Annotated in this window: 98 protein-coding genes and 1 other RNA gene (2 of these 99 only partly in view); 45 read left to right on the forward strand and 54 right to left on the reverse strand. The window is 26.1% G+C overall.

Translation table 4 applies throughout. The annotated features are described in order from the left end of the window. The 13 genes from V2E26_RS02175 to V2E26_RS02235 all read right to left on the reverse strand — a co-directional run. Nucleotides 1–4,752, reverse strand: the 5' portion of a protein-coding gene (locus V2E26_RS02175; RefSeq protein WP_330463239.1) for a valine--tRNA ligase. The gene continues 126 nt to the left of window position 1, outside the view; only the first 4,752 of its 4,878 coding nucleotides appear in the window; the start codon lies at nucleotides 4,750–4,752; its stop codon lies beyond the left edge, outside the window. Next, on the reverse strand, nucleotides 4,752–5,759 hold the full coding sequence (locus V2E26_RS02180; protein ID WP_330463240.1) for an ECF transporter S component: 1,008 nt from the start codon (nucleotides 5,757–5,759) through the stop codon (nucleotides 4,752–4,754). Before V2E26_RS02180 ends, V2E26_RS02175 begins: the two co-directional genes overlap by 1 nt. Nucleotides 5,760–5,846: 87 nt before the next feature. Continuing rightward, nucleotides 5,847–6,932 carry a YihY/virulence factor BrkB family protein gene (locus V2E26_RS02185; protein ID WP_330463241.1) on the reverse strand — a complete coding sequence of 362 codons (1,086 nt, stop codon included), beginning with the start codon at nucleotides 6,930–6,932 and terminating at the stop codon, nucleotides 5,847–5,849. Then, nucleotides 6,916–8,340: an Asp-tRNA(Asn)/Glu-tRNA(Gln) amidotransferase subunit GatB gene (gene gatB, locus V2E26_RS02190; protein ID WP_330463242.1), complete on the reverse strand. Its 1,425-nt coding sequence runs from the start codon at nucleotides 8,338–8,340 to the stop codon at nucleotides 6,916–6,918. Before gatB ends, V2E26_RS02185 begins: the two co-directional genes overlap by 17 nt. Further along, nucleotides 8,333–9,658 carry an amidase family protein gene (locus tag V2E26_RS02195; protein WP_330463243.1) on the reverse strand — a complete coding sequence of 442 codons (1,326 nt, stop codon included), beginning with the start codon at nucleotides 9,656–9,658 and terminating at the stop codon, nucleotides 8,333–8,335. The genes gatB and V2E26_RS02195 overlap by 8 nt, the downstream gene beginning before the upstream one ends. After that, nucleotides 9,651–9,950, reverse strand: coding sequence for a glutamyl-tRNA amidotransferase (locus tag V2E26_RS02200; protein ID WP_330463244.1), 300 nt, complete (start codon nucleotides 9,948–9,950; stop codon nucleotides 9,651–9,653). The genes V2E26_RS02195 and V2E26_RS02200 overlap by 8 nt, the downstream gene beginning before the upstream one ends. 15 nt (nucleotides 9,951–9,965) lie before the next feature. Beyond that, nucleotides 9,966–10,799 carry a pseudouridine synthase family protein gene (locus V2E26_RS02205; RefSeq protein WP_330463245.1) on the reverse strand — a complete coding sequence of 278 codons (834 nt, stop codon included), beginning with the start codon at nucleotides 10,797–10,799 and terminating at the stop codon, nucleotides 9,966–9,968. Then, the gene (gene scpB / locus V2E26_RS02210) at nucleotides 10,792–11,415 is read right to left on the reverse strand and encodes an SMC-Scp complex subunit ScpB (RefSeq protein ID WP_330463246.1); all 624 of its coding nucleotides are present in this window, start codon (nucleotides 11,413–11,415) and stop codon (nucleotides 10,792–10,794) included. The genes V2E26_RS02205 and scpB overlap by 8 nt, the downstream gene beginning before the upstream one ends. Beyond that, complete coding sequence (locus V2E26_RS02215) at nucleotides 11,405–12,211, reverse strand: segregation/condensation protein A (RefSeq protein ID WP_330463247.1); 807 nt, start codon at nucleotides 12,209–12,211, stop codon at nucleotides 11,405–11,407. The genes scpB and V2E26_RS02215 overlap by 11 nt, the downstream gene beginning before the upstream one ends. A gap of 26 nt (nucleotides 12,212–12,237) precedes the next feature. Next, nucleotides 12,238–13,026 (reverse strand): lysophospholipid acyltransferase family protein, encoded by a 789-nt coding sequence (locus V2E26_RS02220; protein WP_330463248.1) that lies wholly within the window; start codon nucleotides 13,024–13,026, stop codon nucleotides 12,238–12,240. Between the two features lie 20 nt (nucleotides 13,027–13,046). Continuing rightward, nucleotides 13,047–13,349, reverse strand: a complete 303-nt coding sequence (locus V2E26_RS02225; RefSeq protein ID WP_330463249.1) for a 4'-phosphopantetheinyl transferase superfamily protein — start codon at nucleotides 13,347–13,349, stop codon at nucleotides 13,047–13,049. 95 nt (nucleotides 13,350–13,444) lie between these two features. Continuing rightward, the gene (locus V2E26_RS02230) at nucleotides 13,445–14,782 is read right to left on the reverse strand and encodes a C1 family peptidase (RefSeq protein ID WP_330463250.1); all 1,338 of its coding nucleotides are present in this window, start codon (nucleotides 14,780–14,782) and stop codon (nucleotides 13,445–13,447) included. A 9-nt stretch (nucleotides 14,783–14,791) separates the two neighbouring features. After that, the gene (locus V2E26_RS02235) at nucleotides 14,792–15,493 is read right to left on the reverse strand and encodes a potassium channel family protein (protein ID WP_330463251.1); all 702 of its coding nucleotides are present in this window, start codon (nucleotides 15,491–15,493) and stop codon (nucleotides 14,792–14,794) included. Nucleotides 15,494–15,757: 264 nt separating this feature from the next. Between V2E26_RS02235 and V2E26_RS02240 the strand changes: the two genes are divergently transcribed. The 26 genes from V2E26_RS02240 (at nucleotide 15,758) to V2E26_RS02365 (ending at nucleotide 46,454) form a co-directional block, all read left to right on the forward strand. Then, entirely contained in the window at nucleotides 15,758–17,311 is a 1,554-nt protein-coding gene (locus V2E26_RS02240) for a TrkH family potassium uptake protein (protein WP_330463252.1), read from the forward strand. Between the two features lie 10 nt (nucleotides 17,312–17,321). Further along, nucleotides 17,322–25,325 carry a hypothetical protein gene (locus V2E26_RS02245; RefSeq protein WP_330463253.1) on the forward strand — a complete coding sequence of 2,668 codons (8,004 nt, stop codon included), beginning with the start codon at nucleotides 17,322–17,324 and terminating at the stop codon, nucleotides 25,323–25,325. Nucleotides 25,326–25,370: 45 nt separating this feature from the next. Continuing rightward, nucleotides 25,371–25,663: RNase P RNA component class B (gene rnpB, locus V2E26_RS02250), an RNA gene on the forward strand. A 277-nt stretch (nucleotides 25,664–25,940) separates the two neighbouring features. Then, the gene (locus V2E26_RS02255; protein ID WP_330463254.1) at nucleotides 25,941–26,504 is read left to right on the forward strand and encodes a DNA-processing protein DprA; all 564 of its coding nucleotides are present in this window, start codon (nucleotides 25,941–25,943) and stop codon (nucleotides 26,502–26,504) included. Nucleotides 26,505–26,595: 91 nt separating this feature from the next. Beyond that, nucleotides 26,596–27,312 (forward strand): purine-nucleoside phosphorylase, encoded by a 717-nt coding sequence (gene deoD / locus V2E26_RS02260; RefSeq protein ID WP_330463255.1) that lies wholly within the window; start codon nucleotides 26,596–26,598, stop codon nucleotides 27,310–27,312. Next, nucleotides 27,312–28,607: a thymidine phosphorylase gene (locus V2E26_RS02265; protein ID WP_330463257.1), complete on the forward strand. Its 1,296-nt coding sequence runs from the start codon at nucleotides 27,312–27,314 to the stop codon at nucleotides 28,605–28,607. The genes deoD and V2E26_RS02265 overlap by 1 nt, the downstream gene beginning before the upstream one ends. Nucleotides 28,608–28,644: 37 nt before the next feature. After that, on the forward strand, nucleotides 28,645–29,307 hold the full coding sequence (gene deoC, locus V2E26_RS02270; protein WP_330463258.1) for a deoxyribose-phosphate aldolase: 663 nt from the start codon (nucleotides 28,645–28,647) through the stop codon (nucleotides 29,305–29,307). A gap of 34 nt (nucleotides 29,308–29,341) precedes the next feature. Continuing rightward, nucleotides 29,342–29,968, forward strand: coding sequence for a uracil phosphoribosyltransferase (gene upp / locus V2E26_RS02275; protein WP_330463259.1), 627 nt, complete (start codon nucleotides 29,342–29,344; stop codon nucleotides 29,966–29,968). A 137-nt stretch (nucleotides 29,969–30,105) separates the two neighbouring features. Continuing rightward, nucleotides 30,106–31,062: a Cof-type HAD-IIB family hydrolase gene (locus tag V2E26_RS02280; RefSeq protein ID WP_330463260.1), complete on the forward strand. Its 957-nt coding sequence runs from the start codon at nucleotides 30,106–30,108 to the stop codon at nucleotides 31,060–31,062. A gap of 3 nt (nucleotides 31,063–31,065) precedes the next feature. Further along, on the forward strand, nucleotides 31,066–31,761 hold the full coding sequence (locus V2E26_RS02285; protein ID WP_330463261.1) for a ribonuclease HIII: 696 nt from the start codon (nucleotides 31,066–31,068) through the stop codon (nucleotides 31,759–31,761). A gap of 160 nt (nucleotides 31,762–31,921) precedes the next feature. Beyond that, nucleotides 31,922–32,347 (forward strand): 30S ribosomal protein S6, encoded by a 426-nt coding sequence (rpsF, locus tag V2E26_RS02290; protein ID WP_330463262.1) that lies wholly within the window; start codon nucleotides 31,922–31,924, stop codon nucleotides 32,345–32,347. A 35-nt stretch (nucleotides 32,348–32,382) separates the two neighbouring features. Further along, nucleotides 32,383–32,841 (forward strand): single-stranded DNA-binding protein, encoded by a 459-nt coding sequence (locus tag V2E26_RS02295; protein ID WP_330463263.1) that lies wholly within the window; start codon nucleotides 32,383–32,385, stop codon nucleotides 32,839–32,841. A gap of 13 nt (nucleotides 32,842–32,854) precedes the next feature. Beyond that, entirely contained in the window at nucleotides 32,855–33,178 is a 324-nt protein-coding gene (gene rpsR, locus V2E26_RS02300; RefSeq protein ID WP_330463264.1) for a 30S ribosomal protein S18, read from the forward strand. An 87-nt stretch (nucleotides 33,179–33,265) separates the two neighbouring features. Continuing rightward, a complete protein-coding gene (locus V2E26_RS02305) occupies nucleotides 33,266–33,661 on the forward strand; it encodes a hypothetical protein (RefSeq protein ID WP_330463265.1) in 396 nt (131 codons plus the stop codon). 154 nt (nucleotides 33,662–33,815) lie between these two features. Further along, nucleotides 33,816–34,814: an IS30 family transposase gene (locus V2E26_RS02310; protein WP_330463266.1), complete on the forward strand. Its 999-nt coding sequence runs from the start codon at nucleotides 33,816–33,818 to the stop codon at nucleotides 34,812–34,814. Nucleotides 34,815–35,026: 212 nt separating this feature from the next. Then, nucleotides 35,027–36,247: a replication-associated recombination protein A gene (locus V2E26_RS02315; RefSeq protein ID WP_330463267.1), complete on the forward strand. Its 1,221-nt coding sequence runs from the start codon at nucleotides 35,027–35,029 to the stop codon at nucleotides 36,245–36,247. Next, nucleotides 36,247–37,185, forward strand: a complete 939-nt coding sequence (pheS, locus tag V2E26_RS02320; RefSeq protein ID WP_330463268.1) for a phenylalanine--tRNA ligase subunit alpha — start codon at nucleotides 36,247–36,249, stop codon at nucleotides 37,183–37,185. The genes V2E26_RS02315 and pheS overlap by 1 nt, the downstream gene beginning before the upstream one ends. 9 nt (nucleotides 37,186–37,194) lie before the next feature. Further along, nucleotides 37,195–39,372, forward strand: coding sequence for a phenylalanine--tRNA ligase subunit beta (locus tag V2E26_RS02325; RefSeq protein WP_330463269.1), 2,178 nt, complete (start codon nucleotides 37,195–37,197; stop codon nucleotides 39,370–39,372). An 87-nt stretch (nucleotides 39,373–39,459) separates the two neighbouring features. Beyond that, nucleotides 39,460–40,458 carry a recombinase RecA gene (gene recA / locus V2E26_RS02330; RefSeq protein WP_330463270.1) on the forward strand — a complete coding sequence of 333 codons (999 nt, stop codon included), beginning with the start codon at nucleotides 39,460–39,462 and terminating at the stop codon, nucleotides 40,456–40,458. Nucleotides 40,459–40,540: 82 nt separating this feature from the next. Then, nucleotides 40,541–41,344 carry a TIGR00282 family metallophosphoesterase gene (locus V2E26_RS02335; protein ID WP_330463271.1) on the forward strand — a complete coding sequence of 268 codons (804 nt, stop codon included), beginning with the start codon at nucleotides 40,541–40,543 and terminating at the stop codon, nucleotides 41,342–41,344. Nucleotides 41,345–41,346: 2 nt separating this feature from the next. Then, complete coding sequence (locus V2E26_RS02340; protein WP_330463272.1) at nucleotides 41,347–41,778, forward strand: transcription antitermination factor NusB; 432 nt, start codon at nucleotides 41,347–41,349, stop codon at nucleotides 41,776–41,778. Between the two features lie 7 nt (nucleotides 41,779–41,785). After that, nucleotides 41,786–42,523, forward strand: a complete 738-nt coding sequence (locus V2E26_RS02345; RefSeq protein WP_330463273.1) for a TlyA family RNA methyltransferase — start codon at nucleotides 41,786–41,788, stop codon at nucleotides 42,521–42,523. Further along, a complete protein-coding gene (locus V2E26_RS02350; protein WP_330463274.1) occupies nucleotides 42,524–43,699 on the forward strand; it encodes an aminotransferase class V-fold PLP-dependent enzyme in 1,176 nt (391 codons plus the stop codon). Beyond that, the gene (locus V2E26_RS02355) at nucleotides 43,686–44,108 is read left to right on the forward strand and encodes an iron-sulfur cluster assembly scaffold protein (RefSeq protein WP_330463275.1); all 423 of its coding nucleotides are present in this window, start codon (nucleotides 43,686–43,688) and stop codon (nucleotides 44,106–44,108) included. Before V2E26_RS02350 ends, V2E26_RS02355 begins: the two co-directional genes overlap by 14 nt. Further along, a complete protein-coding gene (locus tag V2E26_RS02360; protein ID WP_330463276.1) occupies nucleotides 44,101–45,351 on the forward strand; it encodes a Y-family DNA polymerase in 1,251 nt (416 codons plus the stop codon). The genes V2E26_RS02355 and V2E26_RS02360 overlap by 8 nt, the downstream gene beginning before the upstream one ends. Then, a complete protein-coding gene (locus V2E26_RS02365) occupies nucleotides 45,351–46,454 on the forward strand; it encodes a nicotinate-nucleotide adenylyltransferase (RefSeq protein WP_330463277.1) in 1,104 nt (367 codons plus the stop codon). The genes V2E26_RS02360 and V2E26_RS02365 overlap by 1 nt, the downstream gene beginning before the upstream one ends. A 23-nt stretch (nucleotides 46,455–46,477) precedes the next feature. Here the strand turns inward: V2E26_RS02365 and V2E26_RS02370 are convergent, their stop codons facing one another. After that, nucleotides 46,478–46,852: a hypothetical protein gene (locus V2E26_RS02370; RefSeq protein ID WP_330463278.1), complete on the reverse strand. Its 375-nt coding sequence runs from the start codon at nucleotides 46,850–46,852 to the stop codon at nucleotides 46,478–46,480. A 168-nt stretch (nucleotides 46,853–47,020) separates the two neighbouring features. Between V2E26_RS02370 and V2E26_RS02375 the strand changes: the two genes are divergently transcribed. Next, on the forward strand, nucleotides 47,021–48,019 hold the full coding sequence (locus V2E26_RS02375; protein ID WP_330463266.1) for an IS30 family transposase: 999 nt from the start codon (nucleotides 47,021–47,023) through the stop codon (nucleotides 48,017–48,019). Nucleotides 48,020–48,216: 197 nt separating this feature from the next. On the opposite strand, the gene V2E26_RS02380 is transcribed toward V2E26_RS02375, so the two are convergent. Continuing rightward, the gene (locus V2E26_RS02380) at nucleotides 48,217–48,534 is read right to left on the reverse strand and encodes a hypothetical protein (RefSeq protein ID WP_330463279.1); all 318 of its coding nucleotides are present in this window, start codon (nucleotides 48,532–48,534) and stop codon (nucleotides 48,217–48,219) included. Between the two features lie 310 nt (nucleotides 48,535–48,844). Between V2E26_RS02380 and dnaK the strand changes: the two genes are divergently transcribed. From dnaK to V2E26_RS02410, 6 genes are all read left to right on the forward strand, one after another. After that, on the forward strand, nucleotides 48,845–50,635 hold the full coding sequence (dnaK, locus tag V2E26_RS02385; protein ID WP_330463280.1) for a molecular chaperone DnaK: 1,791 nt from the start codon (nucleotides 48,845–48,847) through the stop codon (nucleotides 50,633–50,635). A gap of 142 nt (nucleotides 50,636–50,777) precedes the next feature. Continuing rightward, a complete protein-coding gene (locus V2E26_RS02390) occupies nucleotides 50,778–52,577 on the forward strand; it encodes an ABC transporter permease (RefSeq protein ID WP_330463281.1) in 1,800 nt (599 codons plus the stop codon). Between the two features lie 2 nt (nucleotides 52,578–52,579). Continuing rightward, nucleotides 52,580–53,284: an ABC transporter ATP-binding protein gene (locus V2E26_RS02395; protein ID WP_330463282.1), complete on the forward strand. Its 705-nt coding sequence runs from the start codon at nucleotides 52,580–52,582 to the stop codon at nucleotides 53,282–53,284. Next, nucleotides 53,262–54,227, forward strand: a complete 966-nt coding sequence (locus tag V2E26_RS02400) for an aromatic motif membrane protein (RefSeq protein WP_330463283.1) — start codon at nucleotides 53,262–53,264, stop codon at nucleotides 54,225–54,227. Before V2E26_RS02395 ends, V2E26_RS02400 begins: the two co-directional genes overlap by 23 nt. Then, nucleotides 54,214–55,035, forward strand: a complete 822-nt coding sequence (locus V2E26_RS02405; protein WP_330463284.1) for an aromatic motif membrane protein — start codon at nucleotides 54,214–54,216, stop codon at nucleotides 55,033–55,035. Before V2E26_RS02400 ends, V2E26_RS02405 begins: the two co-directional genes overlap by 14 nt. Then, the gene (locus V2E26_RS02410) at nucleotides 55,035–55,955 is read left to right on the forward strand and encodes an aromatic motif membrane protein (RefSeq protein WP_330463285.1); all 921 of its coding nucleotides are present in this window, start codon (nucleotides 55,035–55,037) and stop codon (nucleotides 55,953–55,955) included. The genes V2E26_RS02405 and V2E26_RS02410 overlap by 1 nt, the downstream gene beginning before the upstream one ends. Nucleotides 55,956–55,998: 43 nt before the next feature. On the opposite strand, the gene pepF is transcribed toward V2E26_RS02410, so the two are convergent. Both pepF and V2E26_RS02420 read right to left on the reverse strand, forming a co-directional pair. After that, a complete protein-coding gene (gene pepF, locus V2E26_RS02415; protein ID WP_330463286.1) occupies nucleotides 55,999–57,825 on the reverse strand; it encodes an oligoendopeptidase F in 1,827 nt (608 codons plus the stop codon). 70 nt (nucleotides 57,826–57,895) lie between these two features. Next, a complete protein-coding gene (locus V2E26_RS02420) occupies nucleotides 57,896–58,417 on the reverse strand; it encodes an adenine phosphoribosyltransferase (RefSeq protein WP_330463287.1) in 522 nt (173 codons plus the stop codon). Nucleotides 58,418–58,618: 201 nt separating this feature from the next. Here V2E26_RS02420 and V2E26_RS02425 point away from each other — a divergent pair, with 201 nt between their 5' ends. Together V2E26_RS02425 and V2E26_RS02430 are read left to right on the forward strand one after the other, a co-directional pair. Beyond that, nucleotides 58,619–59,389: a DUF2779 domain-containing protein gene (locus tag V2E26_RS02425; protein ID WP_330463288.1), complete on the forward strand. Its 771-nt coding sequence runs from the start codon at nucleotides 58,619–58,621 to the stop codon at nucleotides 59,387–59,389. A gap of 15 nt (nucleotides 59,390–59,404) precedes the next feature. After that, nucleotides 59,405–61,144 (forward strand): MATE family efflux transporter, encoded by a 1,740-nt coding sequence (locus V2E26_RS02430; protein ID WP_330463289.1) that lies wholly within the window; start codon nucleotides 59,405–59,407, stop codon nucleotides 61,142–61,144. Here the strand turns inward: V2E26_RS02430 and V2E26_RS02435 are convergent. The 10 genes from V2E26_RS02435 to uvrB all read right to left on the reverse strand — a co-directional run bounded on the left by V2E26_RS02435 (nucleotide 61,131) and on the right by uvrB (nucleotide 75,603). Continuing rightward, on the reverse strand, nucleotides 61,131–61,910 hold the full coding sequence (locus V2E26_RS02435; RefSeq protein ID WP_330463290.1) for a hypothetical protein: 780 nt from the start codon (nucleotides 61,908–61,910) through the stop codon (nucleotides 61,131–61,133). The two genes, V2E26_RS02430 and V2E26_RS02435, sit on opposite strands and share 14 nt — an antisense overlap. Then, entirely contained in the window at nucleotides 61,891–63,402 is a 1,512-nt protein-coding gene (locus tag V2E26_RS02440) for a hypothetical protein (RefSeq protein ID WP_330463291.1), read from the reverse strand. The genes V2E26_RS02435 and V2E26_RS02440 overlap by 20 nt, the downstream gene beginning before the upstream one ends. A 20-nt stretch (nucleotides 63,403–63,422) precedes the next feature. After that, nucleotides 63,423–64,172, reverse strand: coding sequence for a phosphotransferase family protein (locus V2E26_RS02445; protein ID WP_330463292.1), 750 nt, complete (start codon nucleotides 64,170–64,172; stop codon nucleotides 63,423–63,425). A 17-nt stretch (nucleotides 64,173–64,189) separates the two neighbouring features. Then, a complete protein-coding gene (gyrB, locus tag V2E26_RS02450) occupies nucleotides 64,190–66,145 on the reverse strand; it encodes a DNA topoisomerase (ATP-hydrolyzing) subunit B (protein WP_330463293.1) in 1,956 nt (651 codons plus the stop codon). Between the two features lie 187 nt (nucleotides 66,146–66,332). Beyond that, on the reverse strand, nucleotides 66,333–66,995 hold the full coding sequence (locus V2E26_RS02455; RefSeq protein WP_330463294.1) for a LemA family protein: 663 nt from the start codon (nucleotides 66,993–66,995) through the stop codon (nucleotides 66,333–66,335). Nucleotides 66,996–67,042: 47 nt separating this feature from the next. Next, entirely contained in the window at nucleotides 67,043–68,950 is a 1,908-nt protein-coding gene (locus tag V2E26_RS02460) for a hypothetical protein (protein ID WP_330463295.1), read from the reverse strand. A gap of 15 nt (nucleotides 68,951–68,965) precedes the next feature. Further along, nucleotides 68,966–70,090 (reverse strand): hypothetical protein, encoded by a 1,125-nt coding sequence (locus tag V2E26_RS02465; protein WP_330463296.1) that lies wholly within the window; start codon nucleotides 70,088–70,090, stop codon nucleotides 68,966–68,968. A gap of 10 nt (nucleotides 70,091–70,100) precedes the next feature. Further along, the gene (locus tag V2E26_RS02470; protein ID WP_330463297.1) at nucleotides 70,101–71,756 is read right to left on the reverse strand and encodes a ribonuclease J; all 1,656 of its coding nucleotides are present in this window, start codon (nucleotides 71,754–71,756) and stop codon (nucleotides 70,101–70,103) included. 119 nt (nucleotides 71,757–71,875) lie between these two features. Continuing rightward, a complete protein-coding gene (locus V2E26_RS02475) occupies nucleotides 71,876–73,519 on the reverse strand; it encodes an MnuA family membrane nuclease (RefSeq protein WP_330463298.1) in 1,644 nt (547 codons plus the stop codon). Nucleotides 73,520–73,623: 104 nt separating this feature from the next. Further along, nucleotides 73,624–75,603: an excinuclease ABC subunit UvrB gene (gene uvrB / locus V2E26_RS02480; protein ID WP_330463299.1), complete on the reverse strand. Its 1,980-nt coding sequence runs from the start codon at nucleotides 75,601–75,603 to the stop codon at nucleotides 73,624–73,626. A 70-nt stretch (nucleotides 75,604–75,673) separates the two neighbouring features. Between uvrB and V2E26_RS02485 the strand changes: the two genes are divergently transcribed. Next, nucleotides 75,674–76,519, forward strand: coding sequence for a leucine-rich repeat domain-containing protein (locus V2E26_RS02485; protein WP_330463300.1), 846 nt, complete (start codon nucleotides 75,674–75,676; stop codon nucleotides 76,517–76,519). A gap of 185 nt (nucleotides 76,520–76,704) precedes the next feature. Here V2E26_RS02485 and V2E26_RS02490 read toward each other — a convergent pair whose 3' ends face one another. Both V2E26_RS02490 and V2E26_RS02495 read right to left on the reverse strand, forming a co-directional pair. Further along, complete coding sequence (locus tag V2E26_RS02490; RefSeq protein WP_330463301.1) at nucleotides 76,705–77,703, reverse strand: IS30 family transposase; 999 nt, start codon at nucleotides 77,701–77,703, stop codon at nucleotides 76,705–76,707. Between the two features lie 137 nt (nucleotides 77,704–77,840). Continuing rightward, the gene (locus V2E26_RS02495) at nucleotides 77,841–78,149 is read right to left on the reverse strand and encodes a virulence protein (RefSeq protein ID WP_330463302.1); all 309 of its coding nucleotides are present in this window, start codon (nucleotides 78,147–78,149) and stop codon (nucleotides 77,841–77,843) included. 160 nt (nucleotides 78,150–78,309) lie between these two features. Between V2E26_RS02495 and V2E26_RS02500 the strand changes: the two genes are divergently transcribed. Beyond that, nucleotides 78,310–78,450: a hypothetical protein gene (locus V2E26_RS02500; protein ID WP_330463303.1), complete on the forward strand. Its 141-nt coding sequence runs from the start codon at nucleotides 78,310–78,312 to the stop codon at nucleotides 78,448–78,450. Nucleotides 78,451–78,494: 44 nt separating this feature from the next. Here the strand turns inward: V2E26_RS02500 and V2E26_RS02505 are convergent, their stop codons facing one another. Together V2E26_RS02505 and V2E26_RS02510 are read right to left on the reverse strand one after the other, a co-directional pair. Continuing rightward, nucleotides 78,495–81,416, reverse strand: coding sequence for an AAA family ATPase (locus V2E26_RS02505; RefSeq protein ID WP_330463304.1), 2,922 nt, complete (start codon nucleotides 81,414–81,416; stop codon nucleotides 78,495–78,497). Between the two features lie 110 nt (nucleotides 81,417–81,526). Next, entirely contained in the window at nucleotides 81,527–84,454 is a 2,928-nt protein-coding gene (locus V2E26_RS02510; protein WP_330463305.1) for a transglutaminase-like domain-containing protein, read from the reverse strand. Between the two features lie 165 nt (nucleotides 84,455–84,619). Between V2E26_RS02510 and V2E26_RS02515 the strand changes: the two genes are divergently transcribed. The 8 genes from V2E26_RS02515 to V2E26_RS02550 are packed head-to-tail and all read left to right on the forward strand — an operon-like array spanning nucleotide 84,620 to nucleotide 91,479. After that, a complete protein-coding gene (locus V2E26_RS02515; protein WP_330463306.1) occupies nucleotides 84,620–85,141 on the forward strand; it encodes a hypothetical protein in 522 nt (173 codons plus the stop codon). 57 nt (nucleotides 85,142–85,198) lie between these two features. Beyond that, entirely contained in the window at nucleotides 85,199–86,455 is a 1,257-nt protein-coding gene (gene glyA, locus V2E26_RS02520; protein WP_330463307.1) for a serine hydroxymethyltransferase, read from the forward strand. A gap of 11 nt (nucleotides 86,456–86,466) precedes the next feature. Beyond that, a complete protein-coding gene (locus V2E26_RS02525) occupies nucleotides 86,467–86,760 on the forward strand; it encodes a hypothetical protein (RefSeq protein WP_330463308.1) in 294 nt (97 codons plus the stop codon). After that, nucleotides 86,760–88,409 (forward strand): DAK2 domain-containing protein, encoded by a 1,650-nt coding sequence (locus tag V2E26_RS02530; RefSeq protein WP_330463309.1) that lies wholly within the window; start codon nucleotides 86,760–86,762, stop codon nucleotides 88,407–88,409. The genes V2E26_RS02525 and V2E26_RS02530 overlap by 1 nt, the downstream gene beginning before the upstream one ends. A 10-nt stretch (nucleotides 88,410–88,419) precedes the next feature. Next, nucleotides 88,420–89,442 carry a phosphate acyltransferase PlsX gene (gene plsX / locus V2E26_RS02535; protein ID WP_330463310.1) on the forward strand — a complete coding sequence of 341 codons (1,023 nt, stop codon included), beginning with the start codon at nucleotides 88,420–88,422 and terminating at the stop codon, nucleotides 89,440–89,442. Further along, complete coding sequence (locus tag V2E26_RS02540) at nucleotides 89,429–89,689, forward strand: ribonuclease III family protein (RefSeq protein ID WP_330463311.1); 261 nt, start codon at nucleotides 89,429–89,431, stop codon at nucleotides 89,687–89,689. The genes plsX and V2E26_RS02540 overlap by 14 nt, the downstream gene beginning before the upstream one ends. Nucleotides 89,690–89,729: 40 nt before the next feature. Then, on the forward strand, nucleotides 89,730–90,134 hold the full coding sequence (locus V2E26_RS02545) for a putative dsRNA-binding protein (protein WP_330463706.1): 405 nt from the start codon (nucleotides 89,730–89,732) through the stop codon (nucleotides 90,132–90,134). A 1-nt stretch (nucleotide 90,135) separates the two neighbouring features. Continuing rightward, the gene (locus tag V2E26_RS02550; RefSeq protein WP_330463312.1) at nucleotides 90,136–91,479 is read left to right on the forward strand and encodes an AEC family transporter; all 1,344 of its coding nucleotides are present in this window, start codon (nucleotides 90,136–90,138) and stop codon (nucleotides 91,477–91,479) included. A gap of 65 nt (nucleotides 91,480–91,544) precedes the next feature. On the opposite strand, the gene V2E26_RS02555 is transcribed toward V2E26_RS02550, so the two are convergent. The 23 genes from V2E26_RS02555 to V2E26_RS02665 all read right to left on the reverse strand — a co-directional run. Further along, nucleotides 91,545–93,317, reverse strand: coding sequence for a hypothetical protein (locus V2E26_RS02555; RefSeq protein WP_330463313.1), 1,773 nt, complete (start codon nucleotides 93,315–93,317; stop codon nucleotides 91,545–91,547). A 629-nt stretch (nucleotides 93,318–93,946) separates the two neighbouring features. After that, a complete protein-coding gene (locus V2E26_RS02560; RefSeq protein ID WP_330463314.1) occupies nucleotides 93,947–94,540 on the reverse strand; it encodes a hypothetical protein in 594 nt (197 codons plus the stop codon). Beyond that, a complete protein-coding gene (locus V2E26_RS02565) occupies nucleotides 94,524–95,588 on the reverse strand; it encodes a site-specific integrase (protein WP_330463315.1) in 1,065 nt (354 codons plus the stop codon). Before V2E26_RS02565 ends, V2E26_RS02560 begins: the two co-directional genes overlap by 17 nt. Further along, on the reverse strand, nucleotides 95,578–95,937 hold the full coding sequence (locus V2E26_RS02570; RefSeq protein WP_330463316.1) for a hypothetical protein: 360 nt from the start codon (nucleotides 95,935–95,937) through the stop codon (nucleotides 95,578–95,580). Before V2E26_RS02570 ends, V2E26_RS02565 begins: the two co-directional genes overlap by 11 nt. Further along, entirely contained in the window at nucleotides 95,921–96,085 is a 165-nt protein-coding gene (locus tag V2E26_RS02575) for a hypothetical protein (protein WP_330463317.1), read from the reverse strand. Before V2E26_RS02575 ends, V2E26_RS02570 begins: the two co-directional genes overlap by 17 nt. Nucleotides 96,086–96,288: 203 nt before the next feature. Then, nucleotides 96,289–96,774, reverse strand: coding sequence for a hypothetical protein (locus V2E26_RS02580; protein ID WP_330463318.1), 486 nt, complete (start codon nucleotides 96,772–96,774; stop codon nucleotides 96,289–96,291). Nucleotides 96,775–97,077: 303 nt separating this feature from the next. Continuing rightward, nucleotides 97,078–97,473 (reverse strand): hypothetical protein, encoded by a 396-nt coding sequence (locus V2E26_RS02585; protein WP_330463319.1) that lies wholly within the window; start codon nucleotides 97,471–97,473, stop codon nucleotides 97,078–97,080. A gap of 3 nt (nucleotides 97,474–97,476) precedes the next feature. Continuing rightward, the gene (locus V2E26_RS02590; protein WP_330463320.1) at nucleotides 97,477–98,037 is read right to left on the reverse strand and encodes a nucleotidyltransferase domain-containing protein; all 561 of its coding nucleotides are present in this window, start codon (nucleotides 98,035–98,037) and stop codon (nucleotides 97,477–97,479) included. Further along, nucleotides 98,021–98,251: a hypothetical protein gene (locus V2E26_RS02595; RefSeq protein WP_330463321.1), complete on the reverse strand. Its 231-nt coding sequence runs from the start codon at nucleotides 98,249–98,251 to the stop codon at nucleotides 98,021–98,023. The genes V2E26_RS02590 and V2E26_RS02595 overlap by 17 nt, the downstream gene beginning before the upstream one ends. After that, nucleotides 98,251–98,649, reverse strand: a complete 399-nt coding sequence (locus tag V2E26_RS02600; RefSeq protein ID WP_330463322.1) for a hypothetical protein — start codon at nucleotides 98,647–98,649, stop codon at nucleotides 98,251–98,253. The genes V2E26_RS02595 and V2E26_RS02600 overlap by 1 nt, the downstream gene beginning before the upstream one ends. Further along, nucleotides 98,649–99,980 (reverse strand): hypothetical protein, encoded by a 1,332-nt coding sequence (locus V2E26_RS02605; RefSeq protein ID WP_330463323.1) that lies wholly within the window; start codon nucleotides 99,978–99,980, stop codon nucleotides 98,649–98,651. Before V2E26_RS02605 ends, V2E26_RS02600 begins: the two co-directional genes overlap by 1 nt. 9 nt (nucleotides 99,981–99,989) lie before the next feature. Continuing rightward, the gene (locus V2E26_RS02610; protein WP_330463324.1) at nucleotides 99,990–101,294 is read right to left on the reverse strand and encodes a hypothetical protein; all 1,305 of its coding nucleotides are present in this window, start codon (nucleotides 101,292–101,294) and stop codon (nucleotides 99,990–99,992) included. A 16-nt stretch (nucleotides 101,295–101,310) separates the two neighbouring features. Continuing rightward, a complete protein-coding gene (locus tag V2E26_RS02615; protein ID WP_330463325.1) occupies nucleotides 101,311–102,207 on the reverse strand; it encodes a hypothetical protein in 897 nt (298 codons plus the stop codon). Nucleotides 102,208–102,220: 13 nt separating this feature from the next. Beyond that, the gene (locus tag V2E26_RS02620) at nucleotides 102,221–102,754 is read right to left on the reverse strand and encodes a hypothetical protein (protein WP_330463326.1); all 534 of its coding nucleotides are present in this window, start codon (nucleotides 102,752–102,754) and stop codon (nucleotides 102,221–102,223) included. A gap of 60 nt (nucleotides 102,755–102,814) precedes the next feature. Continuing rightward, nucleotides 102,815–104,911 carry a hypothetical protein gene (locus tag V2E26_RS02625; RefSeq protein WP_330463327.1) on the reverse strand — a complete coding sequence of 699 codons (2,097 nt, stop codon included), beginning with the start codon at nucleotides 104,909–104,911 and terminating at the stop codon, nucleotides 102,815–102,817. Nucleotide 104,912: 1 nt separating this feature from the next. Continuing rightward, entirely contained in the window at nucleotides 104,913–106,139 is a 1,227-nt protein-coding gene (locus V2E26_RS02630) for a hypothetical protein (RefSeq protein WP_330463328.1), read from the reverse strand. Continuing rightward, on the reverse strand, nucleotides 106,126–107,808 hold the full coding sequence (locus V2E26_RS02635; protein WP_330463329.1) for a hypothetical protein: 1,683 nt from the start codon (nucleotides 107,806–107,808) through the stop codon (nucleotides 106,126–106,128). Before V2E26_RS02635 ends, V2E26_RS02630 begins: the two co-directional genes overlap by 14 nt. 4 nt (nucleotides 107,809–107,812) lie before the next feature. Further along, on the reverse strand, nucleotides 107,813–108,235 hold the full coding sequence (locus V2E26_RS02640) for a hypothetical protein (protein ID WP_330463330.1): 423 nt from the start codon (nucleotides 108,233–108,235) through the stop codon (nucleotides 107,813–107,815). Nucleotides 108,236–108,465: 230 nt separating this feature from the next. Further along, nucleotides 108,466–112,779, reverse strand: coding sequence for a PolC-type DNA polymerase III (locus tag V2E26_RS02645; protein ID WP_330463331.1), 4,314 nt, complete (start codon nucleotides 112,777–112,779; stop codon nucleotides 108,466–108,468). Nucleotides 112,780–112,797: 18 nt separating this feature from the next. After that, complete coding sequence (locus V2E26_RS02650; RefSeq protein WP_330463332.1) at nucleotides 112,798–113,766, reverse strand: phosphatidate cytidylyltransferase; 969 nt, start codon at nucleotides 113,764–113,766, stop codon at nucleotides 112,798–112,800. Nucleotides 113,767–113,847: 81 nt separating this feature from the next. After that, entirely contained in the window at nucleotides 113,848–114,399 is a 552-nt protein-coding gene (locus tag V2E26_RS02655; protein WP_330463333.1) for a ribosome-recycling factor, read from the reverse strand. A gap of 8 nt (nucleotides 114,400–114,407) precedes the next feature. Next, nucleotides 114,408–115,136: a UMP kinase gene (pyrH, locus tag V2E26_RS02660; RefSeq protein ID WP_330463334.1), complete on the reverse strand. Its 729-nt coding sequence runs from the start codon at nucleotides 115,134–115,136 to the stop codon at nucleotides 114,408–114,410. Nucleotides 115,137–115,243: 107 nt separating this feature from the next. Then, nucleotides 115,244–115,343, reverse strand: the end of a protein-coding gene (locus V2E26_RS02665) for a hypothetical protein (RefSeq protein WP_330463335.1). It continues 122 nt past the right edge of the window; 100 of the gene's 222 nt are visible here — the last part of the coding sequence; its start codon lies beyond the right edge, outside the window; the stop codon is at nucleotides 115,244–115,246.

Genomic DNA, 115,343 nt, shown 5'->3' on the forward strand with positions numbered 1-115,343 from the left:
AAATTTTTCGTTGAATAATATTTCTTCCTTAGTTTTTTCAATTAACTTATTTAATTCTATAATTTCATTAGCTTTATCTTCTTCACGTTGGTAAATATATACATTACCAAAACTTGTTTTAATTGAAAAGTCTTTATTTTCATTAAATGTGAAATTTGATAATTTAAAAATAATTAATTGAGATGACAATGATATTTGTAATCCTTCAACAAAATAGCTTAAAGTTTCTGATTTTGATATTTGTTTATCTTCTCTGTATTTTCTTAATAAAGTAATTAATTCAATCAAGTTATTAATTTTGTTGGTGTCAAATTCTTCATCAACTTCAAAATTACTTAGTTCGTTTTCTAATAATTCTTCATAATAAATTTGTTGGAAAATATAGTCTGTTAAAAACGGCATATATGGATGGAGAGTAATTAAAATTTCTTTAAATAAATAATGTATGAAATAATTATTTTTCTTAAATTTTAAAAATTCTAAATATCATGATGAAAACTTATTAATGATAAAATCTTGAATATGTTTATACACAATTGTAAATTCATATTTTTTCATTGCTTCGTCAATGTTTTTACTCATCTTTATAAACTCTGAAAAAATTCATTTATCAAAGTCATCTAATTTTGAAAAATCAATCTTTTCTTTAATATCAACAGGTATAGCTTTAATTAATCTTGCAATATTTCAAAACTTATTAATAAATAATCTTGAAGCTTGGATTTTTTCATCACCAAAGTTTATATCTAAGCCAGGAGTACAATTAAATATTAATGACATTTTTAGAACATCGGAACCATATTCATCAATAACTTTAATTGGATCAATACCATTTCCTAAAGATTTAGACATTTTTCTACCTTGTGAGTCTCTTACTAATCCATGTAGCAATACTTCTTCAAAAGGAATATCGTTCATGAATTCTAAGCTTTGGAAATACATTCTTGACACTCAGAAGAAAATAATATCATATCCTGTTACTAATAAACTTGTTGGAAAATATCTTTTTAATTTTTCTGTTGATTGTGGTCATCCTAAGAATACAAATGGTGCAAGCGCTGAACTAAATCATGTATCTAATACATCACTTTCTTGAACTCATCCTTCACCTGGACTTTTTATTTGAACAAGTATCTTATTATCTTTATATCAAGCTGGAATTCTATGTCCTCATCAAATTTGTCTGCTTATTGTTCAGTCATGAACGTTTTCCATTCATTTAACTAGGTTATCTTTAAACTTGTTAGGTATTATTTTTACACCATTAGAAGAATCTAGATTTCTTAATAAATCATCAGAAAGTGATTTCATTTTAACAAATCATTGTGGCTTAACCAAGATTTCAATCGGTTCTTTAGATCTTTCACTATGACTTACAATTGAAGTTGTTTCTTCTATTTTTTCAATAAAACCATTCTTTTCTAAATAATTTGCAATCTTAGATCTTGCTTCGAATCTGTCTAAGCCTTCGAAGTTTCCAGCTAATGAATTCATTAAACCATTATCGTTAATACATTCATTAATTTCTAAATTGTTTCTTTTTATAATTTCAATATCATCAATAGCATGTGCTGAAACTTTCATAACACCAGTACCAAATTCTAAATCAATAGAATCAGATGAAATTATTGGCATTTCCTTATTTGTTAGTGGATGAATTATTTTTAGATCTTTTAACTCTTTAAAACGTTTATCATTTGGATTTAAAGCAAGTGCAACATCTGAAAACATTGTTTCAACTCTTGTTGTGGCAACTAAAAGGTTTTGTTTCATACCTTTAATTGGATATTTAATGTAATACATTTTTTGCTTAGTTTCAACAGGAACTACTTCAATATTCGAAAGCGCTGTTTTTAATTTTGGATCTCAAATAATCGCTTTTGTATCACGATATATCAATCCTCTCTCAAACATATCTACAAATACTTTTAAAACAGCTTCATTAGCATCATTATCAAGTGTAAATCTTTCGCTTGTATAATCTAATGCTAATCCTAGTTTTGCTCATTGCTTATTAATATTATTTGAATATTCTTCTTTTCATTTTCAAATTTCTTCAATAAACTTTTCTCTACCTAATTGATATTTATTTTTCCCTTGTTCGGCTAATCTTTTTTCCACAACTGCTTGAGTTGCAATTCCGGCATGATCCTTACCTGCAACCCACATAACATCAAAACCTTTGATTTTCTTATATCTTATTATTGTATCTTGGATATATGTATCAAGGGCATGACCAATATGTAATTTTCCAGTTACATTAGGAGGGGGTAAAATTATGGTAAAAGGTTTTTTATCTAAGTCATGACTTGAAAAAGATTTCATATCAATTCATTTTTGATGCATTCCTTTTTCAACTAGTTTATGATTGAAATTCTTATCCATATTATCTCCTGTTTTATTGTTTATTTTTTTAGTTATATCAATAATAATTTGTTCTGAATATTCTTGTTTGTTATCAATTTTTTTAAATGTATTTTTTTCTTCTCTATCAAATAAAAATAGATCTCTTAATTTTTGATTTTTTGTATTGTGTTTATTGATTCAATTAGTTAGCTGGTATCACTTACATCATACGTAATGATCTGGTTCTATTTCGTACTTAAATATATTTTCAAAGTCATTAATTTTTTTAATGAAATCATTGTAATATTTATCTAGATTTTCTTCTTCTTTGCCTAACTGTTTTTTAAGAATAGGGTTTATTGGGTTATCCATTATTATATTTGTCTTACCCTGTTCAATAATTCTTGAATTATAAAGAATATTTAAATCGGTTGTTAATTTAGAAGCAATGTTAACATTATCTAATAAATATATACCTAAAGCTTCTTTATCTAGTATATATGTATTAATTTGACTCAATATTTTAAATTGATAATCTTCATTTAATTTTTTAATATTGTTGCCGACTATTAGCAAGCTTGGATTGTTAAAAATTAGTTTATTTAACTCAAGTGATATTTTTTCATCTAAAGTTAAATAAGATAGATTCATAGCAAATTTTTCTAATGAAATGTTTGAATTATTAAGCACCTTGTATATACTTGATTTTAATATTAGCTTAGGAACCTGGACCTTAACATCTATACTATTTTCAACAAACTTTTTATAACTTGAAAACTGGTTAAATAATTGCAACAGCAAACCTTTAGATTCTTTTAAAAGGTTTAATGATTTAAAAAATGGGTCAGCAGAAACTAATTCTGTATCAGTTGTATCATCTGTATTCAAGATTATTAAATAATTTAATAATTGATCGATTTTTTTATCAATTATTTTTAACTCCTTAGCATTTTTTAAATAAATTGGAGTTGCTTTGTCGTTGATTTCTTTTGTCTGGTGTTTAATTACCTTACCATGGCTTTCGATGTTTCAATGATACTCAGCTTCTTTCTCAAAAACATCATATTCATACATTTTCAAATCATGAATTTTGAATGTTTCTTGATTTTTATTATCTTCTTCCAGAATATAATTACTTAATATTATTTCTTCAGTTTTTTCTTCGATTTCTTGTTTTAAAATCTTAAAACGTTCAAAGTACATTTTTGAGTTATTTGCAAGCATCGTTTTTGATACTTGATGAATCTGTTTCTTTAATTTTCTCTTTGTTCCTGTTGGTCCAAGATTATTTATTTCAGTAATCATGCTATCTCTTAGATCATTAAATTCCTTAACAAAGTCAATGAACATTGAATGATTTAAAAATTGAATTTGTGTTATATTTTTTTTAAAGAAATTAAAATATATTTTATTAATGTAATATCTTGAATAATAGTGAAGAAAAGATTCTGGTTTTAGGTTTCTTTTTAAATGAAATTTATTAAAATTTATTTCTTGTAAAAAATCTTGTTTTAACTTATAAAAATACTTTCTTACCGCCATTTTCTTAGTATTTTTAAATTTAATGATTTCTAAACTTTGTAATGCTCTTTGTCATATAGATTTTTTAGAATTCAAAGAATTTTCTTTGGCTTTTTTATTATTTAATAAATCGGTGTACTTCTTTTTTGCTAGTTTATATTCTTTATAATTTAATAAAGTTTTACCGCTTTCATAATTGTTAATAGTTTTTTCTAAAAAATTAAAGAAATCAATCTCATTGGATTGAATTATTTTAATAATTTGTTTAATTAATCGGCTTATATCTTGGATTAAAAGTATATGATCATTACGATCTGATTTTTCTAAATGTTCTTTTTCATGTATTAATAATAATTCTTTTAATTCTTTTAATAAAGATTGAATTTCTGTTTGAAGATCAAAATAAATTTCAGAATATTTTAAATGTAAATGATATTTTGAATCTTGATAAAAGTCATCTCATTTTTTATTTAAAACAGTTGTTAATAAGTTAATGACATTACTATTTTTAAAATACTTTTCTAAATATGAAAATACTGTTTCTTTAGTTTTATTTTCAAATAAATCGTCATTTTCAAAAGCATATGATAAATTACTTTTGTAAAGTATATCGTTATTATTTATTAGTGAATATTTTTCGTCAGATTGCTTAAATTCTATAAAGCCCTGATACGAACTATTACTTGATTTATTGTTTGTTAGAAGCTTAAAAATTGCATTTTTTGCACTATCATCATTACCGACAATGCCTAAAATACTGCTTTTAGATAACTTAAAATTTAAGTTGTGTACTAATGTTTTAAAAACTTTTTTATTATTTTCTTTAACTCTAAGTCTCTTCTTTAACTCTAAAACTCTTAAACCAACTATCCTTTTTCTATCCATTAGAATCTGTCACCTTCCTTTGATTTAACTAAAGAAGCAACAACCTTATAGGTAGCTAAAATAATTGCTAAGTTGAAAAATATTTTAATAGGGCTAGTTAAGGTTTGACCAGTGAAGTTGACTCAAAAATCAGTTTTTAAGGTTGATGTATCAGCTCATGCTAATAATACTGTGTTTGCGAGTTCCAATACTGCGCAGAACGTTATTATTGCCATGACCTCTATAAATGTTTGGAACCTTTTTCTTAAAAATAAACGATATATAACAACAAATAAAATCATCCCCATAAAACCAGATGTTGTTAATAACATATAGAATGTTCTATTTTTAATAAAACGGTTGTGTTCAAAAATAGAATCGTCTAATTTTAAAAATATCGCCATTATTAAAAGTATTTGAATTGCTAAGAAAATAATCGTTGATATAAAAGAAAAATTTATCATCGCTGTTGGTTTTTTCTTAGTTTCTAATAATATAGTTTTAACTTCATAAAAAGCAATTCTTTCTGAAAAATACTGTAAATCTTCTGAATTACCTTTTGCTAAAGCTTCTGCAAACTGGATTTTAAAAAATTCAATTATTTGTTTAAATTTAAAAATTCTGTAATTTCTTGAGAAAAATAACTCATTGATGTTGAAGAAATAATATGCAGCTAAACCGGGGACAAAGCCAGCAACGGCAACGGCAAGAGTATATAAAAAGTTATAATAAGTAGGAACTAAAGCAAAAGAGATAAAATCAGCTAGCACTCCAGTTATCATTCCAACGATTGGACCAAAGATAAATCCTGTAATTTTAATCGGTAATCCAATAAAGCTAAATTTAAAAGTTGGCAATGCGCTTATTGGCAAAATTCTTACTGAAATTAAGAAGAAAACTACTGAAATAGCAATTAAAACACCCACAAAGGCAATTCTTTTTGGGTTTCATTTTTTAAAGGAAATATTTGTTTGAGCTCTAAGTCACTGCAAATAGTGCCCTAAACCTCCTGGTAATTTTGGATTCATACTAATTCCTTTAGTTTTTTAATCTGATCTCTTTATATTAAATAATTATATTATTATTTAATTTATCTAATATGTAAAAAATGCTTATTAATATTTGTGGCTAAATCATTTACTTTTTTGCATTATTGGTAAATTAATAAATGTTTTATAAAAACTCGAATTAACAATTACACCTGTGTATATAAAATACGTCATAACACTTAAAAGTAAAATAATGTACATAAATGAGGCAACTACTCCAAATTTATTATAGTCAATTAACGACGTCAGTGAGCCAAAAAATATAATATATAGCGAAGTAGGTATTGAAACTACCAATGCGCCTGGGCTAACATGCGAAAATTTAATTCTGAAATTAGGTGCAAATTTGAAGAAAAATAAAAATGCTATATAAGTTATTATTGGTAAAAATAATATTGTTGGAAGTCAAAAAATTAATTGAAACTCTCACGGCAAACTTTTTAGTGTCGTCTTATCATTAACCGATATTGAAAAAACATTTTTTAAAATAAAGTTTAAGAATGAAGAAATAACTAGTAAAAGAATTGTTAAAGAAAAAGTTATGATTATACTTGTTAAAAATCCTTTTACTCTTATTTTTCAAATTCCATTTAATGATTTATGTTCATATAAGGCGTCAAAAGAAAGAATAAATTTACTATATCCCTTTGAAGAAATTCAAAGAATTGAAATTGTAAGAAAAATAAAAGCTATCGTTCCACCCGCACTTTTTCAAATATCGTTGAAGGCAGGCATTACATCCTCAATTCCAGGTATTAACTGCCCTAAAATCATAACCTTAATTATAATTTCAAACTCAGGGTTAATTGCGCCAATAATACCTATAACTAATCCTAAAGTAGGAATGAATGATAAAAATAAATACATTGCATATCCCGAAGGCACAAAAGCAAATTCATTAGAATTAATTTTAGAATATGTTGATTTTACAATCTCTTGTCCCTTGACCTTAGAACTTTTTAAATAATTAGGAATAGCAATAAATAAGATTCCATAAATTATTGCTTTAATTATTTTTTCGACTATATTTTGTTTTTGCCTATTTTTAACTATTTGTTTAGAAGCAAAAGATGTTGATCGTTCTTTATTTTTTTTGTCTTCATCATCCTTGTCTCAACCAGTTTTTAAAATATCCTTATTTTTTTTCTTCATATTTTTCCTTAATCATATTATTTAGTTCAAGGATATTTGCTTTTCCACCTGTTTTTTTCATAACTTGTCCAGTTAAAAATTTTATTGCTCTATTATAGTTAATTGTAAATTCATTTTCTAAGGTTGGATTTTCAACAAAAATTTGTGCAACAACATCTCCAAGAGAAATTTGTATTTCTTTAACAAAAAAGTTATTTTGATTAACTATTTCTTCAAATGATAATGTTCCATTTTCATCGTGAAGTCTTAAAATGTTTTTGATATTATTCTTGTTTATTTTTCCATCAATAACTCAATTAATTAATTTTGACATTTCATTGATGTCTCATTTTTGGTCACTTATTGTTTTTTGATTTAAATTTAAAAAAGATACAATATCTGAAAAGAATATATTTACAGTCTTTTTGAAATCTTTCGTTTTTAAATCATCTAAAAATTTTGAATATTCGATGTTATCAATTAATTGAGATATTTGAACATTATTCAAATTATTTTCAATATATCTTTTTTCCTTCTCATATGGTAATTCCTCAATTTGAACACTATCAATTAATTCTTTTGATAGTTCAATATATGGAATATTAGGTTCTGGAAAATACTTGTAATCAATAGCATCAGTTTTAGAACGCATTGAAACAGTTATGTTTTTGCTTTCATCAAACCTTTTTGTTTCTTGTTCGAAAGTTTTATTATTTTCATAACAATTAGTTTGATATTCAAATTCATATTTTATTGCTTTTTCAATGTTTGATGTTGAGTTTAAATTTTTTACTTCAATTCTAGTATTAAGATCGCTAGTACCTACTTTTCTTACAGAAATATTTAAATCAACTCTTAAACTTCCCTCATTCATTTTTGCATCAGATATATTTAATGCTAATGCAGTTTGCTTAATTGCTTCAACGTATGCAACGGCCTCTTTTGCTGAATGAATTACTGGGTTTGAAACAATCTCAATTAACGGAACTCCTGAACGATTGTAATTTAAAAAAGTGTGATCACCCTCATGCAAAGATTTTGCAGTATCTTCTTCCAGGTGTATTCTTTCAATATTAATATCTTTTCAAATACCATCAACTTTTATTTTAATAGTTCCTTTTTTTCCAATCGGGTTAAACTGTTGTGTTATTTGATATCCCTTAGTTAGGTCTGGATAAAAATAGTTTTTTCTGTCAAATCTAATGTTTGGATCTATTTCCATATTTAAAGCTTTTGCTAATTTTATACCTTTTATAATAGCTTGTTTATTAACAATAGGTAAAGTACCAGGATATGCTAAATCGATATTTGAAACATATATATTGGGTATAGAAGTATATTGATTGGGTTGTGAAGAAAACATCTTAGTTTTGGTATTTAACTCAAGATGAATTTCAATTCCAATTACTAATTCTCAATTATTATTCATGAAACTCCTTTAATTTCTTTTCGAAATATAATGAATATTCAAATAATTCGATATCTTTGTTTCTTTTAACATCAAACGCAATATTAAACGGAAGATTAGTTTGTTCGTCTATACCTAGTTTTATGCTTAATGAGGGATTTCCAACTAAGTTAGAATAAGTTAAAATATAATCTAAATATGATTTATATTTTGGTTTTTTATCAACCTCAGGAGCAACATCATTTGATGCAGGATATATAAAAACGTCTGCAATATCATGAATAGATTCAAAATATTCCACCAAAACACGACGCATTTTTTTTGCTTTTACAAAGTATCTTAATTGATTTTCTTCTTTTAGAAAAAATGAACCTAATATTAATCTTGATTGAACCATTTTGCCTAAATATTTTGTTCTTGATTTTTTAAAGGTTTCACTTCAATCTTTTTCTTCTTCTCTTTGTCCAAACGAAACACCTGTTAAGTTTGAAAGATTTGATGAAGCTTCTGAAAATGCAATTACTTTATAAATTACATCAATAGAATTTAGCATTTTTATATTTTCTTCAACCTTTATTAGTTCAATGCCGTCATCAGATAATTTCTTTAAAAATTGTTTATAAGATTTAGCAATTGACGGATTTAATTTATCAAAGCAATCTAAATATGCAACTTTTTTTGGTTTGTTTTCTTTTATTTTTTGATAGTTAAAACTTAAATCTATAGAGGTTAAATCATTTTTTAAATCTTGTTTATATAAAATTGAAGAAAGTTTAATTAAATCATTTACTGTATGTGTGAAATAAGCAACTGTATCTAGTGATGAAGCAAACGCAAATAATCCATACCTACTTATCGCACCATAAGAAGGTTTAAAACCAATTTCACCAATATTTGAAGCTGGTTTTCTAACTGAGTCTCCCGTATCTGAACCGATTGCAAAATCAATATCAGAATCAAAACTTGCAGCTGCCCCCGAAGAAGAACCGCCAACAAGGTGATTAAAATTTAACGGATTTCTTACAAGACCATAAGCTGAATATTCACCTGATCCACCTAATCCGAATTCATCTAAGTTAGTTCGTGCAACACAAGTTGATCCATTTTCTTCTAGTAATTTGATGACTGTTGCTTTGTATTGTGGTTTAAAATTTGAAAGAAAAAGGCTTGAACCTCTACATATAACATCTTTATCTGCATAATTGTCTTTTATGGTAAAAACAGTATTTTTTAATAATCCATCATTTTTTAATTTTGCATCACTAAAAACATAAGAAATAGCATTATTAGAATCGGATGATAACTTAGAAATTATTTTTTTAATATCTTTATTACTCATTGACAACCCTCTTCATTACAACCATTTCCTCATTTTTATCAAAAGCGTTTTCCAAAATATTTTGTTTTGATATTTTTGTATCATTGTTTTCAACATCGTCTCTTAATTTATCAAATGGTATTTTTAGTTCATTAATATGTGAAAGAGCTTTTACATTATCTAAATTTAATTGATCTAAGTCATTAAGCTGTTCATCAATAGAAGATAATAAATTTTGAGTTATTTCTAAAACTTCTGTAGATGGCTCTAATAGTAAGTTATTAGCTATTTTTTTAAAATCGTGTTTAAACATATAAGATTCCTCTTCTTATCATCTTGGTTGAGAAATGAAAATTTGTTCATTGTACTCTTCAAATTCTTTTGGAAGATTCAAAAATTTCACAGAATATGAATGTAAGTACATTCTTTTAGCTCTTTTTCCACCGTATTTAACATCTCCTAAAATTGGAGATTTTAGATATTCAAGAGTAGCTCTAATTTGATGTTTCTTCCCGGTAATGATTTGAGCATAACTTCTATTACCTTCTTTATAAAGAATTGTTCTTGCTTTTATACCAAAATCTGGATTAACCTTCATTTTTTCATTTTTAATATCTTTTTCTAATCTAACAGTTATATCTAGTTTTTCCTGATTAAAATCAGCAACAAATTGATAAACTTTTTCAAAATGTTTTTGGTATTCATCAAAAACGACCAATGTTTTATAGTTTTTAGCATAAACTACTAATCCACTAGTTTTTTTATCAATTCTTCCTATTGAAGCAGGAACAAAAGAAGAAGTTTTTTTAAAATTTAAATATTTATGAATTTGATCATCTAAGCAATTTTCTTCGGAATGCATAGCAATATTTACAGCTTTATCTACTATTAATAAATTTTTATCTTCATAGATGACTTTAAAATTTATATTAGATGTATTTCTTTTTTCTGGTTTTGCAACTTCTTTAATTCCATAAACAACAATTTCATCACCTAATTGCAACTTGTATTGCTTATCATTAGTTCTAATCCCGTTTACTTTTACATCTTTTTCTCTAAAAATTCGTTCAATTCTTGACTTAGGAACATTATCACAAACCTTAATCAAATATTTATAAAGAATCCGACCAACATCGTCTTTTTTGGCTTTGAATTTATTCATTAAAATTCTCCTCTTCTAAAAAGATACCATCATTATTTGTATCACTTCTTTGTGAATCGAATAAATTAAAATCTTTATCAATAATTTCTTCATCAACATCTGAATAACGACTAAATTCAGGGAATGGTGGTAATTCAGCTAGTGTTTTAATCTTAAAGTAGTCATAAAATTTATTTGTTATACCATAAAGTATTGGATTGCCAGGAGTTTGTGCAACACCAACTTCTTCAATAATTCCTTTTTCTAATAAACTGGCGACAATACCATCACTTACTACACCGCGAATGTTTGAGATTATTGAACGAGTAACAGGTTGTTTATATGCAACTATTCCAGCAACTTCAATTGCAGCATTTGATAATCTTTGTTTTCTTACAATTGTAACAAGTTCAGAAATATAATCCTTAACAGTCTCGATTGTTAAAAATTTATAAACATCATTAAATTCATGAACCTTGATACCACGATCTTGATTATTAAAAAACGTTTTGAAATCTTTTAATATTTTTCTTCCTTCTTGAATTGTATTTAGTTTAAAAATATCCTTAACTTGTTCAGAACTTAATCCTTCGCTTCCTTGTATAAATAATAATGCTTCGATAATTTTATTCTTCATATTCTATTCCTTTTTTAAATGTTATTATACCTTCGTCTTCAACTTGTTCTAATATTACAATTTGCTGTCTTGCCAAATCCAAAACAGCTAATAATGTAATAACAAAATGTCCCATTGTTGGCACACTAAAAATTTCTTGAAAAGACAATTCATTTTTAAATTTAAATAATTTTTTTATTCTTTCTTTTTGTTCTTCTGGGCTGACTGATATTGTAGAAATTGTTACATTTCTAATAAGTTCTGAATATGTTCTTTCAAACATTTTTCTTAATGTAATAACTAATTTTGAGCTATTCGAATGACCATCTAAGACACTATGATCCACTTCTTTTATGAATTCATCGGTTTCTTCTGGATTTTTTGAATATAAGTATTGTCTTTTTTCTTCTCGTTCCTTTAACAAGACAGAAATTTCTTTAAATTTTTCATATTCAGCAATTTGTTCAAGCAATCTTTTCTTTTCTTGCTTTATTTCTTCTTCTGCTTCAGGATCTTGCAACAACATTCTTGCTTTAAGTTGTAGCAAGGTTGATGCCATTACTAAATATTCAGAAGCTACATCAATTTCGTAAGACTTAATGTTTTTTATTATTTCTAAGTATTGAGTTGCTAATTCAAAAAGATCGACTTCAAAAATACTGATATTCTTATCACGTATTAATGTAACTAATAAATCAAGTGGTCCATCAAAATTTGATAATCTAAAAATATGTCTATCGCTTTCTTCGTTTTTTATTTGTTCTTCATTTTCTTCAAACGAAATCTCATTAACAATTGGTTTAGTAATTTTACTCATAGCTTTTACTCTGCTTTTTTTCTAAATTAGTTTCTTTTTGTATATTTATTTTTTAATGTTTCTTTTGAAGTGATTATTTGATCAATATAATCAGATGCCACAATTTGTTGCACTCAGGTTGCAAAGTCTTTTTTATCTAATGTTTGGAATTGTTGAGGTTTAATTGCCTGATGGAATTTAACAGTAACAACTAATTTGCCATTTCTATTAGAATCTAAGGCATTGGCTGCGTTATTTATTGTTACTGGTACTAAAGGAATATATGTTGATTGAGCTGTTAAAAATACACCAGAGTTAAAATTACCTAATTTTCCATCTCTAGTTCTTGTTCCTTCAGGAAATATAACACCACAAGTTTGATTCTTCTTAACATGTTGTCCAAATTCTTTTAATATTGCTAAAGCTTCCTTAGGTTTATTTGCGTTTATATAAAATGTATCAATTAATTGTCCGATTTTGTAAATAGATTTTTTCTTTTTAGCTTCTTCACGAGCTACAAAATTTGAAGATCTAGATCTTCTTTGTCCATCACCATGATTTCATAAAGCTGAAATAATAATTAATGGATCTAAATATGTTGAATGATTTGGTGTTAAGAAACAAGGACCACTAGGAATATTATCAAAACCTTCTACTTTAACTTCGACATTTAAATGTCTTAAAATATTTGAACCATATTTTTGTAAAAAGTATTGTTTTTCACCTGGTTTGTAATATTCAGGCATATTTCTGTTACGTCTTGCTTTTGCAAGCAATTTTGTGTAGTTATGTAATAATGGTAAAAATCTAAAAAATTTTCTTGTCTTTAATTTCATATTTAAAACTCCTAACTTTTTTATGACTTAAATGCAACAGCTACAATATATCCATCTTCGTTTGTAGTTGATAGCTGAAAATCATTAAATATATATTTACCGCTCTCATTTTTTTTAATAAGTATTTTTCTAAATTCAAAGAAATTATTATCAACCTTAAAAATACATTCCTTCAAACTTCATCTAGTCGCTAAATAAATCGGCTTTTTATCTTTGCTTAATTTATTAAATTCAATAATTTCAGTTGGATGCAATATTTTTTGAATAGCAGAATCCTTAAGTTTTTTAAATCTCTTAATTTTAGTAAGATCAACTGAAATCATAAAACTCCTTTGGTAAATAATTATTAATTATAAATTAATAATCACTTTTGAATATCAAAATATAAGAAAAACGCTCTACAAACAGAGCGTTTATTTTATTCATCACACAAAGGATCAAAAGGAGTGATTGTTGAAATTGGTTTATTAAATGCTTCCAATACTTCTTTAGGCAAGAATTTTTTATCGACAATAGCCATGTAATTATAATCCGTAAATCATTGATCGCTCATTGATCAAAAACCTTTATGACCAATATCGCTACCTCAACTATTTTCTACTTTTCAATTTATAGCTTTATTATTTTTATCTAAATTTACACCGACCATGTTCATTGCGTGAGCAATAACTGAAGCTCTAGATTCAAATTTTTCTGCTTTTGAAAAATCTGGAGTTTTTGTCAAGGTAAGATCAAAATTAAATAAATTTGAATCTAAGATACCATCTTTATTTGAAAAAGTAGAAACATCACAACCAAATCAAACAGCTTCACCTGATTTAATTTGTTTAATCATCACATCTTTCATAACTTCAATATCAACATTAATCATTGTTAATGGATTTCCACCGACCATATTATTGCATAATGGAGCTTGAATAATTGAATTATGTTCAAATTTATTTCTCGGATCTGACACTAGGTCAACTTTTGATTCAACAAATTCACTCAAGTATTTATTGTAAAAATCAGTTGGGCTCATTTCATCTAATGAAACATATTTTTTATCCTTATCCATAAATTCGAATTTGAATTTTTTAGGAGGCTTACCAAGTGATTTTACCAAAATGTTATAAACATCTTCTAATGCTTTTTCTTTCAATAAACTGATTTGCTTTTTGTCTTTTGAAATTGCAAATTCTTTTCTCATTTTAGCTGTATAAGCCTTTAATCTTCAGTTAATTTGAGTTACCATATCACCTGTTGATTCAGAACTGAACGATTCATTCATTGCTTCTTTTGTAACGATTCCATATTTTTTAACTAAATTTACAAAAAATTCTCAATATCCACCATCAGAAATTGGACTTGCATTAAAATGTCTAAATAATCTGTCTTCATTTTCTAGTTCTAATCCGTGGTTTTCAACTCAATTTAAGTAAAAATTAGCTTTTTCAAGTTTATCAAAAAAATGAAGATAATTTTGTGATAATTCGATAGAATCAGTATTAAAGGTTTGCATAAGTTTGATTCTAATAGAATTTAGACCCGCAAATATTCAACATCTACCGCTTTGTTTTTGATTAGTTATATTTCCAACTTTTGTTTCATGTGAAAAAACAAAATTATGTTTCTTAACAACTTCATTATTTAAAGAACTTTGTTTTAATCCATTTTTAAAAATAGCAGATTCTATTACTTTGTTTGAAAGATCACTTTCATAGTTTTCTTCGAATTTATCTATTATATTTATATTTAATTCATTCATATTATTCATTATTCCTTATTATTTATTTTTATTATTTACTCTTGTACAAAATTCTGTCACGTCAATAATGTCTTCTAATTTACCAATAAAAGTGATCAAATCGTTTTCTTGAATTTCAAAATCTCCGCTAGACAAGAAAAACTTATCTTCTCTTTTAATCAATGAAACTAAAACATTATATTTACTTCTAAAAGATAAATCTCTAATTTTTTTATTAAAAATTTCATTGTTTTTTATATATATTGATGAACTGACAAATCCGTCTTGAATTTCAACGATGTTTTCTGTAAAATTAGTGATTGCATTATCAGATACTAAAATGGCCGTTTTTTTGCCAGTTTCTTCTTCTGGTGAAACTATTCAAGTTACTCCAATTTGTCTTAAAACTCTTGAATGACGTGAGTTTGATGCTCTTGCAATAACTGTTTTAACGCCAATTTCAGAAAGTGCGGCCACTATTTCTATATTATTTGACGTAGCAACTATTACAACATCAAATTCTTTAACATTTAATGATTCTAATGTTTTTCTATCCGCACAGTCAGCGATATAAATACTGTCCACTTCATCTTTAAATTGCAATAAATGCTTTTCATCTTGATCAATTAAAACCAATCTTATATTGCTATTTCTATCCGATAAAAGTTTTTGAACTATTGCTTGTCCAAAACGTCCAATTCCTATTACACAAATTTCTCTTACTTTTCTAAATAGTTTCATATGTTCTCCTATAAAAAAGATCTTAAATAATAATAAAATCTTACCACAATATTTTTTTATGGTTAACCATAAAATAAAATATAATGCTAAAAAAACCTTATTTTTTAATTTAATTTTATTTATCATTATTTTTGCTTATAAAAACCAACTAAACATCTGTTTTTCAATTTAAATTAAGGTTATTTTTCAAAATTTAACTTTTTGATAATTCTACGCTAATATTATGAAATAATATTTTTTTTATTTTGCTATATAATTTAGCAAATGAAAAATAAAAGAATGAATGCAAAAAAAACAAATATAGTTCTTAGATTCTTACGTAAGCTTGGCGCGGTAAGATATATTTTTATTATCTATATTTTATTCACAATTTTCATATCATTATTACTATTTTGAAATGTATCTCATAAAAGTGATTTAAAGGAACCTGTTAAGTATATTGATGCCTTATTTGTTTCTGCGTCGGCCTTTAGTGATACAGGATTAACACCACTAGTCATATCTGAAACTTTTAATGCTTTTGGTCAATTCTTAATAGCTTTAAGTATGGTCGTCGGTGGTATTGGGATATTTACATTTAAAATCTATATATTCCAATCCATTCTAGGATTAAAATCCAATATTTTTAGTAATCTTGTTTCACAGACGGAAAGAGGTTCTATTACTGTTAGTGAAACTAGAAAAATGATAAAAATAGCAATTTCATTTTTAATAATTACAACAATAATTGCTTCTTTTATCTTTACAATGATTTTATATTTAACTCCAAATGATAATTTTGTATCTGAAGAAGTTTCATCACTAAATCCAATTTTATTTAACAATAAGGTAGTTATGAAACAAAATGAAATACCTTACAATAATTTTTTACAATCATTAAAATATGGAATATTTCATTCAATAAGCTCAATCAATAATGCTGGATTTGATTTATTTGGTAATAGAAGTTTGCAACCTTTTTATAACAATTACTCATTTCAAATTGTAACAATAATTACGTTTTTAATTGGTGGTATTGGATTTCCAGTTATCTATGATATTTGAAAAAAAATACAATCATTAGATAAAAACAAACCAAATCACAGATTTCATTTATTCACAAAATTTACAATAATTACTTACCTATTTACAACTGCTGTTGCTTTTGTATTAAGTGTAATATTAGAATATTCTTCAAAATCAAAAGAAACATTCTGATACCAAGAAGAGTATGGATCAATTGGAGATAAATTATTCGCAATTTACTTTCAAGTAAGTTCAACAAGATCAGCAGGATTTTCAACTGTAAATTATTATAATTTTACTCATTCAACAATAGTCCTACATAGTATATTAATGTTTATCGGTTTCTCTCCGGTATCAACCGCTGGAGGTATAAGAAATACAACTATTGCAGTTATATTTTTAAGTATTCTTACAATGATGACTGGAAGAAGAAGAATTAATGCTTTTAAAAGACAAATTGGAAAAGAAACACTAATAAAGGCTGTAAATGTTTTTGCCCTTGCTATTGTTTTAGTATTTACAGTAACGATTATAAATTATTCAACCTTGCCAAAAGATACAAAACTTGTTGATAATTCACATTATCCAATGATTTTTGCATCGTTTGAAGCTTGTTCAGCCTTTGGTAATACAGGACTTTCAACAGGATTATCTTCTGGAACAAATAATTTACACATTGCTGGAAAATTAAGCTTGATCTCAATTATGATTATAGGACAATTCGGTATTCCTCAAACTATCAAAATATTTGGAAGAGGAAAACCTGCCCCAGAACATTACCAATACATTTATGAAGATGTATCGATAGGTTAGGAGATTTCTTATGAAAACAGGAAAAATCGTTAAAAAAGTTGGAAAATTTTCATCAGCTTTAGCCCTTGGCTTAGTAATGCCTGCATTATCTGCAGCGTGTGATTATGAAAAAGAAGAAAAAATTGATACAAATAAACCAAATCATCAAAAACCTGTTAGTGGCAAAATTAATTATGTTGCTATAGGTGATGATTATGCTATTGGAAATAACAATAGTGATAATGCAAAAAACAAAAACTTTTTTGACAATCAAACTAATGAAGTTTATGGATTATCATATGCTTCATATTTAGCTAATTCAATTTTATTATTAGATGACGAAAAGACAACTCTTAATAAGTATGACAACTTAGGTATTTCATATTCTACAACTAAGGATTGACTTGAATTATTAAATCCAAAACAATATTCTAATTTTAATTCATTATCCAAAACACTTGAAATTAATAAAAACTTAAACTTGGTAAATAATAACTTAACTTCAAACGAAGTAATTTCTAAAATTAAAGATTCTAATTTAATAACAGTTTCTTTAGGTTTAAATGATATTTTTAAAAAACACGAACTTCTTTCATTAGCCCTTAATAACTTTGAAAATGAAAATCAAAAAAATGACTATTTAAATTCGTACAAACAAATAATAAGTATTAGATTGAATGAGTTTAAGAAAAACTATTTAAACGTAGTTAAAGAAATTAAATCAATCAATCCAGAAATTAACATTAATTTAACTGGTTTTATTTCGCCTTTATTACATCCTATAAAAATGAACGTAACTGAAGGAATTAAATTAATATATGAAATAACTGAAAAATTAAACAAAACAATTTCTGACGTTGCAAATGAAACACAAATAAACTACTATTCTTTAGATAATAAAAACTATCTGTTATCAAATGTTAGTAAATTTTCAACGGATTTTTTCAGCACTCTACCAAATAATAATGCTTATAAAAAACTTGCTCAAGATATTTTTTCAAAAATGTCTATATCGAGTAGTGAATATAAGAGATTATTTCAAACAGAAGAAAAAAATCAAAGTAATATTGCTATTGAATTTTCTAAAAAAGCTACGACAATTAAATCATTGATTTTAGGAATTGTCGGTACAGATGTTGATACATACAGAAAACCGTACCCATTTGAAAGAAATAATTTAAATAGTGAAATTACAGATTCTGAAGAAAATAACATTTATTCACAAAAGCTTTTAACTGAATTAAAGAATTACTTTTATACCCTTGAATTCAAAGATAAAAAAATCTTTATTTTCAACATATTTAACATTTTAGGAATTCATAATGATGAAGTTAGACAATGATTTAACAATATTTATGAAGAATATAATAATTTAGAAAATAAAGAACCTTTATTAAACTTTTTCGATCAATTCTTTGACTCAGAAATTATTCAAAATCTATTAAATCAAGCAAATCTTGAAATATCAGAATTGATCGCTAAAAAATCACATGAAAATATTAAATTTGAAGAAATAAGAAATAAAATTAATGAAAAATTAAGAAATAAAGAAAATATTTATTACATTTTTAAATCAGTTCTAAATAACAACTATTTAAGTAATGAAAAAAATAAAGAATTTGCAAATAAAAATATAAAAAACTTATTAAAACTTGTATTTTCATCAAATGTTGTAAACAAAATATTTCCACAAAGAATTTCAGCTATTTGAAATAATGCAGTTAAAAATGATCAAATAAGCTCAAAATTTGATGAGTTGATAAATAAATTAGTTGAAAATTTTATCTCAAACCATGAAGAATATTTCAAAAGTACAAGCTTTGAAAAATTTATTAACTCAGTTTTTAGTGATGCTAAAAATGAAATAATTCTTTTATTCTCATCTGTAATTAATTGAATTAAAACAGATGAAATATTGTTCGATGAAATTCTTAAAAGGTTAGTTGAAAACTTAAAAGACATTTACAAAATAAAAGAAGAAAGAACAGAAGATATTTATTACTTCATAAAACACACAATAATAAATATCGATAACTTTAAATATTCATATGAATTTTTAGAACTTTTTGTTGAAACAATATTAAATCTTCCCGAAAGTAATGAGACTTTAGAATCAGCAACATTAATTAAACATTTTGTAAAAGGTTTAATATTTAATACAAGCAAGGCAAACTCAAATAATAGAATATTTTTTAACCTAATTAGTAATATTCCAAGCGTAGAAAACCTAGATGAAGAAAAATATAAAAATGGAATGTTATATTTAGGAGTTGGTTTAGTTGATGCTGAAAATTATTTAAAGGCTGACAAAATAAGTGGATTACTTGATGAAAATCTAAGATCTTCTATTCTTAAGTTTTTTGAAAATATTACAAATAATGTTGATAATGAACTTAATGAAAATGGTAAAGAATATATTAAGAAATTAATTTCGCTTTTAATTGATGACATAAGTTCAAAAAATAGTTTATTAAATCAATTAATTGATAAACTAGGTAATTACATAGTTATATATCCATTGACAAATTACATTAAAAAAACTGGTTTTGAAAAACAGATACTAGATTCGAATCCACAAATTGAGAGTATTGAAGAATTCATTAGAAATGGTTATAAAAATATTTATAGCTCAATTAACAATACAAACGTAATTAATGAAGTAAAAAATCTTGCATTTGATCTAATTGACAATGGTAATTTATATCAAAAAGATAACTTCTTGCACTTTACAGTTTCAATATTAAAAAGAATTGACGAAAACGGAATTGTCAACATTGTAAAAACATTATTGAATGAATTAGCTACTGAAAATAATGGTAATTTATTTACAGATATTTTAGCTACATATTTAAACTCTCATTTAAATATTCAATTAAATAACAATGAAAGACAATTAGTTTCTACATATATCAAAAACTTTTTAGAAACAGTTCCAAGATCAGAACTATTAAATTACTTTATTGATAATTTTAAAGAAATCATAAATTCAATTGATTTAAATGCAATAACTGATTTCCAAAAACTTGGTGATTACTTAAGAAATGAATTATCAAAATTATTATCAAATTCTATAAATTCAAACGTTATTCAAAAGGCACTTGATTTACTAAGTTTAAAAAATTCTGCTAGCAAAAATGGATTTAATCATTTCATTAACGTAGCTTCTATTTTCTTAAAAAATGATGATATTTTAAATTTAATATTAGAAAAAATAAATCTAAGACAATTAATTTCAAAACTTCCAGAGTATATAAATGTTTCAACACTACCTGAAGAAATCCAACAAGATGTCTCGCAACTAATACAAAATACAACTGATATTGCTATAGAAAAATGAGATACTCAAATCTCTTCAAAAATTAAAGAATTAATTAAAAACTCGGTTTCAAACGAAAAACTTAAAAAAGCACAAAATTTAAATGAATTACTATCATTAGTATTTAGTGAAAATAAAGAATTTTTAAAAGATTTCTTAAATGAAGTAATTAACTCGTTGGTTTTATCAAGCGAGCAAAATAAAGATAAAATAGTTGATATAGCAACATACTTCCTACAACAAAAATTAAATTATAAAAATGTAAGTCAAGAAGAAAAAAATAATGTTAAATCAATATTAAAAAAAGGTATTGACTTTGCAAATAAAAATAAATTATTTAATTCTGTAGTTAATGGCTTGCTTGACACAATTGAATTTAATATTAGCAATTTCGGTATTCAGTTTAGTAAATATTCATGAAATAAAATCGGAGACTTTATTAAGTTTGAAGATGGTATTGATTTCTTAAATTTAATTGAAGAATTTTTACTAGATACAATTTCAAAAGATGAAGTTAAAACACTTTTAAAAATTGCATTTATTAATATTCCGACCATCTTATCACTAATTAAGATAGATAACCTAGATAATAATCAAAGCGGCGGTAATGAAAGTGATACAGAAAATGTAAATAATGAAACTGCAAACGCCATTGATATAAATAAAGTATTTGAACTAATAAACAAGATTTTAAACAGATTATCTGCAGATAATAGAAAAGAATTAATACCATATGTTGTTGATGGTATTTATGAATTAAAAGAAAATAAACAAATAAAATCAATTCTTTTAAAACTATTGAAAAATCAATTAAAAAATCTAAATATTCAAAACTTAAAAATCATTTCTCAAGATGAAAACCCTCTTGAAACGTTGCCGGAATTAATAATTAATAAAATATATGAATTAATTCTAAGTTCAAACAACAAAGAACATTTTGTAAAAATATTTGAAGGTTTATTCGTAAATGAAGAGGACATAACTATCGAACCTAAGACATTAATTCTTAAATTATTAAAAAACATTGAAAATAATAAAATTGATGAGTTTATCAACAACAATTTAAATGTTTTATTAAGCGATGGACAAACCACTGAATTAATTTCGAAAAGTATTATAGTTTTACTAAAAACTCAATTATCTATTGATTTTAGTCAAGAAGAAATAACTGAAATAACTTCTTATCTAAATTTATTATTAAAATCATTACCAAATAATTCACTATTTAATGAGTTAAAAACTACAATTTATAACAAAATAAAAGAATTAGGCGATGACTCGACATTTGAAGATCTACAAAATAAATTCAATGAATCCTTAAAATCATTCTTAACATTTGATAAAGAAAAGATGATTAAAATATTTAATTTACTAATCATTAAATCAAATGATACAAACGTTGATCAACAAGCAAAATTAATAAAAGTATTTTCAATTCTTTTAAACAAACAACAACTTCGTGATTATATTTGAACTAATTTTGATCTTAAAACATTAATAGTAAATTCAATTAAAAACATAGAAGTACAAAGCCTGACTATACAAGATGAAACTAAAAATCAACTAAAAAACTTAATTACAAAATTAAGCGAATTTGTTGATTCTCAATTTGATGAACTAATAAAACAAAACATAAATGAATTAATTGAAAAAATACTATTACCAGAAGTAATTAATGAAACCCCATCATTTGAAGAACTTATTAAAAAATTCTTATCAACAAATAAAGAATGATTAATTAATAAAATTGATTCAATCTTTAATTCTTTACTTTCAAAAAATGAAGCAAATGATTTGAAAGACAGTTTAGCATCATTCCTAGTTGAATTTATTTCCGAAAAATTAAATAATCTAACTTTCGAAAATCAACAAAAGGATGAATTTAAAAATTTTATCAAGAAACTTTTAAATTCAATACCAAACTGAGGTTTAACAAAAGGCATTACCAAATCCGCTGTTGATCTTGTAATTAAGAACGTTAATGAGAATAATTTAAACTTTGAAGAATATGATTTTAATGGACTAATCGACATTATTCAAATATTAAACTCAACAAACATAACAAAAATTCAAGAGTTTTTAATTTCATTAGAATCAAAAGACTTATCGACAGTTATTCTTTTAATAATTAATAATTTTGAAAAAATTGAAAATCTTTTTGTAGTATCAGAAAATAACTCTAACCCTTCTGCTGAAAATAATGAAGAATCAAATACTAATAATAAAAACAAACACATTATTCAATTTAATGAAAAAGAAGGAATTCTTTTAAATATTGAAGTAGTATTTAAATTAATTAAATCTTCATTAAGTATTTTAGAAGGTCAAGATCGTGAAACAATTAAAACTAAAATTCCTGAGTTAATTAATAAAATAAAACAATCAGAAAAAATAAAGAATTACGTTGGTTCAAAACTTGATATTATTACTAAATTAATTTTAAATGAAGATGCAAATGCAACAGATTTTGCTTCAAAAACAAAAGAAAAAATAATAAACATTTTATTCGAAGAAGAAACGACAAAAGATTTCTTAGTAAATATAATAAATAGCTTAATTGATCTAGATAAGAATGCACTATCTTCGATTAATACGATGAATGAATTGGTTAGAAAATTACTAAGAGATAATAAAGATAATATAACTAACTTAATCAAAAAAGTCATTGAAAAAGCAAATGAAGATCAAGATTATATAGCAAAAATGTTCAGCCTAATTATTAGTGTGATAAATAAAAATTATTCTTTCGATGCAACAAGTGATGAAATAAATAATATTTCAACATTATTAGCAAGAATAGTAAAAAATCTTACAGATAAAAAAATCACAACAGAGGTTATTTCTAAATTATTTGAAGGCTTAATTAATATTAATATTTTTGATAATGAAGGCCACTTCAATGGAGAAGAACTAAAAAATAATGTTATCAAATCATTAAAATTAATCGATTGAAAATCATTATTTACCTCGGAAAACGTTGAACAATTATTTAAATCAATAATTGGTTCAAACATATCAAAAGAACAATTAGTAAGAGAACTAAATGCATTATATTCATACTTAACAAGAAATATTCCAAAAATAACTAAAAATAGTTCAAATAATGAAAATGCAGGACAACCTTCTTCAAATACAGAAAATAATGATAATAATACTTTCTTAAGAAACATTGAAGGTACAATTTTCAATGTTCTTGTAGGTTTAAATGGTTCATTAGAACCAAATCAAACCGAGCAAAAAGAAGCTATTATTGAATTTGCTCATAATGTATTTAAAGACCAAATTAAGAAAATTGATTGAAAAGCAATTGATCAAGAAATTATTCCAAAAGATGAATTACAAATTATTGTTGATAAATTCTTGGAAAAACCTATTTTAAAAACTCTTATTGGTGATATTGTTACTGACTTTTTCACAAAACCAAAAATTGAGGCTAATAATATTGGTGAAATTGTAAATAAAACACTTTCTAAAGTATCTGAAAAATTAAAAACTAACGTTACAAAAGTTATTGAAGCCGTTATTGATGATACCGACTTAATTAAGATAGTTGTAAAACATGTTATGGATTATCTAAAACTTGAAAATACAACAGATGAAGACACAAAATTCCTTACAGAGTTAATTATTGCAATTATAAGAGACTTAATAAAAACTGATTACTACAATAGAAAAGTTGTAAAAAGAAGCGTCGATCATGTTGTTAACTACAGTAAAAACTTTACAATTTTTGAACCCATAAAATGATTAAATGATGCAATCAATAAAATAAAATCTGGTTTCTCTTTTGCAGATGTTAAAATAATTGCGTCATTCATTGGAAATGATAAGGCTATAACTGGTGAAAGATTAGTTAAATTAATTAACCTATTGTTTGGAAAAAGTAACTTATCTAATTCAGTAATTTATAATGCATTAAGAAATATTAATATGAACCCTGATAGAACTAAACGTACTAATATGCAAACACTTAATGATTATATTAGCATAGGAAGCATAAGTTCTTCTTCACCGAGTGCTCCTTCAGATGATCCAGATAATATTCAACCAGAATTAGATGCTCTTAAATTAATGGATGAAATTTTTAAGATACTTGAACAACAATATCAAAGAAGCTCAGAAGCTTGAAATGATAACTTTAAGATACGTTCAAAATCAGAAGAATGAAAAGCTGTTTATCGTTTCAAAGTAGCAATGGACTTTATTATATTTGAAGTATTTGGACGTGAGTCATTAGTTTCAGAACGTGATGTAAGTAGAAGAAAAATTAACCTGTACACTGGTGTTCGTTCAATATTATGAGAACTTCAAGAAGGAACAAATATTTCTGCAATTCCATTTATTAATTCAAAATTCTCTGGTATGCAAAGATATTTTGGAAGCATCAGACATAGACGTCAATTTACTAACTATGTTAAAAAAGAAACTGGTTGAGGTTTTTGAAAAACTTGACATTACTATGATGAAAACGACTATGGTCCTGAGTCAATAACATATATAATTACAAGTTCGGGTTATAAACTTCAAGAAGAAAACAAACTTACAAAATTCAAGTGAAAAGTTAGAGAAAATGGTCCTCAATATGAAATTTCTAAAAAAGAATATATTCTTCTAACATTAAAAGAAGGTGGATACGGTAAGTTTATGAAACTAAATGACCGTAAATCAGATTCAGAATGATCAGAACTTGATAGAGTTAATAAACAAGATTTCTATTAATTTATAATATCGATAAATATTAAAGTAAATTAATGTAAAATAATATAGCACAGCCAACTGCTGCATAAATTTATGTAGAGGAAAATCCGCTCTAGCACTTGCTGCGATGCAAGTAGTGTTCATGCTAGGTCAAATAAACCTAGGCAACGATGAGTTGACGACTAGTGCAACAGAGACGAGCTTATTAAATTAAGGTGCAACGATGTAAACTCCATGAGCTAGAAACCCAAATTTTGGTAGGGGAACCTGATTAAGATAAATGAATTAAGATTGGGAAGTTTTTATAAACTTAGATAAATAGTTGGCACTGTTTACAGTACAAAAAGCGGTTTATCGTGCTAGGCGAAGAATTTCTTCGCCTTTTATTTTCGCTATTTTTTCACAATGTAATTGATTTATTAAATGTTTCTATTAGCATTTAAACAGGAGAATTAAAATGAACGAAATATTATTATTTTTAGTTTATAAATATAAGGCGATTGAAATTTAGTATACAAAGCAATTAAGAATAAAGAAGAAATAAAAGAAGAAGAATTTAACTTATTTTTAAATGAAAAATTCAAAAAAGGAAAAAACTTTATTACTATCTTAGATGAACAATATCCAAAAAAATTGTTGAATATAAAACAGCCTCCGTTTGTCTTATTTTACAAAGGAAATTTAAACCTATTAAACATCCAGGAAGAATTTATATATTTAACAGGTTCATACGAAACTAAATCTATTAATGAATATATTAATTCCTTAAAAAACAAAGATAATATTACCTTTATTAATCTGTTTTGAAATGGGTTGGAAAGAAAGATTTTAAAAAGATTAATTAAAAATAAATCTAAGATTGTTATATTACTTCCTTGTGGAATAGAATGAGGAATTAAAAACTTGAATCTTGCTGAATTCGAAAGTGAGAATTGCTTATTTATATCTGAATATCCGGATGAATATCACTGTACAAAAAATTCTTTTATTGCAAGAAATAGAATTAATGCTTGTTTTAGCAAAAAATTAATCTTGCTTTCTTCATTAGATAAAAAATTTAATGGTGTTATAAATGAATTTTTAGATCAAGGAAAAGATATTGAATGTTTACTGTTTAATGATCATTTAAACAACGATCAAAATATTGATTTAATCAATGAAGGTGCAACATTAATCAATAAGAATCTAGAAATTTGCTAGTTTTTTTATCTATATTATTAGATAAAACAAACTAATCGATTAATTTGTAATAAAATTCTAATGTAATTAAGTTTTTTAAGGAGAGAAAAATATGACACCTCATATAAACGCTAAAGAAGGAGCTTTTGCAAAATTGGTTTTAATGCCCGGAGATCCCTTGAGAGCAAAATATATTGCCGATAATTATTTAGAAGATGTTGAACTAGTTTCAGATGTAAGAAACGTTTTTATGTATACTGGATACTATCAAGGCAATAAAATTTCAGTTTGTGCATCAGGAATGGGTGTGCCTTCAATTGGAATATATTCATATGAATTATTTGATAAATACGGAGTTGAAGCCATTATTAGAATAGGTTCTGCTGGTTCATTTAAAGCAGATTTAAAAAATTACGAAATAGTTTTAGCTTCATCTGCTTACAGCGAAAGTAATGCTTTTAGAAATTCAATAATAAAAGGCGATAAAAATAATATTTCAATACCAAATCACGAATTAAATGAATTAATTCTTAAAAATGCTAGAGATCTAAATATGAATGTACATTTTGATCGTATATTAAGTGAGGATGCTTTTTATGCTGACGAAAGCGTCGAAGAAAGAATAGAAAAATCTGGTGGGGCTGTATGTGTTGAAATGGAAGCGTACGGACTATTTACAGTTGCTGAAAAATTAAATAAGAAAGCTGCAACATTATTAACAATTTCTGACAACTTAGTAACACATGAATATACAACTAGTGAAGAAAGACAAAATTCATTTAATGATATGATGAAATTAGCTCTTTCAGTTGCTAAGGATTTTCAATAATGAGAATAATAGATATTATTAATAAAAAAGCTAATAAAGAACAGTTAACTAAAGAAGAAATTGACTTTTTTATAGAAAACTATGTAAATGGAAATATTCCAGATTATCAAGCATCTGCACTATTAATGGCAATTAGATTAAATTCATTAAACGAAGATGAAACATCTTATCTAACAAACGCTATGATAAATTCAGGTGATACAATTGATTGATCATATCTAAATACTACAATTGCAGATAAACACTCAACTGGCGGGGTTGGAGATAAAGTAAGTATAGTATTATGCCCTATTTTATCTGCACTAGGCTTAACAGTAGCTAAAATGTCTGGAAGAGGTTTAGGACATACAGGTGGGACACTGGATAAACTAGAATCAATCAGTGGATACAATATTTCATTAAGTGATAAAGAATTTAAAAATGTTGTTGAAAATCACAAGATGGCAATAGTTGGACAAAATGAAAAACTAGTTCCGGCAGATAAAAAAATATATGCATTAAGAGATGTAACAGGAACAGTTGAATCTATCCCTCTAATAGCTTCATCAATTATGTCTAAAAAACTTGCTACTGGATCAAATTGCATATTGTTGGATGTTAAATGTGGTAATGGTGCATTTATGAAAAATTTAGAGCAAGCTAAAAAACTTGGTAATTTGATGATTCAAATAGGAAAAAAATTAAATAGAAAGATTGCTGTTGAAATTACGAATATGGAAAAACCGTTAGGAAGAGCAATCGGAAACAAAATTGAAATATTAGAAGCTGTTGAAACTTTAAAAGGGAATGGTCCAAAGGATTTTACTGAAATTATTTATTCATCAGGAGCTACATTGTTATTATTAGCTAATAAAGCAAATAGTGAAGAAGAAGCAAAAAAACAAATAGACGAAATTATTAAGAATGGTAAGGCCTTAGAAAAATTCAATGAGTGAATAAAATCACAAAATGGACTTGTAGAAGAAATTTACAAAGAGGATTGATTTAACCCGAAATATAAGCACGAGATCATCTCAAATAATGAAGGGTATCTAAAAATAAACTCAGCTATCGAATTTGGTTTAGTAGCGATGAAATTAGGAGCCGGAAGAAGTAAAAAGGAAGACAGTATCGATTTTGAAGCTGGCATCTATTTAAACAAAACATCTAATGATTACGTAAATAAAAATGATGTTCTATTTACACTTTATTCTTCAAAACCTATTGATAAAAATTTATCTAACGATTTATTAAACAAAATAGAGTTTAGCAACAAACCTTTTGAGATTAAAGAAGTTTTAACCAAATTGATGTAATATAAAATATAATTTTGAAAGAAATTAGGAGTAAAAAATGTTAAATAAATTAATTGACCACACATTTTTAAGTCAATCAGGAACAACAAAAGATATAGATAAATTAATAGAAGAAGCAAAAAAATACAATTTTAAATCTGTTTGTATAGCTCCCTCATACATTAAATATGCTAAAGAACAATTAAAAGAAACTGATGTTTTAATTTGTACTGTTATCGGTTTTCCACTTGGATACAATGTTACAAGCGTTAAAGTTTTTGAAACCAAAATTGCCCTTGAACATGGTGCTGACGAAATCGATATGGTAATGAACGTTGGACGTTTTAAAGATAAACAATATGAATACGTTTTAAACGAAATTAAAGCAATAAAAGAAGTTTGTGGAAATAAAGTATTAAAGGTTATTGTTGAAACAGCTCTTTTAACAAACGAAGAAATTGCAAAAGCAACAGAAATAGTATTACAATCTGGAGCTGACTTTATTAAAACATCAACTGGTTTTTCATACAGAGGAGCTACATTCGATGATGTTAAAATAATGAAAGAAATTGCAAAAGACGATTTATTAATTAAGGCCTCAGGTGGCATAAAATCAAGCGAAGATGCTCTAAAAATGGTTGAATTAGGAGCAAGTAGATTAGGAACATCTAAATCTGTAACAATAATTGAAGGAAAAGTAGATAATAGTTCAAACTATTAATAATAATATTGAAGTAAAAAAGTAGGAAAAAAATATGGTTAAAATTTTTCAGCACCCGTTGATAAATGCTAAATTAACTAAAATGCGTGATAAGGAAACAACGCATAATGAATTTAGGCAAAATCTAGATGAGATATCGTCACTAATGGTTTATGAAATGTTAAGAGATTATCAAACTAAACCATTAGTAGTTAAAACCCCGACTGGCGAAACATTTGCTGGCGAACAATTAGATAAGGAGATAGTTATCATTCCTATCCTAAGAGCTGGCTTAGGAATGGTTAATGGAATTTTGGAATTAGTGCCTCAAGCAAGAGTTGGGCATATTGGTATGTATAGAATTGAAGAGACTGCCAAAGTTGTTGAATATTTCTTTAAAATTCCCGAAGTTCCAAAAGATAGCTACATTATTATTGTCGACCCTATGCTTGCAACAGGAACCTCGGCATCAGATGCTATATATAAGCTGGAAAAATTAGGTTTTACAAACATAAAACTTATTTGTTTGGTTGGTGTCGAAAAAGGAATTGATAAAATAACTGCAGAACATCCAAATGTTGATATTTATCTTGCATCAAAGGATGAAAAACTAAACGAAAATAATTATATTTTACCTGGATTAGGGGATGCAGGAGACCGTGTTTTTGGTACTAAAAAATAATTTTAAGAGGATTATAAATCCTCTTTTTTTATTTGTAATATTCTTAAAATAAAAAGAAATTTAATAAATATAGTAAAATAAATAATTATTATTTATATTTAAAAATTTATACATTTATAAAAACTGAAAGGAATAAAATGGCTTTTAATAAGCAATCACAAAAAAGAAGATTTTTATTCGCCATCGATCTTGATGGAACATTATTAGCTGATTCAGGAGCTGGGACAATTCATCCAAAAACTGAAGAACAAATTAAAAAAGCAGTAAGTGAAGGACATATTATTTCAATAATAACAGGTAGACCTTGAAGAAGCACTATGCCTGTTTATCAAAAATTAGGACTTAATGCAATTGTTGGTAACTACAATGGTGCTCACATTCATAACCCTGCGGATCCGTTTTTTATACCCGCAATAACTTATTTGGACTTAAATGAAGTTTTATATATTCTAGGAGATGAAAAAGTTAAAAAAGAAATTTCAAATTATGCAATTGAAGGACCTGATTGAGTTCAATTAATGCATAGAGATCCAAATCTTGAAAAAGTTTTTGGCTTTAATCAAGCAACTAAATTTAGAGAATCAATAAACCTAGAAAAACTTCCTCTAAAACCTACTGGAATTGTATTTGATTGTCAACCAACTACAAATGTTTTAGAACTATTGACTTATCTAAAAAGAAGATATGGGGACTTAGGAGAATTTTCATCATGATCTAAAGGTGAAGGATTAAGTCCAGTATTTGATATCACCTCAATCGGTGTTGATAAAGGTAAGGTAATTTCATTAATGATGAGATATTACAACATCGATATCGACGACACTATTGTTATTGGTGATTCATATAACGACTTAAGTATGTATGAAATAGGAAATGTAGGAGTTGCTCCAGCAAATGCTGAGAAAGCTATTAAGCAAGCTGCTACAGTAGTAATGCCTCAAACAAATAAAGAAGGTGCAGTAGGTTACTTTATAGAACAATTTTTAAAGAATCCAAACAAATTTATTCAAATGGCTAAAGATAAAAAAAATGAAGCTAAAAAGAAATTAAATATGGTAAAAGCTGATAACTTTTTTGACGAAGAAAACAAATAAAATATGATAGATAACCTTGAATATATCGGTGTTGATGAAACGGGGGTTGGTGATTACTTCACCCCTGTTGTTTCTGTAGCTTGTTTTATTCCAGAAAAAAATCTTGAAGCAATTAAGGAATTAGGAATAAAAGACAGCAAAAAAATGACCGATCAAAAAATTCAAAATGTCGCGAAATATATAATAAATAATAACTTAGTAATGTTTAAGGTTACCACTTTAACACAGGATGGATATAACAAATTAATAAGGGTCGGTATTAATAATAATTCAGTTAAAACATTAATACACTACAATTCAATTTCTCAATTAAATCAACAAATTAATAAGGAATTACCAATAGTAATCGACCAATATGCAAGTATTTCAAACTTAAAAAAACATATTGATACACTTGAGAATAATGGCATTTTACAATCTTGCAAATTATTAGAATTCAACTTAATTTTAGAAACAAAAGCAGAAGAAAAATTTTTATCTGTAGCTTGTGCATCCGTTTTAGCTAGATACTTTCTTTTAGAAAAAATGAAGGAATTAAAAACTAAGTACAATAATTTTGAATTTAAATTAGGGGCAAGTAATTCAATAATTGATTTAGGTGTTGAGTTTGTCAAAAAATTTGGGATTAAGGAACTCGAAAATGTTTCAAAATTTTCATTTAAAACAACCCAAAAAATAATTGAAAAAATGAACAATTAGAGTTTATTTATACAGCATATTAAGCTGTATTTTTTTATATTTATAAAAAATAAGACTTTTTATTGTAGAATTATTGAGTTAAAATATATTTTAAATTTATATTAACAAAGGGTGAGACTCCTTGGTCATAAAGACCCAAAAGTCCAAAAGGAGAACTATAATGTCAAAATATGAAATTATGATTCTAGTAAACCCTACATCTACAGAAGAAAGTGTAAAAGAACTTTTATTTTCAGTTCTAGACGAAAAAAACACTAAATTCGAAAGATTAGAAAGAACAGAATTAGCATACCCAATTAACAAATTAACACGTGCTTCATATTACTTAATTTTAACAAAAGCACAACCTGAATCAATTAAGGAATTAACAAGAAAATTTAATATTGATAAAACAATTTTAAGATCTTTAATCATTAATTTAAATTCAGAAAAAGGTTTAAAACCTAGAAAACAAAAAAGATTTACAAAAAGAATTTTTGAAAACAGAAGACCTTCAGATAAATCAGAAAACAAAGAAACAACAGAAGAAAGAAAAACTGAATCAAGAAAGACATTTGTTAAAAAAACAGAACAAGTAGAAAAATAATTTAGTTTTATATTTTTAAAAATTAGGAGATACTTATGAATAAAGTTATTTTAATAGGTAGATTAGCCTCAAAACCTTTTAAGGGAGTTACTGCTTCAAATGTTGAATATTCAAGATTTACAATCGTAGTAACAAGAACATACTCAGCACCCAACACAGATCCAGTTGCAGATTTTATCCCATGTGTAGCATGAAGATCAAACGCTTCTTTTATCAATAAATTTATGGATAAGGGATCACTTTTACTACTTGAAGGTACTTTTCAATCTTCAAAAACAACTGATCAAAACGGTCAATTAGTAAATAACTATGTTGTTAATGCTGAAAGAATTCAATCTCTTGAAACAAGAGAACAATCAGAAAATAGAAGAAAAAATAACTCAAAAGAATTTAGTATTTCTAATGAAGAAAATAATATTTTAAATAACCCTATCGATGAGCAAGACAGCACTGATGCTGAAACTGTTTATGATGGATTATCATGAGATTTTTAATTTAAGGAAAATTATGGCAAGAATTGTACGCAAAAAACCATTCGTTCGTAAACGTCCATGTCAATTTTGTTTAAGCAAATCTCCTGTTGTTTATGTTGATTACAAAAATGAAGAACTATTATCAAAATTAGTAAATCTACAAGGAAGAATTATCTCTTCAAGAATTACTGGAACATGTGCTAAACACCAAAGAGCTGTTTCATTAGCAATTAAGAGAGCAAGATTAGTTGCAATCTTACCTTACATCGGACCAGTTAAAAAAGAATTTGTTAAAAAAGATGCTCCTGTAGCAAAAGAATCAAAACCAGTAGTTGAAACTACACAAGAAACAAAATAAATTTATTTTAATAAGTGCAATTTTTTGTGCTTATTTTTTATTTAATTTAAAATATATTCATAAAACAAATAAATGAAAGGTATAAAAATGAAACTTAGAAAATTAGGAGCATGACAATTTTTATTTTCAATTTTTTCAATTTTAGGTTTTGCATTTTTTATAACAATTTTAGTATTTGCAATTAAATTTCAAAATGAAATGCAAGACAAATACAATGTTGAAAGATATGAACAATTAGCAAAATTAATGACTAAGGGAGAAACTGAAGAAATCAAAAGACTTGAATCACTATTTTTAATTTCGTTAATAACTTTTGTTGTTCTTTTAGCATTTGGGTTTATTACGAATATTGTTGTTGCGGTATTTACCTTTAAAGCCAAAAAATGAGCCGCATTTTGATTAACATTATCAAGTATCTTCTTAACAAGATTTTTTGGAGTTATAAGTGGTTTAACATTAATGATACAAAAACATCAAAATTAACAAAAATAGTATATTTTTTAAGAACTATAAGAAATATTTCTTATAGCCTAAATTGAAAATTCAAGTGCAACACGTTTAAAGTAAAATTTAGATGTGGAACTTGAATTTTTTATATTAATTAAAAAAGAAAAAGTTCCATTGGAACGGAACTCATATGAATTATACAATAAAAAAATATAACCATTTAACAGATAATGAAAGAATAATTATTGAAAATTATTTAAAGTTAAATTATTCTCTTCGTAGGATTTCGAGATTAATCGAGCGAAGTGTTTCGACCCTAAGTAGAGAAATAAAGAGGAATACAAATAGTTTTGGAACTTATGAATTTAAACACGCTAGTTTAAAAACAAGAGAAAGATCAAGACATAAGTATTATTTTAAATTCGTGGATAACCAAAAATTCAAAAATTTTTCTAACGCTTTTTTACAAAAATATGACAAAAAGTTTTTTGGTATAAAGTCAACATATAATTTTATAAAAACTAGCACAAAACACTGTTGTCCTTCTTTAAGAACGGTTTTTAATTGAATAAACACTAATAATTGAGTTATAAAAAAGTACGATAAATTAAGACAATATTATAAAAAAGGTGGTAAAAGAACAGCATCCGTAATAAAACGGCTTGTAAAATCTGCTGATTATGTTTTTCCAATATGAACTAGACCTAAATCTATAGATTTAAGACTTGAATTTGGACACTGAGAAGCAGATCTAGTTTTAGGAAAGAGAGCCAATGGATATAATAATGTTTTAACTTTAACTGAAAGAAAAACAAGAATAGGGTTTGCAAAAATAATACAAAGCAAATCACCAAATATAATTAATTCAGAGTTAAAAAAGATTATAAGAGATAATGAATTAGAAGTAAAAACAATAACAGTAGACAATGGTATTGAATTTGAAAAAATAGGTATTTTAGCCAGATGATTAAATATAAAGATTTATAGAGCTGAACCTTATGCATCTTTTCAAAGAGGCTCAAATGAACATTGAAATGGAATTTTGAGAAGAGAATTCAAAAAAGGTTTTAACTTTAATACTATAACTCAAGAAAAACTTGACTCAGTTGTTAACCAAATAAATAATATGACGCGGGAAATATTAAATTGGAAGACACCATTACAAACCTATTTAGAATATATTAAATAATTATTATTAACAAAAATTAACATAATAAAATTATGCTTATCTTCATTTGAAAAAATGAATATTTTCTATTTACTTTTTTTGATTTATTAATTTTAAAAAAATAAAATGTATAATAAAAAAAGCCCAAGGCATTGTGTTGCACTTGAACTTTCTCTTTGGGCTATAAGAAATATTTCTTATAGTTTTTTATTTTAGTTATTATAATTAAATACATGAAAATTAATCTAGCTAGCAAGTTACGTCCAAATAATTTAGATGATTTTATTTGTAATAATTCAAAAAATAAATTATTCAAATCAATAATAAAAAATAAGGATTATTCTTCATTTATTTTTTATGGCACACCCGGAAGTGGAAAAAGCACAATCGCAAATATACTTGCTAATTCCTTGAATGCAAACTATGATTATTTTAATGCTGCTATTGGAAAAAAAGAAGATTTAATAATAAAAATAAAGAATAATGACATTTTAATAATCGATGAGATACATCGACTAAATAAAGATAAACAAGATATCTTACTTCCTTATTTAGAAGATGGTTTTATTACAATGTATGCAACCACAACAGAAAATCCCTATTTTAAAATTAATCCGGCTTTGCGTTCTAGAGCACACGTAATTGAAATCGATTCACCCACAAAAGATGATATTAAAAAAAGATTAACTAAGATTGCAAATGATTTAAATCTAAATTGACTAAAAAATAATGAAATACAAAATTTCATTTCGTCAGTATCAAATAGTGATTTTAGAAGCGCAATTAATTTAGTTGAACTTATTGACAAGATTACTGACGAAAAAGATGTAACTTTAGACATAATAAAGGACATTGTTCCTTCGAATAATTTTTATAGCGATAAAAATGGTGATAGTCATTATAACCTACTGAGTGCATTTCATAAATCTCTTCGTGGTTCGGACCCTGATGCATCATTATATTGAGGCTTGCTAATTTTAAAAACTGGAAATGTGGATGATTTATTTAGAAGAATGTTATGTGTAGCATATGAAGATATAGGTTTAGCTAATCCAATAATTGGAGTCGAAACAAATCAAGCTATCTCCGCATTTGAAAGACTTGGACTACCAGAAGGATATTTACCAATTGGATTTGCAATCCTAAACTTAGCACTATCACCGAAATCTAATTCAACATATTTAGCAATAAATAGCATAAAAAATCAGTTAGAAACTGGAAATATATTTCAACCACCAGCACACTTAAAAGATGCCCATTATTCTTCGGCAGTTAAACTAAATAGAGGAATAAATTATCAATATCCCCACGATTTTAAAAACAACTGAGTAAAACAGCAATACTTACCTGATGAACTTAAAAAATTTAAAGCTTATTTTAAACAGCAACAGGGCTGAGAAGAAAAAATAAATAAGTATTGAGATAATATTAAAAATAATAAGGAGGAATTATAATGTTTGATTTAGACAAAATAAAAAATATCGAAGATTTAAAACTGTTAAAAAATCAATTCAACAATTCTGCTGAATTAAAAGACTTGATGGAACAATTAAAAACTGCAAGTAAAGAAGACAAACCAAAAATTGGTATAAAAATTCAACAACTAAAAAAAGAAGCAGAAGATTTTTTTGAAGCTGCAAAAGAAAAAATTAATAACATCGAAATTCAAACAAAACTTAAAAATGATTTTGTGGATTTTGCAACTCCTGTTCAATTTGAAGGATCGATACATCCAATTAATTTAGTGTCGCAAAGATTTAGAGAATGACTTTTATTAAATGGATATATTGAACTAAATTATTCTGAAATTGAAAATGATAAATATAATTTCGAAAACTTAAATATACCTTCGACACATCCTGCAAGAGAAATGCAAGATTCACTATACCTAAATCAACAAGAATTATTAAGAACACATAACACAGGTATTAGTGCTCGTGCACTCGAACTATATGCTAACGAAGAATTTTCACAATTTTCAATTGGTAAAGTTTATAGAAATGATGAAGAAGATAGAACACACACACATCAATTTACTCAATTAGATTTAGTTAGTGTTGGTAATGTATCATTTTCTTCATTAATGTATACCTTACAGGAAATGCTTTCATATGTATTAGAAGAAAAAATAAAAATTAGATTAAGACCTTCTTATTTCCCTTTTACTGAGCCTAGTGTGGAAGTTGATGTATTTTTTAAAAATAGATGAATCGAAGTATTGGGAGCTGGTATGTTGAACGAAAAAGTTTTAAAAGCTGCTGGATATACAAATACAATGAACGGATTTGCTGCTGGAATTGGTATTGAAAGAATAACAATGATTAAATACGGAATTGATGATATTAGAGAACTATACACAAACGACAAAAGATTTTTAAAACAATTTAAATAGGAGGCAAGAATGTTATTTTCATATAAAACTTTATGTAAATTAGCAAATCTTAAAAATCATTCAATAGAAGATGTAGTTAATGCAATTAATTCTATTGGTTTTGAAGTTGAAGAATATCATAAATTTGCAGACGTTGAAGGAATAAAGTTATGCCGTGTTTTAAAAACATATAAAAATCCTCAAGCTGATCGTTTAACTGTTTGTGAAGTTGAATACGGAGATGGACATAAAGCAATAATTCAAACAACTGCCACAAACATGAAAGACGGACAATATGTAATGTCTTTTGTGCCTGGATCTAGAAGCAAAAATTTGGTCTTTGAACCTAGAAAAATGCAGGGTATAGTTTCTGAAGGAATGTTTGTTGGATTATCTGAAATAGGGTTTGATGAATCGGTTGTTCCTGAAGAATTTAGCGATGGTATTTTTCAATTAGATAAGATTGATTTGAATATTGATCCAATTTCTTATTTTGATTTAGATGATTATATGATTGATGTTTCTATTTTATCAAACAGAGCAGATTCACAATCATACCTAGTAATGGCTAAGGAGCTTGCTGCTTATTTCAAAACAGAAATTAAATGACCAAAAAAAGCCTCTCCAAATCTTTTATCATCTTTTGTAGTTAAAAAGTTAAAAAATACAAATTCGTTCTCTTTAGTGGAAGCTAATAATATAAATCTTGATTGCTCAATTAATGAAAAAATGTTACTATGAAAACATGGCATTAAAACCTTTTCAAATGCTGTCGATTTAACTAATTTAGTATTAATCTTTGCCGGAGTTCCGTGTCATGTTTATAACAAAGAAGACTTGGAATCAAACGAATTTAGTGTAGATCATTTTTCAGGTAATATAAATATCTTAGGAAATAAAGATATTTCAATAAATAATGGACTATGTATATTTAATGGTAATACTCCAATATCATTAGCAGCAACAATTGGTTTTGAAGATAAACAATTTAAAAAAGAAAGTCAAAAAGCTATTTTTGAACTTGCTTCATTCAATATAATGGAAGTAAGAAAAAACGCTAAACAAATTAAAATGAATACTAATTCATCCTTAAGAGCAAGCAGAGAAATATCAGAAGGATCAATTATTCTTGCTTATAATTTTTTAGCACAATATCTAACGGATTATTCAGCACTAATTAACCCTCCTAAAATTCACAAAAAAACAATTTTAATTGATAAATCATATTTGAACAAATTTGCTGGTTTCAATATTGTTAAAAGCAAAAAATACGAAGAAGTTATTAATAAACTATCTATTCTTGATTTTAAATTTAAGTCTGATAATTCAACCGCTACTTTCCCAAGTTATAGATATGACTTAGAAAATATGCAAGACTTTGTGGAAGAAATTTTTAGATTTTATGGATATGATAATTTTCCACTTAAACAACCTAAATTATCAAGATTAAATTATGAAGTTAATAAAACATATGAAGTTAATAAAATACTAGCAGCAAAAAATTATTCAAACATTAGAACATACACATTAATTAAACCTGAAGATAATATCTTTAACCCTTTCGATATTAATGAAGTATTAAATGCTAGTGAATCAAAAAATTACGATCATTCTCAAATAAGATTATCTTTTATTCATAATTTAAACGAAACATTAATATACAATAAAAAACAAGGTTTTGAAAAAGGTTCATATTTTGATATAGGCATGATCGGTAGAAAAATGGATGTTCTTGGCATCACATCAAATCAAAAAACTTTTGAAGAAATTAAAATGGATATAATCTCATTAACAAATAAAAAATTAGAATTTAAACCTAGTTCAAAAGACATTTTTAACCCAAATGCATCAACAGAAATATATTTGGATAACAAAATGATTGGATATATTGCTAAAATTCATCCAAAATTAATAAATTCAAATGCCTACTTTGCTGAAATAGAATTGTCTAAATTATCAAATCAAAAAAATGCTTTCATCAATTATCGTCATGAACCTATAAAGACAAGAGATATAACATTTGAACTTTCAAATAATCAATCTGTAACTAATATCATTGAAAAAATTAGTTCAATTAAGGGTGTTCATTCTTATGAAATAAAAGATGTATATCAAAAGAATAAAAATACAAGAGCAATTACTTTTACTTTCTTAATTGAGGATTGAGCTATTAAAAAACTTGAGCAAATATTTACAACAACAAATTAACGTTGTTGTTTTCTTTTGTTTTTCATCATTTTTTCCTAAATATGAGAAATAAAATAATATATAATAAAAAATATTAATGGAGGCAAAATGAGTGAGAATAATATTAAAAAAATTGCTGATATTAATCAAATTTTAAAAGAAATAGAAAAAGAATTTGGTAAGGAATCAATAATGATATTAGGAGAAGGTCCTGATATTATTCCTGAAACTTTTAGTTCTGGTTCTTTAAGTATCGATAATATTTTAGGAATAGGCGGTTGGCCCAAGGGCAGAGTAATAGAAATATTTGGACCTGAAAGTAGCGGAAAAACTACATTGGCACTTCATGCAATTTCTGAAATTCAAAAGACCGGTGGAATTGCTGCTTTTATTGATGCAGAACATTCAATTGATCCAATTTATGCAAAGAATTTAGGAGTTGATATTGGCAATCTAATTTTAGCTCAACCAAGTTCAGGCGAAGAAGCGTTAGAAATAGTAGATAGATTAGCTAAAACTGGAGCTATTGATCTTATTGTAGTAGATTCTGTCGCTGCATTAGTTCCTGAAGTTGAGTTAAATGGTGAAATGAAGGATCAAACAATTGGCGCTCAGGCAAGATTAATGTCTAAAGCTTTAAGAAAGATAACAGGTACATTGTCAAAAAATAAAACTTCAGTAATATTTTTAAATCAAATAAGAGAAAAAATAGGGGTTTTATTTGGCAATCCAGAAACTACTGCAGGCGGAAAAGCATTAAAGTTTTATTCATCAATTAGATTGGAAGTAAGAAAATCACAAAATATTACAACAAATGGCGATATAACAGGTAATCAAATAAAATGCAAGGTTGTTAAAAATAAATTAGCACCTCCGTACAAAAGTGCTCAAATTGAAATTATATTTTCAAAAGGAGTATCAAAAATAGGGGAAATTATACAGTTTGCAGAACAATTCCAATTAATAAATAGAAAGGGTTCATGATATAGCTATAATGGCGAAAATATTGCTCAAGGACAAATAAATCTGTCTCTTTTATTACAAAGTAATAAAGAGTTATATGATGAAATTTATAATCAAGTTATTGAAAAATTAAATTATGAGTAAATAAGTTTTTTCTATCTTATTTACTTTTTTATTACATATATCTAATGGATAAAAAAATTAAATTATAATATAATTTAATACTATGAAAAAAGAAAAAATAAATGTTTTGTTTCTTGGAGATATTTTTGGAACCCCTGGTATAAACTTTGTAAAAAAACAACTAAAGAAAATAATATCAGAAGAAAATGTAGATTTTGTAATAGCCCAAGCAGAAAATGTTTCTGGTAGAAAAGGTTTTATTCCTAAGCACTATGAACAACTTAAGGCATGTGGAGTTGATGCATTTACATTAGGAAATCACGTATGAGCAAAAGATGAAATATTAAAGATAATAGACAACAAAGATATTATAAGACCATTGAATATTAATGATGAATATCCTGGAAGTGGAATAAGAGTTTTTGATGTACTTGGTTGAAAAATAGCAATTATGTCTTTTATGGGAATTACTTTTAATCCGTTGTTGCAACCTTGAAAACAAGAAAGTGCTAACAATTTTTTTGATAAATTTGATGAAGCTTATTCTAATACGGAAGCCGATTACTACATAATAGATTTTCATGCAGAAACAACGTCAGAAAAATCTGTTTTTGGATTATATGTAGATGGGAAAGCAGATGCATTAATCGGCACACATACACACATACAAACCAATGATGCAAAGATATTACCAAAAGGTTCATATTACCTAACTGACGCAGGAATGTGTGGTCCTAGAGATTGTGCTATTGGGTCCAATTATGAAGAAGTTTATCAGAAAATGAGATATGATGGAAGATTGCCTTTTAAAGTGTCAAATAATAAATGCCAATTAAATGGGGTATTATTCACACTTACAAAAAATAAAAACGATAAAAAAATTGAGCTAATTAATATTTTGGAGTAGATATGGAAGATATAAATAAAACAAATAACAAAGATAAGTTTTTAATAAAAAAATATAATTTTAGAAAAAATATTATTAACTATATTTATCAATATGAACTTTTTAATATTCAAATCAATACAAGTGAGATTGTAAATAATGAGCTTAATAAAATATCGATAAGCGAAATTTCAACATTAGAAATTATCCAATCAAAATATCAAACTCTAAAAAACATTGCAAACAAGTTTTTATTAGAAACATGAACATGAGAAAGAATTAACCCTTTAATAAGAGCTGTTTTAATTTTTGGCATATATGAATTAACATATAATGAACCAAGGGTTGTTATTAATGAAATGGTTAATATCACTAAGATGTTCGTGCCTGGCGACGACTATAAATTCGTGAATAGAATTCTTGATAGAATTTCAAAAGAAATAATTAATAAATAAAATAAATATGAGAAAAACGTTAAAAGAATTAATAAAAGAAAAGTTTAACATCGATGATAAAACAATAGATTCTCTTGCCTTACAAGGCAAAATTTTTGTTAATAATGAAAAATATATTATAACTTCACTAAAATTTGCTGAGGATTGTAATATTGAAATCAAAGACAAAAAAAATCAATATGTATCACGGGGCGCTTATAAATTATTAGAGGCAGTTGATAAATTTAATATTGATGCAAATAATAAAATTTGTCTTGATATCGGTTCATCTACTGGTGGTTTTGTGCAAGTACTTTTAGAAAATAATGCAAAAAAAGTATATGCTTTAGATTCAGGCACAAATCAATTAGATTTTAAATTAAGACAAGATCAAAGAGTTGTGGTTTATGAAAAAACAAATTTAAAAAATATTAATAAATCATTGTTTGAAGAAAAAGTAGAATTAATAACCTGCGACGTTTCTTTTATAAGTCTTAAACACGTTTTTGAAATATGTAATAAAACTTTTAACAACATAAAACTGATAACCTTAATAAAACCTCAATTTGAAGCAAGTAAAAAATACGTTCAACCTGGTGGATATGTAGATGAAATACATCATGAATTTATCAAGAATAAAATTTTAGAGATTGCAAAAAACAATAATTTTAACCTTGTTGTTCCAATAATAAAAAGTCCTATATTAGGTGATAAATCAAAAAATATTGAATACTTAGCATTTTTTGAAAAGAAGGGAGAAGAATAAATGAATATATCAGATAGAAAAAAAATATTTCCTATGTTTAAAAATAATCCTGAAATAGTTTATTTAGATAATGCTGCCTTAACTTTCAAACCCAAAATTGTAATCGATAAGGGAGTGGAATACTATGAAAAATATTCGATATCCACAAGAACAGCAGATACAAAACTAGGCATTAAAATAAACCAAGATCTAAAAAATACAAAAGAAATAATTTCTAAATTTATTGGGTGTAAGGAACAAGAAATAATTTTTACATCAGGAACTACCGATGGTTTAAATCAAATCGCAAAAATGCTTAGCGAAGTAATTGATAATGGCACAATTTTATTCAGTTTCTTCAATCACTCTTCAGCGATAGTTCCATTTATAGAAACTTTTAAGGACAAAAACATTAAATTCAAATATTGTGAAACAAACGATGATTTTTTAAATTCGATTAATGAGGATACAAAATTAGTTGTAATACCCGAATCTACAAATAACTTTCAAATTCAATATAACCTAAATGAAATATATAAAGAATGCAAAAAATATAATGCTATATTGGTAAATGATTGTGCTCAAGCAATCGTACATAAAAAAATTGTTTTTAATAATTGTGATGTATTAGCCTTTTCGGGCAATAAAATCTATGGTCCCACAGGAACTGGAGCATTAATAATAAAAGAAGAATTACTGGAAAAATTAAAGCCGGTAAAATGAGGTGGCGGACAAGTTCAAAATATATTTGATCTATGTGGTTGAAATATTAGAAATTCATCAAGTAAATGAGAACCAGGAACACCTAATTTTAGTGGATTACTACAGCTAGGAGCTGCGATTAAATTCTTCACCTCTTTTGATATGGATGAAATGTTTAATGAAGAAAGAAAAATAGCTGAATATGCTTATGATAAATTATTGGAAGTGCCTGATATTAAAATTGATTCAAAACGTGGAGACAAAATAATTTTATTTAACATTAAAAATATACCTGCTCAGGAGATTGCTTCTTATTTAGGTAATAGAAATATTTATGTAAGATCTGGTGCTTTTTGCGCATATAAATTTAAAGAAGTGCCAAACTTATCTAATTCATATGTAAGAATTTCTCTTGCAATGTACAATAGTAAGAGCGATATAAATAAGCTGGTAAAAGAATTAAAAAACGGAGGAAATTTCATTGAAATCTTTTAGTAATGTCGAAAAGCAACAAATAATTTTTAATGCATATTCTAATCCAAAGTTCAAATTAGATAACAAAACCGGGGTTGGTATAAACGAACATTCACAAGTTTGTGTAGATGAAATCGAACTAAATCTAAAGTTTGAAAATGATTTATTAGTTGAAGCAAAATATTTTGCAAATGGATGTGCAATATTTATATCAAGCATCGAATTAGTAATAAATGAACTTTTAAATAAAAGTAAGGAAGATATAAAACAAATACTAGAAAATTACTTTAAATTAATTAATAAAGAAGAAATTGAAGAGTCAGTTGATTTAGGGAATTTATACGTTTTTGAAAATGTTAAAATTCATCTAAATAGATTAGAGTGTGCTTCAATAGTATATAGAGCTTTTAAGAAAGGATTAAATGCCTAGCGTTATTTTTCACATTGACATGGATTCATTTTTTGTAAGTTGCGAAAGATCGAAAAATGAAAGTTTAAAAAATAAACCGGTTGTAATTGCTACAAATCAAAAAAGAGCAATAATTTCTGCTATGTCATATGAAGTAAAGCAACATGGGTTTAAAACTGGCGATCCTTTTTATTTAGTAAAGGAAAAAATTAAAAATTTAATAGTCGTGGAACCTCATTATCAGCTATATTCATTGATGTCTAAAAAAATTTTTAATTTTATAAGAGATAAATTTTCACAAAATCTTGAAATTTATTCAATTGATGAATGTTATATTGATGTTACAACAAAAGTAAAACAATTTAAATCACCAATTGAATTGGCTAAAATTATTCAAAAATCAATCTTGGATATCTTTAAAATTCCTTGTTCAATTGGAATATCATATACTAAATTTTTAGCTAAAATGTCGACAAATAATGCAAAACCATTTGGAATTTTAGAAACTAAAAAGGAAGATATAATAAATAATTTTTACAAACTACCTATTAAAAAAATATTTGGAATAGGAAACAGCAGTGCTACTAAATTAAAAGAAATAAACGTACTTACTTATAAGGATTTAGTTAACTGTAAAAATGATTTGTTTTTGAAAAAAGTTTTTGGAAAAAATTATTATAAATTAATAGAAGATTTAAAAGGCACAAACGTTTCAAAACAACACATATTACCAAAAGATATAAAAAGTATTAGTAATTCAAAAACATTTATGGATTCAGATAAAGATGATGTTTATTATTTGATTGATGAACTAAAAAAAATAGCACTCAATATATCTAAAAGGGCTAAGGATCAAAACTTAGTAGGAAAAGTTGTTTCCTTATCTTTGAGGCTACAAAACAAAATTTGAATACATAAACATAAAAAAATAGATGGATATACTAACGAATTTGATATCATTTGAAAAAATATAAAATTCTTGTTTAGCCAAATGTGAGATGATAATAAAATAAGAGGCTTAGGTATTGCAATCAGCGATTTAAAATCAACCTTTAATATACAAAAATCTTTGGATCTATTTAAAAATAGCTCATCTATGAATAAAGTTGAGAAAATAATCAAAGAAAATAATTTTTATGAAGGAAAAGAAATTTTAAAAACCTTAAAACAGTTTTCTAAAGAAAAAAATATCAATATTGAAAATATAAAATTTTTAAGAAAAAACACAACAATAGGAACTAAAAAAATTAATTTGGAGGAATAATGAAAATAGGAATTTATGGGGGCAGTTTTAATCCTATTCACAAAGGACACATTGAATTAGCTAAATTTGCAATAAATAATTTAAATTTAGATAAATTGTTTTTTGTACCAGCAAATAAGAATCCCTTCAAAAAACAAAATGATTATATTAGCAATGAACACAGAATAAATATGATTAAACTTGTTTTAGAAGATAAAATGTTTTTATCTGAATTTGAAACTAATAGAAAAGGTAATTCTTACACCATAGACACTGTAAATTATTTCAAGCAGAAATTCCCAAATGATGAAATTTATTTATTAATTGGTAGCGATAACATACCAACAATAAATAAATGAAAAGATATCGATGAAATAGTTAAAAAAGTAAAAATAGTGTCCTTTAATAGGGGTAATAAATTTTCAAAAATTAATGCCAAAAAATACAACATTTCTATTTTAAAAAATCCTATTTACAAATTTTCTTCTACCGATTATAAAAAAGGTAATTTCAATAACGTTGTCGAAAGTGTTCAAGAATATATTGGAGATAATTTCTTATATTTTGATGATTTGGCTAAAAATATGATTTTTGATCCAAAAGATAAGGAAAGGCAATTTAGATATTTCCATTTAAAATGAACCGCGGAATTTGCAGTAAAACTAGCTGAAAAATATAATTGAAAAATTAAAGAAGCATATCAAGCTGGTATGTCACATGATATAACAAAAATGTGAACTAAGGAAGAAGCTTTTTCATTTTTAAAAAAATATGGGTTTAATGAAGATAATCTGCCAACTTATAAACTCCATCAAACAACTGCTTATTTTTGATTAAAAGATATATATAAATATAAAAACGAAAATGTATTAAATGCAATATTAAAACACACTTCCCTGGACATAGAACTTACTCTTCTAGATAAAATACTATATGTGGCAGATAAAATAAGTAAGGGTAGAAAATGGAAAGGAATTGAAAAAATTAGAGAACTATCTTTTCAAAATTTTGATAAAGCCTTTTCTTTTATTGTTTCAAGAAGTGCTGAATATGAAAGTAAAATACGAGGACACGTTTTTAATGATGATCAAATCAAAATATATGAAAAATGAGGAAAAAAATAGACAAGTTGATGCTTGCCTATTTTTTATAATAAATTTTCTGTTTTTTGTGTGTTTTCGTTCTTTATTTTTTTATACGCTAAGATTGCTCCAATTAATCCAACTATTGGTAATATAACTAAACCTATTATATAAAGAACTGCTGGTGTGGTTTGATTAAATTTGAATGCATATATTGTTCCAAAAATACCAAAAACTAAAGTTGTTATTGCTGTTCCTAAAAATATTAGGTTAAATATTGTTGTTAAAACAAGTACAAATATAGAACTAGCAAATACGTTTATAATAGTTAGCGATAAAAATATAAAAAATATAGCGATATTTATTGAAAATAAAATAATACTTGTAAAATGTATTTTCTTAGCTTTTTCCATTTCTGATTTTGATGTTACTGTAGTCATAAAATAAATTATAGACCTTAAAAATAAAAAAATAAAGCAAACTTTTTTTGCTTTATCCTAAATTGAAAATTCAAGTGCAACACGTTTAAAGTAAAATTTAGATGTGGAACTTGAATTTTTTATATTAATTAAAAAGAAAAAGTTCCATTGGAACGGAACGGAACTCATATGAATTATACAATAAAAAAATATAACCATTTAACAGATAATGAAAGAATAATTATTGAAAATTATTTAAAGTTAAATTATTCTCTTCGTAGGATTTCGAGATTAATCGAGCGAAGTGTTTCGACCCTAAGTAGAGAAATAAAGAGGAATACAAATAGTTTCGGAACTTATGAATTTAAACACGCTAGTTTAAAAACAAGAGAAAGATCAAGACATAAGTATTATTTTAAATTCGTGGATAACCAAAAATTCAAAAATTTTTCTAACGCTTTTTTACAAAAATATGACAAAAAGTTTTTTGGTATAAAGTCAACATATAATTTTATAAAAACTAGCACAAAACACTGTTGTCCTTCTTTAAGAACGGTTTTTAATTGAATAAACACTAATAATTGAGTTATAAAAAAGTACGATAAATTAAGACAATATTATAAAAAAGGTGGTAAAAGAACAGCATCCGTAATAAAACGGCTTGTAAAATCTGCTGATTATGTTTTTCCAATATGAACTAGACCTAAATCTATAGATTTAAGACTTGAATTTGGACACTGAGAAGCAGATCTAGTTTTAGGAAAAAGAGCCAATGGATATAATAATGTTTTAACTTTAACTGAAAGAAAAACAAGAATAGGGTTTGCAAAAATAATACAAAGCAAATCACCAAATATAATTAATTCAGAGTTAAAAAAGATTATAAGAGATAATGAATTAGAAGTAAAAACAATAACAGTAGACAATGGTATTGAATTTGAAAAAATAGGTATTTTAGCCAGATGATTAAATATAAAGATTTATAGAGCTGAACCTTATGCATCTTTTCAAAGAGGCTCAAATGAACATTGAAATGGAATTTTGAGAAGAGAATTCAAAAAAGGTTTTAACTTTAATACTATAACTCAAGAAAAACTTGACTCAGTTGTTAACCAAATAAATAATATGACGCGGGAAATATTAAATTGGAAGACACCATTACAAACCTATTTAGAATATATTAAATAATTATTATTAACAAAAATTAACATAATAAAATTATGCTTATCTTCATTTGAAAAAATGAATATTTTCTATTTACTTTTTTTGATTTATTAATTTTAAAAAAATAAAATGTATAATAAAAAAAGCCCAAGGCATTGTGTTGCACTTGAACCTTCTCTTTGGGATAAAGCAAACTTTTTTTGCTTTATTTTGATAAGTACCTAAAATGCATCAGTATTTATTGTTTCTTCCAATGTTTGTCTTTGTTTTTTTGTTTTTGCTATTCCTATACTTGCACCAATTAATGCTAACAATGGTAGAAATATCCCAAGTATATACAATACACCTACTGATGTTTGTTTTAATTTAAACGCAAATACTGTTCCTACAATTAAAAGCACAAATAAAGCTATTCCCAAAGCAACTACTAATAAACCTAAAAATATTCCAAAAATTGGAGTAAGTACAATTAAGGAAATTGTTAATATTAAAACAGTAATATGTACGCCAAGTGCTTTACCTATTTTTTTATCTTTCATTTTTTTCCTTTATATTAATATTAAATTTAATAATTTGGTAATAATATACCTATATTAAATTTTAGAAAAAAAAAAAAAAAAAAAAAAACGCTAAATTTCAGTTTTTTTTGTGCAAAAATGTAAAAAAACGGACAAGTTTGCAAAAAATTTTATTAAAAAGTGTTTTTATAACGTGTTTGAAAACAAATTTTTTTTAGCACTCTTTTTTATAAAGTGCTAAAAAATATGATAAAATTTATTTGTAAATTATTAGTAATGTAATTTAAAACAATATAAAAAAAATGTATTCTAAATCTTAGTAGGAGACAAAATGACAAAAGAAATTATTTTAGGTATTGACTTAGGTACAACTAACTCGGTTGTTTCAATTATAGAAAATGGTAATCCAAAAGTATTAGAAAATCCAAATGGAAAAAGAACAACCCCATCAGTAGTAGCTTTTAAAAATGGTGAAACCGTTATTGGTGAAAGTGCTAAAAGACAATTAGAAACTAACCCAGATAGTATTGCATCAGTAAAAAGATTAATGGGTAGTTCATCTACAGTTAAAGCAAACCAAAAAGATTACAAACCAGAAGAAGTGAGTGCTTTAATTCTTTCATATATGAAGGAATATGCACAAAAGAAAATTGGTAGTCCTGTTAAAAAAGCAGTAATAACTGTACCAGCATATTTTGATAACGCACAACGTGAAGCAACAAAGAATGCAGGAATTATAGCAGGTCTTGAAGTTGTAAGAATAATAAATGAACCAACAGCTGCAGCACTTGCTTTTGGTCTAGATAAATCAAAAGATGAAAACCACAGAATTTTAGTATTTGACTTAGGTGGAGGAACATTTGACGTTTCTATTTTAGAAATGGAAAATGGAACATTTGAAGTTTTATCTACTTCTGGAGATAATCACCTTGGTGGAGATGACTGAGACCATAAAATAGTTGATTGATTAATTAAAGAAATTAATGTAAAATATGGATATGATCCTAGACAAGATAAAATGGCTATGGCAAGACTAAAAGAAGAAGCTGAAAGAACAAAAATTTCGCTATCTGAATCACTAGTTGCAAACATATCATTACCATTTTTAGCTATGAATGAAAATGGTCCTATTAACGTTGAATTAGAACTAAAAAGATCTGAATTTGAATCAATGACCTCAGACTTACTAGAAAAAACTAAAAAACCTTTACTTGATGCATTAGCACAGGCAAAACTAAATTGAAGTGATATTACAGAGGTTTTATTAGTTGGGGGCTCAACAAGAATGCCTGCAGTTCAACAATTAGTATCAGAAATAACTGGTAAGAAACCTAATAATTCAATAAACCCTGATGAAGTAGTTAGTGTTGGTGCTGCAATTCAAGGAGCAATTTTAGCAGGAGAAATTCAAGATGTTTTATTACTTGATGTTACTCCTTTAACATTAGGAATTGTTGTAGAAGGAGATATAGTAGCACCTTTAATACCAAGAAACACAACAATACCAGTTACTAGAAGTCAAATATTTTCAACAGCAACAGATAACCAAACATCAGTTTCTATAGTTGTTACTCAAGGCGAAAGACAAATGGCACAAGATAACAAATTCTTAGGTAGATTTGATTTAAGTGGTATCGCACCGGCTCCAAGAGGTGTTCCTCAAATAGAAGTAAGTTTCTCAATTGACGTTAATGGTATAACTAAAGTAACAGCAAAAGATAAAAATACAAATCAAGAACAAAGCATTACCATTCAAAATACTTCTTCATTATCAAAAGAGGATGTCGAAAAAATGGTTCAAGAAGCAGAATTAAATAGAGAAGCAGACAAAAAGAAACGTCGTGAAATTGAATTAACAGTTAGAGCTGAACAATTAATTCATCAAATAGATAAATCAATTGAATCAGAAGAAGCTAAAAAACTTGATGAATCACAACTTTCAGAAATTAAAAGGGAAAAAGAAGAAATTCAAAAACTACTTAACGATAAAGACTATGATGCTTTAGAAAAGAAAATAAATGAATTCGAACAAAAATTAGCGCAAGCTATGCAAATACTAAAAAATCAACAACAAACAAAAGATCCACAAACAGATGAAAGCAACGGCACTGAAGCAAATTAATAATAAATAAAAGGTTGAGAAATCAACTTTTTTATTTATAATTTGTGAAAAAAATACATTAAAAATAAAATTATAATTTTAAAAAAAGTGTTAAAAATATTAAATAATGCTATAATTTTTTTATATTTTGAAAGGAAAAACAGTGAAAACATCATCATTTAAATACTCTAAATTTGCTTTTAATTCTGTTTTGAAAAAGAAAAGCTCTGTGATATTTCCAGTATTCTTAATTCTTTTTTCTTTTACAATAGGATTAATCTTTAAATTTGCTATCAGTGAACAATATTTAAATCTTGCTTCGTACTTATATATTTTTTCGATATTGATTATAACTGTGCTTTTTGGTTCGATTAAATCGTTAAATATTTTTAAAGACTTCGAACAGGAGGGTATAGAGCTTGTAAGTATATCAAGACCAATTTCAAGAAAAAGTCTTGTTTTCGGAAAATTGCTTACATTAATTTATTTTGGACTAATATGATCATTAATACTGTGCATATCATCCTTGATATCATTATACGCTTTCAATTCTTTTAAAAATCTTCTTGTTTATTCAAGTATATTTTTAGTAGCAGGAATATCAACATATCTATTTATTGGATTATTAACAGCGTTAATTGCTTATAGACTAAACCAAAAGCTAGCAATAACATTACCTTTGCTTCTTTTTATCCCACTTTCTCTTGGCGGATCTATTATCTCTGCTAATTCAACAACAAATATAAATAATGCAGCTTTTTTTATTAATAGAAAATACCTATATCATCATTCAGGGAATGAAGCTAACGTTGAACCATTTTTTATCAATAATCAAAAGGATGAATTATTAATAATACCTAACGGATTAAAAAATCACAATTTTTCAAAAGAACAATCTTCATACCTAAAAGAGGTTATGAATTTAGCTAATAATTCTTCAAGAGAATGGCAAGCTTATTCATGACTTTCAATGCCTTACCAACTACTTGATATTTTCAATTTTAAAAATAAGAACGTTTTTGAATCAATTAGTAAAAATCATTTTTCAAATCTAGAAAACTATATATATTACAACAATTTAGATAGCATTTTATATAAATACAAATTAGATACTGAACCTAATTTATCAAAATACAATGTTTTAAGCAAACAAGGTACTCAACAAAAATACATCGTCTCTGGGCTATTAAAATCAAATTCAAATATACCTAATAGTATTAATACTGACATAATATATGCGAGGGAAAATGCCGGAGATATAAACATTTCATTCCCAGAGGATAATTCTGAATTTGCAGCAGAAAATAACTTGGTTGGAAAAATAAAATGAAACTATGTTGCTAAAGTATTAAAAGATAAACAATTTAATCAAATAGTAAATAACTTTGTAGAGTCAAAACTTTTAAACATTAAAAACAACAATTTAAATGAGCTTAATAAAGAAATTTTTAAAGAAATATCAAACTTTATAAATAGTCCTGATACTGATATTAATTTATACTTAAATAATAATTTAGTAATTTTTAGCGAACATTCAATCACTGAAAAAAAATTACAATCAGAGATTGAAAGAAAAATCTATTTTGCAACATCTATATTAAACTTCATTTATTTTAATTATCAAGATAGCGATATTTACAAAGCTGTAATCAAAGATATAAAAAAATCAAATAGTTATGGAAATTATCAAATTGAAATAAACATTTCTGGTTTTAAATACCTAATTGGTGGGTTTGAAAGTTTTGAGAAAAGGTTATTTGTTAAAGATAACAAAGTATTAATTAGATACGAACTTGCAAAAAGCGATGATAATTACTTATTCCAAGCAACAGATCAAGTTTATTCAATAAGAAGAGAAAATCAAATCGTTAATAAAAATATATATTTCATTTTATGAGCAATAGTTATTTTTCTTCTTTTTACCATCACATTTTTCCTATATAAAAGAAAGGAATATAAATAATTATGGATAACATTTTAGAAGTTGTTAATTTAAAAAAAATATTTCCTAAATCAAATAGAGGTATCAAAGAAATAAGCTTTAATATACCATCAGGTAGCTTTCATGCCTTTATAGGAGAAAATGGTGCCGGTAAGACCACAACTATCAAAACAATTATTGGAGCTTATTCACAATACCAAGGAAATATATTAATTAATAATGTAAATATTAAAAAAGCAGAAGCAAAATCAATAATTGGATATGTTCCTGAAGTTGCAATTTTTCCAAAAGAACTAACTGTATATGATTATCTTTACAATCTTTCAATTCTTTCAAATATAAAAAAAGAAGAAGCTAAAACAAGAATTATTGAATATTTAAAATTATTTAATATTGAAAATTTAATTTATGAAAAACCTTATACTTTTTCGTCAGGTCAAAAGAAGAAAATTTTATTAATTCAAGCTTTATTACACAAACCAAAACTTTTAATTCTTGATGAACCTGCAGCTAACTTAGATCCTACGGCAAGATATGAATTATTTTCTTTGCTAAAATCTCTTAATGAAAATGAAAAAATCACAATTCTAATAAGTTCTCACGTTCTTGCAGAAATAGATAAATTTGTAAACTCAGTAACACTTATACACGATGGTAATATCTTATACTCTGGTAAGAAAAATAAACCTTTAGAACAATTATTTTATGAAAAAGTTATCTCTAATTAGTTTATTATCGATACCATTACCTTTAATTACTATAAGTTGTCAAGAAGAAAAAACCAATGATGAATTTACAAAAAAACAAATAAAAGAATTTTATAAAAATCCTTCAATTACTAAAATGCTTGATTTTTTTACAAACAATGATAATGCTAAAAAAAATATTTATGTTTCACAGCAACAAAATAAATCAAATTCAAAATTCGATGAACTCAAATATGCCTTTGTATATAATCCTATTTTTATAGCAAACGCGACACATAATAACGGTGATTATAATTTCTTAGCGAACAAATCTAAAGACATAATAAAGAATACTCTTTCAATAGATTGATATTGAACCTTAAATAATATAAATAAGTTTGACTATAACTTTAACCCTTATGGAGATAGATATCGTTCATTTGCAGAAGAGCAAGAATGATTCCAAGAGATAAAAGAAAAATTTAACTCATTGATTATAAATATAAAAAATAATAATCCACAGCAACTGGTTAAGGTACCTATAAAAGAAATTGAAAAATTAAAATCAAAAAATATATATAAAGAAAAAGAGGCTTGATATCTAATTTTTGATGATAACAAGGCTATAAAAATTTGAAAATATTTAGAAGATGATAAACCAAAACTTCAAATTCTACCAGACCTTTTAATTTTTAAAGATATACAAAATATAAAGGAACAAATAATTCACATAGAAGATTCTGTTTTTAAAAAACGTCTTGAAAACTTTAATAATAACTACGAATCTTCAAAAGAAGATGCTGAACTTGAAGATGAGCCTTTTGATGAAGAAGCTTTTTTAAATTCAAGGATTGATAAGATATATATGGAATTTCAAGGAATATATAAATATAATGAGAATTTTGTTGATGTTTTAAGGGAAATAAATAAAGATGAATTAAAAATATATAGATTTAGTATGAGGTTTATAAATGAAAAAAATTAGTAGATTAATATTGCCCATTTCAATAATTTCAACTTCTTTTATTCCTTTCTCTCTAATTTCATGTATAAAAAATGAAGATAATAATTCTTTAAAAAGCAAAATACCAACTGAATTTGATTTTGTCCCTAATGTAAATAACCCTGATGAAATTAAAACTAACAAATTAATTGAAGAATTAATAAATCTGAAATTTAAAAATGATGAAGTGAATAAAACTTTATTCTTAGAATCTCAAAAAAATGAAGATCAAATATATGAAGAAATTAAAACATTAACTAAAAATTATCTTAAAAGTAAAAGCAAGGAAAATATTGATGCAATAAAACTTTTTTATTCAAATAATTGGTTATTCATCATTAAAAATATTTCCAAATTCAAATTAATTTTTACAAATTGGTGAACCTTTGAACCCACAGCAAATGCAAGACACACAGAAGGTTTTTTTGAACGATTAGATAAAAATAGTGAGCCAAAAGATTTAGTATTTTTTGATAATAATTGAGATCAATTAAAGGAAGGCGATGAATCTCCTGAATCTCCGGATGATGTGTATTATTTCAAAAAAGGTAAACTTTTATTAAGAATTTTAATTTCTAAAAACAATCAAAACAAAAGAATATTGAATTTTGAAAAAATAATTTTATTTTCAAAATCAAAAACTAATAAAGTATCAATCAAACTTGTATCTGATGCGGTTCATAATGCAGTAATCCATAAAATGCAAGTAGGTTACGATGCATTCGAAAATGAAGTAATTGATAACTTTGGATTCCCAAGTTTAGGGTTACTAATATTAAAGGAGGTATAATGAAAACAAATAAAAAACTTTTGATAAGTTCATTATCTTTAACAGTTCCTTGACTTCCTTTAAGCGTAATTTCTTGCAATAAAGAAACTATTGATAAAAATGAGGAAAAATTGACCTCTATCATAAACATTGATGTTCAAAATAATAAATGAAATGTATTTTTAAAATATGATTATGTAAATTCTATTTTAAAACTAGCTTTCAATAACGAAGAAAAAAGAAGTGAATTTATACAACAACAAAGAAACATTGATAACAGCTATTTAAGTGACATTAAAGAATATTTATACTACGCAAATAATGTTGCTTCGAGTTTTGGATCAAATGACAGCTTTTTTTCAAGCAAGAAGGTAATAGGATTGCAAGAATATCGTAAAAAATTACAAGAATTATTTAACAAAAATTGACTTTGATTCCTTTTCAACTTAGATAGATTTACTTTTGCAATGTATAATTCTTTTGATCAGTTTCAGGGCTCTCTTGAATCTTTAAGCATTGACTTACAAAAAAATAGCTTAGACTTAGGTTCATTTAATAGACCTAAAACTAATGAGATATTACAATTTATAATTCAAGAAGACATAACTGATGAAAATAAAGAAATTCAAGTATTTTTATTGACTAAACAAGGAATTATTTTAAATATCAATCTAAATACAAAATTATTAGATAATGATGATAATAAAATCCCTGAACAAGAACAAAATACTGAGGTTAATATTTTTACATATTCATACATTTATCCACTTCTTTTCCAAAATGAAACTCAATTGAAAAAATTTGATCTTTCTAAATATGTTAGAGCCTTAAAACTTTACTCAACTACTTCAAATAAAAGATGAATTAAAATTTTGTTTGATGAAGAATATGGCGGAACACCACTACGCTTTACGATAGTTGATGTTGATAACAAAATTTAAAATATAAAAGTCTTGCCGCTTGCAAGACTTTATTTTTAAACTATTATTTATTAAATATCTTTTTACCTAGTTTTATATATTCTTCAACTTTTTCATCTAGAATGCTAAAAGCCTTTTGGTATATCTCTTCAGAATATATATCAACACCTGCGTCTTTTAAAATATTTGCTGGTCAATCTTTATCCCCTGCAGATAAAAATTTATTAACATAGTTTTCCAAGGCAGTCTTGCCTTCTTTTTTATATTGTTGAAAGAAAACATTTGCAACTATGTATCCTAAGGCATATTTATATACATAAAAGTAATAGTAGAAATGAGGTACCATTACGCTGTGAACGTTGTATAAATTACCGATTGTTAATTCTTTATCGCTCATATTATATTCTTTTACAACATCAACATAAAGTTGTTCGATAGCTTCGTATGAATTTAATGCTTCGTTGTTATCTATTCTATTATATAGCTCATATTCAAAATTAGATCATTGTGTTTGTCTTAACACAGTTCCTATAAAATCACCAATACTTTCACTTAATAAAAAGAATTTTTCTTCATCACTTTTAGCTTTTGAAATTAAATAATCATTTAATAAAAGCTCGTTAAATATTGAAGCTATTTCAGCTAAAAAGATTGGGTATTGACTTCTAAAAATACTTTGTGTTTTATCTGAGAAATATGAATGCATTGAATGTCCCATTTCATGGCACAAAGTATTAACTGAATTTATTGTATTATCTCAATTCATCAATATATAAATTTTATCTAGCCCATACGAACTTCCTATTGAATAGGCTCCCGAACGTTTTGAAGGAACATTAATATAATCAACTCATCTTTCTTTTATTGCCTTATCCACTACTTGAGGATATTCATAAGGCATGACCGATGTTATCTCTTTCAATATTTTTTGACCTTCTTCTACTGAATATGAATTTTTTACCTTCACCAAGTCAACTGAAAAATCTCATGGTTCCATTTTTTTTGAAAATTTCGCTTCAAAAAATGATGCATGCGCTTTGTAATATTTTTTAAAAATATTCATATTATTTTTTACATTTTTATAAATTATTGTTAAAAGTTTTTTATCAATTTTATCAGATGATAATATTGAATCTAATGATGATTCATATTTTCTATGTAAAGCATTAACTGAAATTTCTTTTATATGTTGATATAACATCTTTGCTAAACTTTGTTTATGTTTTAAATAACTATTAGCATAATTTGTATATGTTTCTTTTCTTACTCTTTCATCTTTGTGTCTTAATAAAGATGGTCTTGAAGCTTCAGTTATTTCATATTTTTTGCCTCATTTATTTCTGGCAAAACCATATTGAATTTCACTATCTGTTAAAATACCAAAAAGTTCACTAACATCTGGGTTACCATGAGATGTTGAAGAAAGATATAATTCAACCTTATCATCTAGTTTGTGTTCTAAGTCTTCTAAAATGCCTTCTAAATCCTTTTTAACTTCTTTTAACTCTGGTTTATCTAGTCATTTGATTATTTTGTCTTTATGTAAGGCAATTCTATTAATTTCTGACCCGAATAATTTATTATATTTAGCTTTTTTTGATTCAAATTCTGAAATCATTTTATTTGTTTTTGAATCAACGATATTTGTATTTAACTTATTTGATAAATAATTTTCTAGCTTGTTGCTCAAGAAAAGCGCTTGCTCATCAATTTTTATTGATGAAACGAAATTTTCAAAACTATCATACTTTGAATCTTTGATTTCAATTTGTTTTTCTAATAATTTAAAGTAATCATTTCTTAATTCTTCGTATGTTTGATTGCCTAAAATATGTTCTAAATCAAAACGATATTTTTCTTCTATATCACTATATTTTTTATACTGTTTCATATAAATCTCCTTTTATAAATATATCAAAAGTAATTATGTAATTATAATAAAAAATAAGCTTGCTTTAAGCTTATTCAATATCATTTTTATCCACAAAGATTAAGCTTTCAATGTCACAGTTTAATCTTTGTCTTGCATTAAAGCCATCTAATTCCATTAATACAATAATTTTTGATACTTCAACACCTTGATCAGTTAATAATTTAGTTATTGCCTCTAAGGTTCCACCTGTAGCCAAAACATCGTCGATAATTACTGCTTTTTGACCAGGTTTTACTAATCCTTTTTGAATTTCTAAGATTGATCTACCGTATTCTAAACCATATTCACAACTAATTACTTCACCTGGTAACTTCCCTTTTTTTCTAACCATAATAAAAGGTTTTGAAAGTTTTGCAGCAACTGGAGTACCAAATAAAAATCCACGTGCATCTGGACCCACAATAATGTCTGCATCTTTGGCTAATACAGACATTTTTTCAATTGTATAATGCAAAGCTTCACCATTAGCTAATAATAATGAAATATCCTTGAACTTTACACCTTCCTCAGGAAAGTTTTCAACAGTTCTTATATATTTTTTTAATTCCATAACACTAATATTATAATACAAATCACCTATTAAATTCGTGGTATTGATTAACCTTTTATTTATTTTGATTTATTAATTTTTGATTGATTACGTTATGTTGTATTTTTATAGAAAAGTGCAATTTTTAAGAAATTTATCAATGTTTGACTTATAGGACTTGTTAGCCTCTTTAAATATATTTAAAGTGCTATAATTTTTAATATGAATAAGAACTATGTATATATAGATTTTGAAGCTATATCAGATCCTTTTGCAAGAGTATTATCTATACCAGTTAATACTCCTTTCGCTTATACTGTAGGCGCCTTGAATCAAAATAATAAATTCGAAACAAAAACATTTATTGTTGATTTTGTTAAGATAAATTCAATAAAAAATATTTGATCAACCATTAAGCAAAAAATAATTAAGCATATTTATGAAATTAATTCAAAACTGAAGATTGAAGAAATAATTTTTATAGGACATAATCCAACTTTAGAAAAACAAATTTTAATTAAATTATTTCCAAAAAACAATGTTCAATCTTTATTGGATCCTAGCTGTCCTGTTTTATCATTATCAAAACTAACCGGACCGCGTTTTAAAGAAGAATATTTTCCTAATATTAAAAAAGCAATAAATGAATCAAACGTCATTCAATTAAAAAAATGAACATCTGGAAGAAATGGATCCATTGCTGCCTTTGTAGGTTTTTGATTATTTGTTAATGCTCAAACTAATTTAAGAGCAAATGATAAAAGAAAAAAATTCTTTTTAAAACTTAATAAAAATATGGTTATAAAAGAACTAAGAAGATACTCAGGGGATGATGTTAATAAAATGTTATTCTTAGCTGCTGATCCTGATTTTACAAATACTCTTATAAAGAAATATTTGCAAAAAAAAGAGTTAATGAAACTATTAAAAAATGTTGAATTAGATGAAAATTTAACAATTAAAGAGGTAAAAGAAAAAATTTGAACTCTTTAATTTTGAGAGGAGCTTATGACAAAAAATGTTTTAACAAATAAGAAAAAACATTATTTCAAAAGACTTCTACCTCAGTCAAAAATTGACTGAAAACTTTACTTTTCAAAAACTTGACCAATTATTATTGGTGAAATTTTATTTTGCTTAAATGGGTTTTTAGATAACTTTATGGTTAGTCATATCCCTTCAGGCATTGATGCTCTTACTTATGCAAATACATACACAGGTATAATCTATACAATCTTTTTTGCGATCCAAGGTATAGCGGCTATGTTTGTTGGACAGTATTATGGTAAAAAAGATTTTGATAAGGTAAAACAGATAATGAATTTACGTATCTGAATGTATCTTGTTATCACAATAGTTTTTTCTGTTGTATGTTGGTCAACACCTGATGCAATGATTAGAATAATTGGCGGGCATCAAATAAGAGGTGCGGCGCTGAATGAAGCAAGAATGTATTTAATGCTAATTTGTATTTCTTGAATAATAACATCATTTAACTTCAACACAAATATGCAATTAAATGAAACTGGACATTCTAATTTAGCATTTGCTTCAGCATGTTTTACACTAATAAGTAATGCGACAATAAATGCAATTTTATTATATGCTTTCAAGGGTAATGCATATTATGCTGCTTTTGGATCCATTGCTAGCGCATTAGTTTGCTTAACTTCCGATTCGTTGTTAACTTATTATAAGGATCGGGCAATATTTATTAACATATTCAAAATTTATTACATTACAAGACCTATTGCTAAACAGATTTTGCGTAGAATACCAGCTATGTTAATAACGATAGCCGCAATGATTACTTTGCCTATTAGAATGATAATATGAGCTAGAGCGTTTCCTGATGATTTACAGAATGGATCTGGTATAGGTGATAAGTGGATGGGAATTAATGCTGTAACTATTCTTGGATTAGTAGAAAGTTTAGCATCTATAACGTCAGCAATAACATCAGCTTGTTCTTCTAACGTTTCGTTCTTTGTAGCAGGAAATTTAGGCAAGAATAATTTTGAAGAGGCAGAAAAACATGCATACGCCTTAAGAGGTTTCCATGCGATATCAGGCTTTGGGATGTCGCTGATAATGGTTGGGGTTATATTTGGTATAGCTTATTCTCCTGCAACATCTCGAGGAACGCAAGAAGCTATTAAACACAATATTGAATTTTATTTAAAAAATGATAATCCGCAACTTATTAACTCTGTCTTTGAATCACAAATAAAATCAGGAACCATAAATACTCAGATAATTACAAACTCACAAGAATTCTTCCAAAGTATAAAAGGTGGAAATACAAATTTTAATGAAGACAATTTAAAAATTTTTTTTGATAATACAAATGTTAATGTTTGATTAGAAGAAATGAAAAAACAAGTATCGCTTTCTTTTAAAAGAATATTCTTATTTACCTGTTTAACTTTTATACTATTTAACCCTTTATGATGTTGGTTCTATACAACAGCAGCACTACCAGGAGCAGGAGGAAGAAATACAATTGGTTCTATAACAATGTTGTCAGCACACTGATTATCATTTATATGATTAATAATTCTTACTTTTGCAATAATAATTCCTTACAGAAATTATCATCAAACATCAATAAGTTTGGAACTTGCATACTTCTTATTCTTTTTAATAGATTTTGTAAGATTTGCTATTTTTGAAATAGTGGCTGCAAAAGTACATTGACAAAGAAATATAACTCAAGAAATAAATAAAAAAGATACTATTGTTGCGTAGTATCTTTTTTTAGTTCAAAACCTAATTCTATCTCAATATTTACTTTTTCAATCTTATCTTCTTTTGTTGTTACATTAGATTTAACTTTAAAATTATTATTTTCGATTTCTACATTTTGATCTAGGTCATTTAAATATTTATGAACTTGAAAAAATATCTCTTTTATTTCTAAACCTATTAAATCTTTTGGCGATTCATAATAATAAAATTCATTATTTTTATTTTTAAAAAAGTATGTAAATGGTAACTTAATATTTGTTAATTGACGAACAAAGAATGAAAATGAAATAGGGTGTTTTGTTTGATTATTAAATTCATCTAATTTTTGAATTAAATCTAAATTAAAAATTTCTTCATCAGCTGTATTTTCCTCAAGCTTAGCTTCTATCGAATTATTAACATTGTTAAAAAATGAATTAAGGTTATACCCTGTTTTATAAAAACTAAAGGTAGGAAGACTTCTTATTCCAAAATCGTGCTGTTGCTTTTCAATTCTAATCGCATTATTAAAATCAAATAATTCTTCAGCCTGTATTTCTTTTTTTAAAACAAAGGTTATTTTTTTGTTTTGATTTTGTAGTTGTTCTTCTTTAAGGGTGATATCTTTTTTATCATCATTAATATACTTGATTTTCTTAGTTTGGTTAGTTGAATAAATAATTGAAATAGTCGACACAGATAAAATTGACCCTACAATACCAGTAAACATTAATCCAGATATTAATCTTTTTTTGTTATTCATTTTTTTATCTTCATTTTTTTTCATAAATTAACCTTTTATTATTTGATAAATTTTCTTCTTCTAATATTTGTTTTATTCTGGATGTAATAAATTTAGCTCTACTTTCATTAATATTTAATACCTTACAATATAAGTACTCAGTGAATAAAGAAATGATTCTATATTTATAAAAATCTTTGGGCTTGTTATACCCGTAAGATCTTCAAAAAATTTCCTCATTATTAGTAGAAACATTTATTTTTTCAAATAAAAATGCAATATCTAGGAATCTAGAGCTCCGATATGCTACTGATCAATCGATAATGTAAATATTTTGATTGTCGCCTCAAAGTATATTTTCGCTACTTAAATTGTTATGACAGTTTGCATCAACTTTCATATTCTTGATTCAATCAACAATTTGCTCAATAAAATCATTACTTCCAATTTCTAAAAATAATTCTTTCTTATTTATATTTTCTAAATATCAATTAACTTTTTCTTCTAATATATAAGTTGGAAATTCAACATCTGAATCATGATAAATTCGCATTATTTTTGAAAGTAATTTCGCAGATCTTGCATTAAATTCAAATGTTTGTTTATTATTTATTCATCTTCATATTATTTTATTATCATCTTCATAAATAAAAGTTGGCACAAAATAAAAGCTTTCAATTTTGCCAATAGTTAAGCGGTTATCAAATTGGTTATGTTGTTTGTGAACTATAAAGCGGTTATTCTTAGATAAAGTTTTCTCCTTGTAAACATTTAATAAGACATGCGTCTTATTTTTATTAATTGTTAAGTTGCAATATTCTTTTTTATATTCTGCTTCTCTAAATGTATTTACTAAATATAAGAAATCTTCAAATTTTTCTTCATCAAGATCAAAAAACTCAATAATCATTTTTTTTGAGATTCCGACATTTAAATATAAAAGAACGTAATCATAATAAGGAAAATTTAAACTTGTATTTTGAAAATCGACTAATTTAACAAAATTATACTTGTTAACAATTATGTTGTGTTTTTGAATGTTGTTATGGCTTAAAACAAGTTCTTCATCTTTGTATTTGTGTAATAATTCATGAAACTTTTTATCACTAATTTTAAATTTATTCCAATTAAATTTTTTTAGATCAATCTTTATTGATTGAAAGTTTTTAATGCAATTAAATATAGAATAAATTACTGCATTAGTCAATTTTGTTTGAAATAAATCAAAACCTGGAAATCATTTTTTTATAAAAACTCCGTCTTTTATAAAAATATAATCCTTAAATTTTTTTATTAATATATGCTCATTTTCAAAGTCTGCTGAGTATTTATTTTTTGGTATTCTAATTTGTACTCATACGTTGTCATATTTAGCAACAAAATATGTATTTTCAGATTCTTTGAAATCAAAACGCGCATGAGTTATTTTATCAACCACTTCTTTTCCAAAAGTAGATTGAATAACCTCATACATTAAATTGATCCTCTCAATATTTTGATTATCAAAATTGTAAATTTTATTTTCTCTTAAATACATGTTATCTTCTTTGCTAAAAATTAAATCTTATATTTTTTATCATATTCTATAATTAGGTTATCAACCCTTTTTAAATAAAGGCTATCATCAAAGGGAATAACATCATGTTTATTAATTCATAATGTTATTAATGCATTAGCAATAATTTTATGAGCTAATAAATACTTAGGTTCAAAATCGTCGCCATATGCTTCTAAAAAAATACTTTCTTGTTCTTTTGATAAATTAGATGATTCGATAAAATATGCTAAATCAAAATGTACATCACCCATTGTTGCATATTCCCAATCAGTTATATAAATTTCTTTTTCATTATTTATAAAATTAAATAATCATAAATCATTATGAACTGGAGCTGAATTATCAATGTTTTTTAAAAATAAGTTTAATTTTTTATAATGCTTATCTAAAATAGGTATTTTTCTTCCTAATTTAGAAATTTGTTCTCTATATACCTTAAAACGGCGAGCTATTTGATTTTCTTTGTAAAACTTTAATTTTGAATTATGCAAAGTAATAAGCTTTTTACCAATTTCTTTTAATTGATCATTTGTAACTGTTTTATCGTCTAATATTTTTCCAAAAATTCATTCGTTTACTACTTTTGTATCGTCTTCGTATATTGTTTTAGGAACAAATGAAAAAACGTTTAATATTTCATTTGGAGTTTTGTGATTGAAGGAATCAAATTTTTTCATTTTAATAAATTGTGATTTTTCTTTATCATAATATGTTGTATTTGTATAACCTTGATTTTCTAATAATTTCATTTTTACTTTTACCTTTTTTAAAAATCAATATTTGAAACATATTTTGCATTTTCTTCAATAAAATCATGACGAGGTTCAACCTCTTCACCCATTAATGTTGTAAATACACGATCACAAACAGCTGCATCATTAATTTGAACTTGAAGCATTTTTCTTGTTTCTGGATTCATAGTTGTTTCTCATAGTTGTTCAGCATCCATTTCACCTAACCCTTTATAACGTTGAATTGAAATATTTTTCTTATCTTCTAGTTTAGAAAGAATTTCTTCTTTTTGTAAATCGTTGTAAGCATATTCAACCGTTCTTCCCGAAACAATTTTATATAATGGAGGCATAGCAATATATACAAAGCCATATTCAATTAATGGTTTTAAATAACGATAGAAGAATGTTAATAATAATGTAGAAATATGAGCACCGTCGACATCAGCATCGGTCATAATGATAATTTTGTGATATTTTAACTTATTGATATTAAAATCTTCTCCAATTCCCGTTCCTAATGCATGAATAATAGTTTGAATTTCTTGATTTGATAAGAATTTAACCTTATCATTTTTTTCAGCATTAATTACTTTACCTCTTAATGGTAATATAGCTTGAATAGATCTGTTTCTACCACCCTTAGCTGAACCACCAGCAGAATTACCCTCAACAATAAACAGTTCTCTAACCTCAGCATTTTTGGATGAGCAGTCTGCTAATTTTCCGGGTAGTCCACTAAATTCCATACCATCTTTTTTTCTTGAAGCTTCTTTAGCGGCATTAGCAGCTAATCTTGCTCTTTGCGATTGTAAGCATTTATTAATAATATTTTTTGCAATATTAGGATTTTCAGCTAGATATCTTTCCAAGACTTCTGAAACCACTTTATTTGTTGCATAACGCGCGTTTGCAGAACCGAATTTAGATTTCGTTTGACCATCAAAAACAGGATCGCTATGTTTAATAGAGATAACAGCTATTAATCCTTCTTTTGAATCTTCCTTACTTATTTTTTCACTTGCTTTAAACAATTTATTTTCTTCTGCATATTTATTAAAAATTCTAACAATGGAATCATAGAACCCACTTTCGTGTGTTCCGCCTTCAGTTGTTTGGATATTATTTGCATAAGAAATAACTGTTGACTGATAAGCCTCATTGTATTGGAATGCAACCTCAACTAAAATATCTACTTTTTTAGATTGCTTACTCTCATCACTCAGTTTGTCAATGTCGGTAAATGATCCAAGTGCATATATAACGTCAGAGTTAATTGTTTTTTTGCCTTTGTTAAGTTCTTTTACATAGTCGACAATTCCACCGTCAAAACAAAATGTTTTTTTTGTATTTTTTGTTAAATCAATTAGATTAAATTTTAGACCCTTGTTAAGATAAGCTACTTGTTTAATGTGGTCACTAATAGTTCCAAAGTCAAAATCAATTCTGTCCATAACTGTATAATCTGGATGGAATTTTATTCTGGTACCAGTTTCATTTAAATCCATTTCTCCAATAACTTTTAATGCTTCATTAGGTTTGCCACCATTTTCGTATTTTTGATAATGTAGCTTACCATTTCTTTTTACTCAAACTTCAAACGAATCACTCAGTGCATTAACAACCGATGCACCAACACCGTGTAAACCACCACTGACTTTATAATTACTTGAGTCAAATTTACCTCCAGCATGAAGAACGGTTAAAATTGTTTCAACTGCCGATTTTTGAGTTGATGGATGAATATCGACGGGCATACCACGGCCATTGTCTTCAATCTCAATAAAATTATTTGGGTGTAATGTTACATTAATTTCACTTGCAAATCCAGCCATAGCTTCATCGACTGAGTTATCCAGTATTTCTCAAATTAAATGATGTATACCTTTATAACCTGTTGATCCAATGTACATACCAGGCCTTACACGAACAGGATCCAAACCTTCTAAAACCTGTATATCACTAGCGACGTATTTTTTTTCCTCAGACATTTAAAACTCCTTATTAATAATAATTGCTAAGCAATTATAATTAATAATTATATCAAAAATGTAGATATAATCGGGTTAATCACCCCATTTAAATGAATTTATTATGATATATATTAAACGTAATATTATTTTTCTTTTTTATTTTTAGCACATTTTAAAATAATAAAAACCACTTATGTGGCTTTTACTAAAATCTCCCTGTTAAACTCGAAGTATCAACATCTTGTCTTTCTGCCTCTGTAGCTTGGAATAATGGTTGGTTATATGCACCAATTTTTTTAGCGACTATATTTGTTCAGAATTGGTATATTTCCGAGTTAAATCTTCTGGTTATAGAATTGTAATTTCTTATTGTTGCATAAATTTCATCTTCTTGAATTGCTATTTCTGTTTGGAATTGTAAGAATGATCTATCTGCTTTTAAATTTGGATATTGTTCAAATTGAAGACTTAAACCTGCTTGAATTGTATTTAGTTCTTGCGATAATTTAACTGCATCATTTTCATTTTCTAGACTAGTTAATTTTGAACGTAATTTAGCGATTTCTGTTTGAGTTTTGTTTTCAAATTCAGCATAACCCTTTACAGCATCCAATTGTTTAATAAGAGTAGCTCTTCTTTTCTTTTCTGCTGCTTGAATTAAGGATGAAGCTTCTTGAACTCTATTAATCTCAGCTAGTAAAAAGTTTTTTCTTTTAATAACTGCTATTATGAATAGCCCTAATGTAAGTATAAATAACAAAACATATAAAAATTTTTGACCGCCTGAAACTTCGGGATGTTTAATTGTATTATCAACATTTGGTCTAAAACCAGATGAAGCTTGTGGTGTTCTTGAATCAAATAACATATTTTTCCTTTCTAGCTTTATTATTAATAAAATTTTATCCAAAATATTTATAAAATATTACTATTCCTAAATATTTTGAATATATTGTCGACTTCTTCATTTGATAAATCGTTATTGATAAAGACGATAATTCCACTTCTATCAATTAATACTTTATTATCTAATTTGTTTATTTCTGTTTGCTTAATTTTATTCAAGATATCTGCAAAATATTGCAATTTGTCTTCGTCTTTTACCAAAGTAGCATTATATGATAAACCATTTAACCTAGTGGCCTGCGCTGTCATATTTAATGAAAACGAGTTTTCAAATAGATTATCATTATAAGATATGAAATCATGATCGTCGTATGATATTTCAAAAGGGAAGTAAAATGCTCATTTATGTTCAGTAAAAAAATTAAACTTATCGTACGGAACATCAACTATAATACCTTCAGTATAAACTGAATCAATCAAACTTTGTTTTCAGTAAGAACTCATAGCAAACTGTAAAGCATAACCGCCTGTTCTAAATTTATTATCTTCGATAAAATAATTGTACATTATAGATGTATCTTTGTCGACTGTGTGAGTTTTTAATTGAAATTTATTTGATGAAATGATTTTATTTATTACGTCCATTAATGTAAATGTAGAATTTGAATTTAATTTTATTTGTTTTAATTTTTCTTCCGCATTAAATGAATAATCTGATAAGTATCTGTCATCATCAGCATAATTTTCTGAAGCTATATTTGTGTTTAAATATAAAAGTGTTATAGAAATAAAAACATGTTGCAACGCACTTGAAATAATATTAGCTAAAACATCATAAATATTTTCAATTGTAATTGCTTGATTTAAATTTACTACCTGACCAACTCAGTTATGTCAATTTAAATATGCAAGTTTATTGTTATAAATCTCTCTATTCATTTTTCTTGCAGTAATTATATTTTTATTAACTTTTGACAAACGATAAGAAGAGTATAAATCTTTAAAAAACTCAGCATATTTAACAAAATTTTCCTGTGTATTAACTTTAAAAAAATCAATATATCCAATTTTATCGTTATAAGAAAAATTATAATATTTATAAAAGTTTTTGTTCTCTAATAAAAACTCACCTTTTTTTAATCTTTTGTCATATTGTTTTTCATTAAAGGTATCTTCATTTTGGATAAATTGCAAGCTTTCTTTGTAATTCGTTGGAATATTTATTGAATGATAATTATCCATGAATGGGGTAGGTTCGTGGTGATATGCATATACAGGAACGGTTGTTCAACCATCTTTTGTACGGACGCTTTTATACCCAACACCTCTTGTTGTTACTGTTGTTCAATATTCTTTTGTATAAAGTAAGTCATAAAAGTAAGAATTTCTAATGCTGTATTTTTGTATTGAATTAAATCCATAAAATTCTTTGTCTTTGAAATGATGTTCAAAATCTTTATAATCAATTCCATCAACACTAAAAATATCCATTTGCTCAAGAACTTTGTTCTTCCATTCTAAAATTGAAAACTGATTAAATATTGTTTGTATTATAGGTTTATTTTCACTTATTTTTTTATTTATCTCATCTAGTTTTATGCCTTCAAACGTTTTAAATTTTTTTATAATTTTTGAATTTTTAATTAAAAAAGAAATAAAAAATAAACCAATAATTAAGAATATGAAAAATATAATAAGTCCGTTTGCAAATTTTCTTGCACTAATTTTATTGTTTTTCTTATTTTGTAAAATTTCATTTTTTAGTTCTTCGACTTTATCAAAATTATCATTTACAACTCGAATCTTTTCTTCATTACCATTATAAACATATTTTTTATAGACTTTTTCTAACGATTCATCTTTTTTATTCATAAGTGGTTTATAAAGAGTTTCAATTTGATTAGAAAAAATTTTGGTTCAATCTAATTCTCTAACTCTTTCTGTTTCATTTTGTTGAATTTCTTGCTTTTTTTTCATAATATTCCTTTTAAACTAAAATAGTTCTTCTTCGTCTTTTATTAACGAAAATCTTTTTGGATTATTTTCTTTATCTGATTTAATTGTTTTATTTTCAAAATTAAAAAGATTTTTTTCATTTTCTATTTCTTGTTTTAAATCCACCACTTCAGGTTCCAAATCATTAATTATTAAATCAGTAGAAATAAGTTCTTTTTTATTCGTATATTCTTGATTAGTTTTATCTATGTTTTTAAGATTATTAGTTTCAACATTATTATTACCATTTATATAATCAATATCAAACTCTTGAGTACTAAAATCTGGTAAATCTGGAATTTCTTTTACTATTTCATTATCTTTATTATCATCAAAATCAATAATATAGGTTTCATCAGTTTTATTTATTTGCTCAGTGTCTATCATTATTGTTTCTTTTGTAGCAATATCTTCATCTAAGAAATTAACTCTTTCTAAATTTTTATTTAAATTCTTATTTTTATCATTAAGATGTGAATTTCTTTTTTTATTAAACATTTTAGAAAATCTTTTATTACTTATAAAAAAGCACCCAAAAAATAATATAAACAGAATAATAGGTATTATTATTGATAAAACAATTCCAAATTTTCCTCCAGGGAAAGCTGTTATAAAATATAACAATGTGAATAGAATTCCTGGTGTTCATTTATAAGGCAATAATACAACATTATTACCCTTAAAATCATGATATCATTTTTGAAAAATTAAACTAAATGCGTTTTTATAACCAAAATCGTCTGGTTTGTTTTTTGCATAATATATAGCAGTGCCCAACATTATTAAACTCAATAACACAAATAATAGCCTCAGTAAACTAAAATGAAAAACACCAATTGAATAAGTGCTCTTCATTTTAAATATTTTTTGTATTGCAACAAGTAATAGGAATGAAAAAAATACGATTGAAAACATACCGAAAAAAGTACCAAAAGTATATGAATAAATTGTTGTCAATCCTTTTATATTCAAAAAAGAAATAACAATAAAAAAGACAACTATAAAACTCATTATAGTTCAAATTAATTGTTTGTCTTTTGAAAAAAAGTAAAGTTTTTTATGCTTAATTTTTTTGTGCTTCTCGTTTTGTTGTTTTTCTTCTACATTTAAATTTTCACTCATGAATTATCCTTTAAATTTCATATAAAGTTATTACAATCATTGGCTCTTTGTTTAATACTTTGTAGATCTTTCTTTTTATACTTTTTCTTAATTTTTCTTGAATTTGTTTTAAATCTATTTCACTTGTTTCTTTATTTGAAAACTCTTTTGAAAATAAATCATTAACAATTTCAGTAATTTTATCTTTATTATCTTTTGTAATTATTCCATATGATGATATGTGCAATTGACCCATTGGCTTTTTAGTTTTAAAATCTATTAAGGTACTTAAAGCTATAACACCATCTCTTGCTAAATTTTCTCTTTCATTAATTACTTCCTGAGAAATATCGCCAATTCCAAAACCATCAATTATTGTATCACCGACATTTTTAATGCCGTGTTTTTGAGAAACAAGTTCATTATTTACAAATTCAGCTACCTTACCATTTTGTAAAACTATACAATTATTAAAATTCATACCAGCAGCTCTTGCTATATGAGCAGCAACTACTAGATATCTATATAAACCTTGTATTGGGATGAAATATTTTGGTTTGAAAACCTTAATTATATTGTAAATATCTTCCTTTGCAGGATTACATGCATAATATTGATCAGAACTTAATTCAATTAAATTAGGTGTTTGACGTGCAATTTCATCCAATGTTAATGCATAATTCACTTCCAAACCATTGACTGGAGGTGCAATTACAATAACCGCATCATCTGGTCTTAATTTTAAATAAACATCATTATTTGAAGCAATTCTAATAAATCTTAAATATAGTCTTTCAATCGCTCCTGTTACCAATATAACAGCATTTGTAGTTTCATTTGCTAATCTATAGTCTATAAATTCAGGTAATTGTAGCCCTGGATTAATTTTTGATACTAAATTAATAAATTGCGAATAATTTCTTCCGTATGTTACAACGGGACGATTATATCTTTTTGCAAGAACCAATATTTCATGAGCAGTAATCATATCCTCATCGTAAAGACCAATAATAATTCTTTTATTATTTGGAGTATCCTTAAACTTATATTCTATTTTCTTTGAAATTCATAGTTTATCAATACTTCTGCCTGGATAATTAGAATGGCCTGAGTCTAAAATTAAAAGCTGTAATTTCTTACCATTATTAATAATTGAATTAATTTGATTAACATCGGTTTTGCCATAAGGACCTAAATCTCCGTCAACAAAGTTGGTCATAAAAATTATATTCCCTTCTGAATATTCGAAGTTTAATCCAATCTGCCCCGGTAATCCTCCAGCAACATCAAAAGGAGTGATAACAACATCATTTATTTTTAGCGGCATGCTAATTGTTTTAACTTCATAGTTTTTGTTATCAATGTTATATTTTGAAATTCTATCTAATAAAACAATTCTATTGAATGCACTTGTATAAATTTTTAGATTAGGAATTTTCATCAATAATCAAGGAACTGCAGAGAATGTTTCGTTTTTAACGTCAGTTATAAAAAGACCTTCAATATCCTTTGATCTTTTTTCTAGGTAGTCATAATTGCAAATTAACGTATCAATACCGTTGTGGGAATTAATTGGAACTTTTGTGCCTGAGTTTATTACATATAATTTTTCGTTTATTTCTAAAACGTATGAATTTTTACCATTTTCATCGAGACCGCCTAAAGCAAAAAAATTAATTTTATTCATATTTCTCCTTAAAAAATATTATTTTTTGAACATTTTAAGATTTTTAATTAAAAATATTTTAACATTTTTAATTTCTTTTAAGAAATAAAAAAATAAGAAAAAAGTTGGCAACACCAACTTTATTTTATTAAAAATTCTGCACTTACAAATGTGTGGTCACTTAGTACTCTTGCTGTTGCAATAGAGTTTCAATTACCTTCAATTTCAACTTTGTGAGTTCTAAACAAACTCTTTATTTCTTCGTCTTCTATTGTTTTATAAATATCAAAAACGTTAGATGAAACTAGTTCATAATTAGTTTTATAAAACAATTTATCATATGGTTCTGATCATTTGTGTTTTTTTCCCAGTGAAGTTTTATGATCATCAATATCTTTAAATACTGAATTATATTTACCTTCAAGTGTGCTAAATGCCAAAGATTGTTTGCCTTTCTTGATATTGGTATCGCCACCAAAGAATATATTACTTTGATCTCCATCAATTTGATCGAAATAATCTAATACATTTGCTAATTCTTGTGATTCTCTGTATTCAAATGAACCAATTCCTTTATATGATTTTTCACCTATTTTTTTGTTTGATCCAGAAACACCAGGACCATCAAAATGAGCAAAAACAAATGTTAGTTTTTCTTCGGGTTTTAATTTGAATTTAAATTTTACTCCATATGGTGGACGTGAGTATTGAGCTTTTGTATCGCCCAATTTATCATCAAATTTATTATCATAACTATAACCTATTTCATTATTATTAAAAGCTTCAGTCTCCATCGTTTGGTTATTATAAATTACAGCAACATGTTCAGCAGCACCATCTCCAAACTTTTCACCCTTTAATTTTTTAGATAAAACATAAGAATATAAATTTGAGCTATTTAAGGCATTCATTTCATCAACTAAAGTTTTAATTCCTTCTTCGTTGTTAACTTCGGTTAAACCTAAAACATCAAATTTTTCTTTGTTTGCTAATAGTGCAATTCTTTTTGTTTTTTTACTTTGGTGTTCTGTATCACCTGTGAAATTAAGAATATTTCAATGTCCTCATTTAACAACATTTGAGTTAGCTTTTTCTTCTTCGGTTTCTTTGTTGGGTGTATCTGTTGAAGAACTATCATCATTTTCATCATTGTTTCCACTATTTTCAGAAGAAGCATCACCTGCGTTGTTGTTTTCGTTTTCGGTGCTTTCATCATTTCCGGAAGAGGAATTATCTCCATCGGTCTTTTCAGTTTCATTTTCTTTACCCGACGAATTTGATGAATTAGAATCGCCTTCAGTTTTGTCGTTATCAGTTTCGTTATTTTCTTTTTCTGAATCAGAGGTTTCTTTGTTGTTCTCATCACCTTCTTTTTCTTCTTGTTTATTTTTTTCATCTGTAGTATTATCTTCTGCTCCGGGTTGTTTGTCATTTGAATTAGTTTTCTTTAATTCATTTACTTTATTTAAGAATTCATCATATTTTTCATTTAGTTTATTTAATAAATCTGCATATGATTTTTCTAAATCGGATGTGAATGTTTTTTCTACTTCACTAAATGAATTAATAGAAGTCACAACCTTGTTTAATTCTTCTTCTATTTTAGAGTTATTTTCTGTATTAAACTCTCAAAGTAGCCCTAAAACTTGATTAAGTCTTTGTTCATATTTAGCCTTATTTTCTATTGTTTTTTTATTTTTATCAACACAACTTAGTGCTAAAAAAGGTAGGGATACTATAGGGGTTAAAGATAATAATAATATTATTTTACTTGATTTTTTCATATCCATATATTACTATAAAACCAAATAATATATTATAAATATATTAAAAAATAGATTTTAATTCATAACTTAATTAAATAAAAAGCACTAGTTTGTTAGTACTTTTATTTCTTTAAAGATTTTTTTGTATCATATCCTAAATCAAATAATAAATTCTGTAAATCTGCCGCTTTTCTAAAATCTTGTGCTCTCGCGGCTTCTTTCATTTCGTTTACTAAATCCTCGATATAATCCTTATTTGCTTTTAATTTTAATTTTTTATTGAATTTAGTTTTTAACACTAAATTAGCATCAATTTTAGGTATTGGTTTAACAATTGTTTTTGGAATAATATCATTTTCTTCATTGTATTTTTTTTGAATGCTTCTTTTCATTATATTATCATCAATTGTTTGTTGCATTGAATCAGTAATAACGTCAGCAAAGAAAATAACTTTTCCATGGTCATTACGAGCTGCTCTACCCACAATTTGAATTAAAGACCTTTTATTTCTACTAAATCCAGGTGTATCAGCGTCTAAAACTAATATTAAACTTACCTCAGGTAAATCAATTCCTTCTCTTAATAAATTTATTCCAATAACGACATCATATTTTCCCATTCTCAGTCCAGTTAGAACTGCATTTCTTTCGAACACTTCAAATTCCTCGTGAATATACGCTGAATTTATTTTATGTTCTTTTAAATACTTCGAAAGTTCTTCAGCACTGCTTTTTGTTGTTGTTAATATTAATGATCTTTCGTTATTTTTTATTTGTTCTTTAATAAGATCGTGGATAACAGCAATTTGATTTTCCTTTGGCTTTATTTGAATAATTGGGTCCAAAAGTCCTGTCGGACGAATATATTGAGTTGTAATTTCTCCATCAGTAAGATCTAATTCTTTGTCTCCTGGCGTTGCTGATAAATAGATTCTTTGTAAATTTATGTCATCAAATTCTTCAAATTTTAAAGGTCTATTATCTAATGATGATGGTAATCTAAAACCGTATTCAACTAAATTGTTTTTTCTTGAAAAATCTCCATTATACATACCCTCAATTTGTGGTAGCATTAAATGACTTTCATCAACAAAAATAATTGCATCTTTAGGTAGATAATCAAAAAGGGTATATGGTTTTTCACCAGGTTTTCTGCCATCTATATATCTAGCATAATTTTCCATACCCTTTGTGTGACCGAATTCTCGAATAGAATCAATGTCAGCAGATATTCTTTCTTCAATTCTTTGACTTTCAATTAACTTATTATTTTTTCTAAAAAAATCTATTTGTTCATTTAATTCAACCTGAATTTCTTCACAAATTTTTTCCATATTTGCCTGGTTAATTAGAAAGTTTGTACATGGATATATTATGATTTCCTCCAATGTTTGAAGAACTTCTTTTGTGATTGGATTAATTAAAGTTATTTTTTCAATACTGTCATCTAACAATTCGATTCTAATTAATGAATTAAATTTATAACCGGGTGAAATAGTTATAACATCACCCACAGCCTTAAACTCACCACTTTCGATTTCGGGGAAAAATCCTTTATTCACATATCTCATTTTTACAAGTTGGTTTAATATATTTTTTTTCTTTTCTTTTAAACCAGTTTTTAATAAAAGATAATGTTTTCTATATTCATTAGGGTTAAATGCACCATAAATTGAAGCGACTGAAGCAACTACAATTGTATCCCTTCTACTTATTAAAGAATTGATAGTTGATATTCTCATAGCTTCAATTTCCTTATTTATCATTGATGTCTTTTCAATAAATAAATCTGTTGAAGGAAGGTAAGCTTCAGGGCGATAATAATCGAAATATGAAATAAAATATTCAACCTTATTTTCAGGAAATAATTCCTTTAATTCTTGGTAAATTTGACTGGCTAAAGTTTTGTTATGACTTATTACTATTGCAGGTCTATTTGATTCTTTGATTACATTGGCTAAAGTAAATGTTTTTCCTGAACCAGTAACACCTAATAAAACTTGGTGTTTTTTACCTTCCTTTAATCCAACAACTAGGTTTTTAATTGCCTGTGGTTGATCTCCTGATGGTTTGAAATTTGAAAAAAGTTTAAAATTGTTCATTAACTAATTATAATATGCTTATTTTTATAAAATAAGAAAAATAAGTTTTGTGGTAAAATAATAAGCAATTATGAAAAGAAATAAAAGAATATTATTAACATTAGCTTCAACTATCGTTCCGGTATCAACTGCGGCAATCGTTGTATCATGTGGTTCGGGCGAAAGTTATAATGAATATGCAAAAGATTTTGTTTTAGGAACAGCCGGTAGAGAAAACTATAATAAAGAAACAAAAACATTAGATTTAAGTAAAACTGAAATTAGATTTATTCCTCAAGGTGCTTTTTCAGCTCCAGCATTGTATGCTCTGTTTGTAAAAGGTAGTGCAGCGGCTAATCCGAATCCTCAATTTTTAGCTCCAGATGGTATCTTTGATATTAAAAAAAGAAGTATTAATATTGATAAAATAATACTTCCAGCTTCTTTAGAAGTTATTGAAAAAGGTGCTTTTTCAGACCTAGGATTAAAAGAAGTTCAATTTGATATTTCTTCAGATAAATTAACTAAAATTGATGCAGAGGCATTTGCAAATAACAGAATTTCAACTTTAACTCTTCCAACATCAATAAAAGAAATCGAAGAAAAGGCTTTCCTAAATAATCAATTAACTTCAGTCAATTTAGAAGCATTAACAAACCTTAAAAAATTAAGTGTGGGGGTTTTTGCAAAAAATAAATTAACTGAACTAAATTTAACTAATATAAACACAATTGAAGAATCAGCATTAGCGCTGAACGAATTTAAAAATTTAGAATTACATAAAGATCTATCTCGTGTTTCAGAAAAAACATTTTTCTTTATCGGAACCGTAACTGTTGAACCAGTATCTCTTTCTGTTTTAAACGCTTCAGTAAAAGAATTTCTAAAACAACAATTAGTAAATAATGATAAATTAAATTATTCGATAGTAGAATAAAATAAAGTTGGTATTTCTACCAACTCCCAAAGAGAAAGTTCAAGTGCAACATAATGCCTTGGGCTTTTTTTATTATACATTTTATTTTTTTAAAATTAATAAATCAAAAAAAGTAAATAGAAAATATTCATTTTTTCAAATGAAGATAAGCATAATTTTATTATGTTAATTTTTGTTAATAATAATTATTTAATATATTCTAAATAGGTTTGTAATGGTGTCTTCCAATTTAATATTTCCCGCGTCATATTATTTATTTGGTTAACAACTGAGTCAAGTTTTTCTTGAGTTATAGTATTAAAGTTAAAACCTTTTTTGAATTCTCTTCTCAAAATTCCATTTCAATGTTCATTTGAGCCTCTTTGAAAAGATGCATAAGGTTCAGCTCTATAAATCTTTATATTTAATCATCTGGCTAAAATACCTATTTTTTCAAATTCAATACCATTGTCCACTGTTATTGTTTTTACTTCTAATTCATTATCTCTTATAATCTTTTTTAACTCTGAATTAATTATATTTGGTGATTTGCTTTGTATTATTTTTGCAAATCCTATTCTTGTTTTTCTTTCAGTTAAAGTTAAAAACATTATTATATCCATTGGCTCTTTTCCTAAAACTAGATCTGCTTCTCAGTGTCCAAATTCAAGTCTTAAATCTATAGATTTAGGTCTAGTTCATATTGGAAAAACATAATCAGCAGATTTTACAAGCCGTTTTATTACGGATGCTGTTCTTTTACCACCCTTTTTATAATATTGTCTTAATTTATCGTACTTTTTTATAACTCAATTATTAGTGTTTATTCAATTAAAAACCGTTCTTAAAGAAGGACAACAGTGTTTTGTGCTAGTTTTTATAAAATTATATGTTGACTTTATACCAAAAAACTTTTTGTCATATTTTTGTAAAAAAGCGTTAGAAAAATTTTTGAATTTTTGGTTATCCACGAATTTAAAATAATACTTATGTCTTGATCTTTCTCTTGTTTTTAAACTAGCGTGTTTAAATTCATAAGTTCCGAAACTATTTGTATTCCTCTTTATTTCTCTACTTAGGGTTGAAACACTTCGCTCGATTAATCTCGAAATCCTACGAAGAGAATAATTTAACTTTAAATAATTTTCAATAATTATTCTTTCATTATCTGTTAAATGGTTATATTTTTTTATTGTATAATTCATATGAGTTCCGTTCGTTCCAATGGAACTTTTTCTTTCTTAATTAATATAAAAAATTCAAGTTCCACATCTAAATTTTACTTTAAACGTGTTGCACTTGAATTTTCAATTTAGGAGTTGGTATTTCTACCAACTTTTTATTATTTTTCATCTATTATGTATTCAGTAAAATTAGATAAATCTTCCATTTTAAATACATGTAAAGAAACTAATGATTTTTTAAATCAAGGTATATTCTTAATGTGTTGTAAGGCTTTTGTTATTTGTAACAAATTATTTATTGATCTTGAGAAATAAAAACTATTTGAAAGTCAATGAAATCCATAATGTCTTAATATATCTCTTACATCTTCATAGGCTTGCTTATAATTATCTTCACCTTTTCCGTATTCTCTAATTAGTATTTCTTTTTTTAAATAAAAAACCAATCCGTACATCATTACCTCCATACATTTTAATTTTAATTTCTTTTTTAATTATATCATATTTAGTAATCTAATTGGGTTTGGATAAGAACCGCCTAGATAAAATTTAGAATAAATTATTTTTTATTTTAAATAAATTAATATAATTTTAAATACATATATATAACATTTTTAAAGGATTTTTATGGCAAAAGAAACAGTAAAAAAATCAAAAGATACTGAAAATTTAAAGAAAAAAATTACTAAAGATTTTGAAAAAACTGGAACTATTAAATCAAAAGATTTAAATAAACTAGTTCAAGATTTTAAAAATTCAAAAAAATAGATTTATTAATATTAAAAAAGTTCAAGATGCTTGAACTTTTTTAATTAATCTATTAGTTTTTTAGCTTCTGTTAAATTAACACTAAAGAATGTTGTGACTCCTCTTTTTTGCATTGTAGCTCCATAAAGTTTATCAACTCTTTCCATTGTACCTTGACGGTGTGTAATAACTAAGAATTGTGTATTTTCTTTTAAACTTTGTAAGAACTCAGCAAAACGAATAACATTAGCTTCGTCAAGTGCTGCCTCAACCTCGTCTAGGATACATAATGGAAGAGGTTTTGCCTTTAATAATGAGAATAATAACGAAATAGCAATTAAAGCTTTTTCTCCACCAGAAAATAGTTTTAAATTCTTAATAGATTTTCCTGGTGGCTGAGCCATTACATCAATACCACTTTCTAATAAGTTATCAGGATCGGTGTATCTAATTTCAGCCATACCCCCACCGAACATTTTTGAAAATACATATTTAAATTCATTATTTGCAAGCGAAACAGTATTTGTGATTCTTTCAATAATTATCTTATCCATTTCACTAATAACTTCTTCGATTGTATTTTTTGCATCAATTATGTCTTTTTCTTGTTTCTTAACTTCGTTGTATCTATCTTCTGTTTCTTTTAATTGTTCAATAGAATCAATATTTACATGACCTAAATCTTTAATGTCATTTTTTAAATCTGAAACAAGTTTTCTTGCAACCTCAAAATCAATTTCAGGATTATAGAATTCTCTAGCAGTTTCAAATAACATATTATATTGTTCAGATAATCTTTGTTTAGCATAATTAATTGCCGATTCTGCTTTAGCTTTTTGAGCTATTTTTTCAGAATTTTCAGTAATCAAAATATTTAAATCATTATTTGAATCACCTTTTTTAGCATTTGCGTCTGCAAATTCTTTTTTTGCAACTTGTAGCAACTCGTTTTGTGATGTTCTTTTTGCAACAAGATTACTTCTTTCTAATACTAATTTTTGAATTTCAAATGCAATATCAACTGTATCTAAATTTTCGATTTTTTCATTCGAAATATTTTCATATTTAATTCTTAGTTCATCGAATCTATGAATGTTTTCATCTAAGTTCATTTTTTGTTTAGAAACATCTAAGCTTAGATTCGAAAATAAATTGCCTAAATTATCTGATTTTTGTTTAATCTCAATTTCTTTTGATTTAAGTTCTGCTATTTTTTGTAATATTGCAGGTTTAATTATTTCAAGTTGTTTAATTTGTTCATCTAATCCAAATGTCGATGTATGTTCATTTTTTTGACCACCACTTAAAACACCACCAACTCTTATGATATCTCCTTCTAGAGTAACTACCATGTATCTTTTTTCTAATAATTGTGAAAGTTTATTTGCGTTTTCAATTGTGTCAGTAACTAAAATATTTCCTAGTAAGAATCTCTTTAATACATCAAATTCTCTTTCTGTTGAAACAAGTTCAGAAGCAACTCCTAAAAATCCTTTTTGTGTTTGAGCTACAACAATATGTTGTTCTAAAACATATTTTGGAGAAACTGATGAAAGAGGTATAAAAGTTGCTCTACCACCGTTATTACTTTTTAAGAATTCAATCGCCTTAACTGCAGTTTCTGGCGTGTCTACAACTACGTGTTGTAATGCTCCTGCTAATATTGTTTCTATTGCTAAAGCGTATTTAGTATTTACACTAATTAATTCAGATACTAATGCTCTATATCCTTTAAATAGTCCAGAATTCTCAACTATATTTTTTGTCCCTTTTTGTAAATTAGTTTTACCGTGTTTTACTTCTTGTATAAAATCCAATTTTGAATTTATTTTTTGTAGCTTACTATTTTCTATTTCTAGTTCGTTTTTAATATCGTTTTTTAAGGCTGATAAATCAAGAATTGTCTTATTAATTGATTCAATTTCTTGTTTTTGTTTTTGAATAAATTCTTTTGCTAGTAAAATCTTTGTGTTTAATTCACTTAGTTCTTCTTTAATTGCTTCTTTTTTTTGTGCATTATCAACTTCTAAAGTTCCATTAATAACCATTTCACGTTGTTTTGATTCTTTGGCCGATCTTATTTCAAGATCATTAATTTCAGTATTAATTTCTTCAATTCTAGAAGTTAATTTTGATATTGTTGCATCTAGCTCAACCATTAAATCATTTTTTTGGTTGCAAATATCTGTATAAAGTTTAATTTTAATTTCTAAATCTTCTTTTTGTTGTTTATAAATTAATGATTCATTATTTAGTTTTTCTAATGATTCAGAATATGCCATAAAATCATGAACCAATAATGAAACTTCTACTTCTTTTAATTGCTCACTCTTTAACTTAAAAATTTTTGCTTTTTCAGCTTGTTTTTGAAGAGGTTTGATTTGTTTTTCCAACTCTTGAACTACAATTGCTATTTGTTCTAAAGCTTCCTGAGTTCTTTCTAATTTTCTCATTGCTTCTGTCTTTTTTGAACGATACATTGAAGTACCTGAAGCTTCTTCAAAAATCTCACGACGTCTTTCGGGAGTTGCTTCTGCTATATCAGATATTGTTCCTTGTCCAATGATGGCTAGTGATGATTTGGAAATACCACTTTGCATAGCAATTTCTTTAATATCTTTTTGTCTCGCTATCTCTCCATTAATATAGTATTCATTTGATCCCTTACCACGATTTAATACACGCGAAATAGTAAAATAATCATGTGGGATACTTACAGCTCTATCTCTATTATCAAAAGTTAAAATAACTTCTGCTCTATTCATTTCTTTTTCAGTTTTTGATCCTGCAAAAATTACATCCTCCATGTTATCACCACGAAGAACTTTTGAACTTGTTTCACCTAACACCCATCTAATGGCGTCGTTAATATTTGATTTACCCGAACCATTTGGTCCTATTATAGCAACAACACCACCATCGAATTTTAAACTTACTTTATCTGCAAAAGATTTAAAACCGTGCGCTTCAACTTGAATTAATTTCATTTTTTTCCTTTCTTAAAAAAATAACCAATTTAATATTGACTAAACATTACTATAATGATAATAAAATTTTTGTTTTTTAAATTAAAATACACACTAATAGTGTGTAGTGTCTAAAAATATTTATTTATATCAAAATCATTAACATCTTTTTTTGATATATCTAAAAAGTGTTCACTGTAATAAGTATATATTTTATTTTCAAATTCAATATCTAATTCAAAAAGATATGAGCCATTTTTATACTTATTTTTATCAACTAAAAATTGAATCTTATGGTACTCTTGTGGATCGAACAAACCTTTATCAACAATTGTTGAAGCATTTTTATCCTTATGAAGGATTCTATAATGAATTTTGTTTTTTATTAGACTGTAATTCTTTAATAAAAAACTGAAGCTAATATAATAATTTTCCTCAAAATTAGTATTTTCTAAACTTAAATTTAAATTATGGTTATTAAATAATTTATTATTTGGTTTTTCAAAGAAAATAGAAAACTTATTTGAAGTATAAAAATCAATTTTAGACAAATTAGAAAAAATAAAACTTTTGTCTTCATTTCCACGATAATATGATTTTATTAAAATATAACCACTTGTATTTAAGATGCTTTTATCTAATTTTAATTCTTTTTTAAGAACTGATTTCAAAAGAAGATTAGCTTTATTTGTATTATCTTTATCAAAAGGTTTATCTGAATAATAAACATCATACATTATATGATTATCAGATGTATTATGAATATTAAAATCATAAACTGTTTTAAATGGTATATGGAAACCATATTCATCATAGTGAGATTGATCTATAAAAATTGTTGAACCTATTTGTTGGTCAATTTTTAGATTGTTTTTTAAGGTTTTAACTCATCAATTTTTTTCAATTTGTTTTTCTATATCTTTAAGTTTTTGAATATATACATCAACATTATCACTATCTATATGATTAAATGCTAGATCTATTTCTTTTTCTAATTCTTTAAATTTATTTCTTAAGCTAGTTTTTAGACTATACATTTTTTCACTTTTTGAAAACATGTATGTTCCTAATTTAGCTCTTAGAAAAGTTTTATATCTTCATAAATCAACTAAATTTTTGTTGGTTTTTTCAAAAAACTGTAATTTTTTATTTGATGAATTTTTAAAATCTATATTAACTGGTAATTTAAGATAATTTTCATCTTTAATTCCTTCAGCATCAAAATAAATTACATCTTTTAACATATCAAATCTTATGTTTGAAATCGTGATGATACTATCAAATTCATTGGTATTTATAATATCTTTTAATTTAATTTTTGTTTCAATGGTTTTATTGCCTTTTATATCTATTAAATCTAGTACCATTTCTCCATTACTATTTTTATAAAATAAGTACAATATACCATTATGATCATATGTTCTATGAAATACACTATTTAACTCGATTAATGGTGCTATTTTGTCTTGATCATCTAGGATTTTGTTTCCTGCTTTTACAATTTGTAATTTGTTTGAATTAGATTTAACTTTGTATAAGAAATTAACATTATTGTAATTTGAATCTAATCTTCTATTAGTAATCATATATCAATAGCCATTACTATAGAAATATCTACTAAATTTTTCGCCTCATTTTGTATTTGAGGTTATTGGTAAAAAACTTTCATCATAATTGCTTACTTTTGAATACTCATTATTTTTAAACATAAAATCTCATGGTAAGTATCTTATTAAATCATAACCTGTTTCAATGCTACTTGCGTTTCCAATTATAGGATTTACAAAAGTATTAGTGTATTTTCTTGTATCCTTATGAATAAAAATGTCTTTATTTTTTTCAGCACTTTCTCTACCGTCGTCTGCATGAGTACCATCAACTCTATGTCATTTTTTGTTATTTTGTCCAGCGGGATCAAAATAGACTAAAGCATACTGATGTTCCATATCTCCAGATTGTTTTGGAATTGCATGAACACCTGATAGCTGTAATAATAACGCAATGGAAGTTCCATATTGTTGGCAAACGGCCTTTCTTGTATTTATTGATGCCTGCAAATCAGAAAAAGCTAAAAGGTCATCATAAACAAAATAGTCGCAAACATAGCGAACAATGGCATAAACCTTATCAAGATCGGACATATCGTTTGAAATTTGGGCTAACCCGTTTTTTATAAAATGAAGTAAATTTTCTTTATCAATTCCTTCATTAATTCAATCTAATTTAATTGTTGAAGGAAATTTCTCAATTGTTTTTAATCTAATAAACTGATCTTGATAGGTTTTGGAATTTATGTTGGTTAAATCTTGATTGCCATCGGCTGTTTCTGTTTCAAAATAAATTGATTTTAAACTAAATTCAACATATAAATAATCAGGCCAACTTTCCCTATATCACTCCAATAATGCCTTAGTCATATTTCTTGCGTTGAAATTTAATTTTGAAACTTCAAAAGCATAATATTCATTTGAACTAACTAGTTTATTTAAAAGTTCTTTTAATTCTTTTATTTCTTCTAAATCATCACCTATCTTTGAACTTCTTTTGCTTAAAATTATTTTCTTTTGGTTTGTTTCGTTAAAAAATACACTATTGTTTTCATAATTTTGAACCTTTGATCAATCTAGGCCATCAGCATTTCTTCTTTCATTTGTTTCAGGTTTCTTATCGTAATCAATATCATTAGGATAGAATTTATTTTTTAAAATTTCATACTCATTTTCAGTTGTATTTTCATCATTAGGCTTAAAATAATTATCTTCATCTTGATTATCTAAATTATCATTATTGTTGCTAGGTTTGTTTGAATTATCTTGGTCACTGTTATCATTATCTTCTTTTTTATTTTGATCATCATCTTTTTTTGGAATATCTTCTTTTTTCGTATCTTTTTCATCTGGATCTTTTTGCTCTGTCGAATCCTTTTTATCTAAAGTTTTTTTATCATCTTCAGTTTTTTTGCCCGAATCTTTATTACATGAAATTAGTATAGTGGGGGTTACAAAAACAGTTAATAAAGACATCAATTTTAGTAATTTGTGTTTCTTTTTTAAAGTCATTATTTTATTATTTTTCCTTTTTTTATTTCAATATTTAATCTAAAGTTTAATAAATTTGAATTATAAAATTATATCCCTTATTAATAGCAAACTATTAATTACTTTAAAATATATTTTAATTTGATAAAATTTTTAAATAATTGAAATTTATAGAGGTTAATTAATATGTCAAATAATAAAAGATGAAAAAATAAAAAAATAAATATCAATAATTACAAAGTACTTGAAGTACAAAAACAAAAAAAGACTTTATCTAATTCTTGAAAAATAGCATTAACCGGATTATTTTTAATAGCAATCCCTACTTTTATTTTATTTATTTTAATTGGTAAAGATGGATGAGTAATTCCTTCAACTGCGAAATTTGGTAGATGAGATACTTTATTACCTATCGCATTTGCATGAGTTATTTTCCAAAGTTCGATAGTTTGTTTATTAGTATTTAGATTTAAAGTTTATAAAGCCAATTCATTTATTTTCTTAATTCCATTTGCAATAGCTATGGCTTCATTACTAGTATCTTCTGGTGTTGAAGATTGACCATATAGAGTGCTTCCTGCTGTTGGTTTGGCATTTTTATCACTACCCGCATTATTATTAGTAAAACACATCGATAAAAAAAGAAAAGATAAAAAAATGTTGGAATATCAACAACAAGAAAGAGCAAATAAATCATTACTAGACTAATTTAAGGGTTTAGTTTTTTTATTTAAATTGAATTTTTAAAACTTAAGTAGGTATCATATGTACAAAAAAATATCATTAATCGATAAGGAAATTGCAGATATTATCAATGATGAAACAAAACGTCAAGAAGATCATATCGAATTAATAGCTTCAGAAAATTATGTTTCAGAGCAAGTTTTAAATGCTGTTGGATCATCATTAACTAATAAATATGGGGAAGGTTATCCATCTAAACGCTACTATGGCGGGTGTGAATTTATTGATAAAATTGAGACTATCGCACAAGAAAGAGCAAAAAAATTATTTAAAGTAAAATTTGCAAACGTTCAACCTTATTCAGGATCTGTTGCAAACGCTGCAATATATTTAGCATTACTTAATCCTGGCGATAGAGTTTTAGGATTATCATTAAATTCAGGTGGACATTTAACACATGGATTTAAAATTTCTTTTAGTGGAAAATTATACGAATCATATTCATATTCAGTTGATGAAAATGGTTTTTTAAATTATGATGAAATATTAAAAATTGCTAAAAAGGTTAAACCTAAAATGATTATTTGTGGGTTTTCAGCATATTCACAAATTTTCGACTTCTTAGAATTTAGAAAAATAGCCGATTCTGTAGGTGCTTATTTATTAGCTGATATATCACATATTTCCGGACTAATAATTGCTGGATTACACCCTTCTCCAGCAGGAATAGCTGATGTTATTATGACAACCACTCATAAAACTTTAAGAGGAACTAGAGGTGCAATAATACTTACAGACAATGAAGAGATTGCTAAAAAAATCGACAAAGCAGTATTTCCGGGCTATCAAGGAGGTGCTTTATTCCATCAAATCGCAGGAAAAGCAGTATCTTTTTTTGAAGCTTTACAACCCGAATTTATCGATTATCAAAAACAACTTTTAAAAAATTCGAAAGTTTTTTGTCAAACTTTTATTAATAAAAACGTTAAGGTTATCTCAGGTTTAACACAAAATCATTTATTTATGATAGATGTTAAGAGCACATATGGACTAACCGGCAAAGAGGCGTCAAACATATTACAAGAATGCAATATCACTGTTAATAAAAATTCAATTCCTAATGATACAGAATCGCCAACTGTTTCAAGTGGAATTAGATTAGGTGTAGCAGCTATGACTTCTCGCGGTTTTATGGAAGATGAATTTATTATTCTTGCAAATCTAATTGATAAGTGTTTAAGAGATCCACACAACGAAAGTCTAAAAACAATAATAAAAAAAGAAGTAGCAAAATTAACAAGTATGTTTCCAATTAAAAGGTCATACATTAAAAAATAATAGGAGGTTTTATGGTCGAAGAAAAATTGGAAAATAAAATTAAATCTTGAATTTCTGAAATAGCAGGAATTGTAAATTTTAAACCTCTTACAATCCAAAACGGTGTCGATGTTGAAAATGATGGTGTTTTTGTTGAAAAAAACAAAAATAAAAACTCTATAAACTTAACAATTGGATTGGTTATATTAATTAATTTGAACGCAAAAATCGTTGTTGAAGAAATATATCAAATTGTAAATTACAAATTAAAAGAAGAAAAAATAAAAATTGGAAAATTATCTATCTATATAAAAGGAATTAAATAATGAGAAAAATTAATGGTAAGGATTGATTAAAAGCGGTTATTTCTGGTGCTTATAACCTGAGCAACAAGCAAAATCTTATTAATGCTTTAAATGTTTTTCCAGTTCCTGATGGGGATACTGGTTCTAACATGTCTTCAACAATTATTTCTACAGAGAAAATAGAATTAGATAACAACACCGATATAAATTTTGTTGCTAATAAAATATCTCAAAGTATGCTGTTTTCAGCTCGTGGAAATTCAGGTGTTATTTTAAGCCAAATCTTCAAGGGTTTTGCAATAGCATTCCAGAATAAAAAAGAAATCAACTCATATGATTTAGTTAAAGGTTTTGAAGAAGCAGCAAAAAATGCATATAAAGCGGTTCTAAAACCAATTGAAGGAACAATATTAACAGTTATTAGACAAACAGCAGAAGGTCTAAAGGAAAATATCTTAATTGATAGTGATATAACAGATGTATTTAGAATGGCTGTAAAACTATCAAGAATAAGTTGTGATAATACTCCAGATTTATTACCAATTTTAAAAGAAGTTGAAGTTACCGACTCTGGCGGCGAAGGACTATATTCTGTTTTTGAAGGGATGCTTTTATACTTCGAAGGCCAACCTATTAATCTAATGGACCAAAAAGAAGAGGTTAATAAATTTATTTCAGACACCGAAGTCTTTGATGGCGAATTTGGGTATTGTACAGAATTTATTGTTGAGTTAAAAAATAAGAAAAAATTTAAAAAAGATTTATTAATTTCAAAACTTGAAAAACACGGAAATTCAATGGTTGTGGTTCAAGACGAATATTTCTTAAAAGTTCATATCCACGCAATTAGACCAGGCGATGTTTTAAATGTGGCAAATAGTTTAGGTCAATTTATTAAAGTAAAAATCGAAAATATGACTCTTCAAGCAAACGATAGTAAGCAAAATAGTAGCGAACAAGACAAGAAAAAAGAAGAATGTTGCGATGAAAATAAACAAGAATGCACTAAGTTTAAAAAATCAGCAATAATTTCTTGCAATTCGGGATCAGGAATAATTGAACTATTGAAAGAAAATGGTGTGTCCTACATTATCGAAGGAGGACAAACAAACAACCCTTCAATTAATGATATTATTTCAGCTATAGATTCAGTTAATGCAGAAACAATATTTATATTACCAAATAATTCAAACATCATTCTTTCTGCGCAACAAGCCTCTACGATTGTAAAAGATAAAAAAATTATTATTATTCCAACTAAATCACAAGCACAAGCCTTAAATGTAATCTATAACTATAATGAAGAAAATAGCGTTGAAGATAATCATCAATTAATGAAAGATTCGCTTTTAAATATTCATTATGGTGAGATTGCTCCTTCAATAAAAACAACCAAATTAGACGGTGTAAAAGTGAGAGCAGGTGACTTTATGGCTATTCAAGAAGGCAAATTAAAAGACACTGATGGTACCTTTAATGGGGCTGCAATTAAATTATTAAATAACATAATTAATGATGATACACAAATAGTAACAATTTTTTATGGTCAATCAGTAACTGAGGCAGACGTTAACGAGCTTCAAAATTATATTGAGATTAATTTTAACGTTGCTGTTGAAATATATAATGGTGGACAAAATATTTATCCATATTTAATATCTGCTGAATAGGATGAAACAAATGAAAAGAATAGTTTTTGATGTTTTAAATAATGATGGTGGTATTGTGAATGCAGTTTATGCTGCATTGACTTTTAAAAGTAAAAACAAAGACTACGAACTTGCATTGGTGGGAGATAAAAAAATAATTGTAGATACAATAAACAGTAGTTCTTTTTCTTTAACAGAAGACGATTTTATCATTATAGATTCAAGTGATTTAGTTCATATTGATAATAATCCAAGAGATGTTTTAAAGCGTTCAAGTTCAATGTTAGATACATTTAAATACCTTAAAGAGAATGATTTCGATGCCATTTTAAGTAGTGGTGATAGCGGTGCTTTATTAACTCTTTCAACATTATTAATAAAAAGATTACCAAATGTTGTAAGACCAGCTTTTATGCCGATTTTGCCAACATTAGTAGAAGATAAAAATACGCTACTATTAGATGCTGGTGCAAATATTGAAACTTCTCCTGAATATTTAAATAGCTGAGCTATTGTTGCTACAGAATACTACAAATTAATTTTTAACAAAGAAAACCCAACTGTCGGATTATTGAATATTGGAACTGAAGAATATAAGGGAAGTGCAAATATCAAAGAGGCTTTTTCAAAATTAAAAGATAATAAAAAGATTAGTTTTTATGGATTTATCGAACCCAAAAATGCAATTGCTGGCGACGTGGATATAATTCTTGCAGAAGGACAAAGTGGAAACATATTCTTAAAAACTCTCGAATCTTCTTTTTTAGGTTTTGGAAAATTATTAAAATCAATCATTCACAAAAATATAAAAACCAAAATTGGTGGCCTATTACTTAAAAAAGATCTTAAAAAATTTAAAGAGAGATTTGATTATAGAAACGTCGGCGGAGCTTTCATCATAGGATTGGATAAAATTGTTGTAAAGGCACACGGCGGATCAGATGAAATAGCCTTTGAAAATGCTTTAAATCAGATAAAGTTTTTATTAGATAAAGAAAATTTTATCAATAATATAGCTAAAAATTTAGAGGGTGGTGGAGATGAAATTAAATAAAAAAGATCTAGAATTTTGAACTAAATTAGAAGATAAATTAAAAACTTTTATCGATTTTAAAAATTTAACAGATCAACAAAAATATACACTAATAACAGCTTTCACTCACAAATCATATGCTAACGAACATAAAAGCAGCGAACATAATGATTTTCTTGAATTCGTTGGTGATGGGGTATTACAATTTATATCTACAATGTGAATATCAAAATTAAAGCTAACATTGAAACCGAGGAGAAGCTACTAAATTAAGAAGTAAAATTGTCGACAAAAAAAACCTAGCCAATATTTGTAAAAAGTATAACCTATTTGATTTTTTTAGATATTCAACAACAGCCTTTAATAATGGGTTAAATCTTAAGACAATCTCTAACCTTTATGAAGCATTTATAGGAGGGATATATCAAGTATTTGGAATAAATGGTGCGATATATGTTGCTGACAAAACACTTAAAAAAAGTTTCAAATTAGAAATCTTACAGGATCATTCACATCCAAAGAATCTTTTACAGGAGCTTTTTCAAAAATCAAGCAAAAATAATGTCGAATACGAAACCGTTGCCTTGCCAAATGGATTTTTTGGATCTTCAGTATCTTTTGAGGGTAAGATATACGGAGAGGGATATGGAAAAACCAAAAAAGAAGCAGAAACAGATGCGGCCACAAATGCCTTGGAGAAACTAGGAAAATAATATGCAATCATCTAGTCAATTATTTATCAGTATAATAACAAACACAGGACTTTGGGGAGCAATAATATCTACGTTAGTCATAACTTTTTTAGGTTTCATTCTACATAAGACAAAAGTACTTAATGATGGCGCTACTGGTGCGATACAGAAATTAATTATAAATATAATTATTCCCTTTTTATCTTTTTTTTCATTCATGAAAAACGCAGATAATTACGATATTAAAACATATGCAATTGTTTTTGGATTGAGTGCAATTTATTATGTAGCATTAACTTCAATTGCAATACTTTGAATAAAGTTTTTACCCAGACTAATACCTAAAAGTGTATTAAGAAAAGCTGAAAAAGATTACGTAGAATATCAAGAACATGTTGAGTTAGATGCTAAACAAATTTGAAATAAGGATATTTGCCTTGAAAAACTTCAGAAGAAACATCTAGTCACATGGTTAATGTGTATATATGGTTCTAATATACTATTTGCTACTCCAATAGTATTAGGTGTTTATGGGACGGGCGTTGAACTTGGGGCCTTAAACATTTGAAATATTCTATATTACATTGGTGGTTTTGGATTATCCTTTTCATTAATCTCTGGAGTAAAATTTACAAAAAAAGAATTTAAATTTACTTTAAAAAAAGCTGTTTTAAATCCTGCTTTTATAGTTGTATTAATTGCAATCTTACTTTGAGCAACTCAATATATTCCAAATTGAGGTGCTACTATAAAAAATGTTGAAAAAGAATTATTAACAAAAAATAACGTATTAAAAACTTTTGATAAAGTCGGCACTTTCGGTCCAAACTTTAGTACATTGTATGGAATCACAGACAAAGCAGATCCAAATATTATTAAATGGTACCAATTTAGCAGAATTGACAATTTTTGAGTTAAATACAATGGTTCCCCAACAGGATGGTTTGATTGAAATATAACAATGCCTTATATTGCAAAACCAATATCAATACTAGCTGGTTTAATAAGTCCTTTAATATGAATAGTTATTGGTACTAGTTTAGCTAAAACCAACATAAAAGAAATGTTTAAAAATAAGCAAAATTGATTATTCTTATTTTATAAATCAGGAATAATGCCGATGGTAATACTGTTGCTTGTTAGTTTCTTTGTGTATAGTAAGTTAATTTCAGTAAATGTAGGGGCAATACTTGTTATGGTGGGGTCAGTACCTCCGGGCACAACCGTTGTTATATATTCGCAACACTTCAAAAATAATGATAAATACACATCACAAACAAGCAGTTTATCAACTATGACAAGCTTTATCTTTATACCTTTATGACTTGTTATTGGACAACTTGTTTTACATAATATTTCAAAATAAACAATCTATTATTAAAACAATTAAAAAAGTTAACATTTGAATTATGTTAACTTTTTGTTTTTTTATTATTCAGTTATTTTAGAATCTAAGAATTCTAAAAATTTATTAACGTTTTCTTCAACGTCGTTTATGTCATTTGTTCTTGTTAATCTATAGAATTCTAGTATTAAATCTTCATTTAAAACATAATCAACATTTTCTTTTATATTATTTGAATAATTAGATAAAAATTGATATCTTTTATTAGCTAATTCTTTATCAATATTATGACTTGCAAAATAATCATTATAATGTTCATACATTTTAGTTCTGTTTATATTTAGAAATAAACGTTGCATAATAGCTAACTCAATTTCGTAAATTCTTCTTTTTTCATTAAAATCTTTTTCAACATTAGAACGACTTAAAAATCTACCAAAAGAAAATCCTTGTTGTCTTTCAAATGACACATCGTCCGATGGTAACTTAAATTTGTAATCATATAAATCAAAAAATTTATATCTAAACAATGGGTATAATACTTCATTATCTTCACCAAGGCTAAAATAATTTATAAAAACTCTACTATCGTTATGGATATCCAATGTATGCATAAAGTTTCTAATATTTTCAGAATCAACAAAACCTGAGTCCTCTTCATTTACATCTTCATCATCTTTGGGAGTTAATCAATCATTATATAATTCTTCATCAACAGCTAACATAGTATGAGCTGTGATAAAATTATCCCCTCAATAAAAAATATGATCATTTTCTCCTTGAATCGGCTGAATTCTGTAGATATATCCACTGGCAATATCATAATTAGGGTCAATACTTACTTGTTCCATGAATTTAATTAGCATATTTTTGAAATTATTTATATCAGCTTTAGTTGCACTAAACAAAATATTCTGCATTTTGGTAGCAAAAAAGTATCTATTTCGTCTTTGAGCTGTTAATAAATAATTTTGGGGTTGAAATGTATTAATATAAACATCTAAGACACTCAACAGTTCTTTTTTTAGTTCAAATAATTCATTAATTTCTTTAATACTTGAATTAACATTTTCTATTGCTACAGCATCTAAGAATTTTTCTCTGTTTAAATATTTAATTGGGCTATCTGTTTTAGCCTCTTTTGATAAATTGCTATCATAAAAGTCTTGTTTGATAGATGTAACATATGTATAACTATCTATAAAGTTTAATATAACATCTCTATCTGTATGTTTTTTAAATTCGCTAAGAATAAGTGATTTAGCTTTTTTAGAATAATAAATTGAGTCTTGTAAATCAATAGAAAACTTTTCAACCGTTCTTACAAATTTAAGAGAATCAATTATTTCTTGAACGGTTTTTGAGTTTTTAACATCCTCTCTTACTCTCTGTTTTTCTTCTTCGCTAACATTCATCATTGAATCAATTTCATCATTAGCTACTTTTTTAGCAGTTGTTAAAATATTTACGTCTGCTGTTTCAACTTTATTTATTAAACCTTTCGGCATGACTATATTTTGATTTCCATTATATTTAATATTTTCAAAATCAAAATCTTCAGTTTTATTTTTACTGTTATTAATATCATCATTTAAAATGTTAGATTCTTGAATTAATTTAAAAATTTCATTTTCATACTCTAGTAAGTAATCTAAATTTATAAATTCATTTTCGTGAGTTGAATTTTCAAAAAGATAATCTGTTTTCTTATTTAAAAATATAAGTTTTGATATTAGACTGTTCATATCTTTTTTATTCGAACAGGTTTTAACAATAAAAGGTATTGAGGCTACAAGTGTAGCTGTTGCAGCTGTACCTGCAAATGACGATAATAAAACTCTTCTAGTTTGTTTCTTCATAATTTTATACATTCCTATTCTTAAATTAAGTAAAATTTTAATTAAATTATATATATATATATATATATATATAACCACTATTATGATAGTTATATGTATAATGTAGAGTTTTTGTAATTTTAGGAAGTGCGAAAATGCTTTTTTATATATTCTTTACGTATAGTAAAGATATTAAAAGATTTTTGTACGACCTTAAAAAACAGAAAAAAACTCTACATAAAAGATAATACACACAGATCTGTTTAACAACCATATTTTAATACTATTTTTAAAAAAATATTAAAAAATTAAATAAATTCGTAAAAAAAATACAAAAACAGCAGATTAAGTTTCTTTATAACTTTTTTATTAACTTTATTCCCTTTTTCGTTTTTCTTTTTATTTTTAATTTTTCTTTTATCTTTTTGTTAATTTGTTAATTTTTAATTAATTTCTTTATAATTCATATAGTTTATTTATTAGTTTATTTATTATTAGTAAATTATCATACTACTATAAGAGAATATATAATTTTTTATTTTATTATTAGTTTATTATTAAATAATAAAAAAATAGCAGTGAAACAAAATAATTTACAGATTAAAGCATAAAAAAAGCAAAACACATTGTATATCTTGCTTTTAATTTAATTAAAATTTAATAATATCTTCTAAAAAAACAATATTTTCACCATCTTGTTCATTGAGAACTTCAAAAACTCAAATTCCTTTGTTATTTTTATAAGCTAGAAGGGGCACGGCTTTGTTTTTACTTATTTTAATTAATTTTGATTTTTCTTTTAATTTTAAGTTGCTTTTTTTACTTTTTACCTGAATAAAGAAGACATTTTTTAAATTATTTTCATTAATTATCTTTTCACTTTTTGCTATTAAATCAACATGTAAAAATTTATCATATATCAAAGATGCTCGAAAAACATTTAAAAAAGGATATCTATTTTTTAATATTTTTGCAACAAATTCCTCTTGTTTAAATGCTACAAATTTGCTATAAAAACAAACATAAAAATAATCATAAAAGAGATTTTGATTTATTTGATTTTCTTTCATTCACTGCAAAATACCTTTTTTAAACAAGGAAAAATTTTCTTTTTTAAATTCTTCATATGTTTTATAATCTCTTAAAATTAATTTATTATAAATAATTTCTAAAAAAGGGGCGTTTTTGGGTAAAATTATTGATTTGTTCGCTCCTTTTTCTTTAAAATTAGTTGTAGTTTTCATCATTTATCCCTTTTAAAAACATCTCTTCTTTTCTTAAATTACTTTTAATATCACCTTTTTTGGTATGGATATTATTTAAATTTATATTATATTCTGAGCTAATTCACTCCATTTGTCTCATTAAATCAGTATAAAGCACCTTTCATCTTAAAGCTTCTGATCTTGCAATTTTTAGTTCTTTATTTAATTTTTCATTATCAAATTGATCAATAACATTGTTTGTGTTGGTAAATTCAAAACAGCCTTCTATTGTGTTTTGATTTAAATTAATATAATGTTGTTTAATTGTTTCTGTTGTTTTGTGGCCAGTCATTGCGGCTATTTTGTAGTCTTCTAATCCTAAGATTGCTGCTTTAGTAATTCCTGAAGTTCTTAAACAATGAGCAGATATTTTGATTTGGTGTGTTCTAAATTCTTCATCTTTTTCATAGACAAATTTTCTAAAAAAATTAAATTTATTAATTATAGTTGAAACTTCTCAAGGTCAGCTAATTCATGCACTTCAATATTTTTTGGCTTCTTCCGGAATTTTAATAATTCTTTCATTATTTTTCTTTTCAGCTTGAATTATCAAAGAACCATCGAGATTATTTTTAAAGTAGTCTCAATCGATGGCGGCGAATTCGCCAACACGGCACCAATTATATTTCAATGTGTATCAAACAAAACTAAATTTATCGTCGCCAAAATCATTTAAATATTTTTCTAATCTTAAAAAATATTCTTCATTATAAGCTGGTTTAATTTTTTTAATCGCGATAGCCCTCATTAATTCTGTTGTATCTAAAAAGAAAAGCTGTTTTTTATTCAAAAAATTAAAAAAAGCTTTTGAAATAGAGATAGCTAAATTATAAGTTCTTTTATTGTCGTATTTATTTTTTAAACTTATGCACATTTCTTCTGCATTGCTTCAATCTAAGTCTTTTAAAAACTTAAAGAATGATAAGTACATATCTTTAGTGTTTTTTGTACATTGTTTTTTATCCATAAATTCAAAATAATTTTGAAAAAATTTTTCTTTTTGTTCGTTGGTTGGATTATTTTTCATTTTTTGCTCCTATTAAAATAAAGTCTTTATCTTCTTTTCCAATACTTATTAATTGTCTTGCATATCTTCACATACAAACCCAATTTGCTATGTCTGTTTTAAACTTATTTCATGCCTTCTTGTTTTCAAAATCATCACAGGCTTTAATTTGGTAATCACCCAAATCTGCAAAACCATATTTATACAAATTGTAAAAACCTTGTTGTAAATCATATTGATCTACGTCCTCAAAACTTAAAGACAAGTTTAATTTTTTTATTAAACCTTCTATATTTTTAGCTTTTACAAAAAAACTATTCTTATTTTTTCAATTAAAAATATGAAAAGTTATTTTATTTTTTAATTTCATAATTAATCTCCTTGTTTCTTGCTTTCAATAAATTTTCTGGGTTTCAAAAAATAATTTTTTTAATTAGTTTAAAATGATTTTTATAATTTAATTTTTTTCTTTTTAAATTCATAATCACAAATTTATAAAGTTCTTTTTTATATTTCATATTTATCTCCTTTTATTTAAAAAAAATAATATGCAAAAATAGAGACTTATCATCCCCTCCGTTTTCTAACAAAATTATCAATATAATATATATCTATGTTATAATATGATTGTTAATTAAATAGAGGGTTCGACAATTTCTATTATTAACAAAGTGGGTTATTACCCGCTTTTTATTTTTTTTATAATTTTGAACTGCACTAATTAGTTAAGTTCGTTGGTAGGAATGCTTTTAAATTTTTTAAACTCAGTAATTCCAACAAATCATTTTTCTTTAAATTCGTTTTTTTTCATTTTTTTAGCATCTTTTGTTTTAAAACTTAAATTTCATAAACAGCTACGAATTCAACCACAGTTTAACTGTATTTTTTGATTTTTACCATTTACATAAAAACTTCAATGATCGCTAATTCTAATTATTTTTTGACCATAAATAAAATAAATAGATCCTATTTTTCTACCTCATCCATAGAAGTTTGAAACGTAATTTATTTCTATTTTTTTTATTTCTTCTAAATCATTTTTATCAATTCCAAAATATTTTGCAACAAAGTATCTTAGTTTATATTGTGCTTTTAAACGCACTCCTCATTTACTTCTTTCAACAAATTCTTTATCAGCATTCATATTATCTAAAACTTTAAAAGTTGTTTGTGTAGCTTCGAAGTAGTTATTTTTATCAAATTTCATGATTAATCTCCTGATTTTATATTATTTAGAAACAAAAAGTTAGCTTCGTTTACTGAAGCTAACCCCTATATGCTTAAAATATGGTTAACAAAGGGGTTCGACTTCTTTGTTTCTGTAATTATTATACCACTTTTAAAAAAGGATTATACAAAAATATTACACATTTTTATTTTTTGAAAAAATATGAAAAAAACAATATATAATAATTTTGTACGTGTTAGTACATTAATTCATTTTTGTGCTGTACAAAAAACTTATTAGAGTAAGTGAAAAAACACCCGATTATGGGTGTTTCTTTTTTTGCTATTTATCTCACGTTAATGGTTTTCTGGTTTCGACGATGCCGCTAGCTTTTAATTTAGCCTCATTCTCATTCATCTCCGCCACAATCTCATTAATTTCTTTTCCGATTTGTTTTTTTGACGCTTTAAACTTGTCTTTCGGTAGCAAGCTCTTAACAACGTTCATAACTCATTCAAATTTTTGACTGCCGGTTTTCATGGGCGCAAATTTTGAATAAATAACTTCAGCCTCTTTAATTCAATCAGGAAGCTTTTCAGAAATGTCTTTTAAGGCATCTTCTTTATTTCCGCGTTTTTTGAACGCATAAATAATAAAGTATATTATTCCAAAAATAAACCCTAAAATTGAGACAAACGATGCAACTAACTTAATAATATTTTCTATGTTTTCAGTCATTTTTTAATTCCCTTCTACTAATTTTAAAAGCTCTTGAAATTGGTGCCGTAATCAAATATTTCTTTTTCTTGTGTTTTTTAAATTCAAAATATTTTCAACATCAATTTCCTTACCATTTAAAAGCATGTTAACCATACATAAGTGGTAATCGAGTTTTTTATATTCATTTTCTTCGGTATTTTTTAAATAATTTAAAAAATATTTTTTAATTAAGACAATAAGTTTTTCTTTTATTCATTCTTTATCATAATCAAAATCTTTGAGTATAAAAGAAGTATCGGGGTTTAATAAGGTATATAACTTCACTAATTCAAAAACCTTACTTTTTAATTCCGTTTTTAAGTCTGGTATAAAAAATAAATCTATTTTTCTACCTTCTTTTTTAACAGAAAACCATCACTCCTTATCAAAACTATTATTTAATATAACCAAATCATAATCAGAATAAGAAGAATTAACTCCGTAACACCTTGAGCCACCCAAATAAATGCCTATAATTTTAATATTTTTTGTAAGTTCTAAAAAATCTTTTGAATTAACAAAATCATTAATTATTTGGTTCATTTTCTTCTTCAACAAAAATATTAAAATCTTGGTCAACAGATATACTGTCGTCTCAAACAATGTCTCAATCCGCTTCCGTAGTATTTTTAACCAATTTTCTAACCGGTCATTTTAATCTTAATGTTAGATTTTCAGCAATTCTATAATTACGTCATTTTGATAGCCTTTTATTAATTGTAAAATATCATTTTTTTAAAAAATCATTACTTCACATTATGAATAATAAGGATCACTTTCAGAACTGTTCTCTTCCTCTTCGGTTATTTTTTCAATTACATAATTCATTCCGTTGTTTATGTAAAACAAATAATCTTCAGGTGTTGCGGAATCTCTAACAAAAAAATCTTTTGAACTATTTGGATTAACAGTTATTGTTTGTTTAGCCATTATTTCTGCATCAGGCAACTCGCGTGTATCCTTGGTAATATAGATATTAAGTCTTGTATTACCTTTATTTTTGAATGTAAAATTAATTTTCCCGCGTCTTTCTGGTTCGGCCGTAATCTCACATCTTATTCTTTCAAATACTAAAATATTATTCACAAAAACCTCATCTAAATAAGTGCCGTTTCTAGTTAAATGACTAATCATCTTGTTATTAACTTTAATCATTATAATTTAATATTTAACGTATTATTATTCAAACTCATAAATGCTAGTTGTTCCCATTTTGAAAAATTTCCACTAAATTTTCGCATAAAAATTTTTTCATTTTCTGTAATAAAAAACTGTAAAAATATACCTTGACTGCTTGTGCTTGTTGTAAGGTTGATTATTGTTCCTTTACAAGGCGAATTAATAGGCGAACCTTGTGCTGAAAAATTACCAGCATAAACTCCTATTTTACGGCAATCGTTAGGACTTTTTGCATCGCCGTTATTTATTGTTTGTGATGCTCCGGAACTTCTTAATCTTGCATCAATCTCGCTCTTGGTATAAACACTACTTTTATCTGCTTTTGTTTGAATAACGTTATTAATTTGTGACGATATTCTAGATTTTTCATTTTCTATTTCCCTCGCCTTTTGTTTAATTTTGTCTAATTCATTAGAAGATAATTGTTGTTTTGAAGTCAGGTCCGTTATTTGGTTATTAAAATATAATGACTGTTGTTCTAAAGTTGAAAAACGTTCTGTATTTTTATTATTTTCTGAATGAAAGGAGTTGTTTTGTTCACGTATAGCGTTATTTAAAAAAGTTATAGAACTTTCCTGACTTACATTTTTAGTTTTTATATCTTCAATTTTTTCATTAATTTCTTCAAAAGAAATAGATAAATTTTCATTAATTTTTTTTCTAATTATTTCGTCTGCATTTGTAGTGTTTAAAAAATCGGTATTTTTAAGCTTTTGTAGTTCAGTATTTAAATTTTCAAAATCTGGTAAATCTATATCAACAAACCTATTAATAGCATTTATTTGATTTTCGCTCAATTTGTCTTGTTTTAAAGAAATATCGAGCTGATATTTTGGTATTTGTTCATTTAAATTATTTCAATTTGAATTTTGTAAATATAAAACAGCTTGGGGATTTAAAAAACTCTCTAAATTGTTATAATTTCAATTTGAATTATCGCTAAAATTAATATTTCCAATAAATTGTTTTTTATAAAACAATTCAGGCAAAATATTATTATTTAGTCTAAATTTAATTTCCTCAAAAACACAGCGGCGAAGATTATCAGCATTTACTTCGCCGACTATTTGCTTAAATAGATTGTAATTTTCTTGTTTTAATTTTTCTGGGGTTTGACCTAAAAAATTATTAGCTAAATTTAAAATATTCAAACAGATATAATCAAAGACATTTTCTTTATTTTCAAAACTAGGATTTAAATTTTTAATTCTATTCGAATAGTAAAATCCGTCAAGATTAATCCCTAAATAATCGCAATAATTATTTAAACTTAACCCGTATTTTTCAAGGTCAGTTTTTAAAAGCATCGTACCTCCTTAAAGTTTTTTAGGTTTTTGTGTAATAATTGAACTACTAAAAACAGTTTTGCCTTTTGTAGCTCACGTATTTTGTTTTAAATGTTTCTGTTGTCAATTTTCTCTTCTATAAGCAACCTTAATTAATTCCTGATGTCTTCTATCCTTGACCTTATAACCTCTTAACAAATAATTACCAAATTTTCGACCCCTTCAATACGCCTCTCTTTTTTGATAAGTAGAAAAATCGAGGCTAGTAGAATAATTAATTGTTTTTTTAATATTTTCAATTTTTTCAATACCTTCAAAAGTAGCCAAATCTAAGTAAGCTCTGTTCCTTTTTTCTTCATTTTCTTTTATAGTTTGTGTAAAATCGTGACCTCAACTTATATTGTCTAAATAAAATCTACCAGCTGATGGTGAAGATAAAAATTGTTCTATTTCATTTTCATAAAATAACCTAGACCCTTCACGTTTTATCATTAACTTATTATTTGTTGTTTCCTTCCTAAACAAAATAAAATAAGTTAATATATCTAGTTTCTGTGTATTGTCGTTATCAGGAATTATTTTCAGTCCATAAATTCACGCTGAATTTAAAAAAATAATATTTTTATCAAAATTTGGATTTTTGATTTCATTAATTTTTTTATGTTTTAACGCTCCTATTTCGGCAAAATTTAATTTTTTATCACCAAAAAAGTTTTTTAATTTTTCAGATTTAAATGTATTTTTTAACTTATTTAACCCTAAATTAATTACAGGCATCAAAGAGCGTATATCACCCGTTCTTACTAAATTAACAATACTATTTGCACCGTTTAGAACTCTTTGCATAATTCCTGCGACTTTATTTATTTTAAAAACTGTATTTGAAAATTTAGAACCTGTTGAAATAGCTTTTTTAAAAAAATTTATACTTGCGTTTAGTGGGTTTGTTGTAAATTGTTTAATTGTACTAATTGAAGAAGTGATTTTATTTGTTTTTCCTAAAAATAATTTTAATGGTTTTGTTACAACAAAAGAACCTAACAAGGTGGATCCTATTGATTTAATTAAGTTTAAACCTAATCTTTTTGCATCAATTTTTTTGCCTTCGAAACCATCAAAAATAAAATGGGTTACTAAATTTAACATCGTACTAATTGCAAACCCTGCAACCGGTACTAATGTTTTAAAGAAAAAAGACGCTATATCGATACCGAATTTAATTACAAAAGAAATAATAGTTTTTAAAAAACTATATAAAAAGTTTTTTCGTTGTTTTTTTAAAAGTGGGGGTAAATTTTTGATAGGATTAGATGAATTAGACCCGAAATTTATCATCTTATTTTTTTATGTTTTAATGTGTAATTTTTGTAACAGCTTTTGGATAAATAACCCCAAAAAGACTTTTAGCTTCGTAATAAATAGCTAAATCTTCAGTTCCATTTAACTTAAAAATGTTAGCAGCTACTATTTGAATAGCGCCTGCTGAAACTCAATTAGGAGCTATAATTGCATCCACATTTTGTGGTAATAAAGGACTTACTTGAATTTTATAACCACCAAGTACATCCATAACATACTGACCGCCTTCAAAGTATTTAATAACTCCATTTCCGTTATTTCCTAATTCAGCCAGCTTGTCTGCGATTTCAGGGGAAACAGTTATAATGATGTCGTCTTTTGAAATTAAATCAACACCCTCAGCTTCATCTCTCATTTTAGTTAATTTGGTTGCTTCATTAATTAATTTTGTTTTAATTGATGAAGCACTTTCTGAAGCGGTAATTGTCGTATTTGATGTTGTCTTAGCTAGCTCCTTATAACCGTCTTCTTCAAACATTTTTAAATACTTATCTGTTGCTCGGTCTAGCTTATCTGAAGCTAATGTTAATAATTGATCATTTAAAGCTGAGCCGTATAAGCCTTGTGCAACTTTTAGCGGCACTTTTCATTCAAAAGTGACATTTTCGCCAACGTTAAATTTTTCGATGTCTCCTGTTCCTAAAGTACTTTTTTCTGTTAATTTAACACCTTGGGATTTAATAAACGTTGCACTAAACTTGTTTGCATCTATTAATGAAGTACCTGTTGCATAATTTAAAAGCGTAGATTTTTGGACATAATGAGATAATATTTGTCCTTTTTCAATCGCCGAAAGCGCTAAGGCCTCTGTTGTTCCTCCTTGATTAATTTTTGATAATCAAGTTTGTTTAATAATTGTTTTAGTTGGCATGTTGTTATCTAAAGCCATTGATTAATCCTCCTTAATTCTTAACTACAACGCCGTCACTACTAATTCAAGTATTTTTATTAACAGCATTGTCGTTTTGATTTTTATTATTTAATTCTGCTTTTTCAATTGCAAAACCTTCTGCGGTTGCGAATTCTAATAAAGATTTATTTAAATTAGAAAAATCTATTTTTTCATAATCCAAATCAACTTTATTAAAATCTCGTTTAATACCGCTGTTTTTTCACGCATTTTGAATAACATTTTGCAATTTATCTTGTTGTAAAGCGTACTTATTATTTATCTCATCTAAGTTATTTTTTAAATTGTTAAACTCAGATAATTTGTTTTGCAAATCATTTTGCAATTCATTAATTTTTTTTGTTTTATTACCTATTTTTGAATTTAAATAATCTTCTAATTCATTTTTGTTTTCAAAAACAGCATAAACGCCCAAAGCTTCTAAAATTTCAGTTCTTTTAGCTTCAGGACTTAAATTTAATGCAGCAAAAACGTCGTTTTCTGATAACTTAAGTTTTTCTGCAATTGTTGAAATAATTTTAGTCATTGGTTAGATCCTTTTTTAAAATATGTTCCGTCTTTTGGGCAGCAGTTCCCTTATTATTTTTTATAACTTAATTATCGTTGTTGTATTTTGTGGCGAGAAATGAGAAAGCAATTTAAAAGATTTAAAATCGCCGTTATTTATTGAAATTTTTATTTCATTTATGAAAAGACTTTTAATTTCAAGATAATTTATTTTTTTAATATTAAAATAATTGTTTTTATTAAAAAATAAATTAATCTCTATATCTTTAGGAACCATATTATTTTTAAAAACTTTATAAAAATAGTCAACAGGGTTATTTCACACCCAATCATTTTTGTAAGACTTATCAATTACTTTTTCTATTTTTCTAACTTGAAAACTAATATAAAACTCAAAAAATACTCTTTCTCTTTGTCCGGCCCCGCCAGAACCTCCGCTATAGCTTGATGAGCCTTTTTTATAAAAGTGGATACCTTCAATAAAATCACTGTTTTCTCCGTTTTTTGAAAAAACTCTAGAACTGTTTTTGACTATCTTATAACCCCTTGGAATTAACTCAGATTTTCTTTCTAAAACTCATGCTTCTATAAAATCAGTTAATTGACTGTATGCTGTAAGCTTTTCGACATAACGAGCATCATTTACTTGTTTTAATTTTGAAAAATTAAATACAATAGTTTCAAAATTATCAAAAACATTTTTATTTAAAAAATCAAAAACCCTAATTTCTTTACCAAATTGAACAACTTTAAAAGGCTGGGTTGCTTTGCTTTCTAATTCGATGCTCAAATTTGGTTTTTCAAATTTATCAAAAATATTTAAGAAATCTTCCTTATTTAAAACACTTCAATTTAAAAAATTTAAGTTAGTTGATTTTTTAGTATTAAAATCAACAGGAGAATTTGAGTAAGTTTGATCATCTAGTTTATCCGGCAATGATGGAAGCGTTAAAACATATTGCTCAAATTGTTTTAAATTATTATCAAAAATAGTTGGTGGTACTGGTTCTATTTTTTGATTATCAAAATAAAATCAGTTTGAGTTTAAATGTAGTTCTACATTCCTTTTAAAAACCTCATAATCATTATTCTCATGATAATTTACAACATCTATAAAGAAAGGTAATCCAATTTTGTGCTCGGTATTCATACCATTTTTTCAAGCATACCGGGATTTAAGGCTTTCAGATAACATAATAATCACATTAGCTAATCTTTTTGTTTCTAACTCAAAACCAGAAACGTTAAGTGTATTGAAAAGATCATTAAAAATTTTGTCGATGTAAATTGACTGATCAGTGCCATTAAAAACATTTTCTTTAAAATTCTTTTTTTCATCCTCAGAAAAACCTGCAAAGCCGGTTGAAAGAACCTTATTGACTCACAAACACTTTAATATATTTTCTTCTAACAAAACAGCAAAAGTACTTAAGAAAAAATTTTTCAGATTTATTTTTTTTGTTTTATTATCAATTTTTGGTAATAAATTTTTTAAATCCAAAAGATTTATTTTTTCTCAAAAATTAGAATATAAAACCAGATTTTTGTTGTTTGAAAAAATAGGGTTAATTATATTTGGAACAAAGATATAGTTAGGATTTGAAAAAGAAAAGCTATCAGGTTTAATTTTTGAAGGCAAAATATTGTTATTATCATCTTCAAGCTCACCAAAAAAATTTATTTCGTTTATAAAACCGTAATTTTTAAACCTAATTCTAATATTTTCAATTTCTGCTTCTTCATCATTTTCTATAAATTCAAAAGTTAAAAAATTATTATTTATTTCTTTTAATAAACTAACACTTTTTAAGGAAATCGTGAAAACATGTTCACTATCGTCCTCAGGACTTATAGCATCTTCTAAATTAAACGAATAATAAAAATCTTCTAAATTTTCAGGTTGTTCTTTAAGACTAAAAAAATAAAATTTTTCATCAATTTTTTGATCTGTATAAAAATCAAAACTATTAGCATAATCATAAATTACGTTATTATCTAAATCGTTTTTTTGATTTAGGGTATTAGTAAATCCTACATACTTACCATTTATTTTTCCAACTTTTTTTAATTTAAGAGAAATTGATAAATTATTTTTTAATGCTAATTCCTTAGGGTTTTCTAGATTACATATTTTAAAAAAATAAAGTTCATTTAAATTATCGAAATTTGAAATCATTTTAATTTTCCTCATCAAAATTTTTGTTTTCTTTAATTATTGGAGAATTAGGATTTAAATTAACACCATCTGCATTGATTTGATATAAGGCGTCCGAACTTTTTAAATATTCAGTAGATGTTGGAACTATTATTTTTAATTTATCATTATCTAAATTAATTTTTAAAATTTTAAAAATCATTATTATCAGTTCCTTATAATAAATCTCTCTTAAATTAGCCTTACTTTCTAAATAATCAGCATAATTTGAGTTTAAACTTTCAACCTCATTATTATGCATGTTTTTTGTTCCAAAATCGGCCGAATTCATTCTGAAAAACATAGCATCTTTAATTAAATAAATTAACTTATCAATTTTTTGTAATATATTTTGTGCTAAACTGTTCCCCTGAAAAAAACTTAACGGGGATGCTCCAGAACTCATAAATGCCTGGTCATAGGCAGAGCTTTTTATTACCCTTTTATCTAAATTATAAATTGCAGCTTCAGCATTTGATGCTGTACCATTAGAAAAATTAGATTGAACGTATATAAATGGAGAAGAATAGTAATTATCACGTAATAGCATCTCCTCACAATTGTCTAACATTTGAAATAGTGAAGGATCTACCTGTTCTATTTCAGAAGTTTCCTTATAATTATTTTTAAAAATTATTCAAGGAATAAAATCATATAAATTAATTTCGTCGGGATAATAATAATTCACATCTTTAAGTTTGTGCTGTTGTCCAAACTGATTTTCTGCATAAGTCGAAATTACATTAACTTGATTATTTTCCAAAATGTTATATTCTTGAATAATTTTTAAATTTAATCCATTTCTTTTAATCTCGTCTATTTGAACTTTTAAATATACTAATTTATTCAAATATTTTTGATATTCAATAACCTTGCCCAAACGCAAGATTACCTTATCATCCTTTTTTACAACGCCAACTGCATACAAACCGTTCTTATATAAGCATTCTTCTAAAAACTGTATTTTTTCTAAAAATTCATTATCAGCAAAAATATTATCAAGTATTTTTTTGTTTTCAAAATCTAGTAATATTTTAGGTAATTTAAAAGCAAGAGCATTAACCTGTATTTTTGCGCCTAGTTCTAAAAATTGTTTTTTTGAGTTTGGGCGTTTAAAAATGTTTGAATTATAAAGCTGGGACATTTCTGAGCTTTGTGCCTTTGCAATTTGAACAAAACTTGTAATATCTTTTTTATTAATATCTTCCATTCTCTTTTTCCTTTCATAACAACATTAAAGAATTTTGCATTTTATAACAAATGGAACTAGCCATTTCAAAAGCATTAATTAAGTCATAAATCTCAGGATTAATACTCTCGTCTCGCTTATCTTCACCGGGTTTTATATACTGTTTTGACAAATTCAACAATAACTTAGCGGTTGATGGATTAAATATAATTGCGTTATTTTTTAAAAGTCATTTCTGTCACTCTTGTCTATTTATTATTCCGAATTTTTGAGTACTTGTATCGCGTCTGTTGGCCGCTAATGTAGCGATATTTAATTTTTTTTCAATTATTAGGCGAGAAAGATTTTCGCGAATAATATCGTTATCAGTTAAAATAAGACTAATTAAATCGTTTTGATAATCAAAAAACAATTTATCCCTTCATTTTTCGATTATCTCATTATTGAAACTGCCTATTAAATTTAAGAGCATTAAATTTGTGTTGTGTCTAAAAAAACCTCTATCACTATTAATAAGTGATTTAACATCTTCTATCGCGTTGTTCACATAAATCTGTCCGTTATCCAGAAGAAAAACCCTGCATCAGCTTGCGTTGTCGCTTAGGCCTGGGTCAAAGCCATCATAAACTGCTAATATCTTCCTATCTTTTAAAACTTCTTCTAAATTTGCAAAGTTAATTGATTTATTAAAAGCAAAGCCATCATTATCAAAAATTAAATTTTTTAAAAAATAATTATTTTCCTGAGTTTCATCCAAATAAGCAAACCCGCAAATAGTTACTAATCATCGATTATAGTTTTCTTTTTTTAACGTTTCAGCAGATGCTCTTTGCAACGAAGAAAACTGAGCTTCTGGAACAAATTTTTTATGATACATGGTAACAATTAAACCTACGTTTTCAAAATCCGGTTTTTCTACTTGCAAAAAAGTTTTTTCGTTTAACTCGTCTAAAATAACATTATTTATTTTTCCATTTTCTAATAAAAGTGGTATAGCTTTTTGGTGATAATCTTTTATTAAAAAGTGTTCAACAGTAAAAATGTTGTAAAGAAATTTTAATTTAATTTGAAAATCATCAGGGGCCGCTAACCTCTCAATAGTATTAGCTCTTAATAGCGGTAGTTTGTTTTTTTGGATTTCATAAAATTGCTTTAACAAATGAAGTTGTTTAGTAACGTCTGTGGGGTCCTCTATTGGTTCGTCTATTACTAGTTCTCCAAATAAGAAATTATCGTTTTTTAAAGTAATACCCTGAAATGCTTGAATACTTTCCCAGTTTTCAAATAGAACACATCTACCTAAACCTCCGTCATCGTAGTTCCAATATAAACCAGAAGTATAAGCTTCAAAAAAAGGAGTGAAGTCTAAATTGTGTTGATTTTTTAAAAATGATAAGACTTTTTCAAAGGTCGGTTTTAAGGTTTTGGTGATGTGATTATACTGGTTCCGGCACCATAAGCTACAAAAGTTTTTTTCATTTACGAGACGATAAATTGTTATAACCGCTTGCCCAAAAGATTTAGATACACCCTTAGCCCCGCTATGAATTTCTATCAGTGATTTTGATTTAAAAGCATCATAAGCAGGATTATAATCACCATCGGTATAGTGTAAGATCTCTTTTAATTTTTCTTCGCTAAAATCAGGGGGAACAACTGCTATTTTTTTGTTTTTAATTGTAGAACTCATTTTTTTAATTTTTACATAAGCCTAAGCAAAGAAAATTACCACAATCACAATCGACATCTGCTACAGGTTGATCAAAGTTATACGGTTTTCGATTTTCTTCATCGATTTCATTTTGAAGTTCATTCTCAACATTTGAAAATAGGACACCCTTAACAATTAACTTAGCATTACGATGCTCTTTGCCGTCGGCCGAGATAAAGGTTTGAAAACCTAAATTACCAAAAACGCTTAAAACATCACCAGGTTTTAAATTTTTATAACTTTGTAAATTATTAAAATCAATAAAGTTAATATATTCCCAATTCGTACCATCGTTAGAATATTTTAATGTACCAGCCACAAACTCATAATTCCCGGATTTGTTGCTAGTTAAAAACTTAATATCTTTATGAACTATACCCATAAGATACAACACAGCACCAGTCATTTTTACTCCTTTTTTTAGTCTTATTAGATTAAATGCAGACCCGTGGTATTTTTTTTCTACCCAAAAAAGTGTAAATATCAAGGTGTAATATATATATATAAAACTGATAAATAATATCAAAAAAATTGATTTTTCTTTATATTTTTAAAAGAAAGTTAAAAATTTTTATCATTTTTTGTTGAAGATTGTCTATTAAAATAAAAAATGTAGGATATTAATTTGCCTACATTTTAAAATAATTCAACTTGATTTGTTTCACTTAGATTTTTATAAACACCTAATTTTCTTAGCTCAGTAGAAATTTTAGAATTTACTTTTGCTCTTTCTTCTAAATCTTCTATCGATAAAAACGATGATTCCTCCCTTGCTCTAACGATTGATTCAGCAACAACATCACCCAAACCTTCAACAACAACAAACGGAGGTATTAAAGCTTTATTTTTGTTATCAATAATTCATTCCTTAGCCATGGATTTTTCAAGAGAAACACCTTGTATAACATAACCACGAGCATACATTTCCTTTGTTATCTCAAATGTCGTGATTAACGCTGATTCTTTGGTTGATAAGGGATTATTATTGTCATTTTTTCTTTGTTTATATTCCATCAATTTTTTACTTACTTCATTATAACCTGAAGACATTGTCTCAATATCAATTGCATCAGGTCTTATCGAAAAATAAGATGCATAAAATTCAAGTGGATAATAAAGTTTATATCAAGCTATTCTTCAAGCCATAATAACATAGGCTGTTGCATGTGCCTTGGGGAACATATACTTAATTTTTTTAAGAGAACTAATATATCAATCGGGTATATTATTTTTTATTAATAATTCTTCTTGTTCTTGTGATAGCCCCTTACCTTTTCTTACTTTTTCCATTATTTCAAAAGCCTTTAAAGGTTCAATATTCTTTCTAATTAATTCTTGCATTATATCATCACGACAACAAACACAATCTTTTAATTTAAACCCGTTATTTACCAGATCTTCAGCATTTCCTGCTCAAACATCCGTACCATGACTTAATCCACTTAATAGAATTAAGTCATTAAAGGTTCTTGGTTGTGCTTCTTTTAACATGTTTCTAACAAAGTTTGTACCAAATTCCGGCAATCCGTATGCACCTGTAGTCTCATTATCAATCATTGAAGGGTCAATTTTTAATGATTCTGTTGTATAAAATAATTTCATAACTTCTTTGTCAAACTTCGGTATTTCTCTTACTTTAGTTTTTGTTAAGTCTTCTAACATCTTTATTGTTGTAGGATCATCGTGGCCTAGTAAATCCAATTTCAGAACATTATCATGAATGGATTCGAAGTTAAAGTGCGTAGTTTTTCAGCTACTCATTGTATCATTGGCCGGATAATTTACCGGCGTAAAATCTTCAACATCAAATTCTTTGGGAATAATTATAATTCCACCGGGGTGTTGGCCCGTAGTTCTTTTAACTCCTGCTGATTTAGTTGCTAGAAAATCTAAAAATAATCTTGATCAGGGAACTTCATTTTTTCTTACTTCTTTCATGTATTTTTCACAAAATCCGTAAGCAGTTTTTAGTGCTATTTTAGAAATAGTTCCAGCTCTAAATGAGTGGTCTTCACCAAATAGTTCTTTTACCAAGTTATGAATTCTTGGTTGATAATCACCGCTGAAGTTTAAATCAATGTCGGGTACTTTATTAGCTTCAAAACCCAGAAATGTTTCAAAGGGTATATTGTGTCCATCCTTTTCTAATAAATTACCACAGTTTGGGCATTTCTTTTCAGGTAAATCTCAACCCGAAAATATGTTTTCATCCTTATTTCATTCAAAATATTTACATTTTAAACAAAGATAGTGAGGCTCTAATGGGTTGACTTCCGATATTTCAGATAAGTTTGCGACAATTGAAGAACCAACTGATCCCCTACTACCAACCTGATATCCATCTTCGTTTGATCTTTTAACTAACTTATGACTAATTCAATAAATGACTGAATATCCATATTTAATAATTGGGTTTAATTCTTTTTCAATTCTTTCAACTATCTTTGAATCTGGGTCATTCCCATATTTTTTATAAAGATTTTCATAAACTAAATTTCTTAATTTTACAGGTGAATCATCAAATGTTGGAACATATAATTTATCTTTTATAACTTGTATTTTTTCAATTTGATCAGCAATTAATTTGGGATTGTTTATTACTAAATCCTTAATAATTTTTTCATCTCCTAAAAATGAGAATTCATCTAGCATTTCACGTGTTGTCAAATATTTAAAAGATGGTTGAGTTTTTAATTTTAACGGGTGCATTCCACCACCCAATGACGGTGCGTTGATATATATTGCATGTATCAATTTTTGATAATCATAAACATATCTTGCATCTGTTGTTGCAACACATTTTTTATTAAGTTGAATACATTTTTCTAATAAATCTTTATAAGCTCATTGAAGGTTAAAAAAACTTATATCTCCAGAATCTAATAAATAATTAAAAGATGATATTGGAGGAAATTCAATATAATCAAATTTTTGAACTTCATTTATTATTTCATAATCAGTACCAAATAAAACCTTATCTCATAGTTTAGATTGATGTGTTGCGGAACCAAAAAATAAATTTGAATATTTTTTCTTATCTTCTATAAAAAATTTTGGTCCATTAGCAAAAGAATCTGTTAATGAATTGGATAAAATACTAAACAATTCTTTAAGACCTCGCTGATTTTTTGCTAGTACTCTAATCTCGTTTGATCTTGTTCTCTTTGCTCAATTGGTTGCATTTGCTTCACTAAGTTCTAGTGATGTTTTAATATTTTTTTCCAATAAAAGACGACTTATCATTTTTAATCAAACTTGTGCAAGCACATTAGCATCATAATCAGCACGGTGGGCATCTTGTACGTCGTAAGAGATATTGTGTCTCTTACATACGTTCTCCAATTTATGCTTCATTTCATCAGTATCCAAAAAATGTGAAACTTTTAAAGTATCAATACACACCAATTTAGAAACGTCATAGCCACTAGCCTTTAGTTTTTGATAGCACATTCCCATATCGAATGAAGCATTGTGAGCTACAGCTATTCTGCCATTAAGAATATTATAAATTTTATCCAACCCTTCTTGCTGGTTTAAACCGTTGGCTAACATTTGTTCATCTATACTTGTTAGGTTTTTTATTTTATCAGTAAGAATCTTGTCCGTTTTTATAAAGAATTGAATTTTTTCGGTTTGAATACCATTCCTTATTATCGAAGCACCAAATTCAATAATATCGTCAAACCTTGCTGATAATCCTGTTGTTTCAAGGTCGAATACAACATATTCAGCATCTTTTAAATTAAACTCTTCAAACCCGATTAAAATTGTATTTTTATTTGAAATTGTTGATATAGTCGCCCCATATATAGGTTTTATTGAATTATCTTTTTTTAAGCTGTTATAAAACGAGGGAAAACTTTGGACGTTATCTAAATCTGTGATAGCAATTGATTCGTGTCCATATTTTTTAGCCGCTTTTATATAATCTTCAGGGGAACTAATACCATCTTGCGCACTCATATTAGTTCTTATTGCCAAATCAATTCTCTTTATTTCTTCATTATCTTCGGTTAATGATATTAATGGATCTGTTATCGTAAATCATGATTTTCCAGAAGCCATAATATACTTACTTTGATTATAAACATCATCAAGTAAATTTCCTTCAATGTAGACTGTATCGCCCTCTGATATTTTTGGCTTTTCTTCGTCTTCATTTTGTATATATTTTACTGTTATTGCCTCATTATAATCGGATACACGCATTGTTAAAATGCGTTTATTATTTTTTAAATTTTTTCATTCTAAAAAGTATATTTCACCTTTTATTAAAACTCTAATTTTTTCAAAGGTGTTAAGAGCTGTTTCAATGCTCATTTCAATTGCTTTTTGGTTGTTTTTATTATATAGGTTGAACCGTTGTTCTTTTGATAGTTGCTTTTTAATTGGATTATTTTTTTCTTCCTTTTGTTTTTTATCAAAAGAGTTTATTAAACTATCTACTATATTTTTTCTATTTTGACTCTTTGAATTTTCTACCAATTTACACACTGGATTAAGAAATTCAAATCCTATGGTTGCTAAAGCTTTTTTAACTTCTTCAATATTTGAATTAAATTTATCAAAAACACTTTTTAATGATATGAAAAAAATTATATTATTATCGTTTAGTTCTATATTTTCTTCATGAATAAAACCAGAAATATTTTTAAGATTTATAAACTTTCTATCAATAATGTATTTTAAATAATCAGTTATATTTTTTTTATCTAAAATAGTGTTTTGTATGACTAAATTTAATGTATTTTTAGGAAATTTTAAATCTAGAGATTTTTTAAATCTCTTATATTCGTGTATATCAATATGTTCATCAAATTGAATATCAAAAATTCAATTGTAATATCCTTCATAAGGTGGTTGAACTGATAAAAGTCTTGCACCTTCAAATTCATCCGATGGCTCAAAATTGATTTCTTTGCATAATACCTTAAAACCTTCAACGGACATACCAAACTCCTAAAAATATTAAATGAATAAAATTGCAGATGTAGCAATAACAACAAACGATGTTGAATCAAAACGATCCATATAACCACCATGACCTGGAATTAAATTAGAAAAATCTTTAATTCCATACAATCTTTTAATTAACGAAAATACAAGATCACCAATTATTGAAACAAATGGTAATAAAAACATTCCAACAACCAGTTGTTTTCAATTTGTAAAAATTGTAAATGTTTGATTATTGGTTAAAAATCCTAAATACATTGTAATAAATACGAATAAAGAACCAAAGGCAAAACCAATAAATCCTCCCTCTCAAGATTTTTTGGGACTTATTTTAGGTGCCATACCAACCTTAATTAATTTTCTACCAAATAAAGATCCACCGATATAAGCCGTTGAATCCGTAATGACCGGTATACTAACAACAGCAAACACAAAATATAAACTGGCTGAATTATAAAGAAACAAGGCCTTAAAAGATAGAGGAATAAATCAGGTAGCAAATACTGCAACAATGTAAGAAATAATAAATTCTTTAAATGTTCTTTTTAAAAGAAATAAATTAATTAAATAAAATAAGGATATTATTGTTAATATCAAACTAAATTGTATTAATCCAAAGTTGGCTATTTGGTTATAACCAAAAAATATTGTTTTTTTGATCTGCTGCGTTAATTCAAAAATATTAAAACCTGTTTTTTGAGCCATTGAAACAAAAGTATTTACATCACTTGGATTATTAGCGTACCAATCAAGTGGAAATGCTCATATTAAAATTGAAATTATTGATAAAAAAATATTTTCTCATCTTTTTAAGATGCTATGAGATAAGACTTCATAAGTTGCTCATACGGAAATTACAGAAAAAAATGAAATACCGATTATTTTTCCTGATGTTTTACCAAAATAAGTAGTAAACAAAAAAGGAATTAATATAGCAAACAGTATTATTGCTGATTTAACTCTTAGTTTTATATTCTTCATAATTTATAATTATAATTGCTATAACACTATGTGTTATGAAAAAAATTATTTTTAAAAAAATAACAGCAATTGGCCGTTATTCTATATAGTCATTAATTCTTTTTCTTTAGCTTTTGCTAATGTAGAAATAACTTCGATCGATTTGTCAATTTCTTTTTGAACTTGGTCTAAATAGTTTTTTTGTAAATCTTCAGATAGTTCTTTATCAGCTTTAATGTGTTTGTTTATATCTTGACGCACTTGTCTAATTGCTACTTTTGCTTGTTCAGCTATTTGGTTTAGCATTTTAGTCATTTCAACACGCTTTTCTGTAGTCATTTGTGGATAAATTAATCTTATTTGATGTCCCATGTTGACAATTGTTATATTTAATTTTTGATCCATTATTGTTTTCTCAACAGTTTTTAATATTGCCATATCATATGGTTTTACCAATAATTCTAAAGGTCCGTTCGTGCTAATTGATGCAAGCTCATCCAAATTCATTCAACTATCATAATAGTTAATTTTAATTTTATTAATTATTGCGGGGTTAGCTTTTCCTACAGCAACTTTTAATGATTGACTTTCAAAATTATTAATTGCTTTATCTGTACTCTCTTTTAAATCTTCTAAATAAAAACTTAATTCCATATTTTCTCCTATTTAACTTTAGATATAACTGTATTTGGTATTTTATTTTCAATCGCTCTTAGAAGTGCGTTTGTTTCATTTATATCAAAAATGATAATATCAATATTATTATCTTTAGCCATCGATGCCGCTGTTTGGTCAATAACTTTTAAATCTTTTTCAAGTAATTCATCGTATGTTAATTTGTCAAATTTAATTGCATTTTTATTGAATTTAGGATCAGAATCATATACGCCATCAATATTATTTTTACCCATCAATATTGCATCAGCCTCAATTTCAGAAGCATATAATGTTGAGGCTGTATCTGTTGTAAAGAACGGTCTTCCAGTTCCTCCAGCAAAAATAACAACTTCACCATCTTTTAAATATTTCTTTGCTTTTTCATTTATATACACTTCACAAACTTTTGGATCCATTGTTAGTGAAGAAAGGACTCTTGAGTGTAGTCCGTTGTGTTCGAACCCCGATTGTAGAGCCAAGGCATTCATTGTTGTTGCAAGCATACCGATGTAATCTGCCCTTACCCTTTGAATACCGTTTTTCGCAGCACTTGTTCCTCTTCAGAAGTTTCCGCCACCGACAACAATCGCTACCTCAACATTGTTTTCAATAATAATTTGTAATTGCTTTGCAAATTTATCTACAAGTTCATAATCAATAGCTAGATGCTTTTCCTTATTAGCCAGTCCTTCTCCAGATAATTTGATTAAAACTCTCTTATATTTATAAGCCATTAAATAACCCCTCTAATCAAGTTTATTTTTTAAAAAATTATATATGTTTTTAGATTTTAATATTTATTTTAGCGAATAAAAATTTAGTAATAAAAAATCAAAGGCTTTTAACCGTTTAATTTTTTATTTAATGAAATTAATTTTTGTTTTCCTTTTTTTACAGCATCATAAGCACCAGGTCTTGTCATTGCAAGTTCTTGACTTATT

This window comes from Metamycoplasma gateae, assembly GCF_036352135.1.
Taxonomy (GTDB): Bacteria; Bacillota_I; Bacilli_A; order Mycoplasmatales; family Metamycoplasmataceae; genus Metamycoplasma; species Metamycoplasma gateae.